Below are 115,343 nucleotides of genomic sequence, written 5' to 3' on the forward strand. Positions count from 1 at the left end.
GATCAGGCGCAAACTTATCCTTGGTAATACCCTGAATAATACCTTTGTTCTGAAGCGAACTTACAATCTTCTCCTGCTCCGTTCCCTTTATATCACGAAAAGCAGAGACTGACGTAGCCACTGCCAACGAACAGATCACGAGCAAAGCTGCTGTCACACTTTTGTTTTTTTTCATGAGATGCACCTCCAGATTTACTATGTTTCTATACTTATCGACGAAATACTATCAGCAAATGTTTCAATTACTCAAAAATTGATTGTAAAAAGATATATAGTGCTTACAGTTAGTGTAACCCGTTTAACTTTTTTCTGTTCACATTCCAGACTGTATGCTAAGGATACTCACTTTGCTGTCATTCTTTTTTTGCCCATTTGACTACACCCGATAGGGTGCTTTCAGGCCAAGGAGTTGCAGCGTATGTGCCAAAATATCAGCGGTTTGTTCCGCCAACTGAATACGCCACAGCCCACCATCAACAATCCGTTCCTTGGCGTAAAAGCGGTTAAACGCCTGTGCCGTATCCAGCGCAAACCTCGCGATAACCGAAGGTTCAGTTGCCGAGCCGCACGCACCAGTTGTCCCTGATAATGAACCAGTTGCTTAAGCAGCGCCCAGCCTGCTCCCCCAGTATTTCATCCGGTGCATAAGTTGGATCAGGTGCATGACTATCCCTTGTAGGAACGTCGATATTAGAACCAGCGCCAGCATGAGCTTTTTCCAAAAGACTGCGTATACGTGCATGTGTGTATTATACATAAGGACCTGTCTCACCTTCAAAGGTTAATGCATCAACCTTTCGTCCTTAATTGGGCAACAACCGCCTGCATTTTATCATTGTAAAAGCTCTCTCCCAGCACAGGGTCGAATGTAATGTTCAGACGCTGGTACATGCGATCAAATTCTCGCAGACTGACTTCAACAAAAAACTCCCATAGCCATTGAGCCTCGGTATCTCCATGCTCCAGACGGCGGAACCATTCTCGACCTTCGTCCTCCAAAGATGGGTCATACTCGGCTTCCTTATGAAAAAGCACTTACAGCTTAAGTGACTCTCCAATCAGATCTTGCTGTAGCTGCCCCTCATTTCCCCATCTTTTATAAGCCGCAATTTGCTGCGGAGCCTTCCGAAACTTTTTAGCCAGCAAAAAACAGGGAAACGCCACATCTCCCCATTCCGGCTGTGGCGGTACCTCCAATAAAGATGAAATCTCCCTATCCTCCAAGCCCGTATGGGCGGAAATAGCTTAAGTAACGATCAACATCAACATAGCTTTCTCTCCTTTTTGCACTAGAATCTAACAAAAAAAGCTCCCGCCTCTTGAATTATTCAAGAGACGAGAACTTCAATATCCCCGCGGTACCACTCTTCGTAAATCGGATTGTGCAACGAACTATGCATAATTGCCGATTTCACTCCAATGACAAATAACGATGTCTGCCGGACTGAGCTACTAACGGAACTCCGTGTTGGAACAACCGCCTCCCGGGTGCGCTTCACATCGGGCCTCATACCGGCTTCCACCTTTTCCGGCTCGCTGTAATGATATGGCTCCCCTGCTATTCTCCCGTTCCAAGACGTTAATTCCCATCATTATACAAACCTATCTAGTGGAAAGCAATCTTTTATTTTCTGCTCAGGCGCTGACTCGATAATATGTAATTACACAGCCACCATTTGGCGGCAAGCCTGAACACAACGGCGGCAGGCTTCTGCACATTGCTTGCAATGCTCATGGGCGTGCTTACCCCATTCAGCAGCACATACTTCACAGACTTTCGCACAGAACTCACAAATTTGCTCGGCGAATTCCGTTCCGCGTTCCAACATTTGAGCAGTAAACCCGCATATTTCTGCACATTCCCGGCTCACTCGAATACACTCGCGCAGCATAGCCAAATCATATTCCTTCAAGCTCGCCACGTAACAGACATTGCAAGCGTTCATACATTCCAGGCAAGCATCCACGCATTGTTGGTATGAATGTTTCATAATACATTACCTCCCTGTTGTTGACCCTACTTATTATTAACCGCTGAAAATTGAGATTAATCAACCGTTATTCACACTTTCATCAATAACCAAACAAAAAGTCCCGACTTATGTAAGGAAGTGTACTATATTCCAGACCATCCGTGCAAGGGGATAAATCACACAATTCCCTAGTGCCTACTCCTGACTTGCACACCAGCAATCATTCCTCTATTGTAAAAAGAGTATGTCTAACCATAGATTGAGGAGTGAGCATTGCAATGAATATATCTTCTGTAGAGGAACATCGGCGGGAGGCCCCGCAGCAGGTTAGCTGCATGGTTGTAACCGTCTCCGACACCCGTACCGTGGAGACAGATACTGGAGGACGCCTACTGGTGGATCTGCTGGAAACGAACGGCTATCAGGTGGTCCAATATGTTATCGTCAAAGACGATTATGATGGTATCCGGCAACTGGTATCCGAAGCCGCCGAACGCGATGACATTGAGGCTGTACTTTTGACAGGCGGCACCGGTATTTCCCCGCGTGATACAACGTATGAAGCCGTTTCCTCTCTGCTGGATAAGAAACTGCCCGGATTCGGGGAAATCTTCCGTTATTTAAGCTTTGCCGAGGATATTGGTTCAGCAGCGATATTAAGTCGTGCTGTGGCAGGCACCGTGAACCGGACGGCCGTATTTTCTATGCCAGGCTCGCGTGGAGCCGTCCGTTTAGCAATGGAACGGATTATTATACCTGAGCTGCGGCATGTCATGAGGGAAATTTACAAGTGAATTTTATAAGTCGGTTCACTCGAACACGCAAAAATTGACGCATCCTGCGCTTTCCCGGGTAATGATAAATAAGTATAACACACACAGATTTTCTTCTTACGCTCTGAAACACAAAGAGGCACCCCATCATTTGCAGGGTGCCTCTTAAAACTATTCCTTTTCTTCCACTTCTGGCTGCATATAGCTGTCGATCAGCTTTTGTTTCAGCCCCCATACCTTTTCACTGAGATTTATACGGTAAATTTCCGGGTTCATTTTCCGCAAATATTCTGGCCAGAACAGTTGCAACTGGGAAGTATGGTATGCACGAATTTCATCCAGCCCGGGAAGTTCATACACTTTCTGCCCATTTACGAAAATAGGCTCCAGCATCGGAACTGACTCGTAATTTTCCACATATTTCTTCATGTACGGATGCAACGGATTAAAGAGTTTCAGCCGCTTTCCATTGCGCGGACGATCTTCATCCGGAAAAGAAATATAATCGGCGACAGCTCTCCCTTTCTTCTTATCTATAATACGATATACATCCTTCTTGCCCGGTGTGGATACCTTTTCCGGATTGCCGGAAATTTTAATCGTCGGCAGCATTTCGCCTTCTACTTCCCGCTCGACCAGCTTGTACACCCCGCCCAGTGAAGGTTGATCCGAAGCTGTAATGAGCTGTGTTCCCACACCCCATACATCAATACGCGCGCCTTGGGCCTTTAAGTTGAAAATCGTGTTTTCATCCAAATCATTGGAGGCTACAATTTGTACATAATCCAAGCCTTCAGCATCCAGCATTTCCCGTGCCTGAATGGACAAATAGGCTAAGTCACCACTGTCCAGACGGATTGCATTCATGCGTTTGCCCTGACTCTCCAGCATCTTCGCTGTCCGAATCGCATGAGGAACGCCGCTCTCCAGCGTATTAAAGGTGTCCACCAGCAGTGTGACCTGATCCGGTAAAACCTTCGCATACACGTCAAAAGCCTCCTGCTCGCTCATAAAGGTCTGCACCCAGGAATGAGCATGCGTTCCCTTCGTCGGAATACCAAAGTGCTCACCTGCCAGCATATTAGATGTTGCATCAAAACCCGCTACATAAGCTGCCCGTGCTCCCCAAATCGCCGCATCTGCTTCCTGCGCCCGCCGTGTGCCAAATTCCAGCAGCGTATCGCCGCTTGCCACCTGCTTGATGCGCGACGCCTTCGTCGCAATCAGCGTCTGGTAGTTCATAAAATTCAACAACGCTGTCTCGACCAGTTGTGTTTCCATAATCGTTCCTTCAACGCGTATCAGAGGCTCATTCGGGAAAACAAGCGCCCCTTCTCTCATCGAATGAACGGTTCCGCCAAACCTAAACTGGCGCAATGCCTCCAGAAACATGGGATCATACCTCTCCTCCTGCTCTGAAAGGTAACGGATATCCTCTTCTGTAAAACGCAGGTTTGCAATGTAATTCACAATGCGTTCCAGACCTGCGAACACCGCATATCCGTTGCCAAAGGGCAGCTTGCGGAAATATGCCTCAAACACAGCTTTGCGCTGGTGGCTTCCGTTCACCCAATGGGCGTACATCATATTAATCTGATATTTATCTGTATGTAATGCGAGGCTCGTTGACTGCATCGTAATCATCCTCTCTGACTGTCCCCGGTTTTGCAGCGGCGTACCGCCTCGTCCATCCGGATTCAGCAACATCCGACTCCATTTTGTTATCGGATATTGGTGCACAATCGCAAAGTTATTTACTTCTTCTGGCGTAAAATCGTATCCTCAGCCGACCATACATCGGCTCCCAGACTGCCCTGAAAATGACCCAAAGCCCAATCATGTCCGGCCTGATTAAAGCTCGCCACAGCGTCCTTGTATACCGTAATCGCAAAACCTTTGTTATAAGCGTCTACAGCCGTATGCAGTACACAGATATCCGTGCACACACCGATCAAATGAACTTCCGTAATACCACGTTCACGCAATCTGAGTTCCAGATCCGTGCCAGCGAACGCGCTGTATCGTGTTTTATCCATCCAATAGATGGAATCACTCTGTTTCTCATAGAGGTTATAGAGCATGCCATACAAATCTCGTCCCTCGGTTCCACGAATATTATGAGGAGGAAACAACTTGCTCTCCGGGTGATAAAGATCATTCTCCTCATGCAAATCCGCTGCCATAACGACAAAATCCCCTTCATCCACATACACCTGCGTAATAGCTGCCATCCGTTCATCCAGCCCAATTGCCGGTTGTCCAACAGGCAGACTGCCGTCCACAAAATCATTCGTGTAATCAATAACGATTAATGCCCTCATCGTACAGTCAGCTCCTTCATCCTCAAATTGGGGATTGTGCGCTCTTTACGTGACCTACTGCAATACATTAGGTGTAGATAGACAAGCGCGGCACTCTGTCACTAAAACGATAAAGCTGTGCAGGTCTCTGTGAGTACTGATTGGAGCTGAGCGGTTTGCCGTTCTCATCCCGTACCTCTTCCAGTATTCCCTGTCTGCTGCGAGTCGATGTTATTTTGCGAATAAAGTTCGGCTCTTCGAAATCCGGTACGACACTTTGAATGACCTGATACAGCTCGCCCAATGTAAAATGCAGAGGCAAAAACTGCTTAGCTATCGTCGTCTGGAGCATTTGCAACTGAATCTTCCGATAAGCATCCACAATAATGTCGCGGTGGTCAAATGCCAGCTCCAATTCCTCCAGCGCTTCACGGATCGTGAACATCCCGACCTCGGAAGCATCATCCGCCGCTTGCCGTTGCTCTAACATCCATTCCTCTACCAGAGCAAAAAACGCATGCGATATAATCCACCCGCGCGGATCACGCCCAGGTCCACTATACACACCTAGATACTCCAGATGCCCGCCATCCACGCCGGTTTCCTCTAACAGCTCGCGCTTGGCGGCTCCGTACATAGATTCATCTTCCTGACAAAAGCCCCCGGGCAAGGCCCAGCGTCCGGCAAACGGCCATCTGCGGCGCTTGATAAGCATTACTTTCAGCTCACGGATTGGCAACGTCTTCGTCACCGTCTTGCGCTCCCGCTTGGTCAAGGTGAACATGACGATATCTGCCGGAGCACCATCCGGGGTCCGATATTTCTTAATGTTATACGACGCCTTCTGCGCCTCTTCATTTATACGTTCGTTATCCATTGGCATCACCATGTTATATCGTTTTGATAAATTCATTATGACATAATAAAAACTTTTGTCAAGCGTCAAGCATTACCCAATTGACCTGGTTGTTTACGCAATACCCAGAATGTCGCCGTAGCCATGCAGCCGAGCGTTCCTTCACTATCCTTCACTTCCGCCTCAGTCGTTATGGTACGCCCTCCTTGATGGAGAATTCTTGCCTTAACCTCCAATCGCCCTTGTTTCATCGCTGACAAAAAATGAACGTTCAGATTTGTCGTCACGCACATTTCCATATTGCGTGAGACCATGCTAACCATCCCCATGGCCTGATCCATCAATGAAGTGAGTACGCCTCCATGAACAATACCCACTACGTTAGTATGCTGGGGCCCAGCCTGTAAAGCGATATGTACCTCATTTGCATCAGCTTCGATCAATTCACAGCCCAAATAATTCCAAAATGTGTTTACTTCATCTTCTAACAAACTACGTAAGTTATCCATTTTCTTGTTTTCATCCTTTCTATGATGCCTCACATTTCCTCTTGAGGTCTAGTACGGTACATGATAACAAGTTGCTCCTGAAAAAAAGGCGTGGAAGCTGAGCTTCCACACCATACATCATTCTAGTCACTGCAATTAGAGGAGGAAGTACTTTTTCCCTCTTCTACATTCACCTTTTCGGCAACCGTATCACGAATTGCCATAATAACCATTTGTAGCAGCTCATTAATTTCTACCTGGCTTTGCTGAAACTCCGTTACAATCGGAATGCCGTCAAGCTTTTCCTGAAGCTCCTGAAGCTCGGCCTCTATTTTGGCAATCATGGTTTGATTCTTCAAGGATTCGAAGGCCACAATTTCCTTTTGCTTTTTCTTCATCGCTGTAATCAGATGCTGGATGTGCTGATGATCACGGATTTTATCTTCTGCTTTCCGAAATACCTGCACTTCCTCACTGTTACCTAAAATACCCGCCAACTCTTGGGCTTTCGCCAATATCATATCGCGATTGACCAAATGATCATGTTGGCGCTCCGCCGGTTGAAGCTCTGACTGTTGCAACCGCTCCTCTGTCACTGTTCATAGCTCCTTCTCTCACTTATACGGTCGTACACACAACTCATATTTGATCCACATGCTAACCTTGCTACGCTATTTTGTTAATCGTTAACCGCCACGGCAGTTTGAACCAAATCACCCTGAATGTAAAAGGTCATAGGCTCCGTAATTTTCACCTGCACAAAGGTACCGATCAGATCCTTGGAACCTTCAAAATGCACCAGCTTATTGGAACGGGTCCGGCCAGCAAGCACCTCGCTGTTATTTTTGCTCTCGCCTTCCACCAACACCTCAACGACCTCGCCACGCAGTCTACCGTTAAAGCGGAGGCTGTTTTCGTTCACCACATTGTTTAGACGCTGGAGACGCTCTTTTTTGACCGACATAGGCACATTGTCTTCCATGGACGCCGCCGGTGTACCTTCACGTGGCGAATAAATAAAGGTGTAGGCAAAGTCGTAACCAACCTCGCGCACGAGAGAAATGGTATCTTCAAACTGTTCGTCCGTTTCGCCCGGAAAACCTACAATAATATCCGTTGTCAGCGAAACATGCGGAACAGCCGCTTTGATCTTCGCTGCCAGCTCCAGAACGCGCTCACGTGTATATTTTCGGTTCATTTTCTTCAATATATCCGTATTACCGGATTGAACAGGCAGATGGATATGCTCCACCAAATTGCCGCCCTTACCGAGCACTTCAACCAAATGGTCATCAAAATCACGCGGATGTGATGTTGTAAAACGTACACGCGGGATATTAATCTTACGCATATCGTCCATCAGATCCCCGAATCTGTAATTCATATCCTTTAAGTCCTTGCCATAGGCGTTGACATTCTGACCCAGCAAAGTAATTTCCTTAAAGCCCTGACGTGCCAAATCCCGTACCTCAGCAATGACATCCTCGGGACGACGACTTCTTTCCTTACCGCGTGTGAACGGAACAATACAGTAGGTGCAAAATTTATCACAGCCGTACATAATGTTCACCCAAGCCCGCATACCCTCACGCTTCTTCGGCAGGTTCTCGATAATGTCGCCTTCCTTGGACCACACCTCGACCACCATTTCTTTGCTAAAGAGTGCTTCCTTGACGAGCTGCGGCAGACGATGGATATTATGGGTACCAAAAATCATGTCGACAAAACTGTGCTTTTGCAAAATCCGGTTGACGACACTCTCTTCCTGTGACATGCAACCACATACGCCGAGCAGCATACCCGGCTTCTCTGTTTTGAGATGCTTGAGGTGACCCAGCTCACCAAATACTTTGTCCTCCGCATTTTCACGGATCGCACACGTATTCAGCAAGATGATGTCCGCTTCCTTACGATCTTCTGTCGCCTGATAACCCATTTGCTCCAGTAATCCTTTAATCGTTTCCGAATCATGCTCGTTCATCTGGCAACCGAATGTGTACACGATGTAATGCTTTCCCTCGCCGATATGCTTAAGTTCATCCGGTACTGCATTATCATACAATACCTGTACGTCCTCTTTACCGCGTTGCTTTTCTTTTCTATGATTCGGCTCCGCCATAATATTGATTTCACGTCCGCGAATGCGGATCTTCTTGCTATGCTCATCCTGAGAAATGATCTTCGCATCCGAGAAATCAAAATATTTGGAGTAATCTTTCGTTTCCTTGGCCATTCCTTTGGTCACTCCTTACACCATCTATTTCACGCCAATTACGCTTTTACCGTATCTTTACATATGGGTACATCTCTTTTTAGCCTGTGAAAACTCCTTTGAAAAAGGCATTACACTAAATTATAGCATGATTTATAAGCCATCGCCATATATCCCCGCGAACGCGAAATGGGCACGCTGTAAATTTAATATCCATATTTCTATAGGTAAAATTTTTGAGAATCCTTAGTATGTAAAAAAGCCCGACTCTTTAGCAAGAATCGAACCCTTAGCCTTTCGGCATTATATACGTATATTAGTCTACGATTTCAGCGTTGTCACCGTTTTTCACACCGGCTCCGTTCGCTTCATCTGTATCAATATGCATATCCAAAGCAAAAGAATCGGACACACGCGCAAGAACATTTTCAAATACAAGACCACGTTCGCCGCCGACACGTACTTTCAGCAACTGCTTATCCTTAATGTCCCATTTTGCTGCATCAGATGTATGGAAATGAATGTGACGGGCAGCTACGATTACACCCTCTTGCAGTTCCACTTCTCCGGCTGGTCCTTTTACTGTGATTCCTGGTGTACCGTCAATGCTGCCAGATTCGCGTACAGGCGCTTTTACGCCGATAGCAAAGGAATCTGTGCAAGAGATTTCAAGCTGGGAAGCTGGACGAGCTGGTCCCAAAATACGAACCTTTTCAAATTGTCCCTTAGAACCAATTACAGCTACCGTTTCATTTGCGGCAAATTGTCCTGGTTGAGACAAAGGTTTAAATTCAGTCAGTTGATATCCTGCTCCGAACAAAATTTCAATATGCTCTTGAGTCAGGTGAATATGGCGTGCGGAAACGCCGACAGGTACGATTTTACTCATCGTAGGTCACTCCTTTTTCTCTATACAATACTTTGCACAACTTTGCACATCTATACTATTATACTCCTACTTTGCCAAGAAAGAAAAGGAAAGCGAGACAAAGTTCCGTTTTTCGCCCTAATTAGCCTTAATCGTGAACCGTCATTTTAGCGAACAGGATAAAGAACAGCATGATTTCAGCTACGATGAGATGAAAGGGAACGACAATAAATACGTTAAGGATAAACAAGACACAGAGGACTCCAGTTAAAAAAAGAATGACTCTGAGGCTTGGTTTAGGATGATTTAATCTATACCGATGAAATACTAGCAGAACCGACAAAAAGTAAATAAGAACTGAAGCAAAAGTAAAACAAACTATAAAGATATAGTCTACTTTTCCCAAAAACAAGAGCTGTATCGAAGCAGCTAGCATGCTAAGTGAAAGATAAATAAACAAATGGCCGTAAATGATAGTCTGTCCTGCTGTTTGTTTTGATTTATCTGCGTGCTTCTCCATATTCTCAAAGTATTGCCACCAGATTGCGATGACTAATACAAAAGCCAAGGCAGCAAATACAACGGAAGAGACCGTAAAATGATCGGATTGTAAAACAGAAAGCATACTGATCACTGATTCGCCAAGCAGAATTAAGGTGAACTGTGCAAAGCGCTCTAAAAGATGCTCCGTATGGATTGGTGTAATCACCAATTTTTTACGACCAATCAAGGGAACGAGGATATCAACAGCAATACCGGTATATAAAATCAAATACCGAACCCAAGAGTCAAAGAAGAAGGAGAAACTAGAGATGACTATTCCGATCCAAAAATAGGTTCCGAAAAAACGAGCTGTTTCCTGTTTATGAGCCGTTTCTTTGGGTGCTGAGAGTAAATATTGAACGACAGTCAAACCTCTTAAACCAATATAGCCCACAAAAAAAGATACATAATAGGCATCAAAATCTATATTAAGGCTGGCGGTCATAATTAACACGAAAAACAATTGCAGAATCATAAAGATTCGATGCGTCATACTGTCTTCACCAAAACGATTGTTGTAGACCGTTTGTCCTACCCAAGCCCACCATATCGGAATAAAAATCAAAACAAACTTCGCCAGATGCTCCAAAGAAATACTACCATGTTCAACATGTAGTAAAACAGGAGTGGCCTTGGAGACAGCGGCTACGAACAATAAGTCATAAAAGAGCTCAAGCCAGGTAACCTTTTTTATCAACATTATGTAATAGAGCTCCCCTCTGACATGGCTGTACAGCATGGTGACTCGTCAGGCTCGCCCCAAGGTATGTCATATTTCAGCAAGCGTTGTTTTAGCACCCTACCACTTTAGGATGCTCCAATTATTTCGTAATACATCTCGCTTTGTCAAGGGTGTGGGTAACCAAAAATAACTTCTATAAATAGCTATTTAAGAAGACATTTTGGAAGGCAGATTCGTTTGCAAATATTCCAGCGCATGTCCTTTCAGCCACCCCTTGACCAGTTCCTCAGGATAATGCTTCAGCAGCAGTTCCGCAAAACGTGGATATTTCCCTGAATGCTCCAGCCCCTGCACATGATGTTCGATACCGTCAAAATCAGATCCGAACATCAAATGCCGTTCGCCGCCTAGTGAACAAAGATGTTCAATGTGTGGCAACAAATCCTCAGCGGTCACCGTACCCTGCTCTTTGAGAAACATCGTGACGAAAGTCAAACCAATCCGTCCGTTACGCGCGATCAACGCACGAATCTGCTCATCCCGAAGATTACGTGGGTGAGGACATACCGCGAAGGCGTTGGAGTGTGAAGCAATCGGCGGTTGAGCTGCCTCCTCCAGCACCTCCCAGAAGCCTTGTACAGACAAATGAGATACATCTAGTAGCAAACCTAATTCATTACAGCGCTTGACCAACTCATGTCCCTTGCGAGTCAGTCCGCCACCCCTCTGCTCCATAATGCCGTCAGCCGCCCAATTTGCATAATTCCACGTCAGCCCGATCAATCGGATTCCCAAGGCATAGCACAGTTCAGCATTAAACGGATTCCCTTCCAGCGCGTCCACTCCCTCCAGCGATAGCAGAGCCCAGGGTGATCCTTGAAGTTGTTGCATTACATTACATTCCATATTTACCAATGTTGTATCCTTGCGTTCTTCCAAGTCTTCCTTCCACAATAGCGGCTTCAACCCGCCAGATGGGGATATTATATGCTGCCTGAACAGTTCAACCTGACGAATTACATGCTCAAATCTTGGCGTACCTAGCACCCGGGAAATATATATAGCGAATGTTTGCAAGTGCACACGGCCTTCTAACAAACGCTCTCTTGTAACATCAAGCGACGAATGATTGAAATCCACCTGCGGATTGAGCTGCATCTTACACAACACATCACAATGCAAATCGGCAACCGGCCATTTCGTGTGTAGCCTACTGTTCATGCATCCTACCTCCATTCATAGATTACAACATGATGAAGCTATCTTACAATCTATGTAATAACAGGCAACTTCCATGCAAAAAAGCCTGTTTACACCATCGCAAACAGGCTGAGGCAACTAGCATTTATTATCTTGGCTCTACAATCAGCTTGATTGCAGTCCGGTCTTCTCCGTCAATAACAATATCCGTAAAAGCAGGAATACAAATCAAATCCACTCCGCTTGGTGCGACAAATCCCCGGGCAATGGCTACAGCTTTAATGGCTTGATTCAGTGCACCTGCTCCAATCGCCTGCAATTCGGCATTTCCGCGTTCACGCAGTACCCCTGCGAGTGCGCCTGCAACTGAATTGGGATTGGATTTTGCTGATACTTTTAATACATCCATAGTAAATACCTCCCCTGGGAATGATGATGGTTTGATTCCACTATCTAAATGTTATTCGAGGGTCAGCAAAAAATTCCTGCTTTTTCGTGACAGTTTTCCTTATTCTTTCCTTAATCAGCTTCCAAAAACGTTAATCCATCCGCCATTCATCTTCTTTTAGTCTGATTTTCTGAATTTTACGGGCTTTTCCATCGTCATCATTCAGCTCTACACTGATGGCATGAAAGTGCCATTTCCCCATGTCCACTTGAAAGCGTACCGGAAGCTGGGTCTGAAATTTCTGTAGCACAGCCTCTTTCTGCATGCCGAGCACTCCCTCATAAGGGCCTACCATACCTGCATCCGTCTGATACGCTGTTCCCTGTGGCAAAATCGTATCGTCATTGCTCTGTACATGTGTGTGCGTCCCCACCACGATTGAAGCGCGACCATCCAGATGCCAACCCATAGCAATTTTCTCTGAGGTCGCCTCGGCGTGAAAATCGACCAAGATATGCTTATGCTTTTTGCGCAGTTCATCTACAATTTCATCAGCTGCGCGGAACGGACAATCAATGGCTGGTAAAAAAGTTCTGCCCTGCAAGTTAACAATCGCCAGCTCCTTGCCTCCACCTTTCACTACTGTATAGCCTCGTCCTGGTGTTCCCGGCGGAAAGTTGGCCGGACGTATAATACGTGGCTCATCATCTATAAAATCAAATATTTCCTTATTATCCCATGTATGATTCCCCATCGTAATACCATGAACGCCCCAATCAAAAAACTCCCGTGCGATCGCAGGGGTAATCCCTCTTCCCGAAGCTGCATTTTCTCCGTTAACGATAATAATGTGCGGGTTGTACTTTGATTTCAACGAAGGAAGATTCTCCCTCAATGCCTTTCTGCCTACGCTACCGACGATGTCTCCAATAAATAATACGTTGATAGAAAACCCTCCCTAGTATGCCTTACATAATGAAAAGTGGCCCTACAAACAGCGGCCACTTTTCGTTAAATTGCTTTTATTTTGCGTATTCTACCGCGCGAGTCTCACGAATGACGGTAACCTTGATATGTCCCGGATAATCCAGTTCATTCTCAATCGTTTTCGTTATATCGCGAGCCAATCGGAATGCTTCCGCATCATCAATTTTCTCTGGCTGCACCATAACGCGAACTTCGCGTCCTGCTTGAATGGCGTACGATTTTTCCACACCTTCAAAAGACTCGGAAATGCGTTCCAGCTTCTCAAGACGACGGATGTACGTCTCCAGTGTTTCACGTCGCGCTCCCGGTCTTGCTGCCGACAGGGCATCTGCTGCCCCAACCAGCATAGCAATCACTGAAGTCGCTTCGCAGTCGCCGTGATGTGAAGCAATACTGTTGAGGACGACCGGGTGTTCCTTGTACTTCTTCGCCAGTTCCACGCCAATTTCAACGTGTGATCCTTCCACTTCGTGATCCAGCGCCTTCCCGATGTCATGTAGCAACCCTGCCCGTCTTGCCAGTGTAACATCCTCGCCCAGTTCTCCGGCCATCAGACCTGCCAAGTATGCAACTTCCATCGAGTGCTTCAATACGTTCTGTCCGTAGCTTGTACGGAACTTGAGACGTCCCAGGATCTTGATTAAATCCGGATGCAGGCTATGCACACCCACCTCGAAGGTGGCCTGTTCGCCATACTCGCGGATTCGTTCATCCACTTCTTTACGGGATTTTTCCACCATTTCTTCAATACGAGCCGGATGTATCCGTCCGTCCGCTACGAGCTTCTCAAGCGCAGTACGCGCTATCTCTCTGCGAATCGGATCAAATCCAGACAAAATAACCGCTTCCGGCGTATCATCAATAATGAGGTCAATTCCCGTAAGGGTTTCAAGCGCACGGATATTACGGCCTTCACGTCCGATAATTCGGCCTTTCATTTCTTCGTTTGGCAACGTGACAACGGAAACCGTCGTTTCCGCCACATGGTCCGCTGCACAGCGTTGGATGGCCAGTGTGATGATTTCACGAGACTTTTTGTCCGCTTCTTCTTTGGCCTGTTGCTCAATTTCCTTAATCATCTGAGCGGTTTCATGGCGAACTTCCTGCTCTACGTTGGACAGAATAATACTTCTCGCATCTTCCGTCGTCAGATTGGAAATACGTTCCAGCTCAGTTACCTGACTCTTATAAATCGAATCAATCTGCTGCTGGGTTTCATCGATTCGTTTCTCTTTGTTGGCCACTTGTTCTTCTTTACGTTCCAGCGATTCCAATTTTTTATCCAGCGATTCTTCTTTTTGCAGCAGTCTTCGTTCCTGCCGTTGAATTTCATTCCGACGCTCACGAGTTTCCTTTTCAGCTTCGGCACGGATGCGATGGATTTCATCTTTCGCTTCCAATACCGTTTCCTTCTTCAGCGCTTCTGCCTCTTTTTTCGCGTTCTCCACGATTTGCGCGGCAGCTTCTTCCGCACTGGAGATTTTAGCTTCTGCAATAGATTTGCGAATAAAATAACCAATCCCGAACCCAAAGAATAACGCGGCTACAGCAACGAGAACGAACCAGATCGCAGTCATCATACTGTTCACCTCCCCGTTGATTCCTCCAAGGCATTCCTTGGGACTTTTTGCAATTGTCACATTAGCTTTGATCGTCAAACTAAGATAACGGCACGCGGCCGTTTCATTTCATATGCACATGCTTTCACACGTACAATTCCGCCTGGCATAGCGGCATCACTTGTTATTTGGCGATGAGAACGTACTCATGGGCTCCGCTTTTTTGGAAGGAAAAAGGGTGTTCCACAAGCATCGTTTCATATATATTTTATTATTTGACAAATAGCATTGTCAAGGGAATGCAAACTTTAGTAGATTACCATGTGGCTTTCCGTGCGATAACCAGCTCATCCTGTTCGCTTAGGCCAGTTAATGGATCCCCGGCTGTTTAACAACTATTCATCCCACAGCGATAATTCCCCGTCATCGGAAGCCCCGTCTTGCTCAGCCATCGTAAGATGATTAACTACGCGGCGTGTCATCCCCCCCGAATATCCGCGTCTCATGAGAAAGGGGTACGTTTTCCGTTTCTTCTCCATTATATCTCCACGTACCTGATTCCATTTCTTGCGTCCGACAATCAAAGCGCTCTCCCATTCCTCATGATCGCTGACCTCACCTAAAGCTTCCCCGATAGAGGCTTTAGAGATGCCCTTTTGACGCAGTTCCTGCCTTACCCACATCTTCCCCTTCCGCTGGCTCGTTATGCGCTGCCTTGCCCACTGACGGGCGTATAGATCGTCATCCACAAGTTGCTCCCGCTCCAGACGGTTCAACACTTCATCAATAACAGCTTGGCCCATTTCCTTTTGCGTCAAACGCTGCTCAATCTCCTGACGTGTACGCGGCTTTCGTTCCAAATAACGAAGCGCGTGCACGTATGCCTGTTGCTTTTCGTCCGCCAGAACGATTTCTTCCAGTTCCTTTTTGACGAAAGTCGTTCCTTTGAACATATTGTACTTGATCATTACATCTTCCAGTACGGACAATGAATACGGGCCAAAATGAATCGTGTATCTCCCGCGTTTCCTACCCTGCTCCTGTTCCACCCTCGTAACCATCAATTCCTCATGATCAGGAAAAAAGGAAATGCCTTGCTGCTCATTTTCCTTCGAAGTGTGTTCACCTTCATCTTCCAATTGCAATGTGCTTCCCTCACTTTGATATTCACGAAAGCAAGCTGAGAATGCCCGCCACGCAAAAGTAAAATGCAACTGACACGCAGGCCACATTCGATGCAAAAATGCCCTGCACAACTGTGCAGGGCATCAGAAACATGCTATTCAAACGGACACCCTCGCTCCAGTTCATAAACCAGGATTTAACTAAGCTTTATTCAAGCTCCAGCAATTCCTGTTCTTCCTTAGCTTGCTTTGCCAACTCTTCTTCTGTCGGCGGAGCTATTGTCGTGATAAGATTGCTGGCCACACGGATTTTTTGCTCGATCGTGCTAGCAATGTTCGGATTTTCCTTCAGAAATTGCTTCGCATTTTCACGTCCCTGGCCGAGTCGCTCACCTTCATAGGAATACCAGGCTCCGCTCTTGTCGACAATGTCGTACTCCGTACCAATGTCAATCAAGCTGCCTTCCTTGGAGATACCTTCGCCGTACATAATGTCCACTTCCGCCTGACGGAAAGGAGGTGCGACTTTATTCTTCACCACTTTAATACGTGTGCGGTTACCTACAACGTCATTACCGCTTTTCAAGCTTTCAATGCGGCGGACATCCAAACGAACTGTAGAATAAAATTTCAGAGCACGTCCACCTGGTGTAGTTTCAGGGTTACCGAACATAACACCTATTTTTTCGCGTAATTGGTTAATAAAGATAGCAATGGTATTCGATTTGTTAATGGCCCCGGACAGCTTACGCAATGCCTGCGACATTAAACGGGCTTGAAGACCAACATGGGAATCTCCCATCTCACCTTCAATCTCCGCTTTTGGCACAAGTGCCGCTACAGAGTCAACAACAACAATGTCTACGGCTCCACTACGTACAAGCGCTTCGGCAATCTCAAGTGCCTGCTCTCCTGTATCTGGCTGCGATAGCAACAACTCATCAATATTGACACCCAGCTTGCTGGCATACGACGGATCCAGCGCATGCTCGGCGTCGATAAAAGCGGCTTGGCCGCCTGTTTTTTGTACCTCTGCTATAGCGTGAAGAGCTACTGTTGTTTTACCAGATGATTCTGGTCCATATACTTCAATAATTCGACCTCTTGGGAAGCCGCCCGTTCCTAACGCAATATCCAAAGCAATCGAACCACTGGGTATTGTTTCCACTTGCATATGGGTGGACTCACCCAACTTCATAATGGAACCTTTACCGAATTGCTTTTCTATTTGACGGAGCGCCATATCCAGCGCAGCACGACGATCTGACAATAAACTCACATCCTTCATTGTTTGTACTTTAATAATACCTTGTTTTGACACGCTTGCCAAGCATTTTTTCGAACATACATTCGTTTTTTTTACTTGGGCAGTTCTCTTCTGTACTTCCATCTGTCTCTAAATCAAAAAAAGAACCGCAGGCAAAAAGGCTTTTGCAGCGGTTCTTCCGATGATATGACTATACCATTAATCATTTACCTAAAACAACTCTATGAAAACTCACATCGGATACAGCTCATTAAGAGAGCTTCTCGTTCTCCACCAGTCTACGCCACAATATGTACAGGATTGCTTTGACTGATCGCAGACGGATTGTTTCACGGTTTCCGCTCAGTCTCAGCTCATGTACTTCCGTTTTCTTGTCGCGCTCAGAAATACCAATGTATACTAAGCCAACTGGCTTCCGTTCGGAATATCCAGGTCCGGCTACGCCTGTAACTGAAAGTCCAAAATCACTGTCCATAACTATTCTTGCCTGCTCTGCAAGCACAAGGGCGACTTCCTTACTCACTGCGCCTGGCGCATGATCCCCTTCCAAATAATCATGAGGCACGTTGAGCAGTTTCATTTTCATTTCATTGGAATAACACACGATGCCGCCTTGAAACATAACAGCGCTGCCCGGTATGGAAGTGATGTGTTCCATCAGCATCCCACCTGTACAGCTTTCCGCCGCACTCACAGTGAATCCGCGTTTGGTCATTAGATCTACGATAACCTTCTCCAGCGTGACGTCCTCGCTCGCATACATGTATTCCGAAAGACGCTGCTGAATTTCTACTTCCGTAGCCGCCAGCTTGACCAGTGCCTCGCTCTCGCTGGCCGCCTTGGTGGATATACGGATCGTGACTTCCCCTTCCTTGGCGTAAGGAGCAATTGTGGGATCCGTCTGGGATTGGATCAGATCTAACAATCGGGTTTCAAGAGCTGACTCACCGATTCCTGCGAATTTTAGCATTTTCGAATAAATTGGCATTTCCTCACCGCTCAATACCTGCTGAAGCAACCAAGGTTTCGCCTGGTTTGCAAACATGGGTTTAAGTTCCTTAGGCGGTCCAGGCAAAACCAAATAAAATTTACCGTCCTGTGCAATTGCGTCGCCCACAGCTAACCCTGTCTCATTTTCAAGCGTAGTAGCCCCTTCAATAGAAAGCGCCTGCCGGCGGTTATTCTCGGTCATTTCTACCCCGCGATTACGGAAAAACTGTTCCAGCTTGTCCATTGCAAGTTGATCTATGTGCAATTTCCGCCCCAGTACAGCAGCTATCGCATCTTTCGTCAAATCATCCTGAGTCGGTCCCAGACCACCGGAGAACAAAATAATATCCGCACGCTTCTGAGCAAGTCGTACCGCTTCCTGAAGCCGATCCATGTTATCGCCAACAACCGTCTGAAAATATACATCAATCCCAATTGTAGCCAACTCTTGTGATAAATATTGAGCATTTGTATTCACTATTTGTCCAAGCAATAACTCTGTTCCTACTGCAATTATTTCAGCTTTCATTGATTTTCCCTCCCGTACTGCGAATGTTGTGAGAATTATGTAAAAAAACAGCAATAAGTTTAGTCCCTGTTGCTGTTTTCATAAAATTTATCCTGTTAAACTCTGGAGGAGCTCAGCAAATGGATATTCTTTACAAAGTAATCAATACCCGAATAAATGGTGATCAACACAGCCGCCCATATCGCTATTAAATCGAACGGAATACCCAGAAAAACAAACGGGAAATTATTAATGAGCAGCGCTATAATGGCAACAATCTGGATGACGGTCTTTATTTTGCCCCAGTTGCTCGCAGCGACCACAGAGCCATCCAGTAAAGCAATCTGACGCAGACCAGTGACCGCAAACTCACGGCTAACAATTATAACAACAATCCACGAATCAATCTTGCCCAATTCCACCAAAGAAACCAAAATAGCAGTTACCAAAAGCTTATCCGCAAGAGGGTCCAGCAATTTCCCCAAGTTGGTGACCATGTTATTTTTACGGGCCAAATATCCGTCAAGACCATCCGTGCTGGCGGCTACGAGGAAAATGATAGCCGCAATCAACTGATTATACGGTAGCTTGAAAGCTCCGATCTCAATCGGCGGCGGATAGAAATCAAAATCCACCAGCAAGGCCAGCATCATCACCGGGATGAGGCAAATCCGCGTTATTGTAATTCTGTTGGGTAAATTCACAACACACTCTCCCCTGATTATCGTACTTGATTAAAAATGGCAGTTTTCGGATTGAATTCAATCCTATGTAAATCGCTTTTGACTATCGCTATACACCTAATCGTCTGCATTTTCGTTACAAGTATAATATGGTGTAAAACGCATGTCAAAATAACCTGCCGCGCATCAAGCATCATCTTTTCTTACAATCTGCATGAGGGAAAACGGCTTTATTTCATATTCGTAAATTGAAGCTCCAATGGCAGATCAGCTTTGCGCAACAACTGAATGACCGCTTGCAAATCATCTTTGTTTTTTCCGGTCACGCGGATCTGATCACCTTGAATCTGACTTTTCACTTTCAGCTTAGAATCCCGGATAAGAATGTTAATTTTTTTGGCATTATCCTGATCAATCCCCTGCTTGAGTGCAAGACGCTGGCGTACTGAACCCAAAGAGGCTGGTTCCAGCTTACCGTACTCCACGTTTTTAAGGGATAAACCGCGCTTGGCCATTTTGGATTGCAAAATATCAATTACCGCGTTGAGCTTGTATTCGTCTTCCGATGCAATCGTTAGAGCTTCCTTTTCAAGCTTAAGGCTGCTTTTGCTCCCCTTAAAATCAAATCGTGTTTCAATTTCACGCTCCGTCTGATGAACCGCATTGGTCAATTCCTGCATATCCATTTTGGAGACGATATCAAATGAATTTTCTGAAGCCATCGTTTCACTTTCCTTTCCACAACAAAGTTCAATAACTAATTATAGGCTAGTCATTTACAAAAATCCAATAATCCGCTCACTAAAAAGGCGCTCTTGCCAGTTAAGCTGACAAAAACGCCTTTATTTCATTTCACGGTCAACATATCTAACTGTGGCTGCGGGTCGGATTTCGGAACATATCCAGAAGTCCCAGCACAATGTGAGCAAGACCAAAGCCCAGTATGCCATAGCCCCAAGCACTTGGGGTCAGATAATAGCCCAGTAGACTGACAATTATACCAAGCCCTGTCACAATCCAACTGACGGTCATAATGTATACACCTCACTTTGCGGAAAATGAAATGACTGGCTTCCCATGAATTACAGTCATTAGTATTTCCGCGTAATAGAGGGTTTATTCACCGCCTGTAGTCGAATCCGTAGTAGTACCATTCACCCCGGCAGTCGTTCCGGTCAAAGAAGCTTCTCCTTGCTGTATCAAAACACGAGTCGTCGATTTATTATCAGTTATCGGTTGGCCTGCTACGGAAATATCCGTGGCAGAAGAACGTCCTGATTTGATATACAAGCCTTCCGGACCGATGTCAAAGGACATAGCATCTCCGCTTTTGGTCATGCCATAGCTCAGCTTTTCACCACGTGAGTTTTGTCCCTTGTACACCTCAAGCCAGCTTTCTCCCGTTGCCTTAATATCGACCTTGACTGTAGCTCCGGTTGCACTGGAAACTTTGAAAATCGTCGTTTTGCCTTGCTTGCCATCCTGAGCCACGGTTACACCTTGTTGCGGCGTAGTGGTATTCGGTTGCTGGCTACTGTCAGGATTGGTCGTGGTCGTACCCGTTCCTGTACCTCCGGGTTGGGTTTGCCCCGTATCAGGAGTGGTTTGTCCGCCGCCACCATTTGGAGCAGCCGTCTGACCGTTAGTTTGCGTTGTCGTCTGACCGCTTCCTTGAGGAGGGGTTGTCGTCGTATTTTGCGACGGTGTCGTAGTTCCCTTATTGGTGCTGTCAGGAGTGGACGTACTTGGTATCGTAATCGGTGTTGTATTCTCGGCTGTTTTTGGAGCCGTATGGTTGTTACTCACCCAATAAGCATAAATAACCCCACCAATGAGAACCAGAAAAAGCCACATTAAAGCTGTCGGCAACCATTTGAGATTTCCAATCGTAGCTGAACGACTGGAGCGTTTCTGTGTCACAGGCTCCATGACAGCTTCCGGCTCCGGTTCAGGCACATTGCTTTTATGTCCTTCCAGAATCTCGTCAGGGTTTAAACCGACCGTTTCAGCGTACGTTTTAATAAAAGCTTTGACATAAAAGCTTCCCGGCAGCACTTTGTAATCGCCCGTCTCAATGGCTTCCAGATAACGTTTGCGTATCTTCGTCATTTCCTGAACATCGTCAAGGCTCAATCCTTTTTGCAGCCGGGCCTCCTTTAATTGCTGACCCAGTTCTGACATGTCATCATCTCCTTGTATAATTACGCTTATTTAAAGATCTTCTGTATAACTGGCTGTAAAGGTATCATAAGTAATTTCCTCAGCCGGATTATTGCGAAGTTCAATAATGATATTGAAATCGTCGAAGCTGTATCCCGATTCACGTACAAAAACGTCTGGATGCTCAATAACCTTCGTACTCGGCATGCTCATAATTTCCTGAAGCAGGTGATAATGTCTTTCATTTGACCGAATTGTACTCACAATGCCGTCAATAATAAATACATTGTTTGGGTTCATTTCCTCTTCGGAGAGCTGGCTGCGCACCGTCTGCCGTAGTAACGTCGAAGACACAAAAGTCCAGCGCTTCATGGCGCATACGCTGCTGGCAATGATGGATTCGGTTTTTCCCACACGGGGCATTCCGCGAAGTCCAATGACCTGATTGCCATCTCTCTTTAATACTTCTCCCAAAAAATCGACTAGTAACCCAAGCTCGTCGCGTGTAAAGCGGAATGTTTTGCGGTCATCCGAATCCCGGTCAATATAACGTCCGTGTCTTACTGCCAATATATCAACCAGCCTTGGAGCGCGTAAGGCCGTAACTGTAATATTGCTGGCCTTCTTTAAAGTATCTCCGAGAATCCGTATCTTCTCGTCATCGTCCGTTTCTAGCAGCATCCCCCGTCTTTCGCCTTCAACACCGTTAATCGTCAGTATATTAACCCCTAGAATACCAAGCATGGAAGCAATGTCTCCCAATAATCCGGGACGATTTTTATGTATCTTGTACTCCATGTACCACTGTTTCATTTCTTCCGTCACGTAATCACCTCATTCACATTCAAAACCATCAAAATTTCCAAATAGAAACCTTATTGTATCATAAAATAACACTATTCGACAAAACCAATTATTGAGACGACAGAGGCTTCCAGTATTCAACACAATCGCATAAGCCTCAATCACGTTTATGATATATAAATTACAACGGAATTACAAGAACAGCTCTGTAACCATTACAGAAAAGCCCCCAAAAGGGAGCTTTTCATGTTGGTTCCTGCTTATGCGTTGCTTTTGGCTAATTTAACCATCAGCCGGGCGATAGTGTGACGCTCGTCCTCATCGGCAACTCCCCACAGTTCTTTCAGCGCGCGGTTGGAGTGGTTGGCCGGATCGACCTTCTCATCCAGAAAATCACCGATTTCATAAGCAAGCTCTGAAATGGTATCCTGGCTGATTCCCAGCTTCTCCGCCTGTTCCACACGCTGACCAAGGAACTTTTTCCAAGTATCGAAATTCTGAACAACTGTTGACATACTTAAATCCTCCTTAGATGATTCAGATTTAAAATCAACAATTATAATATGCTCTTCTCAGGTGCTCACTATACTGGTGGTTTCCTCCAAAATTCGTACTTCCCGTCAAGTCACCCATCCCCCGTTAGGACTTATGACCTGCCCGTTAATATAACCCGATTCAGGAAGCGCCAGAAAATAAACCAGTGACGAAATTTCATCAGGCCGAGCCAATCGACCGGCAGGAATTTCTTCTTCGAGACTGGAAATTTCCCCTTCGTCCAGATGATCCAGCATCGACGTATCCACCGCTCCCGGAGCTACAGCATTTACCGTTAACCCGGAAGGCGCAACTTCTTGAGCGAGCGCTTTAGTGAATGCGTTGATGCCACCTTTGGTGGTGGAATATAGCACCTCGCATGAAGCGCCGCATATTCCCCATACGGAAGATACATTCACGATACGGCCATAGCGTTGGGAAATCATATGCGGCATAAAAACCTGCGTACACAGAAAGGTTCCCTTCACATTGACGGCCATCACTTCATCCCATTCCTCTTCCGACACATCCGTCAGCAATCCGTAATGAGATAATCCGGCGTTATTCACAAGAATATCTGGCTTCATCCCGTGATTCTCCAGCTTCTCCCGCATGCGTTCAATCTGCTCCTTGCTCCGCAGGTCCGCTGACACGGTCATCACCTTGCCGGAATAAGCCATACAGCGGCGCGCAACTTCATTCGCCTTTTCATGAGATTTCATGTAGTGAATGACCACATTCATCCCGACAGCCGCAAAACGCTCCGCAATAGCCGCTCCAATCCCGCCGCTTGCTCCTGTGATCAGCACAGTCGTATCGCCAATGGCTTTTAATTCCCCATCCTTGGTGGTTATCGGTTCTCTCTCCCTGGACATTACGGACTCACCACTAGCGATATCGCCATCTGATCCCACTGAATATGATCTTTTAGACGGCGATTAACATCCTCAAGTGTAATACTTTCATAGACCGGCAGCAGTTGAAAAAAATCGCTGTCCCGGAAGCGATGTCTCGTAAACTCATGCGCAATATTTTCGGGCGAATTGAGCATACGCAGGTAACCACCGATTTTCTTTTTACGTGCCCGTTCAAAATGTTCTGCCGTGAAGCCCTGTTTCTGGATGGACTCCGCCTCTTCACGTATCCGCGCCAACAGCCGATCCGGGTCCTTGGTGTCTCCACCGATAGCAGAGAACGCATACTGCGGCGTACTGTTGTACTCATGGCCGAAGCTGTCTGAAATGAGGTCCTCATCGTAGAGCTTTTGATACAGTTGCGTACTGGAGCCGAACAAGAGATCGAGCATCAGCTTGGTCTCCAAATCATGACGAAGCAGTTCTTTCCCCGTTAGGCCTACCTTGGCTTCCTTGAATCCGAACAACAGCTTAGGCAGAGAAACAGCCAGCTTTACCTCACGACGCTTCTCTGCCACAATAGCAGGTTCTTCATCAAAAATCCGCTCAATCTCTCCTTGCGGCTTGTAATCCTTTTTCGCCTGATTGTTACGCACCAGTTCTATTACTTCAGCCGGGTCCACTCCGCCTACCACAAAAAGAATCATATTGCTCGGGTGGTAAAAGGCCTCATAGCAGCTATACAGCGTTTCCTTCGTAATCGTGCTGATCGATTGAACGGTACCCGCAATATCAATATGCACCGGATGGACCTTGTATAGCGCTTCGATCAGACCAAAGTAGCTCCGCCAGTCCGGGTTATCCTCATACATATTGATTTCCTGGCCGATAATGCCTTTTTCCTTCTCCACATTTTCATCGGTAAAGTAAGGATGCTGCACAAAATTGACCAGTGTGGTCAAATTCTCCTGAATGTGCTCAGTTGCAGAAAATAAATATACCGTTTGATCAAAGCTCGTAAATGCATTGGCCGATGCCCCATTGGAGGAAAAAGTAGCGAAAATATCTCCTTGAGGCTCTTCAAACATTTTATGCTCCAGAAAATGGGCGATGCCATCCGGTACCTTAACCGGCTGCTGACCTTCCACACGAAAATGGTTATCGACTGAGCCGTATTGGGTCGCAAATGTAGCATATGTCTTCTGAAAGCCCGGTTTGGGCAACACATAGACGTGTAATCCGTTATCCATCACTTCATAGTAAAGCGTTTCCTGTAAATGCTCATAAGGTATGTGCTCCACCCGCTATTCCCCCTTCTGATCTCTCAAGAAATAAATGGTGTCCAGTCGGAACGTCCGGGCGGCATCCTGAACATCCTGCACCTTGACGGCCTCCACTTGGCTCAGCAGCTCATCTACCGTCCGTTCTTTGCCGGAAAGCTGTCTGTTAAAATCGTAAGCGATCATTTCAAAAGCGGAATCCTGCATTTCCTTTAACAAGTTGCGAATCATCGCCTGTGTCTGGGTCATTTCCAGCTCGGTAATCGCCCCATTTTGCGTATCTTCCAGTTGCTTGCGGATAATGGTAACCGCTTTTTCATAATTGGGTATTTCGATACCGGATTGAATCGTACCTATGCCCTTGTGCCCGTCATACCGTGATGAGGCGTAATACGCCAAACTTTCCTTCTCCCGAACGTTGACGAACAGTTTAGAGTGAGGATAACCGCCTAAAATCCCGTTGTACATCAGAGCGGAGGCATATCGATCGTCACCATACGTAATCGGGGTGCGCAATCCCATGTTTAGCTTACCCTGATTTACATCAAGGCGCTCCACCACCGTTTGTACATTACGCTCCACCGCTTTTGGTTGTTCAGTGGCATAGCCCTTTTCTTCCGAACGGTTCAGTTGGAAATAGCGGTCTACGTACTTCTCCACTTCCTCCAACGTCGTATCTCCAATCACATACAAATCCATGCTGGCGTTATTCAGCCATTCTTCATAAGCCTGATACAAGCCCTGAGCATCTATATTGTCCAGATCAGACTGCTGACCGAGGGGGTGCAGACGATAAGGCTCATCTTTGCACATTTCCTCCATGCAGCGCTCTCCAGCATAGCGGATTTTATCATTGACTATAGATTCCAGCTTCTTGCGTACGTTTTCCCGTTCCTGCTGGACATATCCGGTTTGAAATGCTCCATTCTCCAAAACAGGCTTTGTCAGCACCTCTCCGAGAAAAGCAAACGAACGATCCAGTAAGCTATCAGGGCTGTTTACGAAGCTGTCATTAATGGTATCCATGCGAAATTGTACGATCTGATAATCCCCGCGTTTATATACATCGAATCCAAAACCCGCACCGTACAATTGCTCCAACTGTTCTCTGAACTGTGTGGTTTGAGGATAGGATTCCGTACCACGGCGCAGAACGAAAGGCACAAGACCTACGCGGGTTACGGTTTCCTCCCGTAGCGGAGTACCTACATACAATGATATGGCAAACGTCTTGAAGCGCTTGGTCGGCAGTACATGAATCCTTAATTGTCTGCTCGTACCACGCTCGAAACCTGTTTTCTTCAAGTCCAAAACTCCTTTGTGACGTCAATTTCATCTATCCTTTGCTCGGCAAGTGCTACCATCATGCTCCTCTATAAAGAGGTAAAGTGTGCCAATCTTTATTCTAACGATGCAAAAGCCAAGAAGCAACCGGAGACAAGCTCCCGGCTGCTTCGGCGTTTTACATGCAGAAAATATGTTGCCCGATGGTCTTTACCTGCGGACGGCTCCAAATCCATTTGGAGGTGGCTGTTTTCGGATTAAAATAATAGAGGCAGCCTCCGCTTGGGTCCCAGCCGTTCAATGCCTGGCGAACTGCCTTTGTTGCAGTTTCATTTGGCGTGAGCCAGATTTGACCATCAGCTACAGCTGTAAAGGCTCCCGGTTGAAAAATCACTCCAGACGGTGTGTTGGGAAAGCTGGGTGATTTTACCCGGTTCAAAATGACCGCCGCTACGGCAACCTGTCCTTCAAACGGCTCGCCACGGGATTCACCGTAGACTGCATTAGCCATAATTTTGAGATCGTTGTCAGACAGCCCCATCGTGTTAGCCGATCCCATCGCTTCATCTTTTTGATCCGTTTCATTATTATCCGCTGTTTCTCTCTGAGCGGAATCCTGATTTTTACGATGTAAAGGAGTTTCTGTCGGTTTCCAATTAGGAGTTGCATTCACCAGCTTTAACTTTGTTTTTGCATCGACCACTCCGTCAGGGGTCATACCAAACTCTTTTTGAAAGCCCTTGACAGCCTTCAATGTACTGCTGTCAAAATGGCTGTTCACTTCCGCCCCGAAAAAGCCCAGCAGCTTCAAACGGGATTGCAGTTCATATACATCCTGACCGTAGGAGCCGTAATTAACCGTCTCTCTACTAAATGTCGCTTGGGAAGGCTGTGTTGCTTGTACTTCCTGCTGTGTGCTCAGCGGCTCTGCATGCTGCGCAGAGCCGTTCGCAATAAGTCCTGTGTACGTGATAGCCGAGGCTGCAAGAATAGCCGTGCAAATCCAGACCATTGTCTTTTTCATATGCTGCGCTCTACCTTTCTTTTGTGGGATTAACAGGATGGCTACGTTTATTATGACAAGCTCTGCTTAAAGCTATTCACCCTTTTAATCTTCTTTCATTCGGCTGCTCCTATTCCTGAAAAAAAAAGCAAAAAAAATCGCTGTCTGTAGGCATAGTGTTGTCGAATTTAAACAAACACCATACTTACAAACAGCGATTTTGGATGCGATTTCCGGTAAAGCCTATGGTCAGGAACTGACTTTGTTTTGCTGATATTGCTCCATTGAAATAAGCACCTCACGGGGCTTGCTTCCCTCGTAAGGGCCGATGACTCCACGAGCCTCCATAGAGTCAATCAGTCGGGCCGCACGTGTATAGCCGATCCTCATGCGGCGCTGAAGGAGAGATACAGATGCTTGCTTGGCCTCCAAAATGATGTTGACAGCCTGATCGTACAACTCATCCAGCATTTCATCGGCATCAGCCGATACTTCCTCTACCTCCGGTACAAGCGTTTCATCATATTGTGCTTCACCCTGCTCACGCACATAGTTAACGATGTTCTCCACCTCCAGGTCGCTCATGAACGCTCCTTGAACGCGAACCGGCTTGGAAGCGCCCATCGGCATGAACAGCATATCCCCACGTCCAAGCAGCTTCTCGGCTCCGCCCATGTCCAGTATTGTACGGGAATCCACCTGCGAAGACACACCAAAAGCAATACGCGAAGGAATATTGGCTTTGATAACTCCGGTAATTACGTCAACCGAAGGTCTCTGCGTTGCAATGATAAGATGAATCCCTGCGGCACGCGCCATTTGAGCCAGTCGTGCAATCGCATCCTCCACATCCCCCGCAGCTACCATCATCAGATCTGCCAATTCGTCCACAATAACGACGATGTAAGGCAGAAACGCAGCAGGATTGTCTTTCATCAAATTATTATAGCCTTCTATGTTACGGGTTCCTGATTTGGAAAATAATTCGTAACGCTTTTCCATTTCTACTACAATTTTTTTCAAAGCGAGTGAAGCGCGCTTCGGATCGGTAACGACCGGTGCTAACAAATGCGGAATACCGTTGTACACGTTCAACTCCACCATTTTAGGATCGACCATGAGAAATTTAACCTCATCCGGCTTCGCCTTGTACAAAATACTCGTGATAATACCGTTGATACATACCGATTTACCTGAACCGGTTGCTCCGGCTACAAGCAAATGGGGCATCTTGGCCAAATTACCGACAATCGTCTGTCCTGCAATATCACGTCCGAACGCAATGGACAAATTGGATACAGACTCTTGGAAAACAGTCGTCTCCATAACCTCACGCATCGTTACAATAGAAACCTCATTATTGGGAACCTCAATACCGATAGCCGATTTGCCTGGAATTGGAGCCTCCATCCGGATATCCTTCGCAGCGAGCGCAAGTGCAATGTCATCCGTTAGGCTCACTATGCGGCTGACCTTCACACCAATGTCCGGCTGAATTTCATAACGCGTCACCGCAGGTCCACGGACAACCTCCAGTACCTTTGCCCGGACGCCAAAGCTCTCCAATGTGGCCTCCAGCTTGCGTGCCGTTTGCATGTAATCCTTTTGCCCAAGGCCTTTGCCCACGTTTTGTGGTTTGGAAAGCAAATGGAACGACGGGAGCTTATACGGCTTGGGCGGCGGTGGAGCAGGAATGGCCGCAGCTGTGCCTTCAGCCCCTTCGCCTGATGTCCCCGTTGCGTTCATTTGGGCCTGTCCATTTGTACTGTCCGGTGTATTATGGCCTGTTGCTGCCGCACCGTCCGCAACTGCGTTCACAGGAGCATGAATAAAGTTTTCATCCTGCGGCTCATCATAAGCTGAATCCATCTGCTCTGACCCAGCCAAGGATGCTTCAGATTCATCCTCAGGTCTTCTTTCCTCTTGCTTCACCTGCTCGAAGAAATCCCGAATAATCGGTGACCTTTTTACCGGAACAGAGGTTTTCTCCTCAATGTGTTCAGCAGTATCGGACAATTCTTCTGTTTGCTTGGCGTTTCTCCACAAGGGCTGTGCTTCCTCAGCTTCATAAGCAGGCTCATGATCATCCTTGTCCTCTCCAGCCGATTTTTTCAGACCAAATAGCTGAAAGAAAATCGGCTGCTTACGCGCCGGAGGCTGCATTTCATCAAAATCATCATCCATATCTTCCTCATAAGCAGGAATCGACTCTGACTTGATTTTTTTATTCCCGGTACCTCTGCCGGATGCCGAAAGTGGAGTGGCTTTACCAAGCCATTTTTTCCTAACGCTTCCTCCTACCGCCAGCAGCTTCGTCCGAACAATTCGCACCAGATCCACATAAGACAGCTGAGTCAGCAGCATAAAGCAAATCACAAACATTACAATCATAATCAGCTTGGCACCCGTAAGACCAAACAGCCACAACAGCACGGTAAGCTGCAATGCCCCGATGTACCCCCCGCTAATATCTTTGTTTAGCATTGAGGTATGGCCTTCCTTGTCAGGCGACAGCAACTGCTCACGCATATCTATATGTATCTGGCTCATCACTCCGCCCGGTTGAAGCGCATTAATCGGCCCCAAACGCTGCTCCATAGATGAAATAGAGCTCATAAGCGTAAAGGCAAAAACAAGCAACAGCAGCCCCGTTTTCCGTGAGTTCCACTGGTTCGGCCATTTGCGGTGAATCATCACCATCAGACCGTAATAAATACCGATCAAGGGTATGACAAAATAAAATTTCCCCAGTACAAACCCGAACATCTTGGATAGCGAGCGACCGACCGCCGCTTCACCCGATAGCGCAATGACCGCCAATGTAATCAGCACAATGCCGTAAATTTCGAATTTTAGAACTCCGCCAAACGCGGCTTTCTTTTTCCTTTTCCTTCTTCTGGACATTCAAGGTCACCCCCCAGAAGAATATTATACCACGTCACCCAGTATCCGCACATATGTTCTTTTCCAACATTAAACGACCTATTTTCACCTTATTCGACACCTTCTACGACCATTCGATAACTTGTCCAGGTTCATAACGCGGATTCAGGTAAGTTTCCAGCGGACAGTCCAGCAATCGGACGATAATCCCCCTGCGACTTTCGAGCGGCTGCACCTGCATAAGTAAACCGTCAACCCGAACCTCTGCAAATGTCTCCGCCTCCTTCCACATGCCCTCCCACACCATTTCCATTGGCATTACGGTATATAAGGTCATTGGGGCAACTCCCCACTATGCTCATTAGGAAGCATTCCAGTCGGGGTACCTGTAGCATTGGGGGAAAAAGGTACGAACGGAGCCTGCTGCTGAGTCCCCGTAATCCCGTTTTGCTGACGTCGCGATTCAATGATGGTGTTCAGTTGTTTCAATGCTTCCCCGATGCCACCAACCGCGTCCATCAAGCCATATTTCACTGCATCGGCTCCCCCAACTGCAGTACCAATATCGCGGTTCAGTTCACCGGTTTTAAACATAAGCTCCTTAAACCGCTCCTCAGTAATACGCGAGTGGGAAACGACAAAACGTACGACACGCTCCTGCATTTTTTCCATATATTCAAACGTTTGCGGTACCCCAATAACCAAGCCATTCATACGAATCGGGTGAATGGTCATCGTCGCACTCTCGGCAATATAAGAATAGGTGGATGAGACAGCGATAGGTACACCGATACTATGCCCGCCTCCAACGACAATGGTCACCGTCGGTTTACTCATTGAAGCGATCATTTCAGCAATAGCCAGCCCTGCCTCTACATCCCCACCTACTGTATTCAGCAGAATCATTAAGCCTTCAATGCGGGGATTTTGTTCTGCTGCTACCAACTGGGGAATAATGTGCTCGTATTTGGTTGTTTTGTTTTGCGGTGGCAAAATCAGATGTCCTTCAATCTGACCGATAATTGTCATGCAAAAAATATTGGATTCGCTTCCGGGCATGGAGGTTTGTCCCAGTTGCTGCAAGGCCTCCATAGCGGGGAAAATGGGTCTTTGCCCGACTTCAGGCATAGGTTGATCCGGTGCTTCCGTTTCCTGTCTACCGGATGATAGGTTGCTGTATTGTTCCATGTGGGCGATCTTCCTTTCGCTTTACGCGTCTTTGTGACCCGTATTCACCCTATAGTATGGGATGGAAATGGAATATTTTATACCCGCCCTCATGGCTCCCCTTATTTCTTCATCCAGAAAAGCCAAAAAAGCCTCCCCTCCCGCGGAAACCGTCCAATATTTCCTGCGGGAAGAGAGGCGACTGTGTGCCTGTGACTTAAGTTTTTAATTCAGGGTTTCGAGCAAATTTCAATTGACTCACACTTCCATGATGATCGGCAAGATCATCGGTCTGCGACGAGTTTGCTCATACAAGAAGCGCCCCAGCGCATCCTTGACGTTTGTTTTAAGGGAAGCCCATTCATTTACATTCTCGCTCATAAGCTTATGCAATGTGCTTGAAACAATGCGATTCGCTTCATCCAGCAAACCTTCCGATTCGCGGACATATACGAAACCACGGGAAATGATATCCGGTCCGGACTTGATCGTGCCATCCTGCTTGCTCAGGGTGACAACAACAACCAAAATACCATCCTGTGACAGCAATTTGCGGTCGCGTAATACGATATTCCCTACATCTCCTACACCCAGTCCGTCGATTAACACGTTGCCCGCTGTAACCTTACCAGCTCTGCGTGCTCCACCGTTCTGAATTTCAACTACTTCACCAATATCCGTGATGAAAATGTTGTCTGGCTCTACACCTACAGATTCGGCAAGGAGAGCATGACGACGTTGCATTCTGAACTCACCATGAATTGGCAAGAAGAACTTAGGTTTCATCAGATTCAGCATCAGTTTGAGTTCTTCCTGGCTTCCGTGCCCGGAAACATGAATTCCCGGATTAGCTGCGCTGTAATAAACATTGGCACCTAAACGGAACAGTTCATCTATCGTGCGACCGACATATTTTTCATTACCCGGTACCGGGGTAGCTGCGATGATGACCGAATCTCCAGGAAGAATATCCACCTTACGATGTGTGGAACGCGCCATTCTTGTCAAAGCGGACATCGGTTCGCCTTGGCTGCCTGTGCAGAGAATAACTACGCGATCCGCTGACATTTTGCCAACTTCCTCAGGCTCGATCAGCATTCCATCCGGAATTTCCAAATAACCCAAATCGGAAGCAATCCCTACGACATTAACCATACTGCGACCGATAACCGTCACTTTGCGTCCTGTCGATTCAGCAGCATTAATAACCTGCTGAATACGGTGTACGTTGGAAGCAAAAGTAGCTACAACTACACGCTGTTTCGACTTACGAAAAATGTCCTCCAGCACGATGCCGACGCTCTTTTCCGATGGAGTAAAGCCCGGTTTTTCCGCATTGGTACTGTCTGACAAAAGAGCTAGTACGCCACGTGTGCCGATTTCAGCCATACGCTGCAAATCTGCATATTGTCCGTTAACCGGAGTATGATCAAACTTAAAGTCACCTGTATGAACAACAGCGCCTTCAGGAGTATCAATGCATACACCTACCGAATCCGGAATACTGTGGTTTGTTCTAAAGAATGTTGCTTTCAGCGTGGAACCCAGCTTGATTTCGGAATCAGCATTAATCAAAATACGTTTGGTTTCGCCAAGCAAATTCGCTTCCTTCAGCTTGTTTTCCACCAGTCCCAGCGTCAATTTGGTACCGTATACCGGTACATTCAAATGTTTCAGCACGTAAGGCAAACCACCGATATGGTCCTCATGACCATGAGTCAGCACAATGCCTCTTACTTTGTCACGGTTCTCCGTAAGGTAGGAAATATCAGGAATTACGATATCAATGCCAAGCATGTCCTCTTCCGGGAATTTCAGACCCGAATCCACCACGACAATATCATTGCCGTATTGAATGACATACATATTTTTCCCGATTTCACCGACGCCGCCCAAAGCGAAAATCATCAATTTATCGTTGTTTGTTTTTTTAGACAAATGAATCTAAACCTCCTATGGTAGTTGGACGTCGTACCTTGATTTATTTATTTAATTTTCAAAAGAATACCGCACCCAGTCACTTGACCTCATTATACATGATTAAAATAAGAAAAAACAAGTCATCCTGTTCGTTACGCATAGGTTTTCCACTGCCGTCTAAAACCATTACTCCTTGTTCAATTATCTTGATACATGGTTAAAAGGCACAGCAAAAAGGCGCCCCTATAGGAACGCCCCACATGCGGAATACCTTGTCAGGCTATAAAATCCTCCGGTTTTTTACTCCCGGCTGCCTTTAACAAGGGCAATCCTCGTATTCATCCAACATTTTAAAGTCATTTTTACCGATTAGCGGGCAAATAACTTCTTAATAAATTCCGCTTCCTCTTCGGTCGGAGGAATAAGCGGCAACCGGACAGAACCGACCGAAACATTACGCAACCCCAATGCATATTTTACAGCTACCGGATTAGGACAGCTGAACAAACCCTTGAAAACCGGGAACAGCTGCTGATGCAATTTTGCTGCCTGCTGTGCGTGTCCCCCTACAAGTGCATCAATCATCTGCTTCATTTCTACGCCTACTACATGACTTGCTACGCTGATAATACCATAAGCACCTACAGCCATAGCAGGCAACCCGGAAGCGTCATCCCCCGAATAAATGAAGAATCCTTCCGGAGCTGCGGCTGCAATCTGTGTGACCTGCGCCATTGACGCGCATTCTTTGGTTCCTACAATGTTAGGGATTTGCGCAAGACGCAGCGTCGTTTCCACCGTCAGGCTGGCTGCGGTACGGCTTGGTACATTATACAGTATGACTGGAAGGGATGTGGAATTTGCAATACTTTCAAAATGCTGATACATCCCTTCCTGATTGGGTTTATTGTAATAAGGCACTACCAGCAAAACACCGTCTACCCCCGCCTGCTCCGCAGCACGGGTCAGATGAATGGAGTGACGTGTATTGTTGCTGCCGGTACCGGCAATGATTTTACATCGTCCGGCTGCTTTTTCTACAGTAAATGCAAACAGCTTAATTTTTTCATCATCGCTCAGGGTAGGAGACTCGCCCGTCGTTCCTGATACGACAAGAGACTCTGAATGTTGTTCTTCTATTAAATAATCAATCAACGAGGACAATGCAGTCCAGTTAATCTCTCCTTGCTGATCAAAAGGCGTCACCATTGCGGTAATCAGTCTGCCGAAGTTCATCATGCTGCCTCCTTTTTTTGCAAGTCCGAGCACAGACATTGCGCCTATTGATGGAGTTCAAACTTATTATGCAATGCGCGTACAGCCTGCACCATATCTTCTTTTTTAACGAGTACCCAAATCGTCGTGTTGGAGTCTGCCGATTGAAGAATCTGTACGTCTGAGTCTGCCAATGCCTCTACAATCGTCGCCATAATGCCCGGTACCCCATTAATACCGCCTCCTATGACGGATACTTTAGCGCACCCTGCCAAAATTTTAGGCTCCAAGCCCAGACCGTTCAGCACTTCAACCGCTTTGCTTCCATCTGTATCGAACACGGTATACACAGCCCCGGATGGAGTTACATTAATAAAATCGACGCTGATTCCATGCTCAGCCATGGATTTGAATACTTGTAATTGCAAGTGCTCCGAGCCAAGCTTTAATTCTACGGTAATTTGTGTGACGTTGCCGACATACGCAATACCGGTCACGAAACGGTCCACGATGTCTGCCTGTACGTCCTTAAAGCCCTCCGGATGAGTGACCAGCGTTCCTTCCTCTTCAGAAAAGGTAGAGCGAACCCGAACCGGAATATTCGCCTGCATGGCGATTTCAACAGCACGGGGGTGGATAACCTTAGCCCCCTGATGAGCCATATTACAAATCTCCGTATAGCTGACATGGATAAGCGGCTTTGCATTTTCCACGATGCGCGGATCAGCGGTCAAAATGCCGTTCACATCCGTATAAATGTCTACCATATCCGCATGTAAAGCGGCACCCAGAGCGGTAGCGGAAGTATCGCTGCCTCCACGACCCAAAGTAGTCATATCACCGATTGCAGTCTGCCCCTGGAAGCCTGTCACAATGACAACACGACCCTGGTTCAGCTCTTCCACGATACGGTCTGGCTTTATATCCAAAATACGAGCATTGCCGTATTGATCATCCGTAATAAAGCCCGCCTGTGCCCCAGTCAGCACCGTAGCAGGAATACCTTCATTTTCCATCAGGCTGCATAATGTAGCGGCAGAAATGATTTCACCACAGCACAGCAGTAAATCCCGTTCACGCTTAGGAAGACTGTCGCCGTTAGACGCCGCCCATTCGAGCAGCGTGTCCGTGGCATAAGGCTCTCCTTTCCGCCCCATGGCCGACACAACGACAACCAGTTGAAAATTTTGTTCCAGCTCTCGCTTCACATGTCCTAGCACCAGTTGACGCGCTTCGGGTGTGGACAGCGAGGTTCCCCCAAATTTCTGTACTAAAATACTCATCGCTCTTCCCCCATTTTCCTCCTTACTTTAGGAACGTTATTCCGCATTTGCAGCAATAATCTCCGCGATTTGCACCGCGTTCCATGCTGCTCCCTTGAGCAGGTTGTCGGATACGACCCACAAATTCAATCCACGGCTGTTGCCCAAATCACGACGTAAACGTCCAACGAATACATCAGGTTTCCCTGCGGCTTCGGATGCCAGCGGATAGAGCTGCGCAGCAGGATCGTCTACAAGCGTTACTCCCGGTGACAAAGCGAGTAGATTGCGAATTTCTTCCAAATCATAATCTTTTTTAAGCTCTACATAGACGGATTCCGAGTGTCCGTATACTACAGGAATACGTACACACGTTGCTGTTACGTCCACGGATTCATCATCCAATATTTTTTTCGTTTCACGTACCATTTTCATTTCTTCCAGTGTATAGCCGTTGTCCTGGAATTTGTCGATTTGCGGGATAGCATTGAAAGCAATTTGATGCTTCACCGGCAATGAGCCGACTGGCAGTAGATCAGGCTGAACTTCTTCACCGTTAAGGATTGCTGCACTTTGACGATTCAGTTCATCAATGGCACGGCTTCCAGCCCCGGACACCGCTTGATATGTGGATACGATGATACGGGAAATGCCATACTGATCATATAATGGTTTCAAAGCAGCTACCATCTGGATGGTGGAGCAGTTCGGGTTGGCAATAATCCCTTGATGCTTGGCAATTTTGTCGCTGTTCACCTCAGGAACGACAAGAGGAGCTGTAGGATCCATCCGGAAGGCGTTTGTGTTGTCGATGCACACTGCGCCATGACGAACAGCATGTGGTGCCAGTTCCTTACTTACGTCTCCGCCTGCGCTGAACAAGGCAATGTCGATTCCTTCAAAGCTGTCGGGGGTTGCAATCTCTACTGGAATTTGCTGACCTTTAAAGCTAATTAAAGTGCCGGCAGAACGAGGCGAAGAAAGAAATTTAATTTTGTCCACAGGAAAATTCCGTTTTTCCAGCAGATTTACGATTTGTTCTCCTACAGCGCCCGTCGCTCCAACGACAGCTACATTAAACTTTCTATTGCTCATCTGGTGTATCTCCCCTTCTCGACTAAAAACCATTTTTTATTCTGAAAGCATCCACCGCCAACAAGAATCAGACCCGATGCATCATCGAATCATCTTCTAGGCGAGGGATGCTCAACAGTTAACTATAGTACATCATGGGGTCTTGCGTTCCACAATCATCGGTTGAAGCTGTTTGCCCTGCACAGCAGCGTAAGCGGCTTCCGGAATCAGCTCCATGTCAGCCACAAGTGAATTGGGCTTCTTAAGTGGATTGTCCTGTCCGAACGGCACAAAAAAGATATTTTTGGCTACCAGTAACTTGGCGATATTCGCAGCATTCAGACCAAGTCCATCATTGGTTGATATGGCCAAAAGAAGTGGGCGACCGTTGCGCAATTGCGCCTTGGCGGCCATCAGAACCGGACTGTCTGTCATGGCATTCGCCAGCTTACTCATCGAATTCCCCGTCAAGGGTGCAATCACCAGTACATCAAGTATTTGGGAGGGACCCAGTGGCTCAGCCTCCACAATTGTAGAAATGATATCATTCCCTGTTATATCTTTCAACTGTTTTTGCCAACTTTGCGAAGTACCGAAGCGGGTATCCGTTGTTAATACCGTATTGGATATAATGGGAACGACCTTCGCACCCTCGTCAACAAAACGCTGTATAACAGGCATAACCTCTTCAAATGTGCAGTGTGAGCCTGTAATTGCATAACCTACCGTTTTCCCTTGCCAACTCATTACGCATCCCCCCGATCAGGATTTTCTTCCATTAACAACTGCACCAGCGTATTCGCTATAATGGCACCAGCAGTTTTGGGAGCGACAATACCGGGAAGGCCGGGGGCGAGCATAGCCGTGATTCCACGCTTTTTCGCAAAATGGAAATCACATCCGCCTGGAGCGGAAGCAAGGTCAATAATCACGGTAGCCTGTGGCAATTTAGACAGGATTTGCGCTGTAATAATCATAGAGGGTATCGTATTAAAAATCAAGTCAACTCCCTGAGTCTCATCCGCCAAATCCCTTGTCATAAAAGGCTTCCAGCCCATTTCCACCGCTCTTGCCGCATCCTCCGCCCGGTGTACCCCTACCTTCACTCTGGCTCCCAATCCTTGTAGCGCCCTTGCCATGGTAAATCCAGTCCGTCCCATGCCCAGAACCACACAATTTGCACCATGAATCGTAAAATCCGTATGCTGAATCGCCATCATCAGTGCGCCTTCCGCCGTAGGTATCGAGTTATATATGGCCACATCGTCTCTTTCCAGCAACTCCACCAGCTTTAAATCATGTCTGGCACAAATTTCTTTTAAGTAGGTCCGCGCCATCCCCGTATATACGACGCAGTGCGGCGGAAGAGCAGCGGCGTGCTCATTCAAAAACTGCAGCTTTTGCGCTCCGAAAAGTGCATTCACATTGCCTTCCTCATCACATCCCATCACTGGCAGCACAAGCGCATCTGCCGATTCCAGCAGCTTGACAGACAACGGCTCCCGTGATGCTCCTTTGAGCGGCTCTTCAAGCTGGTCAAAGCCGACCACGCTGACGGTAGTATCCATATCTACACATTTGCGGATTACCTCAAGCTGCCTCGCATCGCCACCCAATACAACGATGCGTATTCCTGTTAGCATCCGGATCACTCCTTTCCGAGACACGATATGCTTTTAGTCTATGCAGTCACCCATAGATAGGTGAAGAAACACAAAAAAACCGCCCCTTTTGGGGACGGCTTTCATGTGTTCCATATTTATTTGCTATTCATGCACCAGCTTAAAATCGACAATTCAGTTACATTCTCCAAAATGCCGATTAAAGCCGTGACATTCAGCCGTTTGAAGGAAACTGTGGAATCAGCGTCCTGTATGGCCGAAGCCTCCAGCACCACGCACCGTTTCAGACAAACGGTCTACCTGCTTCAACTCTACCTCAGGCACAGTCTGAAATACCATTTGTGCAATTCGCTCATTACGTGTAATGGTGAACGGCTCCTCGCCCAAATTGATAAGCAGTACCTTGATCTCCCCACGGTAATCCGCATCAATGGTACCCGGTGTGTTTAGACAAGTAATACCATGCTTGAGGGCCAGTCCGCTGCGCGGACGGATTTGTGCCTCGAGTCCTGCCGGCATCGCTATAGCCAATCCGGTTGGAACCAGACAACGCTTGCCGGGTTCCAGCACTAAATCTTCCTGTACCGCAGCATACAGGTCAAACCCGGATGCAAGCTCTGACATTTTACGGGGCAGCTCAATATCCTCATTGCCCCCAAGTCTGTTAATTTCCACGTAAGTTAACAAAATAGTCCCTCCTCATATCCTTAACCGCTGAATCACTCGCTCCAACCATCGACAGGGCAAACGGCTCCGAGAACATCCGGTCCAGTACCTTGTTCACATCATCAGCTGTCACTTGCTCAATGTGTTCGATCATTTGATCCAGCGTGTAATGCTGACCTAGCATCAACTCATTTTTTCCAAGACGATTCATCCGACTTCCTGTGCCCTCAAGGCTTAAAATTAGGCTTCCTTTTAACTGTTCCTTGCCTTTACGAAGCTCGTTATCATCCAATCCCTTGACAGCCACATCCTGCAACAGCTCAAGCGTCAGATCCAGCACGTCCTTCGTCTGCTTGGGAGCCGTACCGGCATAAATGGTGAACATACCACTATCCACATGGGAGCTATGGTAGGAATAGACCGAATAAGCCAGCCCGCGCTTTTCCCGAATTTCCTGAAACAGACGTGAACTCATACCGCCGCCGATCGCGTTGTTCAGCAATACCATAGCATACTGAAGATCGTCACCTATTGCAAATCCCGGCAGGGACAAGCAAATATGATTCTGCTCCGTTGCCTTTTTATGATACAACAGCTCACCGTTAAACGCAGGCACCGTCAGGGGCGAACCAGTTCCATGGTTATCAAAGTGCCCAAAATGACGCTCCAATAGCTCCACCAGATTATCATTAATATTACCAGCCACACTAATGACTGTATTGTCGATTGTATAGTGTTCTTTCATATAATTGCTGAGATGGGGACTGTCCATAGCTAATAAATGATTTTCGGTACCGAGAATGGGATAAGCCAGCGGATGGTCGCCATAAGCAGCCCGTGATAAGAGATCATGCACCATATCGTCCGGTGTGTCCTCATACATGGAGATTTCCTCCAGGATCACGTTCTTCTCTTTTGCCAGCTCTTCATGATCTAATTTAGAATTAAAAAACATATCGGACAGTACATCAACCGCAGTCGGCAGATGCTCATCCAGAACTTTTGCATAATAGCACGTATATTCCTTCGAAGTGAATGCATTAACATTTCCTCCGATGGCGTCAAATTGCTCGGCAATTTCCTTCGCGTCGAAACGCTCTGTTCCTTTGAAAAGCATGTGTTCAATAAAATGAGAAATACCGCTATTGTCCGGGGTTTCATTTCGGGAGCCGGTTTTAACCCAGATGCCGAAAGAAACGGATCGCACGGTTGGATTTTTTTCAATGACCACTCTTAGGCCGTTTTTAAGTTGAATTCTTTCCACGATTGGCCCTCCTAAACTGAATTGCAAACTTTGCCATAATGTTCAATCCTAACAGAAAAAAGACGTTCACTCAACCGGAGCAGGTAGCTGCCGATCAGGGGAAAGCGTCTGACTGACGGTTCCGGGCACCAGTCCCTTGCTGCGAATGGCATGAATCATGCCTTTGAGAGCCGCCGATGAAGAATCTGTCGGATGCATCAAAATCAGTGATCCCGATTCGACCTTGCTACTGATTTTAGCAATTACCGATTCCGGCGAAGGATGTCTCCAGTCCACTGTATCCAGTGTCCACAGCACTGTTTTAAGCCCAAGACCTGCTGCTAAATCAACCGTTTCCTGATTAAAATCGCCCGACGGCGGGGCAAACCAGCTGTTTTTCACACCTAAAATGTCCTGAAGAAGCACTTGTGTCTTCTCTATTTCCTGTGTAGCTCTTTCCCTGCTCAGACGGCTCATATTCGGATGGGAGTAAGCATGGTTCGAAAGCTCATGTCCTCTTTTTTGAATCTCTTTGGCGAGTTCAGGATTTTTTTTCAGCCAGCTACCATCGAAAAAAAACGTAGCCTTGACCTTTTCCTGATCCAGCGTGTCCAGTATAGGCACGATATACTCGTTTCCCCAAGCCACATTGATCATGAAAGAAACCATCGGCTTCTCGGGATTTCCCCGGTAAATCGGGACATTGCCGAGTTGGTTCAAATGTACCTTGGGCGCAAGCTGTCGGTACACATATTGTATGGGAAGGTCCGGAGCCGCAATTGCCTTACGATAAGTCGCGTCCAGGTCAACCTCCAAGCCGTTATAGCCGGGAATAGCCTTCCATACCCGGTCGATCTTGGCATCAACCGGCTCTCGTCTTTGCCGGGCAGCCTCTAATCGCAGTCGCTGCATGAGTGCATTATTAGGTAAAGCCGCGACCGCCATCGTTGTTGCAGCCTCGGGCTCACTCGTTTCCGTGCTGTATCCGGCGCGTAGTTGACTTACATACTCACGTACCCCGCTAAACTGTCCAATCACCAGCGTAATGGCCAGACTGGCTACAACCCACGCTGCTCTCTTTGCCTTTCTCATGATTCCTTCATCCTCCCGCCCGTTTGTCCACATTGTATGCGGGGAGGACAAGGACTATGACGCAGCAAGCGCCTGAAAGCCCACTTCGACACAGCTTGTGATTATGTATGAAAAAAGAGCCAGAAACGTAGCTCTGCCTCTTTCCAAAAGCTTAAACGATGCTATTCTAATCCCGAGTGTTCTGTAAAAAACGAATAGCACTCCTGTTATAGTGATCCGCTGTACACAGGTACTAGGACTTTGCAGGAGCCTCAGCCGTCAGAACCGCTTTGCGGGACAAATTGACACGGCCTTGTTGATCAATTTCGGTTACTTTCACCGTAATCGTATCTCCAATAGCAACTACATCCTCAACTTTGGCTACACGTTCAGTAGACAATTGGGAAATATGAACCAGACCGTCCTTGCCCGGTAAAATTTCGACGAATGCACCGAATTTTTCAATCCGCTTCACTGTGCCGATGTAAATCTCTCCGATCACGACTTCTTTCACGATACCTTCAATAATGGAACGTGCCTTTTCATTCATTTCTTGGTTTGTGGAAGCGATGAATACACGACCATCTTGTTCGATATCAATTTTTACGCCGGTTTCTTCGATGATTTTATTAATGATCTTACCACCCGCACCAATAACATCACGGATTTTATCCGGGTTAATGTGCATCGTCATAATTTTCGGCGCATACGGAGACAATTGCTCACGCGGCGTCTGGATGGCTTCCATCATTTTGCTAAGAATGAACAAACGTCCTTCTCTGGCTTGATTGAGCGCATCCTGCAAAATGTTACGATCGATACCGTTAATCTTGATATCCATTTGAATAGCAGTTACGCCTTCTGCTGTACCAGCCACTTTAAAGTCCATATCGCCCAGGTGATCTTCCATGCCCTGGATATCGGTTAATACGGAAACATGCTCCCCATCCTTAATCAATCCCATCGCTACACCTGCAACCGGAGCCTTGATCGGTACACCCGCATCCATCATAGCCAGTGTACTTGCGCAGATGCTAGCCTGGGAAGTCGAGCCATTCGATTCCAGCACCTCGGAAACGAGACGAATCGTATATGGAAATTCAGTTTCAGAAGGAATGACTTTAGAAAGCGCACGCTCACCAAGAGCACCATGTCCAATTTCACGACGACCCGGTGCACGCAAAGGACGAGCCTCGCCTACACTGAATGGAGGGAAATTGTAATGATGCATAAAACGCTTCGTTTCTTCCAAATCAATGCCGTCCAAAATTTGTACATCACCTAACGCGCCAAGTGTACAAACGCTAAGCGCTTGCGTTTGACCGCGTGTAAACAAGCCCGAGCCATGCGTACGCGGCAAAATACTCGTATCGCTTTCGATCGGACGAATCTCGTCAAGCTTACGACCGTCAGGACGCACTTTATCATGCGTAATCAGACGACGGACTTCTTCTTTAACGATATCATAGAGAACTTCGCTCACGTCTTTCAAAAGCTCAGGCGTCTCTATGTATTGTGCTTCAAAATGTGCAATCGTCTCTTCGTTGACTGCATCAATCGCCTCTTGACGGGCATGTTTTTCTACAATTTTGACGGCTTCCACCAAACGTTCAGCTGCATAAGCACGAACTTCGCTGTTCACTTTTTCATCGACAGCATGCAGTTTAACCTGCATTTTTTCTTTACCTGCCACTTGAACCAGTTGCTCAATGACTGCCACAATGTTCTTGATCTCGTCATGACCAAACATGATTGCTTCCAGCATGACTTCTTCCGGAATTTCGTTACCTTCCGCTTCTACCATCATGATAGCATCTTTTGTTCCGGCTACAACCAGGTACAGATCGCTTGCATCCTGCTGCGCAATGTCCGGGTTAATCACGAATTGTCCGTCCACACGGCCTACAGCAACTCCGCCAATCGGTCCGTTAAAAGGTACGTCCGAAATACTAAGCGCTGCCGAGGTTCCGATCATCGCTGCAATTTCCGGCTCACAATCCTGATCGACACTCATCACCAGGTTTAATACCTGTACATCATTCCGGAAGCCTTCCGGAAACAAAGGGCGAATCGGACGGTCTGTCAGACGGCTGGACAAAATCGCTTTTTGACTCGGGCGTCCTTCCCGTTTAATAAATCCGCCTGGGATTTTTCCCACAGCATACAATCTTTCTTCATAGTTCACCGTCAGCGGAAAAAAGTCCAAATCTTTCGGCGCATTGGAAGCGGTCACGGTACAGAGAACAACCGTTTCGCCATAGCTTACTTTAACTGCCGCATTGGCCTGTTTCGCAAGACGTCCTGTTTCCAGCACCAGCTTTCTTCCGCCGAGCTGCATTTCTACACGTTGCTCCATGGTATCCCTCCATTTCATTCCATTGTAAAAGTTCTATACACATCCAGTATTTCCTGCGCGGGCCTAATTCATAAGAAGTCCTATGCATTATAAGCACCAGAACCTTACTAGACTCGCACTTCTAAAGAATCTGTACGTCAAAAAAAATTCCTTACTTCAAAAAAGAACCCGGCTGCTGTCCGCCGTCGCCTTAGCAGGGACAAGCGGTGAACAACCAGGCTTCTTTTCTCATTACATGTCTGAAAATTAACGACGCAGTCCGAGACGCTCGATCAACGCACTGTAACGTTTAACATCAGTCTTCTTCAGGTAAGCCAAAAGTTTACGACGCTGACCGACCATTTTCAACAACCCGCGGCGGGAGTGATGGTCTTTCTTATGCGAACGAAAGTGGCTTTGCAAGTTAACGATGTTTTCAGTAAGGATAGCGATTTGTACCTCAGCAGATCCTGTATCGGATTCATGAGTTTTGTACTCCTCGATCAATTGCTGTTTACGCTCTTGAGTTAATGCCATCCTGTTCACCTCCTTCATTATAATCGCCATTAGCCTCGTAGCCGCCGGTGAAAGCAGACAACCAAGCCAAGGTTCATTGTTGTTTACACAACATAAGTCAGTATAACACAGCGCCTGTCTTATGTAAATAAACTAGCCTAACAGCTTTTTAGCCGTTTGTACGTCATTGCTAATCTGGGTAATCAGCTCGTCCACTGAAGAGAATTTGCGTTCAGGACGAATGTAATGATGAAGCTCAACGAACACAGAATCGCCGTAAATCTGCTGGTCAAAATCAAACAGATGAACCTCAAACGACGGATTCAGCACACCTTCATGAAAAGTAGGCTTAACCCCTACATTCATTGCCCCGTTTACCCAACGCTCACCCACCAGCGCCCGTACAGCATATACGCCTTTGACTGGAATCACGTAAGTATCATCCAGCTTGAGATTGGCTGTCGGAAAGCCGATGGTGCGTCCTCGCTTCTCTCCATCCATTACGGTGCCCCGGATGCGGTAAGGACGTCCAAGCCAGCGAGAGGCATGCGTTAAATCCCCTATCTGCAAGGCACGGCGGATGCCGGAGCTGCTCACTTTTTCCCCATCCAGCTCGAATGGGGGTACGGTGTGGACGGACATTCGTTCTCCTCCCAGCTCCCGAAGTGTATGCTCATGTCCGGCTCCCCGGTAGCCAAACCGAAAATCAAAGCCCACTACTGCCGTTTGAATCTGCAGTGGAAGCAAGATGTCCGTGATGAACGCCTCAGGGCTGACTTTGGAAAAGTTCTCGTCAAAACTCAAAATATAAAGCACGTTCACACCCATATCGGCCAAAATATCCTGCTTGTCCACAAGCGGGGTCAAATAGCCTTCATAGTCGCCTTTTTTCATGACTTCCTTCGGGTGAGGATGAAATGTCATAACAGATACCGGCACTTTCTGTTCTCGAGCCAGCTCGACAGCCTTTCGTATGACACTTGCGTGTCCAAGATGAAGACCGTCAAACTGACCGATCGCCGTGACCTGTGAACGTCCCCATTGGTGCAAAAGCTCATCGCTCAATGGATAAGATAACGATACGGTAATCATATTATTTCACCTGCATTTCACATCATTTGACTAACTTCGTCAAAATTATAGCACAATTCAAGGTAAAAAAACTTTAATTGGCGCGATAGCCCCTGATTCATCCCGTCCATATACGCCCAAAAACGTTCGATCCTCTTTATACAGCCGGAAGGGCTGGCTGTCCGTCACAGGTGGAGAAATCATGCTCAGCGACAAGCGCTGACCTTGGAGAGCGGCAGCGGCCTTTACTTCGGCCACTGTATGATCAGGCATATAGTCAATGGCCTCATCAGTGGCAATAAGCTGCTCACCCAGGCTACCATCCGCTACGTAGTGTTCAATTTCTTCAAATGTTAAACAACGATCTGCAGGAATCCCCGCAGACATGGTACGTTCCAGCTTGACCATCGTCGAAGGATATCCCAAGGAGCGGCCGATATCGACGCATAGCGTACGAATATAAGTTCCTTTGGAGCATAATGCACGAAAAGAAATATCCACATGGGATCCCGTATCCGCGAATCCCGTCATTTCCAGCTCGTAAATGGTCACTTCACGGCTTTTACGCTCCACGGTTTTGCCTTCTCGGGCCAGCTCGTAAAGACGTTTGCCATCCACTTTGAGCGCAGAGTACATTGGCGGCACTTGGGAAATCGTACCGACAAAACGCTCCAGAACCGCTTTGGCTTCCTCTTCTGTGACCTCTACCGGACGGTCACACTCTTCGGTAATCGTACCCGTAAGGTCCTCCGTATCGGTGGCAATCCCCAAGCGTAACGTTGCATGGTATTCCTTAGGTAGCTCCTGCATGTATTCAACTACCCGGGTAGCACGTCCCAGACACAACGGCAGTACGCCCGTCACCTGAGGATCAAGTGTTCCGGTATGTCCGATTCGCTTCATTCCCAGCAAACGGCGAGCCTTGGCCACCACATCATGAGAGGTGAATCCAGCGGGTTTGTAGACGGGTAGCACGCCTTCCCAATTTACTTGTTCCTGCTTCATCGGCTTCATAGCTCGGCCTTCACCCGCCCTACAACGACCTCAATAATATCCTTCAGCTTTCCCTCCAGACGACAACCTGCAGCACGTACATGTCCTCCGCCCCCAAATGATTGGGCAAGCGCAGCTACGTTAACGTTACCTGCTGATCTCAGACTGGCTTTGACCGCTTGATCACTAATCACTTTAAAGAAAATGCCTACTTCAACGCCACGAATATTTCTCGGATAGTTGACGATACCTTCCAAATCCTCATTAACAGCTCCGCATTCCTTCATATCGTCAGGAGTTACAACCACCCAGGCGATTTTACCATCCTCCGACATCTTGAGCGTTTGCAGTGCTTTGGTAAGCACCTTCATTTGCGGGAAGGTCATTTCTTCCAGCAGACTCTCGGATAGATAGGGACCGTCTACCCCATAGGCAAGCAGTCGTGATACCGTAGACATGACCTTAGGTGAAGTATTCGAATATCTGAACCCTCCTGTGTCCGTCAGCAGTCCGGTATATACAGCCGTCGCCACTTCAACGTCCCAGTTGATCGCAAACTTTTCCAGTAAATCAAAAAGAATTTCTGCCGTTGCCGCAGCACCCGACTTAATCACATTAACTGTACCATACGCATCATTCGTCGGATGATGATCAATATTCAAAATAATGGCATCTTCCGCAAAAAACTGCTCTGTCAAACCAACACGACGGAAATCTGCACAATCTACACAAATAATCCGGTTGTATTTCCGTTCGGGCGGTTGCTGGCTCATATCCATAATCTCATCAGCATGCCATAAAAAATCCATGCGCTTCGGGATAGGTCCCTCATTCAGCATGGTAAATTTCTTCCCCAGACATGAGAGAAGCCAGCCCACCGTTACGGTGGAGCTGACTGCGTCTCCGTCCGGCTGTACATGCGATACGATCAGGTAATCATCATGCTCCAGAATAAATTCCTTCGCTTGTTGAAGCGCCTGTTCATAGGTATGCATTGCCGTCTCCTTTACATTCAGTTCATGGTTCCTTCAGATAAACTAAGGCTCTTGCTATTTTTCATCCTTGTCGATATCACTTAACAGCTTTTCAATCCGGCTACCGTAAGCGATAGATTCGTCAATTTTGAAAATCAGCTCAGGAATATGGCGCAGCCGTATCCGTTTGCCAAGTTCGGAACGAAGATAACCGTTCGCTTTGTCCAATGCTTTCAGGGAAGAAGTTTTTTGCTCTTCATCCCCAAGCACGCTCAAGTAGATTTTCGCTTGGGACAAATCGTTTGTTAGATCGACACCCGTTACCGTAATAAAACCGATACGGGGATCCTTTAATTCGGTCTGTATGAGTTGGCTCAGCTCTTTCTTAATCTGCTCGCCAACCCGACCAGTACGTATTTTAGCCATGGATGCTCACCTCTCTGCCGTTAGCGCTCCACTGTTTCCATGACGAACGCTTCAATAATGTCGAGTTCCTTAACATCATTATAGCCATCAAGGGTAATACCGCATTCGTAACCTTGGGCAACTTCTTTTGCGTCGTCCTTAAAGCGTTTCAGTGAGTCGATTTTACCTTCAAAAATAACAATGCCATCACGTATCAGGCGTGCTTCTGCTGAACGGGCAATTTTACCGGACGTCACCATACAACCGGCAATCGTACCGACCTTAGTTACTTTAAACACGTTACGAACTTCAGCATGCCCAATCACATTTTCTTTATATTCAGGATCCAGCATACCTTTCATGGCTTGCTCGATTTCTTCAATGACATTGTAAATGACGCGGTGCAGACGAATGTCCACTTTTTCTGCTTCAGCTGTTGATTTCGCCTGATTATCTGGACGAACGTTAAAACCAATCACAATGGCATTGGAAGCCGCAGCCAAAATAATATCGGATTCGGTAATTGCACCTGCACCGCTGTGAAGAATTTTAACGCGTACACCTTCAACTTCAATCTTGTTCAAGGAGCCTTTCAGCGCTTCGACGGAACCTTGCACATCACCTTTGATAATGACGTTCAGATCTTTCATCTCGCCATCCTTGATGTGCTGGAACAGGTCATCCAGCGTCACACGGGTGTTGCTGCCCAGATCGGACTGACGCTGCGTAATCGCACGTCTGTCAGCGATAGCACGAGCTTTGCGCTCATCCTCGAACACCATGAACGGATCGCCAGCAAGTGGCACTTCGGTCAAACCAGTGATTTCAACCGGTGTGGATGGACCCGCTTCCTTGAGGCGACGACCTTTGTCATTGACCATGGCACGTACACGTCCGAAACAGTTACCTGCTACGAAAGCATCGCCGACTTTCAGTGTACCATTCTGAACGAGGATACGGGCTACGGAACCGCGGCCTTTATCCAGCTCAGCCTCGATGATCGTACCACGTGCCCGTTTGTCCGGGTTCGCTTTGTACTCATTCACTTCAGCTACGAGCAGAATCATTTCGAGCAGATCTTCAAGACCCATTCTCTGTTTCGCGGAAACGTTAACGAAAATCGTATCGCCGCCCCACTCTTCAGGAACCAATTCATACTCAGTCAGTTCTTGCTTCACTTTATCCGGATTCGCATCCGGTTTGTCGATCTTATTCACAGCTACGATGATCGGTAGACCCGCTGCCTTCGCATGGTTGATAGCTTCAACTGTCTGTGGCATAACACCGTCGTCAGCTGCAACAACAATGATCGTCATATCCGTAACTTGAGCACCACGAGCACGCATAGCCGTAAACGCTTCGTGACCCGGTGTATCCAGGAAAGTGATTTTTTTGCTGTTGATTTCAACTTGGTACGCACCGATATGCTGTGTAATACCGCCAGCTTCTCCGCCCGTTACATTAGTGGAGCGAATAGCATCCAGCAAAGTTGTTTTACCATGATCGACGTGACCCATAATCGTAACAACGGGTGGACGTGCTTTCAGAAGGTCTGGATCATCGTTTTCTTCCACTGTTTCAAAGCGATCCTCTTCGACCGGAATTTTCACTTCTACTTCCACACCGAAATCTCCGGCAAGCAGAAGGATCGTATCCATATCCAGTTCCTGGTTAATGGTCGCCATCGTTCCAAGCATGATCAGCTTTTTGATAACTTCCGATGCATCCTTGTGGAGAAGCTTCGCTGTTTCGCCTACTGTCATCTCACCACGCACAATGATTTTCTTAGGCGTGTTGTCGATTTTCTCGCGGCGCTCCTGTTGTTGACCTCTGCCACGATTGTTGAATTTTCCACCACGATTGTTACCACCGCGGCTATTACCACCACGACCACCGTTACCACCGCGTCCTCCGCCTTGACGGTTATCGTCAAAACGGCCTTGGCCGGAACGGTTACCCCCGTTATTAGAGTTGCTGCCTGTACGGTTGCCACCACCACTACGGTTCGCATTACTACTTCCCGTGGATGAAGCCGTTCTTACTGCCGTACCACCTTGGCTGCTCCCTTGTGGACGTGAGTTGGTGCTTTGGCTACCTTGAGGACGTGAACCCGTGTTAGTGCTTGGGCGCTGTTGTCCTCCCTGCTGCTGGCCGCCACTACGGTTCTGGCTGCCTTGCTGTCCACTTGGTCTGCTTGTACTCTGTTGACTGCGGTTTTGACCGCCCTGCTGACTGCCTTGCGCTTTTGGAGCGCTGCTTCGGTTACTGTTTTGGTTGTTGTTTGTCTTATTCATACTTACCTGCTTTTCCTGTTGATTTTTGGTTTGCTCAGTTGAATGATTACTATTCTGGCTTGAACCGGCCTGGTTCGAGCTTACTTGCGCCGTGCCTACTCCGCCTTGCTTGGCCGCAGCATTGGATTTAATATTCTTAAAAAACTTTTCCACTTTTCCTACGGCATCGTGTTCCATGACGCTCATATGGTTGTTCACGGGAATATCCAGCCGTTTAAGAATGGTGATAATTTCTTTGCTGCTCATGTTCAACGATTTGGCGTATTCGTATACCCGCACTTTGTCTTTGCTTTCTTGTTTACTCAATATACTCCACCTCCGACATTATCCCCGCATGTTTCTTGATCAATTTCGCGAATCCTTGATCCGTCACAGCCAGCACAACCCGTTCAGGCTTGCCGATGCTGCTTCCCAAGCTTTCCCGGTCAAATCCTATCAATAAGGGGATTTTGTACGTCCCGCATTTGTCGCGGAATTTCTTTTGAGTATTCATTGAAGCATCTTTCGCAAGAATGACCAGCTTGGCTTCTGAAGACCTGATCGCTTTAAAAACGATCTCATCACCTGTTAGCAGCTTGCCAGCTCTCATGGCAAGGCCCAATCCAGACAGCGCCTTATTCATCCTGCACGCTGCCTTGTGCCGCCAGGAATTCTTCCTCGACGGCAGCAAAATCACGACTTAGCTGCTCATAAATATCAGGATGAACCGAGTGCTTCAATGCCCGATCCAGTGCCTTGCTTTTTTGAGCAAGCTTGAAGCAGGCGGCTTTGCCGCACAAGTAAGCGCCGCGTCCCGACTTTTTGCCAGTCAAGTCAATCAGCACTTCGTCTTCAGGGGTTTTGACGACACGGATCAACTGCTTCTTAGGCATCATTTCATGACAGGCTACACACTTGCGCAAAGGTACCTTTCTCTGTTTCATGCATTCCCCCCCCTACACTCCGTTTAATCTACAGAAACGGAATCCTGATGCATTTCATCGGTGGATGTTCTCGGTCTGCCGAGTTCTTCCTCCGCCTGCGTTTCGCTCTTGATATCAATTTTCCAGCCAGTAAGCTTGGCAGCAAGGCGGGCATTTTGCCCTTTGATACCGATGGCCAGAGAAAGCTGATAATCCGGCACAATGACACGCGCCATTTTTTCTTCTTCAAACACCTGCACCTCAAGCACCTTGGACGGGCTCAGCGCATTAGCCACATACTCGTCAACATTATCGGAAAAACGCACAATGTCGATTTTTTCACCACGCAACTCATTCACAATCGTCTGCACACGCGTTCCTCTCGGTCCTACACAAGAACCGACCGGATCTACCTCGGCATTGCGGGAATGAACTGCGATTTTAGAACGGAAGCCTGCTTCACGCGCTACAGAACGAATTTCAACGACACCGTCAAAAATTTCCGGCACCTCGAGTTCGAACAAACGCTTAAGCAGACCTGGATGTGAACGGGACAACATGATTTGCGGCCCTTTGGTCGTATTCTCTACTTTGGTAATATAAGCCTTAATCCGGTCCAGATGACTGAATTTCTCATTAGGCATCAACTCGCCCAATGGGAGAACCGCCTCCACCTTACCCAGGTCAATATAAATATTACGCGGGTCCTGACGTTGTACGGTCCCTGTTACAATATCCTCTTCCTTGTCCACAAACTTGTTGTAGATCAATCCCCGCTCCGCTTCACGAATACGTTGGGTTACGACCTGCTTCGCTGTTTGTGCAGCAATCCGTCCAAAATCACGAGGAGTAACTTCAATCTCAGCAATATCCTCCAGCTGAAAATGCGGGTTAATCTCCCGGGCCGCTGGCAACGTAATCTCGGTGCGAGGATCCAATACCTCCTCAACGATTAGCTTGCGGGCATATACCTTAATGACACCCGAGTTGCGGTTCATATCGACACGCACGTTTTGTGCGGTGTTGAAATTCCGTTTGTAGCTGGAAATCAAGGCTGCTTCAATGGCCTCAAACAGCACATCCTTGCTGATCCCCTTTTCCCGTTCCAACTCGTTCATTGCTTCAATAAAATCCATACTCATGGATTACTGCTCCCCCTTTCAAATGATGCACCTGCGTCCTGGTCGGCACACGAGGCAAAAAAACATGAAGTACATGTCAAACAGCAACGGTCAAATTTGAATTAAAATATGATCGCGAGCCTAGCTCCAGCTACCTTGTCATAAGGTATAGCATGCTTCTTTTGTCCGCTCTGAACGGTAAGTTCCCCATCTTCAAAAGAAAGCAAACGACCTTCAAATTCCTTCAGGCCGTTGATCGGCTCGTATGTAGTAACGAATACATTTTTGCCTACCGCTTTGGTTACGTCCTCCGCTTTTTTCAGCGGTCTTTCAGCGCCTGGTGAAGACACTTCCAGAAAATATGCTGTAAAAACAGGGTCATTTTCGTCCAGCTTTTGACCCAAGTATTCACTGATCATACTACAGTCGTCCAGATCAATTCCCCCGTCTTTGTCTACAAAAACGCGAAGAAACCAATTGCTGCCCTCTTTGACATACTCGACATCGACCAGTTCAAAACCATGCTCATCGAGGTAAGGTTGGGCCATTTCTTCTACTACTGACTTGATCTTTGGTGTGCTCAAAGATTATAACCTCCAAAAGTAAACTTTCCTGTGGTGAAAAAGAGACGCCCCATTGCCATGGACAATGCTTCTCCATCACCGGCATTTTCCATTTTCATTTAGTGTAATGTTCATTTTGGGCTCACTGCAAATAAACCGGCGTACCGGTTCCTGCCCAAAAATCGTCTTTTCACGTTGTAACTGTATATCAAACAGTAAAGAGTGGGTTTCCCCACTCTTTAAGCAACGGTTTTATCTCCTTGATTACCAAAAAAATTATAACATAACCGTAGTTATGTGACAAGTGCCAGAGCTTGACTACTAGGATTCCAATTAAAACAGAGACAGCTGATTACTCTCCGGCAGTCCACGGAAACAGCCCAACTGGGACAGCATTTCGACAATCGTTTTACTAGCCTTCGATTTTTGCTGAAAATCCTCGACAGACAAAAATTCACCCTGTTCACGGGAGGCTGCGATGTTACGCGCCGCGTTTTCCCCAATCCCCTGAAGCGCTCCGAACGGCGGAATGAGTGAATCTCCGTCTACCTTGAAGCGCGTAGCCTCGGAACGGTATAAATCAATCGTCTTGAAACTGAAGCCGCGAGCCGTCATTTCCAGCGCCATTTCCAGGATCGGAAGCATCCCTTTTTCCTTAGGAGGAGCCTGAAAACCGAGCTGCTCGATTTCAACAATTTTCCGTGCGATGGCATCATACCCCTGACAACACAGCTCAATATCAAAATCGGCTGCGCGTACCGAGAAATAGGTCGCATAATATTCAATCGGATAATACAGCTTGAAATAGGCGGTCCGCACTGCTGAAATAACATAGGCTGCGGCATGCGCCTTTGGAAACATGTACTGGATCTTGAGACAGGAATCAATGTACCATTGCGGCACCTTGCATTTTTTCATTTCCTCGATCCATTCCGCACTAAGCCCCTTACCTTTACGCACGCTCTCCGTAATTTTAAAGGCCAAACCTGCATCCATCCCCGCCTTATAAATCAGGAATAGCATGATATCGTCCCGGCAACCGATTACGGTCTTGATGTTGCAGGTATTGTTTTTGATCAAATCCTGCGCGTTCCCCAGCCATACGCCCGTACCATGGGACAGACCCGATATTTGCAGCAAATCGGCAAAAGAACTCGGCTGTGATTCCACTAGCATCTGACGCACAAACTTGGTTCCCATCTCGGGTACACCATAGGTTGCGACAGGAGTACGGATCTGCTGCGGCGTTACGCCAAGCGCCTCCGTGGAATTGAACATGCTCATGACCTTCGGATCATTCATCGGAATCGTCGTTGGGTCGACTCCGGTCAAATCCTGAAGCATTCTCATCATGGTCGGATCATCATGGCCCAGAATATCGAGCTTGAGTAAGTTGGCATCAAAAGCATGATAATCAAAATGCGTCGTTTTCCATTCCGAGCTCGTATCATCAGCTGGGAATTGCACCGGCGTAATGTCCTCGACCTCAATATAATCAGGAACGACGACGATCCCGCCCGGATGCTGTCCGGTGCTGCGTTTGACGCCCGTACAGCCGGAAGCCAACCTGTTCAACTCAGCCCCACGCCATTTTTTATGATGCGCCTCTTCATATTTTTTCGCAAAGCCAAAGGCCGTTTTCTCCGCAACCGTACCGATGGTTCCAGCACGGAATACACTTTTCTCACCAAACAGTACTTTCGTATAATTATGTGCGACTGGCTGATATTCCCCGGAGAAGTTCAAGTCAATATCGGGAACTTTATCTCCCTTAAACCCAAGAAACGTTTCAAACGGAATATCCTGTCCCTCACCCTTCAGCTTGCCACCGCATTTAATACAGTTTTTGCCAGGCAAGTCAAATCCGCTCGGAACACTACCATCCAAAATCCATTCGCTATACCTGCATTCAGGATTACCGCAAATATAATGTGCAGGCAGTGGATTAACCTCGGAAATACCGAGGAAGGTAGCGACCACAGAAGATCCAACAGAACCCCGCGAACCTACCAGGTATCCATCCTGATTGGACTTTTTAACCAGTCGCTCGGAAATGAGATAGTTGGCAGAGAAACCGTATTTAATAATCGGCTCCAGTTCTTTTTCAAGACGTGCTACGACCACCTCGGGCAATTCCTCACCATAAATGGATTTAGCCGTCTCGTAGCAAGTATTGCGGATTTCCTCGTCTGCCCCATCCAGCAAAGGTGTAAACAGCTTGTCAGGGAACAGCTCCAATTCCTCAAACCGATCCGCCAGCTCGCTGGTATTCTTCACAACGACTTCATAGGCTTTCTCCTCGCCCAGAAACTCGAATTCTGCCAGCATTTCGTCTGTCGTGCGCAAATGCGCATCTGGTTTCCGGATATCTTTTAATGGGCTAAAGCCAGTAATTCCATGTATTGTGATATCACGGTACAGCTTATCACGCGTTTCCAAATAGTGAACATTGCCTGTAGCAATAACGGGCTTATCGAGCCGCCGCCCAATTTCGCATACTTTACGAACTGCCGTTTTCAGAGCATCAGGACCGCTTACCAGTTGTTTTTCTACCAGATGCATGTACATGGTTAAAGGTTGGATCTCCAGCACATCATAAAACTGCGCGATTTCCTCGGCTTCCTCCTCCGACTTGTTCAGCACAGCCTCGAAAAACTCTCCCTTTTCGCAACCTGAAATAATAAGCAGACCGTCTCTCATCTCTGACAATTTCGATTTAGGAATACAAGGGACACGCTTAAAATATTCGGTATGTGACATTGAAACCAGCTTGTACAGATTTTTTTTGCCAATCGGATTGAGCGCATAAATGCAGCAATGAAAAGGACGAACGGTCGATAAATCCTTACCAACATAGTCGTTCAAACGGTCGAGCATTTTCATACCTTTAATTTGTTCCGCATCATTTAAAAGTCCATTCAGCACTTCCGTTAGCGCAACTGTATCATCAATGGCTCTGTGATGGCTTTCGAGCGCAACCTTATATTTGGTGGTCAGTGTGTTCAGACGATGATTCTTCATTGTCGGGAACAACAAGCGAGACAATTCCAGTGTATCGAGTACCGGGTTCGTCATCTCAGGCAATCCCATGTTCCTAAGCGTAGCCTGGATAAAGCCGACATCAAATCGCGCATTATGAGCAACTAATACAGCATCGCCTGCAAAAGCCACGAATTCCTTCATAACAGGCTCCACATCAGGTGCATCCTTGACCATTTCATCGTTAATGTTGGTCAATTGCTGGATATTGTAAGGAATACGCTCATGTGGATTTACAAAGGTAGCATAACGGTCAACCTCTTTACCTTCATGCATTTTAACAGCGGCAATCTCAATAATTCTATTTTGTGTAACTGATAGCCCGGTGGTTTCAATATCAAAAACGACATAAGTCGCTGTTTTCAAATTAATCGGCTGTGCCTGCATTACAACCTCAATCGCATCGTTGACCACATTGGCCTCTATACCGTAAATCATTTTAATTCCATTTTTCTTGGCGGTCTTAGCGGCATCGGGATAACATTGCACTCCACCATGATCGGTGACCGCAATCGCCTTGTGCCCCCACTTGGCGGCCGTTTTCACATATTGGTCAATAGAGCTTACAGCATCCATCGCGCTCATCTTCGTGTGAAGGTGAAACTCAACCCGTTTTTCCTCTGCATTATCTTTACGGGAAGGAGGAGCCTGCACCTCTACCAGATCAGAAGGAATCATAACCAGCTCAGGAATTTGCATAAAACGATCATATTCAACGCGGCCACGAACCTTAACCCATTTCCCATTAGCTAGCAAGTTGAGAATTTTTAGATCTTCTTTTGTTTTGGCAAACATTTTCATTTGCAGCGAATCACTAAAATCGGTCAAATAATACGTGAACAATGTACTGCCATTGCGCAGCTCTTTAGTATCGAGACCGAAAATCGTTCCCTGTAACGTGACTTTCTTCTCTTCATCCTGAATGTCTTGCATCGGAACAGGCGACTCCTTGATGTCATAGCCAAATTGAAGCCTTACATCTCCTTCTTCTTCATCCAGAGGCGGCATTTCTGACTCCATGCTTTCCATCATCTGCTGAATAACTTCACGTTCTTCCTGCATCTTTTTCTCTTGGAACTGCTGCAAAGCCTCTTGGTTACTTTCACCCACCTGGATTTTAATGCGCATCGAGAGACCAAAATATTTATCATAGAATTTGATGATTGCTTGGTCAATCTGCTTTTTGCGTGCCAGCTCCAGTGACATGCTATCGCTCATCGTCAGCAATAACAGGCCGTCTTCCCACTCATGCACAGCCCGGTTCATCCAGCCGTTCACGGATGGGATTTCACGGTGCACCCATTCCAGAAAAAGGTTCCAGTATTCACTGATGATATCCGCAGACTGAACCTGCTCACTATACCGAAACCGAAAGGTGATTTTAGCGATGTGGTTCATTTTCTCCTGCACCTGAATACAGAAGGCCCGATATACCTGAGCGGGAACGAGCGTTTCCTTGGCGATGATAATATTCCAATCCTTGTTGGTACGGCTTATTTCCACCTGCTCAATCCAACCGTCCAGGAAATAAGGTTCCACCACTCCCGCCGGCATCACTACCTGCTTCATCAGCAGTTCCAGCCGTTTTCTCTTTTCTTCAGCTCCGCCCATGTCTCTCCCCCCGGATTCCAAATCTACAATTCTGAAAACATGAAAAGCTTCTGCGTCTAAAACATCTCCGACCGCAAAAGCTTTTCGTAGCCCCTCAATCCTCCACCATAGCAACCTCTTACGGTTATGCTCGTTGGCAGAGATAATGAAGTGAGTATAGTGGTATAGCTTTACTTCTTTATTAGTACGCCCGTGCGAACACTACAGTATGCTTGGCTGGTTTGCCGCAGCACAGACATGCGGTCTTTTGCTCGGTAGTTTTGAAAGGTATATTGCGGCTTGTAGCGCCTGTCACTTCTTTGACCTTGTCTTCACATTCTACAGATCCGCACCAGCCTGCCAAAGTAAAGCCGCGTTTTTCTTCCATGAGCGCCTTCATCTCATCCAGTGTATCTACGGAATAGAAGTTTTCTTCCATAAAGCTCTTAGCACGATCAAACATTTCTTGCTGTACCTGTGCCAGCATCGCATGGACTTCCTCAACAAGGTTATCCTGCTGTACAATCTTTTTCTCGCCACTGATACGGGATACGAGCACACAAACACCATTTTCCATATCACGAGGTCCGATTTCCAGACGCACCGGTACACCGCGCATTTCATATTCATTAAACTTCCAACCTGGACTCACATCGCTGCGGTCGTCCATTTTCACACGTACACCCGCTTGTTTCAGTTCAGCGAACAGTTCGTCTGCACGGGCAATAACCGCGTCACGCTTTTTAGGCGGCCCGATAGGCACCATAATGACCTGCGTAGGTGCAACTTTAGGAGGCAAAGCCAAACCCCGGTCATCCCCATGGACCATAATCAGCGCACCAATCAGACGCGTACTTGTTCCCCATGAAGTTGTATGAGCGTATTCCAAGATATTGTCCCGGCTCAAGTATTTAATATCAAAAGCAACGGCAAAATTGGTTCCCATGTAGTGGGATGTCCCCGCCTGCACCGCACGTCCATCCTTCATCATCGCTTCCAGTGAGAATGTATCCTTCGCACCTGCAAATTTTTCAGAAGGCGTTTTTTGTCCAGTAATAACTGGGATAGCCAGTACTTCCTCGATAACCTCGCGGTATACTTCCAGCATTTTCATCGTTTCTTCGCGTGCTTCCTCCTCATTTTCATGAGCAGTGTGACCTTCCTGCCACAAAAACTCACTCGTACGTAAGAAAGGAAGCGTGCGTTTTTCCCAACGAACCACATTGGCCCATTGGTTGATAAGCACTGGCAGATCACGATAGGATTGAATCCATTTGGAGTACATATGACCGATCATTGTCTCTGAAGTCGGACGGATCGCAAGGCGTTCCTCCAGCTTTTCCCCGCCAGCCTCGGTTACCCAAGGAAGCTCCGGGTTAAACCCTTCAACATGCTCTTTTTCCTTCTGGAAAAAGCTCTCGGGAATGAACATTGGAAAATAGGCATTGCGATGACCTGTTTCTTTGAAACGCATATCCATGGCTTCCTTGATATGCTCCCAAATTTCAAAACCGTCAGGACGGAAAACAATACACCCGCGAACCGGAGAATAATCCATCAGCTCTGCCTTTTTAATAACATCAATATACCATCGGGAAAAATCTTCGCTCTGTGGCGTAATTTCCTCGACAAACTGTTTATCGTTCGACATAGAAACGCATGTCCTCCCATACAGACCCTTTTATATAAGTCCGTCTCTAATTAACCGTTAATTAATCGTAAAATATCATTGTACGTGACCGCAATCATGAGCAGGAATAACATGGCAAAACCAACGAAATGGACCATACCTTCCCTACTCGGATCAACCGGACGTCCTCTTACCGCCTCTACAAAGAGGAAAACAAGTCTGCTTCCATCCAGCGCCGGAATTGGCAACAGATTAAATATCCCCAAATAAAGACTCATTATAGCAGTCCAATACGTAAGCTGCTCAATGCCCTGCTTGGCAATTTGCCCTGTCACTTCAAAAGTACGTACCGGGCCTCCCAGATCATTAATGGAGAAACGTTGGATAAGCTGACTAAAACCCTGGAAAATAATATCGGTCGTTCGTACCATGGATTGTCCGGCAAATTTAAACGTTTCCCCGACTCCGGCTTGCCGTGTCGGAAGCTCAGGCACGATACCAACTTTACCACCCTTTTGTCCTTCCATTGCACGAGGTGTAATCGTCAGATCAAAAGTTTTGTTATCCCGAAGAACAACCCATTTCATCGGCTTGTCTTGGGAATCGGCAATCAGTTGGATCATTTTTCCAACGTTCGCACCAATCACGACCCCGTTCACCGACTCAATGATATCGCCTTTATGCAGATCAGCTTTAGCAGCAGGCATACCCGCTGTAATGTCACTAATCTGAACATAAGTCGGGTTGTCCACTTGTACGCCGACCATCTGGATATGCAGACCAAACAGAACAAAGGCAAGAATAAAATTCATCAGCGGTCCGGCAAAAATAGCCATCGCACGCTGTCCTACTGTTTTGCTGCCATACTGTCGATCCTTAGGCGCAATCTGGATGGATTGTCCTTTGGTTACCATCATCGCTTGCGGGTGTACAGTATATTGCTGATCTTCGCCATCCACATCCAATTTTACAGTTAGCGCCTGCTCCAGATCAATGTGCTGCACTTCGCCGCGCACCACATTTTTGCGGTTATCCAACTGGTCCAAATAAATGGTTTTGACGATACCGTCCGTTACGCGTACAGCAATTATTTGTCCGGTTTCAATTTCATTGATTTCCGGATCTTCTCCTGCCATGCGGGCAAAACCACCGAACGGCAGCAAACGTAGTGTAAATCGCGTCTCGTTTCTTTTATAAGAAAACAGTTTCGGACCGAAACCGATCGCAAACTCCCGGACCAGAATCCCGGCGCGTTTGGCAAAATAATAATGCCCCCATTCATGCACCGTCACTATGACGAAAAACATGAGCACCGTCATCAAAACTATTCGAATCGTTTCCAATCGTTTCCGTTCCCCTTTCAATGAGATCGAGTTTGTCTTCCTAGATTATCATTATTCTCCGATCCCGCACAAGAGAATCACAATTCGCTTCCCGAACCCAAAGCCAGCTTATATCCTGGCAGCTATGCTGCGAACCTCACGGTCACAGGCTTCAATCGCAGCCAGATCAGGGCTAGCAACATTGACATGCCGTTCCAATACACGCTCAATAACGGCTTCGATATGCAGAAAAGGAATTTCTCCACGCAGAAAACGGGCAACAGCAATCTCATTAGCCGCATTCAATGCAGTTGGTGCTGTACCACCCATTTTACCACATTCAAAGGCAAGCCTTAAACAAGGAAAACGATTAAAGTCCATTTCCTTAAAATGGAGCACGCCCACCTCAGCCAATGACAGCGGCTTGGCTGGAGACTTCATCCGTTCAGGATAGGTTAACGCGTATTGAATAGGCACTCTCATATCAGGGTTGCCCAGTTGGGCGACAATACTGGTATCCACAAATTCTACATAAGAATGGATGATGCTTTCAGGATGCAATAGTACGTGAATCTGCTCATAATCAAGTCCGAACAACCAGTGCGCCTCAATGACCTCTAGCCCTTTATTTACCATCGTTGCCGAATCAATCGTAATTTTGGCACCCATCGACCAATTGGGATGCTTGAGCGCATCTTCCACCGTAACCTCACGAAGCTGTTCTCTTGCCAAATCACGAAAAGAACCGCCCGATGCCGTAAGAGTAATATGTGCCACATCTTTCATACGCTCACCATTCAAGCATTGGAAAATAGCTGAATGCTCACTGTCAATCGGCAGCAACGGCACTCCTTTCGCCCGGGCCCGTTCTGTGACCAGATGACCGGCGGTAACCAGTGTTTCCTTATTAGCCAAACCGATCTGTTTTCCAGCCTCAATCGCAGCCAGCGTGGAGTGCAATCCGACACTGCCCATTACAGCTGTCACAACCATATCTGCATCTGTATTCGCAGCCAGCTCGACGAGTCCTTGATTCCCCCAATGCAGTTCCATTCCGGAAGGCAACAAAGGACGGATTTGCTCCGCCAGTTGCCTGGTGCCTACGGAAACCTTCTTGGGTTGGTATAGATGTGCCTGTTCGGCAAGCAACTTTATATTTGAGCCACCTGCTAAAGCCTCTACGGCAAACTGATCCGGGTGCATAGATACGACATCCAGCGTCTGTGTTCCAATAGACCCGGTTGAACCGAGTACCGTAATTCTTTTCATGAAGCACCTTCCTATCTTGAAAGTAACCGTTACTCTGCGGCTAATTTTAACCCGAGCCTAAACTGTAGCCACCAGGTAAGGGTCATGGAAGCAACATCAGCATATGTACAAATGGAAAAACAACAATCCAGCTGTCGCAGCGGTCTAATATACCACCGTGCCCTGGCAGCAGATTACCGGAATCTTTAATGTCGTACACCCGCTTGTACGCAGATTGGACTAAATCGCCCAATTGACCCACAACTGCACAAGATAAACCGATAACGAAAGCTTTATCCCACGGAAGCAGCCCTTCTGACAATCCGGCAAATACCAGTGCTGTAGCTAACGCTAAAACAATCCCGCCAATAGATCCTTCGACTGTTTTGTTTGGACTGATCGCAGGCCATAGCTTTGTCTTCCCGACCATTTTGCCTACAAAATAAGCCCCTGCATCACTTGCCCAAATGCAAGCAAGCAACAAAAAAGTCCATAAAAGCCCATGTTCCATATGACGTGATTCCGCCATATACGAAAATCCAAAGCCTATATAAACGGTACCGAGAAATAGTATGGACACCATTTGAATTGTGATTTTATTTTTCGTTCCCACCGTAATGATCATAAAAATAATCATCAGCAGCCAAAGCAGACTTATAGACGGTAGTGGTGAATGCAGACCCAAGGGCTGATAAGGAAATACAAAAGCTAATATTCCTGCATACCCAACTAACGCCGTACCGCCGAAAGGAGATACCCTGGTCATCCGCGCGAATTCATAGAATCCGATTAGGGCCATGGCTAAAATGAGCAAATGGTAGGCCAAGCCGCCCCACAGGACCATCGCCAAAAAAAATACGCCTGCTAAAATACCGGTAATCAATCTCTGTCTCAACGGCTTTCATCCTCCATTTACTTCAGTCCACCGTACCGCCGTGATCTCCGCTGATATTCGACCACTGCTTCGTATAAATGTTCTTTCTTAAACTCAGGCCAATAAATATCAGTAAACCATAGCTCACTGTAAGCAAGTTGCCAGAGCATAAAATTGCTGAGTCTCAACTCACCACTTGTCCGAATCAGCAGATCAGGGTCCGGCATACCACTTGAGAGCAAAGAGTTCTCAATCAGTTCGGGCGTAATATCTCCGGATTTAAGCTTCCCATCCTCAATTTCACGACCCAACGCTTGCATACATTCAGTGATTTCCAGCCGACTTCCATAATTTAATGCAAAATTAAGAACAAGTCCGGTATTATTTTCGGTTCGCCGAGACGCTTCAGTCAGCGCATCAACGGTATGAGATGGCAAATTCTCCTGATTTCCCATCATACGCACTTGTACATTTTTTTCAATCAGTTCGTCAAGTTCAATAGCCAGAAATTCTTGCGGCAGCCGCATCAAAAAATCGACTTCATCCTTGGGACGCGACCAATTTTCAGTTGAAAAAGCAAATAAGGTCAAATATTTAATGCCCAGTTCATCCGCAGCAATCGCTGTGCGCTTCACTGCCTTCATTCCATTTTGATGCCCTACAATCCGCGGCATTCCAATCCGTTTGGCCCATCTGCCGTTCCCATCCATAATGACAGCAACATGCTGCGGAATATTGTCTTTTGAAATGGCCGGTGTTTGCTGTTTTTTTTCCCCGTTCCACCAAGACCGAACCCGTTTGATCATTCCAGTTCCTCCAGCATTCTCTGAAAATGTGCCTCAGGCTTGAAAAGAGACAAACCCCACCGTAAGGGAGGGGCTACCAGTCTCTTATACTTCCATAATTTCTTTTTCTTTTGCAGTCAAAACTTTATCCACTTCAGCGATAAATTTATCGGTCGTTTTCTGGATCTCTTCCTGATATTTACGGGATTCATCCTCGGATATATCACTTTTTTCCATTTTTTTAATATCATCATTTGCATCGCGACGAATGTTACGAATGGCGACCTTCGCTTCTTCGCCGTTCTTTTTCGTCAGCTTCACTAAATCCGTCCTGCGTTCTTCTGTTAAAGCAGGAATACTCAGGCGAATGGTATTCCCGTCATTGGAAGGAGTCAAACCCAGATCGGATTTTTGGATAGCACGCTCAATGTCGGCCAAGGAGGATTTATCCCAAGGCTGAATCATCAGAGTCCGGCTGTCCGGTGTATTTACATTAGCCAACTGATTGACCGGAGTCATTGCACCGTAATACTCAACCTGAACGCGATCCAGTAGAGCTGGTGTCGCTCGACCAGCGCGCAAAGATGCAAGGTCACGTTGCAACGACTGAATTGCTTTATGCATGCGCTCTTCAGCGCTCTTTTTCACAGATTGTGGCATTAATTTACACTCCCTTTGACGATCGTGCCAATTTTCTCACCCAACACGACACGTTTAATGTTACCTTGCTCTGTAATAGCAAAGACAATCAACGGAATATTATTATCCATGCACAACGAGGAAGCCGTGGAGTCCATGACTCCGAGATTTTTGTTGAGCACATCCAAATACGTAAGTTGCTCATACTTCTCGGCTGTGCTGTCTTTAAATGGATCAGCTGAATACACGCCGTCCACTTTATTTTTAGCCATCAGAATCACTTCAGCCTCAATTTCGGCAGCACGCAAAGCAGCCGTAGTATCGGTTGAGAAGAACGGATTCCCTGTACCTGCCGCAAAAATAACAACCCGGCCTTTTTCTAGATGGCGGATAGCTCTACGACGAATGTAAGGCTCAGCAATTTGCTGCATTGCGATAGATGTCTGCACACGCGTAGGAACTTCAATTTGCTCCAAAGCATCCTGCAATGCCAGTGAGTTCATCACCGTTGCCAGCATACCCATGTAATCCGCTGTTGCCCGGTCAATTCCGTTGGCGCTTCCAGCAATACCCCTCCAAATGTTGCCGCCTCCGCACACGATAGCAACTTCTACTCCCAGTTCGACAACGTCCTTGACCTGCTCGGCGATCGACGCAATTGTATCCGCATCAATACCGTAACCGTTCGGGCCTGACAGCGACTCTCCGCTGACTTTAAGAACAACACGCTTAAACACAGGTTTTTCCAAATGATCACCCTCCAATATCAACTATATTTTATGTGCAGGACAGATGTCCTGTTGCAAGAAAAGGAACACTGATGTGTTCCATTTCTTTGCTCTTTCCGTATGCAATTACCGTTCGTTGGTAATTATTGTTTCACTTGAGACATAACTTCTTCGTAGAAGTTGTCTTCTTTTTTCTCCAAACCTTCGCCCAGTTCAAAACGAACAAAACGACGCAGGGAAATATTTTCGCCAATGGTGCTGATTTTTTCGTTGATGAGTGTGGAGATTGTTTTGTCGGGATCTTTAATGAAAGATTGCTCCAACAGACAGAACTCTTCATAGAATTTACCGATGCGGCCTTCAACCATTTTCTCAACGATTTTTTCTGGTTTGCCTTCGTTCAAAGCTTGTGCTTTCAGGATTTCTTTTTCTTTTTCGATCTCTTCCTGCGGCACTTCTTCGCGACGAATATAACGAGGGTTCGATGCAGCGACATGCATAGCGATGTCACGTACAAAATCTCTGAACTGGTCTGTTTTTGCTACGAAGTCTGTTTCGCAGTTTACTTCTACCAGTACGCCGATACGACCGCCAGCATGGATGTAGGATTCAACAACGCCTTCAGTAGCGATACGACCTGCTTTGTTCGCTGCAGCTGCAAGTCCTTTTTCACGCAGAACTTCAACTGCTTTTGTCAAATCACCGTTTGCTTCTTCAAGCGCTTTTTTACAATCCAGCATTCCTGCGCCTGTTTTTTCACGAAGCTCTTTTACTGCGCTAGCATTAACTGCCATATTATTTCCCTCCAAATTTGTTTTCCAGTGGTGTATACAAGCTTTATTCCTTAAAAAAAGGGTAGTGAGAGGTTATACACCTGCCAACCACCCTTTTCATTTAATTCATATAGGTATTTCCGTAATGAATATTATGCTGTAGTTTCTTCGCCTTGGTTTGCTTCCATAACTGCATCAGCCATTTTACCTGTCAGCAATTTAACAGCACGGATCGCGTCGTCATTACCTGGGATAACATAGTCAATTTCGTCTGGATCGCAGTTTGTATCAACGATACCCACGATTGGGATACCCAATTTGCGAGCTTCAGCAACCGCGATGCGTTCTTTGCGTGGATCAATGATGAACAGAGCGCTTGGAAGGCCCTTCATGTTTTTGATACCGCCCAAGAATTTTTCAAGACGATCTTTCTCTTTACGGAGAATGATAACTTCTTTTTTAGGTAGAACAGCGAATGTACCGTCTTCTTCCCAAGCTTCCAGTTGTTTCAAACGATCAATACGTTTTTGAATGGTTTGGAAGTTAGTCAGCGTACCACCCAACCAACGTTGGTTGATATAGAATTGACCAGCGCGTGCTGCCTCTTCTTTAACGGAATCTTGTGCTTGTTTCTTCGTGCCTACGAACAGAATTGTACCATTCTCAGCTGCAATGCTTTTTACGAAGTTGTAAGCTTCCTCAACCTTTTTCACTGTCTTTTGCAAGTCAATGATGTAAATACCGTTTCTTTCGGTGAAGATATAACGATCCATTTTCGGGTTCCAGCGACGTGTTTGGTGACCAAAGTGAACTCCAGCTTCCAAAAGCTGTTTCATGGAGATTACTGCCATCTTCACACACCTCCTAAGTTTGGTTTTTGTGTGTCCTCCGCCGATATCATTTCTTGCAAAGACTTTCCATTTGGAAAGCACCCTTTGCAAAATTAATCGACGTGCGTTTTTAACACCGTCATTTAATATACCATAACACCCGCAGCGTTGCAACCAACTTTTCGACAACAGCAGAATAAGTGCGAAATGTGACTGATTATTCCCACCCATAGAGCTTTTTAGCGAAAAATAAAAGTCGCCCACTTCCCGATCACAGTCAGTTGGACGGCTTCTTTGTAATTTTAGCAATAATAGAACCGAAATCCTCACCCTTGGCAAACTCATAGGTACCGGTACGGATTTTGGTATTGATTTTTTGAGTCTTAGCCTCTGCCTCAAACGCGTTGGCATCCGATACGACGCCCGCCTTCTGCAAACCAGATGCCACACTCCTCAGATTGCTTCCCGATGCAATGCTATATTGCACTTGCGGAGTGGCTGGCTGTTTAGGCATGTCTGGAGTAGTCGTAGCACTCGAACCTTTAGTTTGCGGCTTATCCGGACTTTGGAGTGCAGACGTGCTAGCTGAAGGCTTAGAAGCAGCCGAAGGTGTACTGCTTGCAGGTGCCTTGGGTGTCGATGGAATTTGCGCCGCTTCTGCCTTTTTGGGAGCAACCGGTGTTTTATTGCCTTCCTTGATCACCTTGTTACGCCATTCCTCTTCTGTCATCTTCGGATCAGAACTGTCACTAATTTGAAGATTCAGTCCGGCTGCCGCCTCCTCCAATTGCTCACGAGTCATGTTTTTCGGATCTGCTGAAGACGACTGCAATTGACCCTGACCGATCATCGCCAGTTGCAGCAGCAGTGCGCCTGTAATAAGTCCGGTGCCCATGCCCAAGATGAATGAACGATTTTTGATCACGTCAGGTCCTCCCGTTCCGCCAATTGTAATATGAGCTGTACCTCGCCTCGTTGGATGCCTGATTGTTTAGCAATGTAATCCACCGATTTACCCTGCTCATGCAGCGAGAACAGTTCCTGATAACGCTCACGGATAGATTCCTGCTGAGCTTCAGGCTCAGCTTCTTGTAACGGCACCTGCTCTTCCACAGCTACGATAGAGGCGTCCAACTGCTCTGCCTGCATGGAAATAGCAGACTGCGTATTGCGGAACTGACTATAAGCTGTCACCGCCTGATGCGGGGTACCTGTATGTAGTAGTACCTCAGATCCAGGCACTGTCTGTGTAGAAACTGAAGTAAGCGCAGCCTGGCGTTCAAGCTCCACAATTCGGTTCCGAAGCTCAGCCACTTGCTCTTGAAATGAGGCCTGTTTAACCGCATGTTCCTGCTTTATGCCGGATACGAGCTCAATCAGCTCATTATTGTCGTTTTCAATATCGGTCATATATTGCTCCAAGGTGGCCTCGACCTTTTGGACGACAGCCTCTTCTGTTCCCCGGCCTGCCTGCCGCTTGGGCAGTAGCCAGGCGTAGACAACAGCTGCGGTGCCCAGCAGAACAATATATATCCATGGTTGATCCACTGCCCATCGTCTCCTTTTATAACGCTTCTCCACCTGTCGGATCAGAGCGAAAAATCTATATGATGCCCCTTGTACGGATGCTCTGCAGGATGCTCCTTTGGCAGTTCATTCTCACTGGAACAAGATCGGCTCTGTCCGGAAGAATGACTGCTCTGCCCTCCAGTTTCCTCCTCACCGACGAATGTTTCCGCAGATTCATTCACCGCACTGCTTCGCTGGCGAATCTTTTCTGTCTCCTGCTCGGTCTTTTGCCCTAACAACGCTTGCTCATTCATCGGACGTTGCTGGTTCTCGCTTTGATACTTACCCGCTTCACTGGTACGAGGTACGGCGATTTGTAATTCAACAGCTTTCAGGCTCATTAAACCACACCCTTTCCGATTGGGCATCCGTATCTGTTTTCCGAGGATTAAGGAAACTCGTTATCCCTGTGCCAGATTACACGGAGGAGGACATTCTGATATCACCCTCATGATAATAAAACGCCATTCTTTCCACCGAATCTTTAATAAATTTTGTATATCTGCCGATAACTATTTTAGAGCCGCCGTAAATAACGTTTTTGACTTCTACCCGTGCGCAGCTTGTATCTTCCAAGGTTCGTTCGATCTCCAGCATTCTTGATTTGGTTTCCAAAAGCGCGTTGTCATTTGATTTCTTAGCAGATGTCAGCTTGATTCGCATCGCCATTTTTTCAGGGGCAAGCTGTCCGGCAGCAGCAAGCTGGTCCAATATGGTGAGGGCCTTATTGGTCTTATCCTGGCTGTCTGTCTGCTGCTTCAAACGTGCCCGGAGTTCAGTCAGCTCATCACGCAGCTCTGGCAGTACGCCTACTTCGACTATAGTGGCCGTGGACATCGTATTACCGATCGTACGCGCCGCTACCTTTTCACCAGCTTGTACACTACCGCCTACGATGAGTCCTTTAACCCCTCCGCAAAGTACATTCTTACTGGCTTTGATCCTGGAATGCATGATACTTTGGGATACAAGTATATCGCCACCCGCAATCACGTTACCATCCTGGATAAAAGAACATTTCACATTTTGTGCAGCTTTCACATACCCCTTGTGATATCCGATAATACCGCCACTGATGTCGACTGAGCCTTCCGCTTCCAATTCAGCACCTTCCACGCCGCCGATGACACGAATGTCGCCAGCCGCCCGAATACGAAAACCTGTTAGGACATTCCCCCGAATGACGACGGTTCCAACAAAATCAATGTTGCCGACGCTATAATTCACATCACCGTTCACTTCATATACGGGAAATACATTGAGTTTACCCTTTTCAGTCGTAGTCACCAGTCCGTCGATAGCTGCGTACATTGCAATGCCTTCTGGATGAACAACTACGTTTTTTCCGATTTTAAAACGTGCCTCTTTGCCTGAAAGGTAAGGAATTCCCTCTCCCGTGACGGTAATACCAGGTACACCCGGCAATGGACCAACCCGCTCGGCAATCAGTTGTCCACGCTTTACATTTTTTAAACGGGTTAATTCTTTATAATCAACTCGTCCGTCCGCGGTTTCGAGCGGTTTATGTGCATCTTCACCAGTCACAACTTCAGCAAGATTAATTTTTCCGTCCGTGCCATGAATCGCCGGTGTTCCCTTAGCAATCAGTAATTTGGTGAAGAAATAATCTTCCGGTTTTGCCACAAATGTATGAATCACATCAGTAATCAAACCATGACTTATTTTTTGGTTACTCAGGAAACGCTCCAATTCTTCCAAAGAACAGGAAAAGCCTTCTTCACGTTTGGCAAACTCCAAATAAGCGCTAAGTTTATCGGGTGAGACGACCACTTTTAAATACTGGTCCAAAGCATATTGCTTCTCCACAGGGGTGCTCCTTCCGTTTAACTGTTACTGTAGCCTCCCGTACGTTTAATCTTTACGCATTAGCAGATCCCGCTGTTTGTCTAGTGTCGCTCTCAGCCGCAATATGGCTTTGGAATGCAATTGTGAAATACGCGAAGGAGAAAGCGACATGACCTCAGCAATTTCACTGAGTGACAAATCCTCGTAATACAATAAAGAAACAACGATACGTTCTTTTTCAGTCAATTTCTCAATGCCTTGTGCAAGGGCATCACGAAGTGTAAATTCATTGACCTTGTGATCCGGATTTTTCGCCTTTTCATCTACTAAAAGGGAAAGTCGTGTCTCCGACTCTTCTTCGCGGATCGGGTCCTCCAGTGAAACGATCGACATAACGGCGACCTCCTGGATCATATTTTGGAACTCTTTTTCGGAGACGTCCAAATAATGGCTCATCTCTTCGTCACTTACTGTACGTAAGTATCTCTGCTCTAAATGCTGGTAGGCATCCTCAATTTTTTTGGCTTTTTCCCTGACCGAACGTGGAACCCAATCTCCTTGGCGAAGACCATCCAAAATCGCTCCTCGAACGCGCCAGGAAGCATAAGTCTCAAACTGTAAACCACGTTCATAGTCAAACTTTTCAAGAGCATCAATTAAGCCCATGACCCCGTTACTGGCCAGGTCGTCTTTAGATACATTTTTAGGCAAACCTACTGCAAGGCGCCCCGATACATACTCCACAATATGGAAGTACTTTTCAATTAACTGCTTTTTTGCTTCTTTGTCACCGTATTCTTTCCATTGCTCCCACAGCTCGGAATGGTTTAAATGAGCGGCTTTTCGCTCGTTCATCGGTTCACCCTCCTTGTTTGTCTGTCAGGTGACGCACGGCCTTGGCCAATTCTTCAGGGTCCTTGTTTGAAACCAGCTTAGGCGGGTTTAAAGGCGCAAAACCGGTGTTTTTCCCGTCCGTCTGCTCTGGTTTCGGCTTCAACAATTCATTCAGATTTTCATCTACGTCTGGTGTCGTCAGATCCAGATTCCCCCCTACGCCATCCACCTGAGAGCTTGCCCGGCTTTGGGCACTACCCAGATCTGGCCGCGCTAGGACACCTAGTGCCCAGCGCAGCACAAATGCAAGCAGGAACCAAAAAACGAAGGCGATCAAGCCACGAATTAAGCTCGTGGTCAGCAGATTGCTGCCAGTGGACAACACAAAAGTCAGAATAAATCCGACTACTCCAGACCAAAGATTAATGCGTAAGCTACCAAATAACATGATTATAATTCCTTTACACCTTTTTGTACGCTTCGAATATTCAAAACGCCAGTTTCGCAGTCCAGTTCAATCGTTCGGCCATAACTACCGCCAGTATCCTCCGCAAGCAAAGGAATACCGAGATCTACGAGCATTTCCTTGCATGATTCCACATTGCGTGGACCAATTCGCATGGTGTCCCCGCTGCCGACAAAGGCAAACATTTGCGCTCCCCCTGCCATTTTGGCGACCAGTCTGCGGCGTTCGGCTCCCAATTTCAACATCCGCTCAAATAGCTCTGGCAGCGCGGTATCAGCGTATTTAGCAATGTTAAGTTGTCCTTCACGCGCAATGTCCGAGGACGGTAGCATTACATGTGCCATACCAGCCAGTTTTAAATGAGGATCGTAGAGGGTCAACCCGACGCAGGAGCCAAGTCCTGTCGTGCGAATGGAGTTTGGATTGCTGGTTACGTTCAAGTCTGCCATGCCCACTTTGATGATGCTTTTATCCTCAATCATCGTTCATCGGGACTCCTAACGACCTGAATATTTTTCCAAACGATTCCGGATCCGGAATCAGAAAAAATTGACCCTCAATCTGATTCTGCCCCTCCAGAAACGATGTGTCAATCAACAGGGCTGCATCCCCCATCCGTCCAAATTGCAACAGCCCGTAGCTGAGAATGGCCCCTGCCATATCCAAAGCTAGTGCGGGAACCGTCGGATACATGGACAACCGGGTAAAATCGGCCAACGAAGACAAGTATGAGCCCGCTAAAATATTTCCGATTTCGGACAAAGCCGAATGCTCCATTTCGTTAAAGCTGTCCTCATCATCCGATGGAATATTTGCCAGTCGGGAAAGCAGGCTTTTCGCCGCATGGGGCTGCAATATGAAAAAGAGATTGCCTGGAGCTTCGCCCTCAACTCTGAAAAATATAGCAACGACAAGTTGCTCATTCCCGCCAACCTTTTCGGCAATCTCCTCAAAAGGCAGCATCTGTACTTTAGGTACGCCCATATCAACCGGTTTATTCAGAAGTCGGGAAAGTGCTGTAGCAGCGTTCCCCGAACCAATGTTACCGACTTCCTTCAAAACATCCAACTTGAAATCCTCAAGATTTTCAAGATTTTCCATAAATTAACCCTCTAAGCCTTCCAGTTGGTTCATTTCACTCCGATTCAGCACCTCAGACAAATTCAGCATGATGAGCAAACGCTCTTCACCGATTTTAGCGACTCCACGCAAATATTTAGCCTTGACTCCGCCAACGACTTCCGGTGGTGTCTCAATGTTGTCGGTATTCAGGTCAATTACGTCGTTCGCTGAATCAACGATAAAGCCGACTTGCATCTCACCTACTGCAACGATGATGATCCGGGTTTGATCGGTATATTCCGCCTCAGACAATCCAAAACGACCACGCAGATCAATAACGGGAATGACCACGCCTCTCATATTGAATACGCCTTTGACAAAATCATATGTTCTTGGAACACGTGTAATCGGCACCATGCGCTCAATGGATTGGACTTTTTCTACTTCGACACCGTATTCCTCTGCACCAAGCTTAAATACGATAATTTTAATTTCTTCTCCCATGTCTAAAAACCCTCCTTATGGATGTCAGCAATTTTCACATTTCTTTCATTTTTAATGAAGACATTATTTAATGAAGACATTAGGGTCGATGATCAAAGCAACCTGACCGTCACCCAGAATCGTAGCGCCTGAAATTCCCTGGATGTTCGGAAGGTATTTGCCCAGGTTTTTAAGGACAATTTCACTTTGTCCCAAAAAGTCCTGAACAGAAAGAGCTGCCAGACGGTCACCCTTGCGAATAACAACAACCTCTGTCTCTTCTTCTTCATCCTCATTGAAGTCTGGTACTTCAAACAGCTGACTCAAGGAGATAAGCGGAATATGGGATTCGCGGAAAGCGATCATTTTGTTGCCGTGTACAGAACGGATTTGTGTCCGTTTGACGATCGCAGTCTCCACAATAGAAGACAACGGAATCGCATATTTTTCGGAACCGATCTGTATCATCATGGCCGCAATAATGGATAGTGTCAGTGGCAACTGCACAGAAAAATTGGTACCTTTGCCCAGAACGGAATGAATCGTAACATTACCGCCAAGGGAAGTGATTTTAGATTTAACTACGTCGAGTCCAACGCCGCGCCCTGAAACGTCCGAAATAACCTCAGCTGTGCTGAATCCCGGAGCGAATAGCACCTGATGGGCCTCTTCATCGGTCATTGCAGCTGCTTGTTCTCCCGTAATAATTCCTTTCGAAATGGCACTTTTCAGTACCTTCTCACGATTAATGCCGCTACCGTCGTCTTCAATCTCAATGAACACGTTATTGCCGCTGTGGAAAGCACGTAAATGAACTGTTCCTGTCTCCGGTTTGCCTGCCGCAATACGGATCGCTACTGGCTCGATGCCGTGATCCACGGAGTTACGCAGTAAATGCACCAGCGGATCACCGATTTCGTCGATAACGGTACGGTCCATTTCGGTGTCCGCGCCAGTAATGACCAAATCCAGCTTTTTATCCAGCGATTTGGCCAGGTCGCGCACCATACGCGGAAAACGATTGAAAACGGTGTCCACGGGTACCATCCGCAATTTAAGCACGACATTTTGTAGGTCACTGCTTACGCGGCTCATATGCTCTACCGTTTCCGTCAGCGCTGGATTAGAAGCCTCACTCGCCAACTGCTCCAACCGTACACGGTCAATGAGCAATTCACTGAACAAATTCATCAATACGTCCAGACGTTCAATGTCCACGCGAATTGTACGGTTGTGCGTAGGTGCTGCTGGCTTGGCTACTGAAGCTTTACCCTCGGCTGGCTTAGCACCGGAGGCCGCAGTTGGAGACTGCGGCTGGGATGCAGCGGAATGTTGTTGTATAGCTACTGGGGCTTCCTGCGCCGCAGCAGTTTCTGCCAGTCCAGCATTGACTTCGCTCATTTGCTTAAGCGATTCCTGATCCAGCTGTACAACAGAGACGGTTTCGATTTCGGAAATAGCGGCGATTTCCTTCTCCAGCTCTCCTACCTCTTTCTGCGTTATGTAATATAACGAGAAATTTTGTTCAAATTTCTCCTGCTCAATATCCTGTACAGACGGAAAAGATTTTACGATTTCACCGGAGTTTTCCAGTGTATTAAATACCATAAAGGCACGTGCAGCCTTCAACTGGCTTTCTGAGCTAATCGTTACCTGTATATAGTAAACCCGATGCCCTTCGGAAATAGATTGCTCCAATACAGAATACTGGAATTGATCCAGCACAATACCCGCGCTTTCGCTAGCGACCGCTTTTTTCGGCGTAACCGCCTCTGCGCCGGATTTTTGGAAATCGCCACCCACGATGGATTGCAGTGAAGCTACAATAGAGGATACATCCGCTTTTCCATCGCCACCCTCTGTAATGTTCTGTACCATGGACTCCAACGCATCCAACCCTTTGAAAAAGGTATCGAATATAAATTCCTGCATCGCAAGCTTGTTGTTACGCACCAAATCAAGAACGTTTTCCATTTGGTGAGTGAGCGATGCCAGGTCTTCAAAACCCATTGTAGCAGCCATTCCTTTGAGGGTATGGGCAGACCGGAAAATCACCTGAACGATGCCCATATCGGTAGGATTACTTTCCAGTTTAAGCATTTTTTCGTTAAGAGATTGCAGATGATCATTCGACTCATCAATAAACATGTTTAAATATTGGTTCATGTCCATTGTGAGACACCTCCTCCATGAGTTACACTCCGATTATTTCACAACTTGTACAAGCTTAGGGGCGATCTCCTGCATCGGCAGAAGGTGGCGCACACATTTTAACTCTACAGCCGAGCGGGGCATTCCGTACACTACGCAAGTTTCCTCATTTTCAGCAAATGTGGATTGTACCCCTGCATCATAAAGCTTTTTCATCATTTTAGCCCCGTCGCTTCCCATGCCAGTCAGCAACACCAGATGCCGTTCCAGAGAGGTTAACGGGAGTAGCGATTCGAACATCGTATCAACAGAAGGACGGTGACCGTTACGAGCTTCTTCCGTCATCAGTGACACGGTGTATTTACCGCTGCCTCCTGGCACAATTCTCAATTGATATCCTCCCGGAGCAATATAAGCTGTTCCAGTCTCCAGCCTCATCCCCTGCTCGGCTTCAACCACCCGGAGTGGACTCAACGTATTCAGACGCTGTGCCAGCGAACGAGTAAAGTTTGGCGGCATATGCTGAACAATGACAATCGGAGCGGGAAAATCCCCGGGAATGCGTTCCAGCAACGTCCTGAGCGCACGCGGACCACCGGTAGAGCATCCAACCGCCACCAGCTTGCGGAAGTTGGGCGAATACACTCCTTTTTTAAGGGAGAATCCCTTGGGCGCTGCCTCAACTATGGGTGCCGTCACTGGCGTAGCAGCCGTAGAAGTAACTGGAGCCGGAGGAACCGGCGTAGGCACCGTTTTTTGAGGCTCCGGCTTGATTAGCCCCCCCTTATCCGTGCCGTGCAGCGATTGGGCTGCGGCCGTACTGGAAATATTCAGTTTCCCTAGCGTACGTTCAGCTGCCTTAGGCGGCTCCTCCTTCTTCTGCTTAGCAGGTGCTTGCTCCGTCTTCCATGGCTGGGCGACTGGCTTACTTAAACGGCTGTCAGGCACAGAGCTTTCCGTCTGTGGCCGTTTCGCTTCCGGCTTACCTGCCGGAACAGACTTACTAGTATCCCGCTTCGGCGGAACCGTTACAGCAGTTGCAGAAGCAATCGGTGTACTATGAGCCTTGCCTGTAGGTGCTTTACCTTCCGTTCCCTTGTCAGCCACAGCTTGTCCTTCTAAAGTCTGCTCCAGCGCCGCTTTTCGTTCGTTAGCTTCCTTGCGCTCCAATCGGCTGCGGACTGCTTGCATAGCGGTGTGCATCTGCTCCAGTAGCGCCATGCCCACCTGCTTGATATCCTGCGCATGAGAGATGGAGGGCTTCCGTATAAAATCGAAAGCTCCTGCTTCCAGAGCCATAATGGTCTCCTTCATACCCTGTTCATTAATACCAGAGAGCATAATGACCGGAAGCGGATGGGCCGCCATAATAAGAGATAGCGCTTCAAGGCCATTCATTTCAGGCATCTCGACATCCATTGTGACCAGGTCAGGCTGTAACTCCTTCACTTTCTCTACAGCCTCTTTGCCGTTGGCGGCTGTACCTACGATGTCGAACGACTCATCCCTTACAATTAAATCTGAAATAATTTTGCGCATAAAGGCCGAATCATCCACAACCAGCACCCGGTAACTACACATGTTAAACACCCCTGTTTCCTTTCATCAAAATCAATGTGCTGAACGCCGCAACCATTTTTGCATAAACCCTTTGATTCCGCTCAAAGCACCTGATTGTGAAGCCTGCGGCATTGCTGCAAAACGGTGCGCCAGATTCAACACATCTCTGGATGCCGTACATCCCGGATAAGCAATTGAAAAAGGCACCTGCCTTTTGACTGCCTGCATGACATGAATGTCCTCACTGATATGTCCCAGCAACGGAATGTCGATCTCCATAAAGCGTCGCGCAACCAGCGCTATCTTATCGGCAACTTGACGGGCCTCATTATCGTTATCGGCACGATTGACTATAATTTTGAATACTGTATCCTTTTGCAATCCACTGACGACTTTGATCAGTGCATAAGCATCCGTTAAGGACGTTGGCTCCGGCGTAGTTACGACCATACACTCGTCAGCGGATGTGATGAATTTAAGGTTTTCTTTAGATAATCCCGCGCCGATGTCAAACAAAACATAATCCATATCTGCCGCGATTTTCTCCACCTCTTCGGCAAAATAATTCAGATCGTCATCGGATAACGTAAACAGCTCGCTCAAGCCAGATCCTCCAGCAATATAAGGCAAGCCTCCCACGCGCGTTTGAACAATTTCGGCCATTGATTTTTCACGTTTTAACAGGTGAAGAAGATTGTATCTTGAGTTGGCACCCATCAACACATCAATATTGGCCATACCGATATCAGCATCAAATACGAGTACCTTTCGGCCAAGCGATTGCAAGGTCAAAGCAAAATTAAGGGTGAAATTAGATTTGCCCACACCGCCCTTACCACTGGTGACTGTCACGATTTTCGCATGGCGATTACGTGCAGGCAGGCGATACTTATCCAGGGCTGAAGCCATTTGTCTAAGAGATTGGGCTTGGTCATTCATACAGAATCCCAGGTATCTCCTGACGATTCTGTGGCTCCGAACAGCAGGCTTGTCACCATTTCTGTATCTGGATGCAGCAGATCGTCAGGCACATTTTGGCCGTTCGTAATATAGGCCAGTTGCATTGGAAACTGGTGCAACAGATTAAACAAACCGCCGCAACTACCTGTCTCATCCATTTTAGTAAATACAACCTTACCAAGGCCAAACTTGCTGAAATGCCCGGTTATGTTGAGCATATCTTTGCTTTTGGATGTTAGGCTAAGCACCAGATATGTCTCACTTTCCTTAATAGGTGTAAGCAGACTTTGCAATTCCGAAACGACCAATTCATTACCGTAATTTCGTCCTGCAGTATCCATCAGAATCAAGTCACAATGCTCCAGACGTTGAATGGCTCTGTGAACATCTCCGGGAGATTGCACGACTTCAAGCGGCACACTCAAAATCGTAGCGTATGTACGCAGTTGCTCGACAGCCGAGATACGGTACGTGTCAGAGGTAATAAATCCGACTTTGCGATGATGCTTAAACAACTGTTCTGCTGCCAACTTGGCAATGGTCGTCGTTTTCCCCACTCCGGTTGGACCTGCCACATACACAATTTTGGTATCTTTCGAGATGCCCTTGTCCAGCCTTTCCCGAATGAATCCGGTCACTTCTGCACGAAGGGCCTGTTCCCAATCAAAAGATTCAGGATCAGACGGATGCTCACTTCGGCGCTCATATACCCGTTCAAGCCAATGCTCTAGCAAGTCGCGTTCCACTTCCTGCTCCAGCATACGCTCACAAATCTCTTGTAACGGTTCCGGCCAAGTGTTCTCCATCGCAGAATTGCGAGAAATTCGGTTCATCATAGCTTTCATTTCCCGTAATTCATAAAGCAAGGCCTGATTTTCCTCTGCTCTCATCTTGTCTGTAACGCTTGTCTCCGACGGTTGCTTAAACAACTCGTTGGTGGATGTTTCCCTTTTCGGAACCGCTGCTTTGTTGTTTAAAGCTTCATTCTGTGCTTCCACACGATAACCGGACCCAAATGATGAACGTTCTGTGCTTGAAGCAGCTTGTTCCGCGCCAGCTATCAAATCAGCTAATCCCTCTTTCGAGCCACTCGTCATCTGCGTTACCCGTCGATAGGCTTCAGGAGCGGCTCGTCTGGGAACTACCGGTGACGATGGCGCTTCCTGCTGATCAGGAGCATTCATAGGTGGAAAAGCCTCAACGGACTGCTGCTGTAACGGTTGAACCCGTCGTGGTTTTTGAAGCTGCTGCTCCTCTACCGCAGCGACGACTTCGATTTTCGTTTTACCGAACATACCCATGAATCCGCCGATCTTCATTTCCTTGGTGCTCAAAATGACGGCATCCGTTCCGAAGTCACCTCTGATTTGCATCATGGCCTCCGGCATTGTATCCACTACATATCGTTTCACTCTCATAAGTTCACCACCCCGACACTTTGAATTTCAACGTTCGGGTCCAGCTCACTGTACGACAGTACCGGGACATCCTGCATCGTCCGTTCCATCACTTGCCGCAAATACATACGAATTGTCGGTGACGTTAATACGATAGGCTGCTGCCCGGATTGAATGAGACGGTTGATTTGCTCCATCATCCTTTGATACACCGTCTGCGTTGATACCGGATCAAGAGCCAGATAGCTGCCCTGCTCCGACTGTTGCACGCTATCGGCAATTTTCTTCTCCAGCCCTGGTCCCACGGTAATGACACGTAACGGCTCTCCTTGCTGGGCGAACTGCTGCGTAATCTGGCGGGACAACGCCTGGCGGACATATTCAGTCAGCACATCCGGATCTTTTGTATAAGTACCGTAATCAGCCAGCGTTTCGAAAATAGTCACCATATCGCGAATGGAGATTTTTTCTTTTAACAACTTGGCCAGCACTTTTTGTACATCTCCAATCGCCAATACGGAAGGAATAAGATCGTCCACAAGCACTGGATAATTTTCCTTGAGATTGTCGACCAGCGACCGAGTCTCTTGTCTGCCAAGCAACTCGTGGGCATGTTTCTTAATCGTCTCCGTCAAATGAGTAGCTACGACCGAAGGAGGGTCCACAACCGTATAACCGGACAGCTCCGCAACATCCTTGGTATTCTCATCAATCCAGAGCGCAGGCAATCCGAAGGCTGGTTCTGTCGTTTCAATACCCGTAATGGAATCGTCGTCGTATCCTGGGCTCATCGCCAGATAATGGTTCAACAGCAATTCCCCGCCGCCTACCGTATTGCCTTTAATTTTGATTACATACTCGTTCGGTTTGAGTTGGATATTGTCCCGTATACGAATGACTGGCACAACCAATCCCAGCTCCAGCGCACATTGACGGCGGATCATGATAATCCGGTCCAGCAAATCCCCGCCTTGCTGTGTATCAGCCAGCGGAATCAGCCCGTATCCAAACTCGAATTCGATCGGATCCACCTGAAGCAAATTAATAACACTTTCCGGACTGCGAACTTCTTCAATTTGTTGCTCTTCTTCCATCTGCTCATCAGCAATCTGCTTACGTTCCATATTGCCCTGCATTCTTCGGGCCGCAAAAAACAGCAGAACAGCCAGTGGAAGGGTCGTAATGATATGAATAGGCGTGAATAAACCCAACAATGCAATCGTAGCAGCCACGATGTAAATCAGTTTTGGATATGAAAAGAGCTGCCCCGTCAAATCATCCGCCAAGTTTCCATCAGACGTAGCTCGTGTAACGATCAAGCCTGACGCCGTGGATATGAGCAACGCGGGGATCTGGCTAACCAGTCCATCACCAATGGTCAGAACAGAGTAAGTCGACAGCGCCTCCTGAAACCCTTTACCCTGAACAGCCATACCGATAATGAAACCGCCGACCAGGTTGATAATCAAAATGATAATACTGGCAATGGCGTCACCTTTAACAAATTTACTGGCACCATCCATTGCTCCGTAAAAATCCGCTTCCCGTTCGATTTTACTGCGCCGTTCACGGGCCTGTTGTTCGTTGATCAGACCTGCATTCAGGTCGGCATCAATACTCATTTGTTTACCTGGCATGGCGTCCAGTGTAAATCGTGCGCCTACCTCGGCAACCCGCTCGGAGCCCTTGGTGATCACGATAAACTGCACAACCACGAGAATCAGGAAGACAACAAAACCGACCGCAATTTGTCCGCCTGCAATCCAACTACCAAACGTAGCCACTACTTCCCCGGCATGTCCTTCACCTAAAATGAGCTTGGTCGTAGAAATGTTAAGCGCCAGACGAAACAACGTTGTGATGAGCAGCAATGAAGGAAAAATAGAGAACTGTAAAGCTTCCTTCGTGTTCATGGACACAAGTAGAATCATCAAAGCAATCGATATGTTGATCACGAGCAAAATGTCGAGCAACCATGAAGGGATCGGTAGAATCATCATAAGTACGATGCCGATGACGCCTGCAAGGACGGTTATTTCTTTTATTTTCACGGGTCTCCTGGCCTCCGATCCCTTTATTTCACTTTACCTTTTAATTTATATACATACGCTAGCACTTCGGCAACAGCCTGGAACAGATCAGCTGGAATCGCATCCCCGATTTCGGCTCTTTGAAACAGCGCCCGTGCCAGCGGCTTGTTTTCCATCGTTATAACACCGTTTTGCTTGGCAATTTCCTTAATTCGGAGCGCTACGTAATCTTGCCCTTTCGCAATAATCTGCGGCGCTTCCATCTCCGAACCGTCATATTTCAAAGCCACAGCAAAGTGCGTAGGGTTGGTAATGATGACATCTGCATTGGGAACTTCCTGCATCATGCGCTGCATAGCCATTCGACGCTGCCGTTCACGAATTTTCCCTTTGATCAGTGGGTCACCCTCCATTTTCTTGTATTCATCCTTGATGTCCTGTTTGGACATTTTCAGATTTTTCTCATGCTCATAGCGTTGATACATATAATCCAATACTGCCAAAACGATCATCACCACACCAATTTTGAGTCCCAGCTCCATTGTTAATCCAGCGGTAAAGCTCAACATCTGGTCACCGGACATTTCGGCCAACTTGGGTAAGTCTGCCTTTGTTTTCCACAGCACACTGTACACCAGATAACCGATCACCGTCATTTTCAAAACAGATTTCAGAAATTCGACCAGCGACCGCATGGAAAAAATATTTTTGAATCCTTTAATCGGGTCAATCTTGCTAAACTTAGGCGTAATCCCCTCTCCGGTTAACAAGAAACCGATCTGCATGTAATTCGCTGCTACCCCGATGACAATGGCCCCAATAAAAATAGGAGCCAGCATGATCATGATTTGCACGCCATACTCACCCATCATCAGCATTGTCGTGTTCGGTGTTACTTCCATCGATAACCGATTCACAAAAATATCCCGAAACAAGCGAACCGCATGATCCTTGAAATACCCGCCGAAAATCATAAGGCAGAAAAACGTTACCAATAGAACACCCGCTGCGGGCAACTCCATACTTTTGGCAACCTGCCCCTTTTGCCTAGCATCCTGTTTCTTTTTGGGTGTGGCTTTTTCCGTTTTTTCCCCTGAGAACAACTGCAGGTTCATAGCATATTTAAATGACAAACTACGTTCCTCCAAACCAGACATTAAGGACGATTACCCATAATATCCAACAAGTTGCGCATGGATTCGAACATCACAGTAAACAATTTTTCGAAGATAAAAGCAAAACTCGGCATCAGAAGCAGTAACATGAACAGTCCCACAATAATTTTGAGCGGCACACCAATAACAAAAATGTTAAACTGCGGAGCCGTTTTAGCCAAAAATCCGAGTCCCACATCCGTTAAAAAAGTAGCTACTACTATAGGGGCAGCAATTTGAAAAGCCAGCAAAAAAGATTCTGCGAAAGAATGCACCAGAAATTCTGTTACACTACCTCCATACAGCTTTACAAAAAAATCATTCGTCAGCGGCACCCAATCATAGCTGTATAAAATAGCGTTTATCAGATGATGGTGCCCGTTTATACTCAAAAAGAGCAACACGGCTATCGCAAACTTGAAATTCCCTGTTAAAGGAGATGAAGCTCCTGTCATAGGGTCAAGCACATTGGCCATACCGAAACCCACCTGAAGGTCAATAAAGGAACCTGCCGTTTGGATCGCTGTCATGAATAAATAAGCGGTGAAACCCAGCAACAACCCAATCAGCACCTCGCGACCCACCAACAGCACATACGCTGCATCTGTCGGTACTTGCTGATGCGTACCATAAGTAAGATACACGATCAATGCGAGAAATCCTGAAATCCCAACCTTAAAGGTATTAGGTACTCCTCGGGTTGAAAATATAGGCGCTACTACAAAAAACGAGGTGATCCGACAAAAAATCAGTAAAAAAACAGGAAAACTCTGTAACAACATGTCCATAACTTCAGCCTAACCTATATATTTATACAAATTATCCAGAATGTTAAACGTAAAATTCACTAATGTCGTCAATATCCAAGGTCCGAACAAGAGCAATGCCAGTAATACGGCAACAATCTTCGGAACAAATGCCAAAGTCTGCTCCTGAATTTGGGTTGTCGCCTGAAAAATGCTGATAATCAAACCGACGGCCAGTCCCAAAATCAGCATCGGAGCGCTAACTTTAAGCACTGTGTACACCGCTTGTCCGGCAAGGGAAATAATAAACTCCGAAGTCATTGCCGTCCTCCTTGATTGCTGTCCCTGCGGGAAATATTCATGTGTTAAAGCTCAGAAGCAATGATTTGACGACCAGATACCAACCGTCGACAAGTACAAACAGCAGTATTTTAAAAGGAAGCGAAATCATCACCGGCGGCAGCATCATCATCCCCATAGCCATGAGCGTACTCGCCACCACAATGTCAATAACCAAAAACGGTATAAAGATCATGAAGCCCATCTGAAATGCTGTCTTTAACTCACTGATGGCATAGGCTGGAACCATCACCGTTAATGGAATATCCTGATAGTCTTTCGGTTTTTCCATCTTGGTGTATTTCATAAAAAGCAGTAAATCCTTCTCCCGTGTATGAGAGAACATAAAGGTCTTGATGGGTACCGCAGCCTTGTTCAGCGCCTGAGACTGTGTCAAATCCCCCTTAAGATACGGCTGAAGCGCAGTTTCGTTCATAGCGGAGAACGTCGGCGCCATAATGAATAAGGTAAGAAACAGAGCCAGCCCGACAAGCATCTGGTTAGGTGGCATCTGCTGAGTCCCCAGCGAGGTGCGAACAAAGCCCAGCACGATCACAATTCGCGTAAAGCTCGTCATTAGTACAAGCAACGCGGGAGCTACACTGATGACAGTAATAAGTAAAATAATAGACAGCGAGGTGGCACCGGGCTGTCCTTTGTCCGAATTGCCGACTTGAATATCAATGTTCGGAATCGGTTCCGCAGAGGCCGCCGTCACCGAAATGAAGCTGAACAAAACAAGCAGCAAGCATGCAAGTATAATCTTTTTTCTCATGAATCTCCCGACCGATCTGTAGTATTCTCCTCATTGCGCAGCTTTTCGAGTTTATCCTTGCGATTCGACATCTGCCGAAGCTTGGATTCGAACATCTCGTGAAAAGACGTTTCCTCTTCAGGCTGCTGCTGTGCCGCGGTGTTCCGGCGAAGCTTATCCGCAATTTTAGCGAATAGCGGGGCAATCGGGCCGCGCTGCAGAGAAGCTTCCTGCTCCAGTGCGGCCAAAATTTGCTCCACTTCTTCAGGATCGGATACTTTGTCAACAAGCCTGATATCTTCTCCCACACCAATGAGATACACACTGCTGCCAACTTCAACAAGCTGAAGGGATTTGTTAGGGCCCAGCCCCACGCCTCCCAGTATGCGAACGGAGCGGTTGCTGAACCAGCTCTGATTTCTTTTACTCAAAAACCGTATCAAGTACACGATCAGTACGATGATAAAGATTAGCACGAAAAGGACCCATACAATGTTGCCTATATTGCTGGATGTACTCAATGCGTCAGAGGCACCCTGTTGTGTATCCATACCAGATGCGCCTTACACACCCAATGTTTTGCTGATGGCTTCGATAACCCGATCCGATTGGAAAGGCTTAACGATAAAATCTTTTGCGCCGGCTTGAATGGCATCAATAACCATTGCTTGCTGACCCATCGCGGAACACATGATAACCTTTGCGTTCGCGTCAATTTGTTTAATTTCCTTCAGAGCGGCAATGCCGTCCATCTCAGGCATCGTAATATCCATCGTAATCAGGTCCGGACGAAGCTCCTTAAATTTTTCAATGGCCTGTGATCCGTCCTGGGCCTCTCCTACTACTTCAAATCCATTTTTGGACAGGATGTCCCGAATCATCATTCTCATAAATGCAGCATCGTCCACGATCAAAATACGGTTTGCCATCTGAAATAAATCCTCCCTAAATTGTGCTATTATTGTAATTTTTGAATACGGTCCCATTGACTTACAATATCCGTCACACGCACGCCAAAGTTCTCGTCGATTACAACAACCTCGCCCTTGGCAATCAGTTTGTTGTTAACCAAAATGTCCACTGGCTCCCCGGCAAGCTTGTCCAGTTCAATAATTGAACCTTGTGAGAGCTCCAGAATATCTTTAATTTGCTTTTGGGTCCTTCCTAATTCTACGGTGACTCTAAGGGGAATGTCCATCAATAAATTTAAATTGTTTTCATCCACTTGCGCAAATGCACCGGACTGCAAGTTAGAAAATTGTACAGGCTGCACATTTACATTACGTCCTGATACTTCACCGTAGTGATGAGGCGTTCCATAAGGAGCTTGCGGCGGTACACCAGCTGGCATTCCATAACCCGATGTTCCCTGCTGACCGTACCCCTGGTCTTGAGGGTACATAGGCGGTTGCTGTCCATAACCTACATCCTGCGGCGGCTGTACGTGCGCCTGTGCGGCTACAGGCGGCTGTTGATACGTTGGTGCGGGTTGCTGTTGCGGAATCTCGGTTTGTTGCGGCACTTCTGGAGGAGCCGTTGCTGCTACTTGCTGTGCGGACGCTTGCGGTTGCTCGTCATCTTCTCCGCCATTCATTAGAATGCTCACCATCTTTTTGGCGAAATGAACAGGCAACAGTTGCATCAATGTAGAATCAATCAGGTCACCGATCAACAAACGGAAGGATACTGTAATTAGCGTCTGTTCATCTGGCAGGCTGGATACTCCATCACCATGCATTGGATCCAAAATATCAATTCCAGGTGGAGAAATATTAACAAAACGGTTAAACATGGTAGACATTGAGGTTGCCGACGAGCCCATCATCTGGTTCATCGCTTCCTGCACAGCGCTGATATGAATTTCATTCAATTCTTCATCTACCGGATTTCCTTCACCGCCAAGCATCAAATCCGCTATGACCTGCGCATCACGCTTTTTGATCACGAGCGAGTTAACACCCTCAAATCCATCTACATAATTCACATGTACCGCTACGTGCGGCCTAGGAAAAGTTGTTTCGAATTCAGAACGGGTAATAATGGAAACTTTAGGGGTTGTAATATCAACCTTTTGACCGAGCAGTGTGGAAAGAGCTGTCGCTGCGCTGCCGAACGTAATATTACCGATCTCCCCAAGAGCATCCTGCTCCAGATGAGTCAGGAAATCATCAACGGTCTTGTTGGCGGGAGTAGAATCCGTGCCCGCTTCAGACTGTTTCAGCAGGGCATCAATTTCCTCCTGGGACAAATAGTCTTTACTCGTCAATTTCTTCAACTCCTTCGCTGACAATTTCATCAATCTGTACGGCAACACGATCTTTTACCATGCCGGGACTTCCCAAGAATTTCAGTTTTTCGCCTACCCGGATGGAGAGCCCTTCCTTGACGGGTTTGTTCAATGATATGACATCCCCCACCGAAAGACCCAAAAACTCGGCCACATTTATTCGGGATTCACCTAGCTCGGCAGTAATGGGAAGCTGTGCTTTCGTGACCCGTAATCTCAAGGCGTCAATCTCTTCAGGCGCCCTTGATTTCTTTTCGGATGTAAACCACTGGTGCGTGGACAGTCTAGCCATAATCGGCTCCAATACCACGTGCGGGATACAAAGATTAATCATCCCTGTGGTATCGCCAATTTTGGTACTAAGCGAGATTAGGGCAATCGTTTCATTTGGCGAAACAATCTGCATAAACTGCGGATTGGTTTCCATCGTCTCCAAACGCGGTTCAATATCCAATACCGTTTTCCAAGCCTCTTGCAGGCTATCAAAGGTACGACTAAAAATCCGCTCCATGATTGTCGTCTCAATCTCTGTCAACGAGTTAACCTTGGACGGCGCTGATCCGGTCCCTCCGAGAAGCCTGTCCAGCATTGCAAAAGCTACGTTCGGGTGAACCTCAAGCACCATGCGTCCTTCCAGCGGCTCGGCTTCAAAAATGTTCAAAATGGTCATTTTCGGAATGGAGCGAATGAATTCATCATAAGGAAGCTGCTCCACCTGAACGACATTAATTTGGACAAACGTCCGGAGCTGTGCTGAAAAATAAGTGGTCAGATACCGCGCAAAATTTTCGTGTATCCGCGTCAAACTCCGAATATGATCCTTGGAAAACCGAAGCGCTCTTTTGAAGTCGTAAGCGCGAACTTTCTTTTGGGTATCTTCTTTTTTAAGTTCTTCCGCATCCATTTCACCGGACGAGAGAGCTGCTAAAAGGGCATCAATTTCCCCTTGCGACATTACATCCACCAATGTTATTCACCCCCTTACATGTTCTGACAAGTTCACCTGGAATCAAATGGATGCCAGCAAAAAGTCTGTAATTTTGGCGTTCCCCAGGTGACCTTCAGGGAGCGATTTGTTGATGAGATCCGTCAGCTTGTCACTGAACTGGTCCCGGCCTTTAGCTGTTCTGAGCTCATCAGGCTTGGTGTCTGCAAGTAATCGAATAACGATTGCCTTGATACTGATGTCTTTGATTTTTTCAAAAGATTCCTTTGCTTTAGCATCGTTTAATTGAAAGGAAAGGTTCATCTGGACAATATAATCAGCGTCTGCCAAATTTGTTTTAATACCAGTAATTTCAGAACTCACTTCCACTAGTTCATCTGCTGACAGTCGTGGAAGCTGTTCTGCTTGAGCGGCTTGCGCATTTGGAGTGGCTTCCGACTTCTTCCCGCTAAGCGTTGGTATAAGTACAAAGGCCGCACCTGCAATCAAAGTAATCGCGAGTAAAATTGTAATGAGCCATGGCAGCATCTTTTTCATTCGTCTTCCTCCATTTGTTGCACTTTTATCGTGGCGGCATGTATGCCGATTTCACGGCTGTAACCCTTGATCAAGGAGACGACATCTGCCGCTTTTTCCAATACAATCAACCGTTTCCCCGTCACTAAAGTGACGTATGTATCCGGCGTTTCCTCCACAGTCTCAATGAGCAGAGCATTAAGCCACATAGGCGAGCCGTTCAGCCGCGTTAACGGGATCATCGTAACACCAACCTCCTGATAGGGGCGGGAGAGCCTTAACTCCCCCGCGTTTAGATGCGATTATCGTTTCAAGTTTACAACTTCCTGAAGCACTTCATCCGAGGTCGTAATGATACGCGAGTTCGCCTGGAAACCACGCTGAGCCACGATCATTTCGGTAAACTCGCCAGTCAGATCAACGTTGGACATCTCCAGCTGACCAGCGACGATGGCGCCTGTGCCATTTTCTGTACTGTTTGCTTCCATAGGATTAACTGCAGCTTCATCACCGGAGTTAACGGTTGCTCGGTACAAGCTCCCCCCGATCTTTTCCAAACCCTCAGGATTGATGACTTTAGTTACCCCGATTTTAGTTTGATTGTCTACAGTGCCATCTGACAACTGCTGGACAATCGTTCCATCCGGAGAAATAGAAAATGAGGTAGTTGAAGAGTTCAACTGAATGGGAGCCCCCCCGCTTGAATCTGCGACGAGTAACCCGTCTGATGTAACCAACTGTCGATTTGCGTCAACATGAAAATCTCCAGCCCGGGTCAAATATGGAACGTCTTGGTCCCCTGTCATTTTGACCAGAAAAAAACCATCACCATTAATTCGCAAGTCCGTTGGATTGTTCGTTGTCATGGCACTTCCGGGCAAATGAAGCGTGTCAATTGAGCTTACAGTCGACCCTAATCCAACTTGCTTAGCGTTAGTACCCCCGGTCGCGTCTCCAGGTGCACTAGCCCCCTTACTTGTTTGACTCAAAATATCCTTGAACATCACCCGGCTGGACTTGAAGCCTGTTGTATTTACGTTTGCAATGTTATTACCGATAACGTCCAGCTTTGTTTGAAAGCCCTTCATACCCGATACACCCGAATACATTGATCTCAACATTGAGTATAAATCCTCCTCTGAATGCTTGCATGATTAACCGCATCAGTCGATCCGCGGCTTCTTTATGGCTTTCCTGCTCGGGCCAGCCACTCTTGCTAAATTTTCTATGAAATAATAACGGCACTATCAATTTGCGTAAATACGTTATCCTGCATGGATTGCTTATCCATTGCGGTAACTACTGTCCGGTTAGGCACACTTACGATCAACGCCATATCCTGCATTAAAATCAATGACTCCTTGGCCCCTTTGGCAGCTGCCTTATCCACAGCGGAGTTAATCTTCGCCATCTGGTCACTTCTCAGCTCTATCCCCCGCTGCTCCAGACGCTTAGCTGCATGGTTGCTCAGCTTGAGTACTTGATCCTGCAACACCTGTCCAAATGGCCTACCATCCTTCGGTACCGGATTTACCCGATTCTGCGGGATCGCTGCCGGAGGGACATTTGCGGGAAAAAGACGTCCGACCGTTATCCGGTCATTCATGAGTTCTCACCACTTCCAGTAGAGGAAGAAGTTGTAGCATCCGATGTTCCTGCTGAGGAAACCGCTGTTTGAGCCTGACTTACCGATGTCACATCTTTCAATGCTACCTCTGACGATCCGATTTTGGCGTACTGTACACCGTCACGAATAACGATGGAATCCACGATTCCACTTTTCACCGTACCTGCACCCGTTTCACCCGTAAGCGAATCCTTTTTACCTGCCTTGATCCAGCTGACTTCTTTTCCAATCAAACCGGAGGATATTCCTAAAGACTGTCCCAACGTATTCAATTGAGTAGAAATGTTCATCAACTGCTCCACGGAAGAAAATTGCGCCATTTGCGCGATAAATTCCTTATCTTCCAAAGGCTGCATTGGATCCTGATTTTGTAGCTGGGTAATCAAAATTTTCAAAAATTGATCCTTACCCATCGTTTTGGTATCCTTGGCGCTTGCCGTTTTCACGTTATTCACGTTGTAATTCGGCCAGACGTTACTGGTGGATACATTACTGTCCGCAGTCGTCATTGTGTTCTCACCTCCATGCTACGCTCGTGCTGTAAAGGAGCCTGTCCGATTTACATCATCTGGGCGTTGTTCTGCTGTCCAGTTACGGAGTTCTTCCGCCATTTCAGCTACCTTCAGAGCATCCTCGGTTTCTTCTCTACTCCGAGTCTTGGAACGTTGCTCGGATTGTTGCTGCTGATTTGCACCTGATCCACGGCCATCCTGATACATGTGGGAAGAAAGTGATTCATTTTGCGTCACTTCCACCTTATCTACCTGAATACCCTGGCTTTGAAGACTTGCACGCAGCTGCGACATTTGCTGTTCCAGCAAATCCTTAGCTCCACTGTGCTCAGTCATGAACTGGGCGACCAAGTGCCCATTCTGCATCGTCAGTTTAACTTCCAGCTGTCCCAAATGATCTGGGCGAAGCATAATAGTCGCTTCCGTTAACCCAGAATGCTTCACGATATCAAGCTTTTGCACTACAAATTCAGTCATTTCCTTAGCAAATTGTCGTACATGTACGATAGGCTGCGCTGGAGCGGAAGGAGTTGTGCCTTGCGTCTGTACCGAAAGCTGGCCTGCGGTCGTAATCACAGAAGTTTGACTGTCGGTCGCTGCCGGCGGATCAGCCTGCTCGGTTACGTCTACTACTGCACCAGTTTCATCCGTTGGAGTCGCTTTAACAGCGGCTTGAACATGAATTTTAGCTGATGAACGTTGTCCTTCTGTACCTTGCTGGCTTGTCCCACCTTGGCTCATCTGCTGCTCAGTAGCAACAACCTGTTTGTCTGTAGAAACAGCCGTTAATGTCTGAGTGCCGTTCGCCCGATTCGCGGAAGGTTGAACTGCTTGTGAATCTGTCCCATCTGCAAGTTTCACCGCTTTCAGTACGGCGGTCCACTGCTCATCGGAAATAGCTCCCGAACCAGCGGTTGTATTTTGAAGCGATTGTAACAACTGTGCAACCTGGGCCTTTTGGTCTCCCGTAGCCTGATTTACTACATTTGTAAGCTGTGACAAAGCATCTTGTAATGCAAACCGTATGGTAGCCGGATGAGCTGCCAAAGCTGTTAAGCCTGTAGCCGCAATCGTTTCCCCACCGTCTGTTTGCTGCTCCCCCCCACCGTCACCTTGTAATAACTGCTGTACTTGCTGGACCCACGATTGCAGAGCTGCGAACAAGGCTGGATCAACTGCTACCTGATCGTCCAGCTTTTCAAGGTTTTGCAGTAATGGAGCCAATGTCTCGACAAGCGGCTCTGTTGAAGCTTCTGTCGTTTCTCCGGCAGTAATTAATGGCAGCACCATAACTAATGGAGATTTCCCAGCATCTGTGCCTGTTGAAGTCGTTTGCCCGCCAATCATCATTTGCGTAAGCGTCTGATTAAAAACACCGCCTGTGGCTACTGCTGCTGCCGTCCCTGCTGTTGAAGTTGTCGCTGTACTAGCTGTGGTGCCACCAGCCGTCTGACTGGAGCTGCTGAGAGATACACTTTGAGAAATAAGTGTCATTTATTTATTTCACCTCCCTTCATTCAAATCACTTGCTGCCCATCAGCTTGTTCAAAATTTTTGCCGTCTGTGCAGCATCCTTCACAGACATATTTTGCAGTAAAGAAGCACGTGTCGAATCATCTACTGTATTTAATATGTTCAATGCCTTGTCCGGACTGATTTTGTAAGTTTGTAAAATAAGTTCGGCACCACTTTTCTTGTCCATGGAAGCAAATGTGCTGCTAATCTGAGTGTTCTGCAGACTTTTACTCGTTGTTCCCGCTGTAGTGCTTTGATTCTTTTTCAAGCGGGACTGCAGCGCAGCTACCGACAAATCGGTGGATGGCGTTATGTTTTTCAGAGCCATAGTAATATCGGCCGCCTTTTTAGCATCCATCTTTTGTAAAATTTTAGCACTATTCGCAGTGTCCATGTAGCTTAGCAACTGCACCGTTTCTTCGGTTGTCAAGTTCGCCATAATCGGTGCTGCCTTGCTTGCCGTCATTCCTTCATACATAGAAGCAAGGTCTCTGGCCTGTTTTACATATGGGTCTTCATTCGCTGTTGCATCCGCAGTTTGCGTACCCGTCTGTCCCTGCTGATTGGCCTGCGACTGTTGTTCCTGTTGCGTTTGCAGCGTATTGACCTGATTTTGCAGTTCTGTAACTTTTTTATCCTGAGTTGTTTTGGCAGCGGTAGCCTTTTTGAGTTCTTCCATCTGCTTGGCCAAATCTGTCTTAAGCTGCTGGATGGTTGCTTCAGAACTTTCGGACTGGGCTTTCTGATCAACCTCTTTGCTCTTGGCAACCTTGTCTTTCGGTTCAGGAATCCAATTTTTCACAATTGGAATCTTGTTTCCTAATGAAATCACTTCACTTCTGAAATCCATATTGAACAGCGTAAGCAGGACCCCGACCAGAACGATTGTAAAAACAATCGGAATCAGGAAAAACATAAATCGTTCAAATCCCCCACCTGATTCTTTTGCCAAATCCATATCCAGTTCATTTTCTGCTAAATTCCGTGCCATCGTCTTCCTCCTCAGGCAGCTGATATGCGCATCCTGTGACTTTCCGCTTACCGGGCTTTCATGGCAAATCTCACGGAAGCCATTTCATCCAGCTCGTTCTGCTCGCGCAGGAGCATTTCCTGTTGGAATTTCACGTTGGCCTTTTCTCTCGCTTTCAGCCAAACTTGTTCATCCAGCATTTTATCGGTCAAAACGGTTTGTTTGCTTTGCACATTTTGCTGCGCATATTGAACGTCTCTATGCTTGCGTGTGATACATTGATCCAGATGATTTACGTAAGCCTGTAATTCCTGAAGGGTAGAGAGCGGCGCGCAATCCTCGGCAACCTTTTGAATGGCTGATATGACCCGATTCCTTTCGCCTACAAGCTGCATCAATGTCTGCTCCTCAGCCTGCAATTGTCCAACAGCACTGGAAAGCAACCATTCGGCCTGTGACTTTTCGTTGGTCTTCAAGTCTACAACTTTCTGAAAGGAATACTGAAATCTCATCGTTCAACCTTCATCTCCTCGTAAATTCAGAAATTAAACGCTCACGTACTTCGTCCAGCTCAGCCTTTTCATCTGTTCTTTGCCTTGTAAAATCCCATATATCCCGTATGCGCTCTATGGATTCGTCAATTTCTGCATTCGAACCCTGCTGATAAGCCCCGATGTTAATCAGGTCCTCTGAATCTTTATAAACCGCCATCAGGCGCTTAATATTTTCGGCAGCGTCAATCTGATCACGTGGTGCAATGTCCTTCATGACCCGGCTAATGCTGGCTAACACATCAATAGCGGGAAAATGTCCCTTATTTGCAATTCCCCGGTTGAGCACAATGTGTCCATCCAAGATCCCCCGCACCGCATCCGCGATAGGTTCATTCATGTCGTCACCATCGACCAGCACCGTATAAAAAGCCGTTATAGAGCCGGTTGGCCCGGTTCCCGCACGCTCCAGCAATTTGGGCAAGCTGGCGAATACGGAAGGGGTATAGCCCCTCATCGCTGGTGGCTCCCCGACTGCCAATCCTACTTCACGCTGCGCCATCGCATATCGGGTAACCGAGTCCATCATCAGCATGACGTTCAACCCGCGATCCCGAAAGTATTCAGCGATCGTCGTTGCAATGAGCGCACCCTTAATGCGGATCAATGCGGGTTGGTCGGAAGTTGCTACGATGACTACTGAACGTTCAAGCCCTTCCGGACCCAAATCCCGTTCAATAAAGTCGAGCACCTCGCGTCCACGTTCCCCGATCAGAGCGATTACGTTTACATCTGCTTCCGTATTACGGGCAATCATTCCCATCAGGGTACTCTTACCTACACCAGAGCCTGCGAAAATACCGACCCGCTGTCCTTTACCGATAGTAAGCAATCCATCAATGGCCCGTACACCGATACTGATCGGCTCCTGTACACGCGGGCGACTCAGTGGATTGGATGGAATGTTGAAGGTCGAGTATCTCGCCATCCGTGAGGGAATCAACGAGCCGTCCAGAGGTTGGCCCAAACCGTCCAGCACTTTGCCTAACAGCTCCGATCCCACCTGCACGTTCAATGGCTTCCCTGTTCCTACGACATCACAACCAGGACCAATAGATTGCAGTTCTCCAAGTGGCATCAGAAGTACCTTGTTGTCTCTAAAGCCTACGACCTCCGCTTGCAGCGGTTTGGCCGCTTTGCCCGGATAAATGTAACAAACATCCCCGATGCTAGCGTCCGGACCTTCCGATTCCACCATCAAGCCGATAACCTGTGTTACCTTACCGTTTACCCGAACCGGGTCCAGTTGTCGCAAATGATCCATGTAGCGCTGTGCATTAAGCCCCTTCATGTCTTCGCTCCTCGTTATCATGTGCCAGACGCAGCAGTTCCTTTTTGATCTCAGTCAGCTGCGTATCAATCCGTGCATCAACACTTCCAAAGGAAGAACGAATGACACAGCCGCGATCCTTCACAGTACCATCAGGAATAATTTGCAGTTCTGCCTGCGAATCTACAGTTAATGACAATTCTTCGCGTGCGCCTTGCGCAAATGCGAAATGCTGAGGCGAAACACACAGCGTAATCGTTCCCTTTTCCCGCTTACGAGCCAGATTTTTACGAATCAATTCAATTGTATATTCCGGCTCAATGCTAAGCTGTTTTTCAATGACTTTCTCAGCAATAGCACTACTCAGCTCGACCAGAAAAGGCTCTGCCTCCTGAATTAGTTGTCCCTTGATCTCATAGGCCTGACGCAAAATATCCTGCGCCTCTACCATCATCTGTTCCGATTTCGCCTGAAGCTCCGCCTCAGCCAATTTCTGGCCTTCCTCATAGCCTTGCTGAAACCCATTAGCCTTTAAGGACTCTATTAATTGCTCGTCCTGCTCACGGCGCTCCTGCCACCAGGCTTCAATCTGCTTCTGCGCCTCCTGAAGCATCCGTTCCGCTTCTTCAGCCGCCTCACGAACCTGCCGTTCAGCAAAATCCTTGGCATCATTCAGCATTTCATCCCGGAGCCGTTCAGTCTCGTAATCTCTCTGAGGTTCCGGCTCCACATGTTCAGTTGCGACTTTCTGGTCCGACGTTTCCGGCGCATATGTATGTGCCACAGCAATGGTTTTCAAAGCTTCAACAGGCACATATTGGAAAGGTTTAATCAAGTTAGACAATGATGTCATCTCCTCCGCCGCGTGCGATTATAATCTCACCGGCCTCTTCCAATCTGCGGATCGTCGATACGATGCGAGTCTGTGCTTCTTCCACATCACGCAGCCGTACCGGTCCCATATACTCCATTTCCTCTTTGAAAGTTTCTGCCATCCGTTTCGACATATTTCGGAAAATCACATCGCGTACTTCTTCGCTGGACACTTTCAGCGCCAACTGCAAATCGGCATTGTCGATATCGCGGATAATACGTTGAATAGAACGGTTGTCCACATTGACGATATCCTCGAATATGAACATTCTCTTCTTGATTTCCTCGGCCAGTTCAGGGTCCTGAACTTCAAGTGAATCGAGAATCGTACGTTCGGTGCCTCGGTCTACGCCATTCAAAATCTGAACAATGGACTCGATACCGCCCGCATTCGTGTAATCCTGGGTCACGGTTGCAGACAGCTTTTGCTCCAGCACACGTTCCACTTGTGAAATGACTTCAGGCGAAGTGCTGTCCATTACAGCGACACGTCGGGCCACATCAGCCTGCTTTTCCTGTGGCAGGGACGACAGAATCGCCGCCGCCTGCTCAAATTGCAAGTACGAGAGCACGAGAGCAATCGTCTGTGGATTTTCATTCTGTATAAAGTTCAAAATCTGGTTTGGATCAGCCTTGCGGGCAAAATCGAACGGTCTCACCTGCAACGTCGCCGTCAGACGGTTAATAACCTCAACTGCTTTTTGCGACCCGAGTGCTTTTTCCAATATCTCTTTGGCATAATTGATGCCGCCTTGGGAAATGTACTCCTGAGCCAAACAAATTTGATGAAACTCAGCCATAATCGAATCTTTTTCCGTTGCATCAACCTTCCTCACATTGGCGATTTCCAATGTAAGTTGCTCAATCTCTTCATCACGCAAATGCTTGAATATTTGAGCAGATACTTCCGGCCCCATCGTGATTAGCAGAATTGCCGCTTTTTGTCTTCCCGTTAAACCTTGACTGCTTGCCTTTGCCAATGAACTCACCTCTATTAATCAGCCAGCCATGTACGAAGCAGATTGACGAATTCGTCGGGTTTCTTTTTCGCCAGACTCTCAAGCTGTTTACGCACTTGACTTTCATTTGTCACACTTTCCATGGTAATGGACGGGAACTCCGTCGGTGTTGGCATAAGTTGCAGATCTTCATCTAATTCTTCTTCCTGCTGCTTACGACGACCGCGTACAATCAGGAAGATTACGCCTGCCAACAGTGCCAGTACAGCAGCCCCGATGCCCCATACCCAGGGGTTGGAAGCCGAGAAAAACGTGTTGGTGTTCGCTGGCGCCGGTACGGTTTGAGAGAACACTGAAACTTTTTTGGCTAAATCAGCGTCTGTAATAGTTGTGCCGGAATTCGCTAACGAAGCTCTTACGATATTAACCAGAATATTTTGGATTGCCGCCTGAGTTGCAGCATCCAAAGTTTGCTGCCCTGTTGGTGGTTCAACTGCTACATTAATGGTTAAATCTTTTACAGTGTACGGACTTTGGATAATATCCTTCGCAATTCGGTTAACTTCGTAGTTAATTGTGCTTGAGCTCTTATCTGAGCTTGTGTTGCCCGAATTGCTTCCTCCAGGGTAACCAGGTACATCCTGCGTTCCTGTGCCTGCGACTCCGCCGGTTTGTCCACTACTACCAGTGTAGCTTTCCTGAATTTGCTGGGCGCTGATTTCAATGCCCTTCATCTTCGTTTGATCGACCGGTGTGACCAGTTGTTCTTTCGACGTTACTTTGTCGAAATTCAGCTGGGACATAACCAGCACATTCACTTTGTCTTCACCAACAATTTTCGACAAAAATTGTTGGACATTATTCCTTACATCGCTCTCAAACTTCTTCTGGAGAGCCATGTTTTCCTGAACACCGCTGGAGAGACCTCCCTGGCCGCCCTTGGCCGTTGGAATCAGTTCATACTCCTTATTGGTGATCGTAATGTTTTCTACAGGCAAATTCGGCACAGCCGTCTTTACCAGATTAAAGTATCCGTCGATGGCTTGCTGATTTGGCGTAAAGCCAGGTTCGAATTCCATTTGAATCGAAGCAGAAGCTTTGTCCTTTTCTTCAAGTCCGGCAAAAATGTTTTCCTTCGGCATATTAATGACAGCTTTGGAGCTTTGGACACCATCCATCCGTTCCAACAGTTGCTGCACTTCGCCGTTCAATGCGTTATTGTACTTCACATTGAACTCGTTCTCCGTCATGCCAATTGCCGAGGAGGACTGGTCAAAGGCACTCATGCCGATTGAACCCTTCTGAATTAGGCCCTGAGACCCAACATCTACCTTTGCCTTATCCGCGTTTGCGGTTGGGACTGCGATTTGCGTCCCACCAGCATTGAGCTGATACGGTATACCCGCAGAATCGAGATATTTAATGACCCCGGCAGCATCGTTTGCGTTTAAATCTCGGAAAGCCACTTCATACTCGGTTTTGGTAAACTGCATCGTTAGCACTACAATGGCAATGATGATGAATGCCAATGTTGAAACAAGTAATATCCTCTGTTTTTTGCTGAAATTATTCCAATACCCGGAAATCTTATCCCGATATTGGGCGATTCTCTCGTTCACTCCGTCACCCCATCCGAAACTTTGCTAGACCCTCTTTACATCTGTGTACGCATGATCTCCTGATAGGCTTCAATCGCTTTGTTTCGGACCTGAGTAGTAAGCTGCAGGGAAAGCAGCGCTTGTTGGGAAGTGATCATGACCTGATCAACATCAACTTTTCCTGCCATGAACTGGTCGGACATCGTGTGTGTAGCGGCCTCCTGCTGCCCCACTTCATTGAGCGCATCCTTTAAAAACGAACCAAAATCCTTCAAGGATTCGGAAGGTGTCGACTTCGTCAACTCATTGTTAGGCGATTGAACTTGCTGTATTGCCGGTGTCTGTACATTAAACATGGCGTTCTGAATCATGTTTTACTCTCCCTATTCTGTAGTTAGTAGCCCTGGAACTTAGCGACCGATTTCAAGTGCCTTGGAAACCATTGCCTTGGATGCATTCAGAGCTGTTACATTGGCTTCGTAAGAGCGTGTTGCGGAAATCATGTCTACCATTTCTTTCATAATGTCTACATTAGGCATATATACATAGCCATCTTTATCAGCATCCGGGTGACCCGGATTGTACACAGGCTTCAAAGGTGACTGATCTTCCTGTATTTGCGAAACCTTGACGCCAGCGGCGCTTGTGCTATTCCCTTCCATTTGAGCCTGCAAAACATCGGCAAACCGAGATTGGTTAGGCTCCAAAACAACCGTTTTTCTCCGATATGGAACCGCTTGTCCATTCTCCACCTTTGCCCGAGTTGTCTCTGCGTTGGCAATGTTGCTTGATATGACATCCATCCGCAACCTTTGGGCCGTAAGAGCAGATGCGCTAATATCAAAGCCGTTGTTAATCTTCACCTGGTCCTATCTCCCTTCTACCACTGTTCTCATCATTTTGATGCGTTCATTAATTTCTTGGATGTAGGCATTATATCTCAATTGATTCTCAGCCATAAGGCTCATTTCTCTGTCGATATCCACGTTATTCATATTGTTGTTCATGACAGAATACCCATCTTTGGTAACCACAGCATCTGGAATGGAGTTCATAGGTCCTATCTGAAAATGTTTCGCATTGGTTACTTTTCCACGCAATGGTGTCACGTCGCCACCCATTTGCTGCTGAAGCAATTCTTCAAATGAAACCTCTGAACGCTTAAAATACGGGGTATCGTTATTGGAAATATTGTCAGCGATCACACGTTGTCTCGTATTCGCCGCCTGTATACCTGCCTGAAGCTTTTGAAAGCTCATATCACCTAGCAGATTCATTTAGCTCCTCCCTTCCAGGGTCTACTCCAAAGTAAGATTCAATAAAACAAGATTTTTCACTTTTTTTCGACAATTAAATTTCATAATTATACATTCCTCTTAGGTCTTAAGTAGAAAATCATTACTTTCTGTCATATATTCTAAGTTTCGTAGAGTTGGGACCTAATTACAATAAGAAAAAAGCCCTATCTTTTTTAAAAAAGAGGGCTTTCGATGCATAAAATGTTAAATTTTTCGGGTTTTTTTCAATAAAATGAATGTTTTCTTAGCACTTTGCACCTGTAAAAGATTATACGTCCTACTTTTGGAATAGACAGAAAAATCATTAAAGGGCGATTCATCTAGGTCTATATGACGGTGCAAGATAGTGTTATTCTAGACAACGCATCCTATTTTAAAAGCTCCCACTCATAAAATATACTGACTAAGGTCCCTGTTTTGGGCAATATCATCCAGCTTCTCCCGAACATATTCCGGGGTAATGATCATGCGGTCCAAAGTAAGCTCCGGAGCCTCGAAGGATAAATCCTCCAGCAACTTCTCCAAAATGGTATGCAAGCGGCGCGCACCGATGTTTTCCGTGTTCCGGTTTACAGACTCGGCAATGCTGGCAATTTCACGGATAGCTTCCACCGAAAACTCCACTTCAATCTCTTCGGTACGGAGCAAATCCGTGTATTGCTTGGTCAGCGCATTTTTAGGCTCTGTCAGTATGGACACAAATTCATCCAATGTGAGACTGCTCAGTTCGACACGGATCGGGAAACGTCCCTGTAGTTCGGGGATCAAATCAGAAGGCTTAGCAACATGAAAAGCCCCAGCGGCAATAAACAGGATATAATCTGTCCTTACCGGGCCGTATTTAGTCATAATGGTAGAACCCTCGACAATAGGCAAAATATCGCGCTGAACACCTTCTCTAGACACATCAGGGCCGCTGCTCTTGCCCTGGCTGGCAATCTTGTCGATTTCATCAATAAAAATAATACCGGATTGTTCGGCACGCTTCACGGACTCCTGAATGACATCTTCCATGTCGATCAGCTTGGCAGCCTCATCCTGAATTAGCACCTTACGGGCTTCCTTCACAGGCAACTTGCGCTTTTTGGTCCGCTTTGGCAGAAAACTTCCGAACATTTCCTGCATGTTCATGCCCATTTGCTCATTTCCCTGCCCAGCAAACATATCAAGCATATTGGGTGCGGTGTCCTCCACATCAATCTCAATAACTTCATCCTCAAGCTTGCCGGACAACAGATCGAATTTAGCCTTACGTCGTTTTTCTGCCAAGGATGCGTCCTGTTGTGGGGGTTCTTCCTCTACCGAATTCCCAGTGTTATTGCCAAACAGCATTTCAAAAGGGTTACGTTGGGATTTATTCGATTTCTCCGCAGGTACAAGAATGCTGACAATCCGTTCATTCGCCATGTCCTCGGCCTTGTCCTTCACATTCTCCGTCCGCTCCGCCTTAACGATGCGAATCGAAGTTTCCATCAAGTCACGCACCATGGATTCCACATCCCGGCCGACATAACCCACTTCTGTGAATTTAGTCGCCTCCACCTTAACAAAAGGAGCTCTCACGAGCCGGGCCAGTCTGCGTGCAATTTCGGTTTTACCCACGCCCGTCGGACCGATCATCAGAATATTTTTGGGCACAATTTCATCCCGGATATCGTCCGGCAGCTTGCTACGCCGATAACGATTGCGCAAGGCAACGGCAACCGATTTTTTAGCCTGCTTCTGTCCGACAATATATTTATCCAGCTCGGATACAACTTGTCTGGGCGTCAACGATTGATTATTCATTTTGCACTCCTCCACCCTTGAATACTCAGAGCCGATTTACAGTTCTTCCACGATAATCTGATTGTTCGTATACACACATATCTCCGAGGCAACCTCCAGCGCTTCCCGTGCCATATCCTTTGCCTCCATACCGGAGCCATGACGCTTGAATGCGCGCGCCGCCGCCAATGCAAAGTTACCGCCTGAGCCGATCGCAAGCACATCATCGTCTGGCTCAATAATTTCACCACCCCCGGAAATGAGTAGCATTCCGGATTGATCCATAACAATCATCAAAGCCTCCAGCTTGCGCAGGATACGGTCCTGCCGCCAGTCCTTAGCCAGTTCCACCGCGGCCCGCTGAAGATTGCCGTGATGTTCCTCCAGCTTGTTTTCAAACTTTTCAAATAATGTGATGGCATCCGCCACTGAACCGGCAAAACCTGCGACCACCTGACCACGGTATAATCTGCGTACTTTTTTCGCCGTCTGCTTCATGATGACACTGTTACCGAACGTTACCTGACCATCACCGGCAATAGCTCCCTTGCCATTGTGGCGTACAGCACAGATGGTGGTAGCATGAAAGGACATATCCATAACGCGCTCCTCCTTTTCCTTCATCCTTATGCCTGTACTTCGGCTGACATAACTTCCGCTTCGTTAATATAACCACGCAAGCTTTCCAGCGCACGGTTAGCAAGCGCTTCGTTCTTTTCCTTCTTGTTGCGGATACGCGTCTCCAGCTTTGGCAGCAGACCAAAGTTCGCATTCATCGGCTGAAAATGCTTGAAATCAGCGGTTGTGATGTAACGGGCCATGCTGCCCAGTGTCGTTTCCGCAGGGAATACAAACATTTCTTGTCCACGCGCCGCACGCGCTGCATTCATCCCCGCCAGCAAACCCGAGGCCGCAGATTCTACGTACCCCTCCACTCCAGTCATTTGTCCGGCAAAGAACAGATTACTTCTGCCTTTGAACTGATAGGTCGGATGAAGCTGCTGTGGAGAATTAATAAAGGTGTTGCGATGCATCACACCATAACGTACAAACTCTGCATTCTCTAGACCCGGTATCATGGAAAATACGCGCTTTTGCTCTCCCCATTTCAGATGAGTCTGGAAGCCAACCAGATTGTACAGTGTACCCGCCGCATTATCCTGTCGAAGCTGCACAACGGCATATGGCAGCTCTCCTGTATGTGGGTTCACGAGACCGACTGGTTTCATCGGCCCAAACAATGCCGTCTGCTTACCCCGCTGCATCATCACTTCAATGGGCATACAGCCTTCGAAATAAATTTCTTTTTCGAATTCCTTAACTTGTGCCACCTCAGCCGTAATCAGCGCCTCATAAAAAGCATCAAATTCCGCTTCATTCATCGGACAGTTCAAGTAGGCTGCTTCTCCCTTATCATAGCGGGAAGCCAGATAAACCTTACTCATGTCGATAGAGTCCTTCTCCACAATCGGGGCCGCCGCATCATAAAAGTAAAAATACTCTTCTCCCATCAGCGATTTAATCTGTTCAGACAAAGCCGGAGAAGTTAAAGGCCCGGTAGCAATGACCACGATCCCATCCTGTGGAATTTCCTGAAGCTCCTCATTAACAACCTCAATAAGCGGATGTTGATGAAGAGTATCTGTAATATGGCCGGAAAATCCATCACGATCCACTGCCAGCGCACCACCAGCCGGAACAGCATGACGATCTGCAGCATTCAAAATCAAGGAGTTTAATATCCTCATTTCTTCTTTAAGCACACCTACCGCGTTAGTCAAACCATTTGCCCGTAAAGAATTGCTGCACACCAATTCGGCAAATTTATCTGTATGATGCGCCGGTGTTTTAACAACCGGTCTCATTTCATATAGCTTGACAGGCACACCACGGCTTGCAATCTGCCAGGCAGCTTCGCTGCCCGCCAAACCTGCTCCGATGACCGTTACCTTTTGTAGTTCACTCACGTTTAAATCCCCCTGCTAATGTTGTTCTTATGAAGTCTCTACACCCTCGTCGCTATCTTCCAGCATTTCACTGTGATCGCAGACGGTACAGTTGAGCTTCGTTCCCTGTTTTGTACGTTTTTCGACCATTAGGCTAGCACAGCTTGGGCAAGGCTTAATGGACGGTTTATCCCAGGATACAAAATCGCATTCCGGATAACGGTCACACCCATAGAAGATACGTCCTTTTTTACTCCTCCGTTCCACAACATGGCCCTCACCACATGTAGGACAATTGATCCCGATATCCTTGACAATCGGCTTCGTATTGCGGCAATCCGGAAACGCAGAGCAGGCCAGAAATTTACCAAAGCGGCCGAGCTTATACACCATCGGGCTGCCACATTTGTCACAAATGACATCGGATTCTTCATCCTTGATCTCAATTTCCTTCATTTCTTCCTCTGCCACTTCCAGACGCTTCTCAAACGACTCGTAAAAATCGCTCAAGACCTTGACCCAGTCTCCTTCGCCCTCTTCTACATGGTCAAGATCACCTTCCATATTGGCCGTAAATTCCACGTTCAGAATTTCAGGAAAGAATTCCTCCATCTGCTCGATGACAAGTTCTCCCAGCTCTGTAGGGAAGAATTTCTTCTCTTCAATGGCGACATATCCACGCTTCTGAATGGTTTCCAGCGTTGGTGCATACGTACTCGGTCGTCCGATACCCAGTTCTTCCAGCGTTTTCACCAGTCGTGCTTCCGTATAACGAGGAGGCGGTTGTGTAAAATGCTGCTTCGGCTCAACTGATTCCTTTTTGAGCTTGTCGCCCGGTTTAAGTTGCGGCAGCAGCCTATCTTCTTCGATTTTGCCGTCGTCATTCCCCTCCACATACACTTTCATGAAGCCTGGAAAACGAACCTTCGAGCCGGCTGCCCGGAATATGGTCTCACCCGCTTCAATATCAACGGACAAGGTATCCATAATAGCGGAAGCCATCTGGCTGGCCATAAAACGCTCCCATACCAGTTTGTACAAACGGAATTGGTCCCGGCTCATAAACGGCTTAACCGTTTCTGGGTCACGCAATGCGGAGGTTGGACGAATCGCTTCATGCGCATCCTGAGCGTTGGCAGCTTTTTTGGAATATTGACGAGGACTTTCAGGTACAAAAGGTTCGCCATATTTCTGAATAATGAATTCCTTCGCTTCCTCTTGGGCCGAGACGGCAATTCGTGTGGAATCTGTACGCATATACGTAATCAGACCCACAGTTCCTTCCTTGCCCAAGTCCACACCCTCATACAACTGCTGAGCCACGGACATCGTTTTGGATGCACGGAAGTTGAGTTTCCGAGCCGCTTCTTGCTGTAAGGAGCTGGTCGTGAATGGTGGAGAAGGATTGCGCAAACGCTCTTTCTCCTTCACATCACGGACCTTGTAAGACGACTTGCCGATAGCCTCCAGCACTTCTTGTACATCCGCCTCGCTGGAGAGCTCTTTCTTTTCGCCACGAAGCTGATGGAATTTTGCCTCAAAGTTACTGTCCTTAATCGCTAGTTTAGCTGTGATCGTCCAATACTCTTCCGGCACAAACTCATTAATCTCGTTTTCACGGTCCAGAATGATTTTCACGGCAACCGACTGCACGCGACCTGCGGACAAGCCCTTCTTGACCTTTTTCCAAAGCAATGGACTGATTTTGTAGCCGACAAGCCGATCAAGAATCCGCCGTGCCTGCTGAGCATTGACCAAATCCATATTAATTTTACGTGGTGTTTTAAAAGCATCCTTAACAGCCTGCTTTGTGATCTCATTAAATACAACGCGGCAGTCTGCTGTGTCGTCCAGATCCAGCGCATACGCCAAATGCCAAGCGATAGCTTCGCCTTCGCGATCCGGGTCAGCCGCCAGATATACTTTTTTCACTTTTTTTCTGGCATCCTTTAATTCCTTCAAGATCGATCCTTTACCTCGAATGGTAATATATTTGGGATTAAAATCATTTTCGACCTCTACGCCAATCTGACTCTTTGGCAAATCCCTGATATGACCCATGGAAGCCTTGACGATATATTTGCTGCCCAAGTATTTGCCGATCGTCTTCGCCTTGGAAGGCGATTCCACGATGACGAGTGAATCCGCCATAGGCTCTTCCTCCTCTCAATTACGTACAATTAGGATAAACTTCCTGAAATGTGGTGAGTTATAGCGCGGAGGCGCTCCGCAATGAATTTGATCCTACAATCGCTTTTCGGGTTCAAATCCCTTGCTCCGCTGCTGCGAGCTATAAAGTCAACACATTTCAGGAAGTAGGGAGGGAGCAGGAATTCGCTGTGCGGATAAATATCTAAACTCCCATCCCCGGATGTTTAATATTGAATTTGATAATTACTACATTAAAGATTTGCAAAATCAACTATTAAATAAGTTTGTATTTTGTACCCGCAAGCTGGGCGATCCTTTTTTTTATGATTAACGATAACAGAACTGAGTGTAAAAGTCCAAAATCCCATGCAGTCGCTTCAAGTAGTTCATCTAGTGTCATGGTTCCTTGCTCCAGCAACAGCACGACGCGCTTTTCCTCGGAAGTCTCACTCACTGGTGCTTTGGAGACCCCATTCACATCCAGACTCTGCTCTCTATTGTATGAAGAAACATCCCTTGTACGCAAATCGGCTACGTACTCCTCTACAATATCCGAAGCTTGGGTGACCGTTTTAGCCCCTTGCTTAATCAGGCTTAACGTACCTCTACTCTTCGGTGATGTAATCGGCCCCGGAACGGCGAACACATCTCGATCCGCCTCCAACGCAGCATCAGCTGTAATTAGGGAACCGCTTCTTACATCTGCTTCCACGACAACGGTTCCCCGTGTCAGACCGGCAATGATCCGGTTACGCTGCGGAAACATTCCAGGATGCGATCTGGTGCCTGGTGGATATTCCGATACAATCAAGCCTTTGCTCGCCATCTCTGCAAATAAAGATGCATTTTGGGGTGGGTAAATTTGATCAATCGCCGTTCCAAGCACCCCAATCGTATTGCCTCCCCGGCGCAGAGCAGCTTCGTGGCAAATACTGTCGATCCCTCTCGCCAATCCACTGACCACTGTAATGCCCGCATCACACAATCCCTCTGTCAGCATTTCGGCCGCTCTGCGTCCATAAGCCGTAGGAATGCGGGTCCCCACCATAGCTACAGAGCATGTATGCAAAAGTGAAATGTCCCCTTTCGTATACAGTACCCAAGGAGCATCTACCGTTTCCTTCATTAATAGGGGATAATCTTCATCCACATAAGTAATCACTCCGATATCGCCAGATCGAATCCGCTGATATCTTTCATGTACCCAATCTTCATCGTAACGCTGCAATGCTATGCGGGCCTGAGCAGGACTTAATCCTATCTCGATCCATTTCTGCTCGCTAAAATGCAGCAGTTCATGCAGCCGGTAGTCGCTCGACCAAATACGCTGAATTGTTTTTCTACCGATCCCCTCTAATTCATGCAAACCCAGCAAAAGCCATCTTTCTTCCAAACTATGGTTCCCCCGTTCATAGGAAGAGTGAACCCTCCCTTATTTTGTGGCACAACGTATCATTTTGCAAGCGTTTCCCTGATAAGCCTGTCCCAACGCAAAAAAAAGCAACCTTTTCATCCCCTGTTTAAAGAGACAAAAAGGTTGCTTACCTTTCTTTCATTATACACTAGCAGGCGACAAATTTCGATGCCATTTTACAGCTTGTATATTAATGAAGAAACACGATTTAATGTGTCGTACACAAATTCAAAATACCACGCGCTTCCAGCACACTGACCAGCGTCGAGCCCATCTCGGAAGGAGTCGGTGCCACCTTGATACCACAGGCTTCAAGCGTAGCGATTTTCTCCTTGGCCGTTCCTTTTCCGCCGGAAATGATGGCGCCTGCATGTCCCATCCGTTTGCCCGGAGGCGCAGTCACACCGCCGATAAAACCGACCACCGGTTTCGTCATATTATCCCGAATCCACTCTGCAGCTTCCTCCTCGGCTGTACCGCCGATTTCTCCGATCAGAATGACAGCATGCGTGTTAGGATCTTCATTGAAGCGATGCAAAATATCAATAAATTCCGAACCTTTAACCGGGTCCCCTCCGATACCAACTGCGGAGGATTGTCCGATGCCCCGGGTAGTCAGCTGATGTACCGCTTCATAGGTCAGCGTGCCGCTTCGCGACACAACGCCTACATGGCCCGGCAAATGAATGTAACCTGGCATGATGCCAATTTTGCACTCTCCAGGTGTAATTACGCCTGGACAGTTAGGGCCGATCAGAACGGTCTTTTTACCTTCCATAAAGCGTTTGACCCTGATCATATCAAGCACCGGAATGCCCTCGGTTATGCAAATCACGAGATCCAACTCTGCATCTACAGCCTCCAAAATGGAATCCGCAGCAAAAGCAGGCGGCACATAAATAACACTCGCTGTCGCGCCTGTAACAGCCTTCGCTTCGCTCACCGTATTAAACACGGGCAACTTCACCTGCTGTCCGTTCTCCAGCGTAATTTCTACCTCGGTGCCGCCCTTGCCTGGAGAGGTGCCTCCTACCATCTGTGTGCCATAATCAAGCGCACCCTTGGCGTGGAATAACGCCGTTTTTCCCGTAATCCCCTGTGTAATCACCTTTGTATGCTTATCGACCAAAATACTCACGATCTTCACATCCCCTATCGTTTATTCGGCATATCGGAATGCAAACAGGCTATTGAACAAGTTTGACGATTTTCTGGGCACCGTCCGCCATGGAATCAGCCGCCACGATATTCAAACCGGATTCCGCCAAAATCTGTTTACCCAACTCGACATTCGTGCCTTCGAGACGGACAACAAGTGGACGGGTCAGCCCCAATTGCTTGGCAGCCTCCACCACACCGTTCGCAATGATGTCACACTGCATAATTCCGCCGAAAATGTTCACAAAAATGCCTTCTACCTTCGAATCGGACAAAATGATTTTGAACGCTTCGGTTACCTTTTCCGTCGTCGCACCGCCCCCTACGTCCAGGAAGTTGGCCGGATCGCCGCCGTAATATTTGATAATGTCCATCGTCGCCATTGCAAGACCTGCGCCGTTGACCATACATCCAATATTTCCGTCCAATGCGATGTAGCTCAGATCGTATTTAGAAGCTTCTATTTCTTTCTCGTCCTCTTCGTCCAAATCACGCAGCTCCAAAATATCCTTGTGGCGGAACAACGCATTAGAGTCAAAATTCAATTTGGCATCCAACGCCAGCACATTCCCGTCACCTGTGACGACCAACGGATTGATCTCTGCAATCGAACAATCCTTGTCCACAAAAGCTTTATAGAGCGCCTGCATGAACTTAACCGCCTTGTTCACCAGTTCATTGGGGATGTTAATGTCATAAGCCAGCTTGCGAGCCTGATATACCTGAAGCCCAATCGCCGGATCAACAACTGCTTTAAAAATCTTCTCTGGAGTAGCCGCAGCTACCTCTTCGATTTCCGTACCGCCTTCTTCCGAGGCCATGATCACGACACGTCCGGTCGCACGATCCACGACAACACCGACGTAATACTCTTTACGAATATCGCAGCCTTCCTCTACCAAAAGGCGTTTAACCTCTTTGCCTTCAGGCCCGGTCTGATGTGTCACCAGCACCTTACCCAAAATTTCAGAAGCATAGGTACGCACTTCATCCAAGCTTTTGGCCACCTTCACACCGCCCGCTTTACCACGTCCACCGGCATGAATTTGCGCCTTCACCACCGTAACAGCGCTTCCAAGCGATTCTGCTGCAGCAACGGCTTCCTCCACCGTATAGGCAACCTTACCGTTCGGTACAACCACTCCGTACTGCTTCAATACTTCTTTACCCTGATATTCATGGATATTCATTCTGGAATCCTCCTATCAACATGACTGCAACAAGGGCGGTTCACAAGGAAATCTATACTAAACCTACATCATTGTAACATGTTTTTAAAACGCTTTCCTTATAATTTAACGTTATGAATTACAGTATTTTGATATCATTATCATTCCCAAAATCGAATGCTTGGATATTAATGGGTATTTTTTTGATAGAATACCCACAAAAAAGCAACTCTTCAAGTTCGGGATTTATTAAATCCGCATGAGAGATACTTCGTTCATCAGGGCATTCCTTCATTCAGCTGCGTCGGCTACGTAACGATGAGCTTCGTAAGGTAACTGAAAATACCGATTATGATTTCTCAACCTGCACATTCGCTTCATGAACTCGATTCAGCAGATCATTGAACTCAAACAGAAGCGAGCCGAATTGATCGTGGGTCATGTTTGTTTTTTCCTGAATACATCCCGGTACAGATAGCGCATTTTTCCGCAATACACTTCCTTCTGGAGTCAAAGAAATCAGCACCTTACGTTCATCCTGTGTCGAACGCTTCCGGTCAATGAGTCCGGCGTTCTGCAATCTTTTCAATAACGGAGTCAGTGTGCCTGAGTCCAGATACAACGCCTCGCCTAATTCCTTCACCGTACATTCCTCGCGCTCCCACAGCACAATGAGCACCAAATACTGTGAATATGTCACACCGAGCTTTTCCAGATAAGGCTGGTAAAGCTTCGTAATCTCCCTGGAGCACGCATATATAGCAAAGCATAACTGATTATCAAGTTTTAATGCTGCACCTTCATTACGATTGTTGTTGTCCATGCTGTCAGATCACCTGCTTTCGTCATTATTTTAGCACATTATACAACAAAAAACATGATAATTGTACAAAATACTTTACACAATATAATTATTTTGATAAATTTAATTGTGTAAAATATAAATTGAGTGAGAGGCAGTGATTGGATTATGATGACCATTCAACAAAAAATGTATGAAATCACAGTGAAAGCAATTGGAGGACGTAATGGTTATGTCGAGTCTTCTTCCCCTGAACTTCGACTAAATATTGATACACCCAAAGAAATGGGCGGTGCAGGCGGCGCGGGTACAAATCCGGAGCAATTGTTTGCAGCAGGCTATTCAGCGTGTTTTGACAGTGCTTTGAATATGGTTGCCCGCATGCAGCGTATTAAACATGAAGGTACCGAAGTAACAGCAACGGTCAATTTCGGTAAAGTTGAAGACGGCGGCTTTGGAATCGGAGTAAACCTAGATGTTCTGGTGAAAGGCGTTGACCATGAAACAGCGGTAAAACTGGTAGAAGGCGCACATGAACAGTGTCCTTACTCCCGCGCTACCCGCGGCAATATTGAAGTGAAGCTGAACGTGCTCTAATCCCAATATCACAAAAAAAATCCTCCGAACTGTTTCTGGTTCGGAGGATTTATATACTTTCAGCTACACCTTCACAACAAAGGATTGACAGCTGGTTTTCTTCCATTAAGTAACATGGCAGATGATGCATAATCGTATATACGAAACTGATATACTTATTGTATAATCACGTTGTCATAATCTTTTTTTTTCTCCAGAACTTTGCGTCTGGAGCTTTTTTTTGTCTTACATAAAAAATATGGACATAGCGTTATTTTTATGCTGTTTTATTCTTCTGAAAAACTGGCATATGCTCTGTCCATATTCCGATATTGAATGGCTTCAGCTACATGCGACACGGTGATCTTCTCTGATTGATTCAAGTCTGCAATGGTGCGTGACAGTTTGAGAATTCGATCATACGCACGCATGCTTAAACCGAGCGCATCCATCGTCTGATCAAGCAGCTCTGCTGCATTGAGTTCTAATACCGCATATTTACGGAGCATTTGACCGGATAATTCGCTATTCCATGAAAAAGGAAGCTTGCTGTACCTATCGATTTGTATCCTTTGAGCAGCTAACACCTGTCTTCGCATTTCAGCGGACGACAGTGACTCTTTTTCCTCACGCCAGTCCTTCGGTTGCGATACCTCAAGCTGAAGATCGATCCGGTCCAGTAATGGACCAGAAATACGCGAACGATAGCGAGCTACCGCAGAAGGTGAACAAGTACAGCGCTGATGTTGCGTATCACTTCCGAAAAAGCCGCAGTGACACGGGTTCATAGAAGCTGCAAGCAAAAAATGTGCCGGGTACTTAAAAACTGCACGTGAACGGCTAATTGTCACATTGCGATCTTCCAACGGCTGCCTCAGCACCTCTAGCACATGACGACTAAACTCAGGCAACTCATCCAGAAATAAAATCCCCCGATGTGCAAGGCTAATTTCTCCCGGCTTGGGGATTCCTCCTCCTCCCACCAGTCCAGCAGCGGAAATCGTATGATGAGGTGAACGGAAGGGGCGAATGTTCATCAAATGAGGCGACGACTCCTTCCACTTCCCGGCGGCGCTGTATATTTTGGTAACCTCCAGTGCCTCTTTTTCGGTCAAGGGCGGCAGAATGGATGGCAGCCTGCGGATTAGCATCGTTTTTCCGGCACCAGGCGGCCCGATAAGGATGATATTGTGCATTCCGGCAGCAGCGATAACCAGCGCTCGTTTGGCGTGTAGCTGACCTAATACATCGCTGTAATCCTCCATAACGTCAATCATCTCTTTGGCCTCACGCATTGATATCTGATCTGCCTGAGGCAAATGGTCATAAGCATGGATAATGATCTGCTGTCTAGCAGTAACACGTTTGCCTTGGTCATGAGCTTGATTCGAGACTGGGTTAGGGGCTGGATCAATAGCTTGCTTAATGACTTTATTAGTGACTTGGTTAGTGAGCTCGTCATTAATTGGATCAGGTAAGTAGTTAGAATTCTGATCTTTTGATTGGCCTTCAATAGCGTATTGTGCGTGATCTTTTGCTGGAATGAGATCCATCAGATGACGAACAGCGTAAATACGTATACCCGTGATCAGGCGTGCTTCCCCTGCATTTTCCTCAGGAAGCAGCACCGAATGAAATCCTTCTCGCTTGGCCAAATCAACCATAGACAATACCCCGTTCACGGGGCGAATACTACCGTCCAACGCTAGTTCACCGATAAATAACGTCCGTTCCCCCGCAGGTAAAACGACTTGTCCGCTGGTTGTCAGCAGTCCCAAAGCGATAGCAAAGTCAAAGGATGAGCCTTCCTTACGTAAATCAGCAGGAGCCAAATTTATGGTTACACGCTGGGACGGATATTTGAAACCGCAGTTTTTGATCGCTGCTCTTACGCGCTCCACAGCCTCTCGAATGGCCGAATCCGGCAATCCGATAATTGCAGTTTGAGGCAACCCATTCGACAAATCAGTCTCAACTTCAATCAGAACACCGTCTATTCCATAAAGACAAGCTCCATGTAGTTTTCCATACATAACAAAAAAACACCTCTCCTCATACTGAAATGTCTCCTACGGGGAGCATTGCATATATGAAAAAAGGTGCTTCCAAATTTTCATCCGTTGCAAATGTAATGTTACATCTTTAATTCACAAACTGTCTAATCAAGGTTATTCGACAAAAGATTATTTGTCAAACAGGGTCAGCTTATCCGCTGCTGGAATACGTGGTCTTGGTTCTGGAATGACTTCAGGATAACCCGCATACACCATGCCGATGATCTTCTCACCAGGCTGAATTCCCAAATGCTTGCGGAATTTCGGTGAATAAAGAAAAGGCTTTGTGACCCAAAACGTTCCGATTCCTTTACTCCATGCGGCAAGCATAAAGTTTTGTACAAGGGCACTAACCGCTGCAAAGTCCTCATCCCAAACTGCCTGACGAGGGTCTTCCTCCAACACAATTAAGAGCTGAATCGGATTGTGCAAAATGCCGCTTTCGAACTTGTTATCCTTGCCAATATCGGCTTCAATAGCTTCAGCAAGTTTTTTCCGTCCGTCACCAGCAAACAAGAGAAAACGCCATGGCTCACGCATTTTATGATTGGGGGCCCATACAGCAACGTCCAGCAATTCTTTAATGGTATCTATCGGGATGGGGTCGGGTTTGAACCGTTTAATGGTCCGTCGTTCCTGAATTACATCTATGACATGTTCACTAAAGGTATGCTCTGTCACGTATATCCTCCTTCGCAGGTATAGCTCGTGGATGCTCACTATAACCATATAATCAAAATGATAACCATTCTCAATAAAATATACCTTTAGCATTCCTTCCTGTCAACCTGTACATATGAAATTCGAAATGAACCTTCAAAAAAATTTACCGCTCTTTTAGAATGCCTCGATTATATGGTCCGTGACGACTGCGGTTTCGTCAATCAATCGTACAGAGATCATATCAAAACGGATTGGAATATCTCCAATCCCGTTCATATGCAAATAAACAGCGGCTGTCTGGCGAACCTGGGTTATTTTACGTGCAGTGATTGATTCTGCGGGCGTTCCATAATTGAAGCTACTTCGGCTGCGTACTTCAATAAACACAAGAATATCCTCCTGCGCGGCAATCAGATCCATTTCACCACTACGACATCGCCAGTTACGCTCTATGATACGATACCCCAGATTTTCCAAAAACGAAGCCGCTGCCTGTTCACCCAAAGCTCCTTTGGCTTTTCGCTGATCCTTGCCTCCGGTCCTCATGTCGTTCCTCATCAGCTGTCATCCCTTGGAGCAAGCTTATCCATTTGATATATATAGCTAAGCACCTCTGCCACCAATTGATATAGCTCAGCAGGAATTTGTTCATCCAAATCAAGCTTGGACAATACCTCAACCAGTGCGGCATCCTCTTGAACGGGAACACCATGCTCTTTGGCTTTTTCTAAAATGCTATCCGCAATACGACCGCTTCCTTTGGCAACGACGATTGGGGCTTCGCTCTCACCGGGCGTATATTTAAGGGCCACAGCCTTCTTCCTAGAAGGAGAAGGAGCCTCCAACGGCTCTTTCATATTTTAAGATCGACTCCTTTATACGGCTGAGGCACATAGCTTTGTACCTCCGAAGAGACCAGACCTTTGCTCTCCTGTCCCGTCCTTATCGGCATCGGTTCGGTGCGCAGCGATAAAAGCTGATAGCCTAGCGATTCCAGCGCCGTATGAATGGATTCACGCCCGCTGGTCAACAGCGAAGCAGCCCAATCCTGATCGTTATGGAGCTTAAGGCTCACAATCCGGTCCACGACTTGCACATCTACCAATGTCGGCCCGAGCGCCTTCATGTCCAAATCAAACCAAAGTCGGCAGTTGGATGCATCCAGCTCCCCGCGTTTACCGCGTCGAGACTGAATCTGGATCGTAGCTGTTTCACGACCATCCGGGCCGACAAACGGAATAAACATGTGTACCTGTGCAAAAGGGGCCGTGCGGTCCGTATTCAGCAGCAACTGCTGACCCGTCAGGTGTTGCACGACCTGCTGCGCCGCCTCTTTCAGGGCAGGCGGCAGGTCATCGCTGCTCATCAACTGGAGCAGCGCCCCCTTTACGGTGTCGGCGTCCGCTGACACCGCACCGCCCGCCGCTGCCGCTAATCCCGGCAGCGGCTGCGTTCCTTCCGGCAGCTCCATACGGGCCGCCGCCGTTCCCTGCGCGGTCTGTGCAGACGCGCGGTGTACCCGCTGCTCGTGCTCTGCACCGAGCAGCTTCAGCACGCGGCCCACCCACGGGTCCTCCGTGGGGGTGAGCTGCGTGCTGGACGCTACGGACACCGCTGGCTGCGTAGCAGCGGTGTCCGTAGCCCGCTGAGCGCCAGCCGTAGGCTGCGGCGCTTCTGTTGCGGGCTGCTCCGGCGCAGCCGTGCCCAGCGCGGGCGGCACCGCCGCGCGCAGCTCTTGCAGCAGCGTGCGCAGCCGCTGGAGAGGCGCCTCCGGCGTGGCCGCGTTGCCCGCAGCGGCCTGCGGCGCAGATCCGCCAGCCAACTGCGCGGCTGTACGGGCTGCCGTCGCGGCGTTTGCAGCGGGCTTCGCCCCAGCAGGCTCTGCCGTTGCCGCCGCTGGAGCGCCGTCGGCGCCCTTAGTCTGCTGTGTACCCGCTGTAGCAGCTTGCGGCTGCTCCGCTCCGGCACGTGAAGCCCTCAATGCATCAGCGCCCGATTCAGGCGCATTTACACCGGAGTCCGCCACCACGTTCGGGGCTATGGCTCCACGCCCATTAGCTAGTGCTACTTCCCCGGAGGCAGCACCTTTAGCTACAAATGCAGCAGTTCCAGTCGGAGCATCCGAGTCAGTTGCCAAAGCGCCCGCTTCACCCACCATAGCAGCAAGATTTGCCGCCTGTGTCCCTTTCAGCGTCTCCTTGCCTCCTACTGCCTGTGCCGCTTCTGCCTGCTTTGTAGCAACAGCAGCGGCATCTTTGGACAATACAGGAACTTGGCCTTCTAGGGCATCTGCAACAACAGATAAAGAAGCACCTGATGGAGCAGGGGACATTCGGTCAGCCCCCTTTAACGCTGTTGCTTCTCCCGCCATACGGCCAGCAGATGCTCCTTGTCCTTGCTGCTTGAATATCGCTTCTAGCTCGTGCTCCAGCGAAGACAAAAGATCATTTAAAGGAGGGCCAAACATCGCCTGTCGCAAACCGTTTATACTTTCGGCCGTCAATGGCAATCCACGTTGAAAGGCAACCGCTGCTGCCTGCACAAACGTCTCCATTTGTACTTTTCCCGGCTGCTTCGCCAAAGCGTCCCGTAAAGAAGCCGCATTTTCCGATGTCAACGGTACGCCATTCTTTTGCATCGCCTGTATCAGTTCCCTGTTCTGCGCTGTATCCGGTAGTCCTACCGAATCCAGTAGATCTGCCAACGCTACAGTCTGCTGTCCTGTGTTGGCTGCCTCGTTCAAAGGCTTAAGCACAGTCATTCCGCTGGGCGAAGCTGGCTGGACCTGAAGTAATGTAGACTGTCCAGGTTGAAGAGGGGTTTCCAGCTTGGCTCTGACCTGGGAACCTTGAATTTGCAACACAGCCTCACCGCCGTCCTCAGACACCTTTAATACGACGCCACGCACGACCTGACCTGGCTGCATATCGAGCTTTTTAGCCTCTCCCGCCTTCACATCACCAAGTAATCCTCGAAATACAGATCCGATATTCATAGGGTCCCTCCTCTCTTCATGCCCCATATTCAAGGGGCTTATTTTATTGGGTATACATTATATCGGTACTGTCCCGACTCATAATAAGTATTTACAGGTCAAACAACGTCGGTTGCTCGATCAACAAATTACCAAGAAAGCTACGTCTATGCATTGCTGTAGGTCCCAGCGTCAAAATTTGTTCTCTATGCAGCTTGGTTGCGTAACCTTTATGTATGCCAATCCCATATTCCGGGTACTTTGCATCCCATTCACCTTTGCACAGTCGATCACGGGTTACCTTGGCAATGATAGAAGCCGCAGCAATAGACTGGCTGTTTGCATCTCCCTTAATAATAGA

Annotated in this window: 114 protein-coding genes and 1 pseudogene (2 of these 115 cut by a window edge); 2 read left to right on the forward strand and 113 right to left on the reverse strand. The window is 47.3% G+C overall.

Annotated features, from left to right (window positions below; all coding sequences use genetic code 11):
* The 4 genes and pseudogenes from ACWGOO_RS00240 to ACWGOO_RS00255 all read right to left on the reverse strand — a co-directional run.
* Positions 1-175, reverse strand: partial view of an S-layer homology domain-containing protein gene (locus tag ACWGOO_RS00240; protein WP_452480486.1) — the start only. Its footprint begins 794 nt before the window's first position; only the first 175 of its 969 coding nucleotides appear in the window; it begins with the start codon at positions 173-175; the stop codon falls past the left edge of the window.
* Positions 176-376: 201 nt separating this feature from the next.
* Positions 377-1,242, reverse strand: a pseudogene (gene argS, locus ACWGOO_RS00245) (arginine--tRNA ligase domain-containing protein).
* An 86-nt stretch (positions 1,243-1,328) separates the two neighbouring features.
* Complete coding sequence (locus ACWGOO_RS00250; RefSeq protein ID WP_452480488.1) at positions 1,329-1,511, reverse strand: hypothetical protein; 183 nt, start codon at positions 1,509-1,511, stop codon at positions 1,329-1,331.
* Positions 1,512-1,661: 150 nt separating this feature from the next.
* Positions 1,662-1,991 (reverse strand): four-helix bundle copper-binding protein, encoded by a 330-nt coding sequence (locus ACWGOO_RS00255; protein ID WP_452480490.1) that lies wholly within the window; start codon positions 1,989-1,991, stop codon positions 1,662-1,664.
* A 260-nt stretch (positions 1,992-2,251) separates the two neighbouring features.
* Here ACWGOO_RS00255 and ACWGOO_RS00260 point away from each other — a divergent pair, with 260 nt between their 5' ends.
* On the forward strand, positions 2,252-2,767 hold the full coding sequence (locus tag ACWGOO_RS00260; RefSeq protein ID WP_452480492.1) for a MogA/MoaB family molybdenum cofactor biosynthesis protein: 516 nt from the start codon (positions 2,252-2,254) through the stop codon (positions 2,765-2,767).
* 150 nt (positions 2,768-2,917) lie between these two features.
* Here ACWGOO_RS00260 and ACWGOO_RS00265 read toward each other — a convergent pair whose 3' ends face one another.
* The 103 genes from ACWGOO_RS00265 to ACWGOO_RS00775 all read right to left on the reverse strand — a co-directional run bounded on the left by ACWGOO_RS00265 (position 2,918) and on the right by ACWGOO_RS00775 (position 108,736).
* Positions 2,918-4,381, reverse strand: a complete 1,464-nt coding sequence (locus ACWGOO_RS00265; protein ID WP_452481575.1) for a nicotinate phosphoribosyltransferase — start codon at positions 4,379-4,381, stop codon at positions 2,918-2,920.
* 119 nt (positions 4,382-4,500) lie between these two features.
* A complete protein-coding gene (locus ACWGOO_RS00270; RefSeq protein WP_452480494.1) occupies positions 4,501-5,067 on the reverse strand; it encodes a cysteine hydrolase family protein in 567 nt (188 codons plus the stop codon).
* Between the two features lie 67 nt (positions 5,068-5,134).
* Positions 5,135-5,923 (reverse strand): NUDIX domain-containing protein, encoded by a 789-nt coding sequence (locus ACWGOO_RS00275; protein ID WP_452480496.1) that lies wholly within the window; start codon positions 5,921-5,923, stop codon positions 5,135-5,137.
* 65 nt (positions 5,924-5,988) lie between these two features.
* Positions 5,989-6,411 (reverse strand): PaaI family thioesterase, encoded by a 423-nt coding sequence (locus ACWGOO_RS00280; protein WP_452480498.1) that lies wholly within the window; start codon positions 6,409-6,411, stop codon positions 5,989-5,991.
* Positions 6,412-6,533: 122 nt separating this feature from the next.
* Positions 6,534-6,986, reverse strand: a complete 453-nt coding sequence (locus tag ACWGOO_RS00285) for a RicAFT regulatory complex protein RicA family protein (RefSeq protein WP_452480500.1) — start codon at positions 6,984-6,986, stop codon at positions 6,534-6,536.
* An 83-nt stretch (positions 6,987-7,069) separates the two neighbouring features.
* Positions 7,070-8,623 (reverse strand): tRNA (N6-isopentenyl adenosine(37)-C2)-methylthiotransferase MiaB, encoded by a 1,554-nt coding sequence (gene miaB, locus ACWGOO_RS00290; RefSeq protein WP_452480502.1) that lies wholly within the window; start codon positions 8,621-8,623, stop codon positions 7,070-7,072.
* Positions 8,624-8,918: 295 nt separating this feature from the next.
* Entirely contained in the window at positions 8,919-9,491 is a 573-nt protein-coding gene (pduL, locus tag ACWGOO_RS00295; RefSeq protein ID WP_452480504.1) for a phosphate propanoyltransferase, read from the reverse strand.
* A gap of 127 nt (positions 9,492-9,618) precedes the next feature.
* On the reverse strand, positions 9,619-10,713 hold the full coding sequence (locus ACWGOO_RS00300) for a low temperature requirement protein A (protein ID WP_452480506.1): 1,095 nt from the start codon (positions 10,711-10,713) through the stop codon (positions 9,619-9,621).
* 189 nt (positions 10,714-10,902) lie between these two features.
* Positions 10,903-11,916, reverse strand: a complete 1,014-nt coding sequence (locus ACWGOO_RS00305; protein ID WP_452480508.1) for a dipeptidase — start codon at positions 11,914-11,916, stop codon at positions 10,903-10,905.
* 127 nt (positions 11,917-12,043) lie between these two features.
* Entirely contained in the window at positions 12,044-12,304 is a 261-nt protein-coding gene (locus ACWGOO_RS00310) for a stage V sporulation protein S (protein WP_007430104.1), read from the reverse strand.
* Positions 12,305-12,434: 130 nt separating this feature from the next.
* Positions 12,435-13,229 (reverse strand): TIGR00282 family metallophosphoesterase, encoded by a 795-nt coding sequence (locus ACWGOO_RS00315; RefSeq protein ID WP_354451086.1) that lies wholly within the window; start codon positions 13,227-13,229, stop codon positions 12,435-12,437.
* 76 nt (positions 13,230-13,305) lie between these two features.
* Entirely contained in the window at positions 13,306-14,850 is a 1,545-nt protein-coding gene (gene rny, locus ACWGOO_RS00320; protein ID WP_452480510.1) for a ribonuclease Y, read from the reverse strand.
* 374 nt (positions 14,851-15,224) lie between these two features.
* On the reverse strand, positions 15,225-15,974 hold the full coding sequence (locus ACWGOO_RS00325; protein ID WP_452480512.1) for a regulatory protein RecX: 750 nt from the start codon (positions 15,972-15,974) through the stop codon (positions 15,225-15,227).
* Positions 15,975-16,161: 187 nt separating this feature from the next.
* Complete coding sequence (gene recA, locus ACWGOO_RS00330; RefSeq protein WP_452481576.1) at positions 16,162-17,223, reverse strand: recombinase RecA; 1,062 nt, start codon at positions 17,221-17,223, stop codon at positions 16,162-16,164.
* Between the two features lie 247 nt (positions 17,224-17,470).
* A complete protein-coding gene (locus ACWGOO_RS00335) occupies positions 17,471-18,739 on the reverse strand; it encodes a competence/damage-inducible protein A (protein WP_452480514.1) in 1,269 nt (422 codons plus the stop codon).
* Positions 18,740-18,834: 95 nt separating this feature from the next.
* The gene (pgsA, locus tag ACWGOO_RS00340) at positions 18,835-19,422 is read right to left on the reverse strand and encodes a CDP-diacylglycerol--glycerol-3-phosphate 3-phosphatidyltransferase (protein ID WP_452480516.1); all 588 of its coding nucleotides are present in this window, start codon (positions 19,420-19,422) and stop codon (positions 18,835-18,837) included.
* 209 nt (positions 19,423-19,631) lie between these two features.
* Complete coding sequence (locus tag ACWGOO_RS00345; RefSeq protein WP_014281148.1) at positions 19,632-20,123, reverse strand: YajQ family cyclic di-GMP-binding protein; 492 nt, start codon at positions 20,121-20,123, stop codon at positions 19,632-19,634.
* Positions 20,124-20,268: 145 nt separating this feature from the next.
* Complete coding sequence (locus ACWGOO_RS00350; RefSeq protein ID WP_162833917.1) at positions 20,269-20,433, reverse strand: hypothetical protein; 165 nt, start codon at positions 20,431-20,433, stop codon at positions 20,269-20,271.
* A gap of 84 nt (positions 20,434-20,517) precedes the next feature.
* The gene (locus ACWGOO_RS00355) at positions 20,518-21,582 is read right to left on the reverse strand and encodes a helix-turn-helix domain-containing protein (protein ID WP_452480519.1); all 1,065 of its coding nucleotides are present in this window, start codon (positions 21,580-21,582) and stop codon (positions 20,518-20,520) included.
* A 30-nt stretch (positions 21,583-21,612) separates the two neighbouring features.
* Positions 21,613-22,386, reverse strand: a complete 774-nt coding sequence (locus ACWGOO_RS00360; protein WP_452480521.1) for a DUF3388 domain-containing protein — start codon at positions 22,384-22,386, stop codon at positions 21,613-21,615.
* Positions 22,387-22,625: 239 nt separating this feature from the next.
* A complete protein-coding gene (locus ACWGOO_RS00365) occupies positions 22,626-22,880 on the reverse strand; it encodes a DUF3243 domain-containing protein (protein WP_014281144.1) in 255 nt (84 codons plus the stop codon).
* 105 nt (positions 22,881-22,985) lie between these two features.
* On the reverse strand, positions 22,986-23,774 hold the full coding sequence (ymfI, locus tag ACWGOO_RS00370; protein ID WP_452480523.1) for an elongation factor P 5-aminopentanone reductase: 789 nt from the start codon (positions 23,772-23,774) through the stop codon (positions 22,986-22,988).
* Positions 23,774-25,054: an EF-P 5-aminopentanol modification-associated protein YfmH gene (gene yfmH, locus ACWGOO_RS00375; protein WP_452480525.1), complete on the reverse strand. Its 1,281-nt coding sequence runs from the start codon at positions 25,052-25,054 to the stop codon at positions 23,774-23,776. The genes ymfI and yfmH overlap by 1 nt, the downstream gene beginning before the upstream one ends.
* 3 nt (positions 25,055-25,057) lie before the next feature.
* Positions 25,058-26,338 carry an EF-P 5-aminopentanol modification-associated protein YfmF gene (gene yfmF / locus ACWGOO_RS00380; protein WP_452480527.1) on the reverse strand — a complete coding sequence of 427 codons (1,281 nt, stop codon included), beginning with the start codon at positions 26,336-26,338 and terminating at the stop codon, positions 25,058-25,060.
* Between the two features lie 157 nt (positions 26,339-26,495).
* The gene (sleB, locus tag ACWGOO_RS00385; RefSeq protein WP_452480529.1) at positions 26,496-27,341 is read right to left on the reverse strand and encodes a spore cortex-lytic enzyme; all 846 of its coding nucleotides are present in this window, start codon (positions 27,339-27,341) and stop codon (positions 26,496-26,498) included.
* Between the two features lie 228 nt (positions 27,342-27,569).
* Positions 27,570-30,224: a DNA translocase FtsK 4TM domain-containing protein gene (locus tag ACWGOO_RS00390; protein ID WP_452480531.1), complete on the reverse strand. Its 2,655-nt coding sequence runs from the start codon at positions 30,222-30,224 to the stop codon at positions 27,570-27,572.
* Between the two features lie 103 nt (positions 30,225-30,327).
* Entirely contained in the window at positions 30,328-30,540 is a 213-nt protein-coding gene (locus ACWGOO_RS00395) for a YlzJ-like family protein (RefSeq protein WP_452480533.1), read from the reverse strand.
* The gene (locus tag ACWGOO_RS00400) at positions 30,537-31,391 is read right to left on the reverse strand and encodes a ClpP family protease (RefSeq protein WP_452480534.1); all 855 of its coding nucleotides are present in this window, start codon (positions 31,389-31,391) and stop codon (positions 30,537-30,539) included. Before ACWGOO_RS00400 ends, ACWGOO_RS00395 begins: the two co-directional genes overlap by 4 nt.
* Positions 31,392-31,628: 237 nt before the next feature.
* Positions 31,629-33,308, reverse strand: a complete 1,680-nt coding sequence (locus ACWGOO_RS00405) for a ribonuclease J (RefSeq protein WP_452480536.1) — start codon at positions 33,306-33,308, stop codon at positions 31,629-31,631.
* A gap of 351 nt (positions 33,309-33,659) precedes the next feature.
* Entirely contained in the window at positions 33,660-34,529 is an 870-nt protein-coding gene (gene dapA / locus ACWGOO_RS00410; RefSeq protein WP_452480538.1) for a 4-hydroxy-tetrahydrodipicolinate synthase, read from the reverse strand.
* 41 nt (positions 34,530-34,570) lie between these two features.
* Positions 34,571-35,788, reverse strand: a complete 1,218-nt coding sequence (gene dapG / locus ACWGOO_RS00415) for an aspartate kinase (RefSeq protein WP_452480540.1) — start codon at positions 35,786-35,788, stop codon at positions 34,571-34,573.
* 36 nt (positions 35,789-35,824) lie between these two features.
* Positions 35,825-36,862 (reverse strand): aspartate-semialdehyde dehydrogenase, encoded by a 1,038-nt coding sequence (locus ACWGOO_RS00420; RefSeq protein WP_452480542.1) that lies wholly within the window; start codon positions 36,860-36,862, stop codon positions 35,825-35,827.
* A gap of 132 nt (positions 36,863-36,994) precedes the next feature.
* Entirely contained in the window at positions 36,995-37,588 is a 594-nt protein-coding gene (locus ACWGOO_RS00425; protein ID WP_452480544.1) for a dipicolinate synthase subunit B, read from the reverse strand.
* Positions 37,588-38,484, reverse strand: coding sequence for a dipicolinate synthase subunit DpsA (dpsA, locus tag ACWGOO_RS00430; RefSeq protein ID WP_452480546.1), 897 nt, complete (start codon positions 38,482-38,484; stop codon positions 37,588-37,590). The genes ACWGOO_RS00425 and dpsA overlap by 1 nt, the downstream gene beginning before the upstream one ends.
* Positions 38,485-38,703: 219 nt before the next feature.
* Positions 38,704-39,150, reverse strand: coding sequence for a dUTP diphosphatase (gene dut / locus ACWGOO_RS00435; RefSeq protein ID WP_014281130.1), 447 nt, complete (start codon positions 39,148-39,150; stop codon positions 38,704-38,706).
* The gene (locus tag ACWGOO_RS00440; protein WP_452480549.1) at positions 39,128-40,393 is read right to left on the reverse strand and encodes a M16 family metallopeptidase; all 1,266 of its coding nucleotides are present in this window, start codon (positions 40,391-40,393) and stop codon (positions 39,128-39,130) included. The genes dut and ACWGOO_RS00440 overlap by 23 nt, the downstream gene beginning before the upstream one ends.
* Before the next feature lie 66 nt (positions 40,394-40,459).
* On the reverse strand, positions 40,460-41,464 hold the full coding sequence (locus ACWGOO_RS00445; protein WP_452480550.1) for a polysaccharide deacetylase family protein: 1,005 nt from the start codon (positions 41,462-41,464) through the stop codon (positions 40,460-40,462).
* 232 nt (positions 41,465-41,696) lie between these two features.
* A complete protein-coding gene (pnp, locus tag ACWGOO_RS00450) occupies positions 41,697-43,799 on the reverse strand; it encodes a polyribonucleotide nucleotidyltransferase (RefSeq protein WP_452480552.1) in 2,103 nt (700 codons plus the stop codon).
* Between the two features lie 246 nt (positions 43,800-44,045).
* A complete protein-coding gene (gene rpsO, locus ACWGOO_RS00455; RefSeq protein WP_025684966.1) occupies positions 44,046-44,315 on the reverse strand; it encodes a 30S ribosomal protein S15 in 270 nt (89 codons plus the stop codon).
* 132 nt (positions 44,316-44,447) lie between these two features.
* Positions 44,448-45,386 carry a bifunctional riboflavin kinase/FAD synthetase gene (locus ACWGOO_RS00460; RefSeq protein ID WP_452480554.1) on the reverse strand — a complete coding sequence of 313 codons (939 nt, stop codon included), beginning with the start codon at positions 45,384-45,386 and terminating at the stop codon, positions 44,448-44,450.
* A gap of 57 nt (positions 45,387-45,443) precedes the next feature.
* Complete coding sequence (gene truB / locus ACWGOO_RS00465; protein WP_452480556.1) at positions 45,444-46,379, reverse strand: tRNA pseudouridine(55) synthase TruB; 936 nt, start codon at positions 46,377-46,379, stop codon at positions 45,444-45,446.
* Positions 46,376-47,353 (reverse strand): DHH family phosphoesterase, encoded by a 978-nt coding sequence (locus ACWGOO_RS00470; protein WP_452480558.1) that lies wholly within the window; start codon positions 47,351-47,353, stop codon positions 46,376-46,378. Before ACWGOO_RS00470 ends, truB begins: the two co-directional genes overlap by 4 nt.
* Positions 47,354-47,407: 54 nt before the next feature.
* The gene (gene rbfA, locus ACWGOO_RS00475; protein WP_014281122.1) at positions 47,408-47,758 is read right to left on the reverse strand and encodes a 30S ribosome-binding factor RbfA; all 351 of its coding nucleotides are present in this window, start codon (positions 47,756-47,758) and stop codon (positions 47,408-47,410) included.
* A gap of 20 nt (positions 47,759-47,778) precedes the next feature.
* A complete protein-coding gene (gene infB / locus ACWGOO_RS00480; protein ID WP_452480561.1) occupies positions 47,779-50,337 on the reverse strand; it encodes a translation initiation factor IF-2 in 2,559 nt (852 codons plus the stop codon).
* Entirely contained in the window at positions 50,330-50,653 is a 324-nt protein-coding gene (locus ACWGOO_RS00485; protein ID WP_025720915.1) for a L7Ae/L30e/S12e/Gadd45 family ribosomal protein, read from the reverse strand. The genes infB and ACWGOO_RS00485 overlap by 8 nt, the downstream gene beginning before the upstream one ends.
* A complete protein-coding gene (rnpM, locus tag ACWGOO_RS00490) occupies positions 50,646-50,954 on the reverse strand; it encodes an RNase P modulator RnpM (RefSeq protein ID WP_014281119.1) in 309 nt (102 codons plus the stop codon). Before rnpM ends, ACWGOO_RS00485 begins: the two co-directional genes overlap by 8 nt.
* A gap of 23 nt (positions 50,955-50,977) precedes the next feature.
* The gene (nusA, locus tag ACWGOO_RS00495; protein WP_452480564.1) at positions 50,978-52,075 is read right to left on the reverse strand and encodes a transcription termination factor NusA; all 1,098 of its coding nucleotides are present in this window, start codon (positions 52,073-52,075) and stop codon (positions 50,978-50,980) included.
* Between the two features lie 101 nt (positions 52,076-52,176).
* Positions 52,177-52,638 (reverse strand): ribosome maturation factor RimP, encoded by a 462-nt coding sequence (gene rimP, locus ACWGOO_RS00500; RefSeq protein ID WP_452480566.1) that lies wholly within the window; start codon positions 52,636-52,638, stop codon positions 52,177-52,179.
* Positions 52,639-52,950: 312 nt separating this feature from the next.
* Positions 52,951-57,267 (reverse strand): PolC-type DNA polymerase III, encoded by a 4,317-nt coding sequence (locus tag ACWGOO_RS00505; protein WP_452480568.1) that lies wholly within the window; start codon positions 57,265-57,267, stop codon positions 52,951-52,953.
* A gap of 181 nt (positions 57,268-57,448) precedes the next feature.
* Positions 57,449-58,897, reverse strand: a complete 1,449-nt coding sequence (proS, locus tag ACWGOO_RS00510; protein ID WP_452480570.1) for a proline--tRNA ligase — start codon at positions 58,895-58,897, stop codon at positions 57,449-57,451.
* A gap of 50 nt (positions 58,898-58,947) precedes the next feature.
* The gene (gene rseP / locus ACWGOO_RS00515) at positions 58,948-60,219 is read right to left on the reverse strand and encodes an RIP metalloprotease RseP (protein WP_452480572.1); all 1,272 of its coding nucleotides are present in this window, start codon (positions 60,217-60,219) and stop codon (positions 58,948-58,950) included.
* A 108-nt stretch (positions 60,220-60,327) separates the two neighbouring features.
* On the reverse strand, positions 60,328-61,467 hold the full coding sequence (locus ACWGOO_RS00520) for a 1-deoxy-D-xylulose-5-phosphate reductoisomerase (RefSeq protein WP_452480574.1): 1,140 nt from the start codon (positions 61,465-61,467) through the stop codon (positions 60,328-60,330).
* An 82-nt stretch (positions 61,468-61,549) separates the two neighbouring features.
* Positions 61,550-62,341 (reverse strand): phosphatidate cytidylyltransferase, encoded by a 792-nt coding sequence (locus ACWGOO_RS00525; RefSeq protein ID WP_452480576.1) that lies wholly within the window; start codon positions 62,339-62,341, stop codon positions 61,550-61,552.
* Positions 62,342-62,358: 17 nt separating this feature from the next.
* On the reverse strand, positions 62,359-63,126 hold the full coding sequence (locus ACWGOO_RS00530) for an isoprenyl transferase (protein WP_452480578.1): 768 nt from the start codon (positions 63,124-63,126) through the stop codon (positions 62,359-62,361).
* Positions 63,127-63,210: 84 nt separating this feature from the next.
* Positions 63,211-63,765 (reverse strand): ribosome recycling factor, encoded by a 555-nt coding sequence (frr, locus tag ACWGOO_RS00535; RefSeq protein WP_452480580.1) that lies wholly within the window; start codon positions 63,763-63,765, stop codon positions 63,211-63,213.
* Positions 63,765-64,493 carry a UMP kinase gene (gene pyrH / locus ACWGOO_RS00540; RefSeq protein ID WP_013309918.1) on the reverse strand — a complete coding sequence of 243 codons (729 nt, stop codon included), beginning with the start codon at positions 64,491-64,493 and terminating at the stop codon, positions 63,765-63,767. Before pyrH ends, frr begins: the two co-directional genes overlap by 1 nt.
* Positions 64,494-64,615: 122 nt before the next feature.
* Positions 64,616-65,266 carry a translation elongation factor Ts gene (gene tsf / locus ACWGOO_RS00545; protein WP_452480582.1) on the reverse strand — a complete coding sequence of 217 codons (651 nt, stop codon included), beginning with the start codon at positions 65,264-65,266 and terminating at the stop codon, positions 64,616-64,618.
* Positions 65,267-65,397: 131 nt separating this feature from the next.
* Positions 65,398-66,096 carry a 30S ribosomal protein S2 gene (gene rpsB, locus ACWGOO_RS00550; RefSeq protein ID WP_013309916.1) on the reverse strand — a complete coding sequence of 233 codons (699 nt, stop codon included), beginning with the start codon at positions 66,094-66,096 and terminating at the stop codon, positions 65,398-65,400.
* A gap of 256 nt (positions 66,097-66,352) precedes the next feature.
* A complete protein-coding gene (locus ACWGOO_RS00555) occupies positions 66,353-67,000 on the reverse strand; it encodes an endolytic transglycosylase MltG (RefSeq protein WP_452480584.1) in 648 nt (215 codons plus the stop codon).
* Positions 66,997-67,623, reverse strand: a complete 627-nt coding sequence (locus ACWGOO_RS00560; protein ID WP_452480586.1) for a DUF6115 domain-containing protein — start codon at positions 67,621-67,623, stop codon at positions 66,997-66,999. The genes ACWGOO_RS00555 and ACWGOO_RS00560 overlap by 4 nt, the downstream gene beginning before the upstream one ends.
* 41 nt (positions 67,624-67,664) lie before the next feature.
* Positions 67,665-67,985 carry a hypothetical protein gene (locus tag ACWGOO_RS00565; protein WP_452480588.1) on the reverse strand — a complete coding sequence of 107 codons (321 nt, stop codon included), beginning with the start codon at positions 67,983-67,985 and terminating at the stop codon, positions 67,665-67,667.
* Positions 67,986-68,061: 76 nt separating this feature from the next.
* Positions 68,062-69,471, reverse strand: a complete 1,410-nt coding sequence (locus ACWGOO_RS00570) for a DUF342 domain-containing protein (RefSeq protein WP_452480590.1) — start codon at positions 69,469-69,471, stop codon at positions 68,062-68,064.
* 45 nt (positions 69,472-69,516) lie between these two features.
* The gene (locus ACWGOO_RS00575) at positions 69,517-70,305 is read right to left on the reverse strand and encodes a FliA/WhiG family RNA polymerase sigma factor (RefSeq protein WP_452480591.1); all 789 of its coding nucleotides are present in this window, start codon (positions 70,303-70,305) and stop codon (positions 69,517-69,519) included.
* A gap of 4 nt (positions 70,306-70,309) precedes the next feature.
* Positions 70,310-70,732: a hypothetical protein gene (locus ACWGOO_RS00580; RefSeq protein ID WP_452480593.1), complete on the reverse strand. Its 423-nt coding sequence runs from the start codon at positions 70,730-70,732 to the stop codon at positions 70,310-70,312.
* Positions 70,733-70,734: 2 nt separating this feature from the next.
* The gene (locus ACWGOO_RS00585; protein WP_452480595.1) at positions 70,735-71,232 is read right to left on the reverse strand and encodes a chemotaxis protein CheD; all 498 of its coding nucleotides are present in this window, start codon (positions 71,230-71,232) and stop codon (positions 70,735-70,737) included.
* Positions 71,225-71,851: a chemotaxis protein CheC gene (locus tag ACWGOO_RS00590; protein WP_452480597.1), complete on the reverse strand. Its 627-nt coding sequence runs from the start codon at positions 71,849-71,851 to the stop codon at positions 71,225-71,227. The genes ACWGOO_RS00585 and ACWGOO_RS00590 overlap by 8 nt, the downstream gene beginning before the upstream one ends.
* Before the next feature lie 3 nt (positions 71,852-71,854).
* Positions 71,855-72,316 (reverse strand): chemotaxis protein CheW, encoded by a 462-nt coding sequence (locus ACWGOO_RS00595; RefSeq protein ID WP_452480599.1) that lies wholly within the window; start codon positions 72,314-72,316, stop codon positions 71,855-71,857.
* 63 nt (positions 72,317-72,379) lie between these two features.
* Positions 72,380-74,467, reverse strand: coding sequence for a chemotaxis protein CheW (locus ACWGOO_RS00600; RefSeq protein ID WP_452480601.1), 2,088 nt, complete (start codon positions 74,465-74,467; stop codon positions 72,380-72,382).
* A 33-nt stretch (positions 74,468-74,500) separates the two neighbouring features.
* Positions 74,501-76,027 (reverse strand): chemotaxis protein CheB, encoded by a 1,527-nt coding sequence (locus ACWGOO_RS00605; protein WP_452480603.1) that lies wholly within the window; start codon positions 76,025-76,027, stop codon positions 74,501-74,503.
* Positions 76,028-76,057: 30 nt separating this feature from the next.
* On the reverse strand, positions 76,058-76,945 hold the full coding sequence (locus ACWGOO_RS00610; protein WP_452480605.1) for a MinD/ParA family protein: 888 nt from the start codon (positions 76,943-76,945) through the stop codon (positions 76,058-76,060).
* Positions 76,942-78,384, reverse strand: coding sequence for a flagellar biosynthesis protein FlhF (gene flhF, locus ACWGOO_RS00615; protein WP_452480607.1), 1,443 nt, complete (start codon positions 78,382-78,384; stop codon positions 76,942-76,944). The genes ACWGOO_RS00610 and flhF overlap by 4 nt, the downstream gene beginning before the upstream one ends.
* Positions 78,381-80,414: a flagellar biosynthesis protein FlhA gene (gene flhA, locus ACWGOO_RS00620; protein WP_452480609.1), complete on the reverse strand. Its 2,034-nt coding sequence runs from the start codon at positions 80,412-80,414 to the stop codon at positions 78,381-78,383. Before flhA ends, flhF begins: the two co-directional genes overlap by 4 nt.
* 23 nt (positions 80,415-80,437) lie before the next feature.
* A complete protein-coding gene (gene flhB / locus ACWGOO_RS00625) occupies positions 80,438-81,550 on the reverse strand; it encodes a flagellar biosynthesis protein FlhB (RefSeq protein WP_452480610.1) in 1,113 nt (370 codons plus the stop codon).
* Positions 81,550-82,335: a flagellar biosynthetic protein FliR gene (gene fliR / locus ACWGOO_RS00630; RefSeq protein WP_452480612.1), complete on the reverse strand. Its 786-nt coding sequence runs from the start codon at positions 82,333-82,335 to the stop codon at positions 81,550-81,552. The genes flhB and fliR overlap by 1 nt, the downstream gene beginning before the upstream one ends.
* Positions 82,336-82,344: 9 nt before the next feature.
* Entirely contained in the window at positions 82,345-82,614 is a 270-nt protein-coding gene (fliQ, locus tag ACWGOO_RS00635; RefSeq protein WP_452480614.1) for a flagellar biosynthesis protein FliQ, read from the reverse strand.
* A gap of 37 nt (positions 82,615-82,651) precedes the next feature.
* On the reverse strand, positions 82,652-83,407 hold the full coding sequence (fliP, locus tag ACWGOO_RS00640; protein ID WP_452480616.1) for a flagellar type III secretion system pore protein FliP: 756 nt from the start codon (positions 83,405-83,407) through the stop codon (positions 82,652-82,654).
* Positions 83,404-83,937 carry a flagellar biosynthetic protein FliO gene (locus tag ACWGOO_RS00645; RefSeq protein ID WP_452480617.1) on the reverse strand — a complete coding sequence of 178 codons (534 nt, stop codon included), beginning with the start codon at positions 83,935-83,937 and terminating at the stop codon, positions 83,404-83,406. The genes fliP and ACWGOO_RS00645 overlap by 4 nt, the downstream gene beginning before the upstream one ends.
* 12 nt (positions 83,938-83,949) lie before the next feature.
* Positions 83,950-84,315 carry a response regulator gene (locus ACWGOO_RS00650; protein ID WP_452480619.1) on the reverse strand — a complete coding sequence of 122 codons (366 nt, stop codon included), beginning with the start codon at positions 84,313-84,315 and terminating at the stop codon, positions 83,950-83,952.
* A 29-nt stretch (positions 84,316-84,344) separates the two neighbouring features.
* Positions 84,345-85,652, reverse strand: a complete 1,308-nt coding sequence (fliY, locus tag ACWGOO_RS00655) for a flagellar motor switch phosphatase FliY (protein ID WP_452480621.1) — start codon at positions 85,650-85,652, stop codon at positions 84,345-84,347.
* On the reverse strand, positions 85,642-86,640 hold the full coding sequence (gene fliM / locus ACWGOO_RS00660; RefSeq protein WP_452480623.1) for a flagellar motor switch protein FliM: 999 nt from the start codon (positions 86,638-86,640) through the stop codon (positions 85,642-85,644). The genes fliY and fliM overlap by 11 nt, the downstream gene beginning before the upstream one ends.
* A gap of 42 nt (positions 86,641-86,682) precedes the next feature.
* Positions 86,683-87,156, reverse strand: coding sequence for a flagellar basal body-associated FliL family protein (locus ACWGOO_RS00665; RefSeq protein ID WP_452480625.1), 474 nt, complete (start codon positions 87,154-87,156; stop codon positions 86,683-86,685).
* Entirely contained in the window at positions 87,153-87,377 is a 225-nt protein-coding gene (locus ACWGOO_RS00670; RefSeq protein ID WP_014281086.1) for a flagellar FlbD family protein, read from the reverse strand. Before ACWGOO_RS00670 ends, ACWGOO_RS00665 begins: the two co-directional genes overlap by 4 nt.
* A 60-nt stretch (positions 87,378-87,437) precedes the next feature.
* Positions 87,438-88,256, reverse strand: coding sequence for a flagellar basal body rod protein FlgG (flgG, locus tag ACWGOO_RS00675; protein WP_452480628.1), 819 nt, complete (start codon positions 88,254-88,256; stop codon positions 87,438-87,440).
* Between the two features lie 104 nt (positions 88,257-88,360).
* A complete protein-coding gene (locus ACWGOO_RS00680; protein WP_354450788.1) occupies positions 88,361-88,741 on the reverse strand; it encodes a TIGR02530 family flagellar biosynthesis protein in 381 nt (126 codons plus the stop codon).
* Complete coding sequence (locus tag ACWGOO_RS00685) at positions 88,738-89,271, reverse strand: flagellar hook capping FlgD N-terminal domain-containing protein (protein WP_452480630.1); 534 nt, start codon at positions 89,269-89,271, stop codon at positions 88,738-88,740. The genes ACWGOO_RS00680 and ACWGOO_RS00685 overlap by 4 nt, the downstream gene beginning before the upstream one ends.
* An 18-nt stretch (positions 89,272-89,289) precedes the next feature.
* Positions 89,290-90,768, reverse strand: coding sequence for a flagellar hook-length control protein FliK (locus tag ACWGOO_RS00690; protein ID WP_452480632.1), 1,479 nt, complete (start codon positions 90,766-90,768; stop codon positions 89,290-89,292).
* Positions 90,769-90,796: 28 nt separating this feature from the next.
* Entirely contained in the window at positions 90,797-91,780 is a 984-nt protein-coding gene (locus ACWGOO_RS00695; protein ID WP_452480634.1) for a MotE family protein, read from the reverse strand.
* Positions 91,781-91,827: 47 nt separating this feature from the next.
* Entirely contained in the window at positions 91,828-92,271 is a 444-nt protein-coding gene (gene fliJ, locus ACWGOO_RS00700; RefSeq protein WP_452480636.1) for a flagellar export protein FliJ, read from the reverse strand.
* A 10-nt stretch (positions 92,272-92,281) separates the two neighbouring features.
* Positions 92,282-93,601 carry a flagellar protein export ATPase FliI gene (fliI, locus tag ACWGOO_RS00705; RefSeq protein WP_452480638.1) on the reverse strand — a complete coding sequence of 440 codons (1,320 nt, stop codon included), beginning with the start codon at positions 93,599-93,601 and terminating at the stop codon, positions 92,282-92,284.
* The gene (locus ACWGOO_RS00710; RefSeq protein ID WP_452480640.1) at positions 93,588-94,424 is read right to left on the reverse strand and encodes a FliH/SctL family protein; all 837 of its coding nucleotides are present in this window, start codon (positions 94,422-94,424) and stop codon (positions 93,588-93,590) included. The genes fliI and ACWGOO_RS00710 overlap by 14 nt, the downstream gene beginning before the upstream one ends.
* On the reverse strand, positions 94,417-95,433 hold the full coding sequence (gene fliG / locus ACWGOO_RS00715; protein ID WP_452480642.1) for a flagellar motor switch protein FliG: 1,017 nt from the start codon (positions 95,431-95,433) through the stop codon (positions 94,417-94,419). The genes ACWGOO_RS00710 and fliG overlap by 8 nt, the downstream gene beginning before the upstream one ends.
* Before the next feature lie 14 nt (positions 95,434-95,447).
* Positions 95,448-97,031: a flagellar basal-body MS-ring/collar protein FliF gene (gene fliF, locus ACWGOO_RS00720; RefSeq protein ID WP_452480644.1), complete on the reverse strand. Its 1,584-nt coding sequence runs from the start codon at positions 97,029-97,031 to the stop codon at positions 95,448-95,450.
* Between the two features lie 35 nt (positions 97,032-97,066).
* A complete protein-coding gene (fliE, locus tag ACWGOO_RS00725; protein ID WP_452480646.1) occupies positions 97,067-97,381 on the reverse strand; it encodes a flagellar hook-basal body complex protein FliE in 315 nt (104 codons plus the stop codon).
* 39 nt (positions 97,382-97,420) lie between these two features.
* Positions 97,421-97,873: a flagellar basal body rod protein FlgC gene (gene flgC, locus ACWGOO_RS00730; RefSeq protein WP_354450778.1), complete on the reverse strand. Its 453-nt coding sequence runs from the start codon at positions 97,871-97,873 to the stop codon at positions 97,421-97,423.
* A 6-nt stretch (positions 97,874-97,879) separates the two neighbouring features.
* Complete coding sequence (gene flgB / locus ACWGOO_RS00735) at positions 97,880-98,287, reverse strand: flagellar basal body rod protein FlgB (protein WP_452480648.1); 408 nt, start codon at positions 98,285-98,287, stop codon at positions 97,880-97,882.
* Positions 98,288-98,695: 408 nt separating this feature from the next.
* Positions 98,696-100,096 (reverse strand): ATP-dependent protease ATPase subunit HslU, encoded by a 1,401-nt coding sequence (hslU, locus tag ACWGOO_RS00740; protein WP_452480650.1) that lies wholly within the window; start codon positions 100,094-100,096, stop codon positions 98,696-98,698.
* Between the two features lie 36 nt (positions 100,097-100,132).
* Complete coding sequence (gene hslV, locus ACWGOO_RS00745; RefSeq protein WP_452481577.1) at positions 100,133-100,675, reverse strand: ATP-dependent protease subunit HslV; 543 nt, start codon at positions 100,673-100,675, stop codon at positions 100,133-100,135.
* A 26-nt stretch (positions 100,676-100,701) separates the two neighbouring features.
* Positions 100,702-102,042, reverse strand: a complete 1,341-nt coding sequence (gene trmFO / locus ACWGOO_RS00750; RefSeq protein WP_452480652.1) for an FADH(2)-oxidizing methylenetetrahydrofolate--tRNA-(uracil(54)-C(5))-methyltransferase TrmFO — start codon at positions 102,040-102,042, stop codon at positions 100,702-100,704.
* Positions 102,043-102,069: 27 nt separating this feature from the next.
* Positions 102,070-104,172, reverse strand: a complete 2,103-nt coding sequence (topA, locus tag ACWGOO_RS00755; RefSeq protein WP_452480654.1) for a type I DNA topoisomerase — start codon at positions 104,170-104,172, stop codon at positions 102,070-102,072.
* A 274-nt stretch (positions 104,173-104,446) separates the two neighbouring features.
* On the reverse strand, positions 104,447-105,565 hold the full coding sequence (dprA, locus tag ACWGOO_RS00760; protein ID WP_452480656.1) for a DNA-processing protein DprA: 1,119 nt from the start codon (positions 105,563-105,565) through the stop codon (positions 104,447-104,449).
* Between the two features lie 229 nt (positions 105,566-105,794).
* Positions 105,795-106,724, reverse strand: coding sequence for a succinate--CoA ligase subunit alpha (gene sucD / locus ACWGOO_RS00765; protein WP_452480658.1), 930 nt, complete (start codon positions 106,722-106,724; stop codon positions 105,795-105,797).
* A gap of 49 nt (positions 106,725-106,773) precedes the next feature.
* Positions 106,774-107,934 carry an ADP-forming succinate--CoA ligase subunit beta gene (sucC, locus tag ACWGOO_RS00770; RefSeq protein WP_452480660.1) on the reverse strand — a complete coding sequence of 387 codons (1,161 nt, stop codon included), beginning with the start codon at positions 107,932-107,934 and terminating at the stop codon, positions 106,774-106,776.
* 328 nt (positions 107,935-108,262) lie between these two features.
* On the reverse strand, positions 108,263-108,736 hold the full coding sequence (locus tag ACWGOO_RS00775; protein WP_452480662.1) for a MarR family winged helix-turn-helix transcriptional regulator: 474 nt from the start codon (positions 108,734-108,736) through the stop codon (positions 108,263-108,265).
* A gap of 147 nt (positions 108,737-108,883) precedes the next feature.
* Between ACWGOO_RS00775 and ACWGOO_RS00780 the strand changes: the two genes are divergently transcribed.
* Positions 108,884-109,312, forward strand: coding sequence for an organic hydroperoxide resistance protein (locus ACWGOO_RS00780; RefSeq protein WP_452480664.1), 429 nt, complete (start codon positions 108,884-108,886; stop codon positions 109,310-109,312).
* Between the two features lie 266 nt (positions 109,313-109,578).
* On the opposite strand, the gene ACWGOO_RS00785 is transcribed toward ACWGOO_RS00780, so the two are convergent.
* The 6 genes from ACWGOO_RS00785 to ACWGOO_RS00810 form a co-directional block, all read right to left on the reverse strand.
* Positions 109,579-111,324: a YifB family Mg chelatase-like AAA ATPase gene (locus ACWGOO_RS00785; protein ID WP_452480666.1), complete on the reverse strand. Its 1,746-nt coding sequence runs from the start codon at positions 111,322-111,324 to the stop codon at positions 109,579-109,581.
* Between the two features lie 150 nt (positions 111,325-111,474).
* Positions 111,475-112,026: a nitroreductase family protein gene (locus ACWGOO_RS00790; RefSeq protein WP_452480668.1), complete on the reverse strand. Its 552-nt coding sequence runs from the start codon at positions 112,024-112,026 to the stop codon at positions 111,475-111,477.
* Positions 112,027-112,182: 156 nt separating this feature from the next.
* A complete protein-coding gene (locus ACWGOO_RS00795; protein WP_452480670.1) occupies positions 112,183-112,566 on the reverse strand; it encodes a YraN family protein in 384 nt (127 codons plus the stop codon).
* Positions 112,566-112,865: an EscU/YscU/HrcU family type III secretion system export apparatus switch protein gene (locus ACWGOO_RS00800; protein ID WP_354450759.1), complete on the reverse strand. Its 300-nt coding sequence runs from the start codon at positions 112,863-112,865 to the stop codon at positions 112,566-112,568. Before ACWGOO_RS00800 ends, ACWGOO_RS00795 begins: the two co-directional genes overlap by 1 nt.
* Positions 112,862-115,003 (reverse strand): DNA ligase, encoded by a 2,142-nt coding sequence (locus tag ACWGOO_RS00805; RefSeq protein ID WP_452480673.1) that lies wholly within the window; start codon positions 115,001-115,003, stop codon positions 112,862-112,864. The genes ACWGOO_RS00800 and ACWGOO_RS00805 overlap by 4 nt, the downstream gene beginning before the upstream one ends.
* Before the next feature lie 91 nt (positions 115,004-115,094).
* Positions 115,095-115,343, reverse strand: the final stretch of a protein-coding gene (locus ACWGOO_RS00810) for a ribonuclease HII (protein ID WP_452481578.1). The gene runs 420 nt beyond the window's last position; only the last 249 of its 669 coding nucleotides appear in the window; the start codon falls outside the window, past its right edge; the stop codon is at positions 115,095-115,097.

It is taken from the genome of Paenibacillus sp. NPDC055715 (assembly GCF_053617595.1).

What these genes read in the sequence shown, in the direction of transcription:
- ACWGOO_RS00250 (WP_452480488.1), bottom strand. Translation starts at nt 1,511, where the DNA reads ATGAGGCCCGATGTGAAGCGCACCCGGGAGGCGGTTGTTCCAACACGG.
- ACWGOO_RS00255 (WP_452480490.1), bottom strand. Translation starts at nt 1,991, where the DNA reads ATGAAACATTCATACCAACAATGCGTGGATGCTTGCCTGGAATGTATG.
- ACWGOO_RS00260 (WP_452480492.1), top strand. Translation starts at nt 2,252, where the DNA reads ATGAATATATCTTCTGTAGAGGAACATCGGCGGGAGGCCCCGCAGCAG.
- ACWGOO_RS00265 (WP_452481575.1), bottom strand. Translation starts at nt 4,381, where the DNA reads ATGCAGTCAACGAGCCTCGCATTACATACAGATAAATATCAGATTAAT.
- ACWGOO_RS00270 (WP_452480494.1), bottom strand. Translation starts at nt 5,067, where the DNA reads ATGAGGGCATTAATCGTTATTGATTACACGAATGATTTTGTGGACGGC.
- ACWGOO_RS00275 (WP_452480496.1), bottom strand. Translation starts at nt 5,923, where the DNA reads ATGGATAACGAACGTATAAATGAAGAGGCGCAGAAGGCGTCGTATAAC.
- ACWGOO_RS00280 (WP_452480498.1), bottom strand. Translation starts at nt 6,411, where the DNA reads ATGGATAACTTACGTAGTTTGTTAGAAGATGAAGTAAACACATTTTGG.
- miaB (WP_452480502.1), bottom strand. Translation starts at nt 8,623, where the DNA reads ATGGCCAAGGAAACGAAAGATTACTCCAAATATTTTGATTTCTCGGAT.
- pduL (WP_452480504.1), bottom strand. Translation starts at nt 9,491, where the DNA reads ATGAGTAAAATCGTACCTGTCGGCGTTTCCGCACGCCATATTCACCTG.
- ACWGOO_RS00300 (WP_452480506.1), bottom strand. Translation starts at nt 10,713, where the DNA reads ATGTTGATAAAAAAGGTTACCTGGCTTGAGCTCTTTTATGACTTATTG.
- ACWGOO_RS00305 (WP_452480508.1), bottom strand. Translation starts at nt 11,916, where the DNA reads ATGAACAGTAGGCTACACACGAAATGGCCGGTTGCCGATTTGCATTGT.
- ACWGOO_RS00310 (WP_007430104.1), bottom strand. Translation starts at nt 12,304, where the DNA reads ATGGATGTATTAAAAGTATCAGCAAAATCCAATCCCAATTCAGTTGCA.
- rny (WP_452480510.1), bottom strand. Translation starts at nt 14,850, where the DNA reads ATGATGACTGCGATCTGGTTCGTTCTCGTTGCTGTAGCCGCGTTATTC.
- ACWGOO_RS00335 (WP_452480514.1), bottom strand. Translation starts at nt 18,739, where the DNA reads ATGAAAGCTGAAATAATTGCAGTAGGAACAGAGTTATTGCTTGGACAA.
- ACWGOO_RS00345 (WP_014281148.1), bottom strand. Translation starts at nt 20,123, where the DNA reads ATGGCTTCAGAAAATTCATTTGATATCGTCTCCAAAATGGATATGCAG.
- ACWGOO_RS00350 (WP_162833917.1), bottom strand. Translation starts at nt 20,433, where the DNA reads ATGACCGTCAGTTGGATTGTGACAGGGCTTGGTATAATTGTCAGTCTA.
- ACWGOO_RS00355 (WP_452480519.1), bottom strand. Translation starts at nt 21,582, where the DNA reads ATGTCAGAACTGGGTCAGCAATTAAAGGAGGCCCGGCTGCAAAAAGGA.
- ACWGOO_RS00365 (WP_014281144.1), bottom strand. Translation starts at nt 22,880, where the DNA reads ATGTCAACAGTTGTTCAGAATTTCGATACTTGGAAAAAGTTCCTTGGT.
- ymfI (WP_452480523.1), bottom strand. Translation starts at nt 23,774, where the DNA reads ATGTCCAGGGAGAGAGAACCGATAACCACCAAGGATGGGGAATTAAAA.
- sleB (WP_452480529.1), bottom strand. Translation starts at nt 27,341, where the DNA reads ATGAAAAAGACAATGGTCTGGATTTGCACGGCTATTCTTGCAGCCTCG.
- ACWGOO_RS00390 (WP_452480531.1), bottom strand. Translation starts at nt 30,224, where the DNA reads ATGTCCAGAAGAAGGAAAAGGAAAAAGAAAGCCGCGTTTGGCGGAGTT.
- ACWGOO_RS00395 (WP_452480533.1), bottom strand. Translation starts at nt 30,540, where the DNA reads ATGACCTTATATACCGTAATGCCAATGGAAATGGTGTGGGAGGGCATG.
- ACWGOO_RS00400 (WP_452480534.1), bottom strand. Translation starts at nt 31,391, where the DNA reads ATGGAACAATACAGCAACCTATCATCCGGTAGACAGGAAACGGAAGCA.
- dapA (WP_452480538.1), bottom strand. Translation starts at nt 34,529, where the DNA reads ATGATGAACTTCGGCAGACTGATTACCGCAATGGTGACGCCTTTTGAT.
- dapG (WP_452480540.1), bottom strand. Translation starts at nt 35,788, where the DNA reads ATGAGTATTTTAGTACAGAAATTTGGGGGAACCTCGCTGTCCACACCC.
- ACWGOO_RS00420 (WP_452480542.1), bottom strand. Translation starts at nt 36,862, where the DNA reads ATGAGCAATAGAAAGTTTAATGTAGCTGTCGTTGGAGCGACGGGCGCT.
- ACWGOO_RS00425 (WP_452480544.1), bottom strand. Translation starts at nt 37,588, where the DNA reads ATGAGTTGGCAAGGGAAAACGGTAGGTTATGCAATTACAGGCTCACAC.
- dpsA (WP_452480546.1), bottom strand. Translation starts at nt 38,484, where the DNA reads ATGCTAACAGGAATACGCATCGTTGTATTGGGTGGCGATGCGAGGCAG.
- ACWGOO_RS00445 (WP_452480550.1), bottom strand. Translation starts at nt 41,464, where the DNA reads ATGAGAAAGGCAAAGAGAGCAGCGTGGGTTGTAGCCAGTCTGGCCATT.
- pnp (WP_452480552.1), bottom strand. Translation starts at nt 43,799, where the DNA reads ATGGAGCAACGTGTAGAAATGCAGCTCGGCGGAAGAAAGCTGGTGCTG.
- rpsO (WP_025684966.1), bottom strand. Translation starts at nt 44,315, where the DNA reads ATGGCATTAACTCAAGAGCGTAAACAGCAATTGATCGAGGAGTACAAA.
- ACWGOO_RS00460 (WP_452480554.1), bottom strand. Translation starts at nt 45,386, where the DNA reads ATGATTACCGTATCGTTATCTTATCCATTGAGCGATGAGCTTTTGCAC.
- truB (WP_452480556.1), bottom strand. Translation starts at nt 46,379, where the DNA reads ATGAAGCCGATGAAGCAGGAACAAGTAAATTGGGAAGGCGTGCTACCC.
- ACWGOO_RS00470 (WP_452480558.1), bottom strand. Translation starts at nt 47,353, where the DNA reads ATGCATACCTATGAACAGGCGCTTCAACAAGCGAAGGAATTTATTCTG.
- rbfA (WP_014281122.1), bottom strand. Translation starts at nt 47,758, where the DNA reads ATGGCTAAAATACGTACTGGTCGGGTTGGCGAGCAGATTAAGAAAGAG.
- ACWGOO_RS00485 (WP_025720915.1), bottom strand. Translation starts at nt 50,653, where the DNA reads ATGAATAAGGCGCTGTCTGGATTGGGCCTTGCCATGAGAGCTGGCAAG.
- rnpM (WP_014281119.1), bottom strand. Translation starts at nt 50,954, where the DNA reads ATGAAACAGAGAAAGGTACCTTTGCGCAAGTGTGTAGCCTGTCATGAA.
- nusA (WP_452480564.1), bottom strand. Translation starts at nt 52,075, where the DNA reads ATGAGTATGGATTTTATTGAAGCAATGAACGAGTTGGAACGGGAAAAG.
- ACWGOO_RS00505 (WP_452480568.1), bottom strand. Translation starts at nt 57,267, where the DNA reads ATGGGCGGAGCTGAAGAAAAGAGAAAACGGCTGGAACTGCTGATGAAG.
- proS (WP_452480570.1), bottom strand. Translation starts at nt 58,897, where the DNA reads ATGTCGAACGATAAACAGTTTGTCGAGGAAATTACGCCACAGAGCGAA.
- ACWGOO_RS00520 (WP_452480574.1), bottom strand. Translation starts at nt 61,467, where the DNA reads ATGAAAAGAATTACGGTACTCGGTTCAACCGGGTCTATTGGAACACAG.
- ACWGOO_RS00530 (WP_452480578.1), bottom strand. Translation starts at nt 63,126, where the DNA reads ATGATCAAACGGGTTCGGTCTTGGTGGAACGGGGAAAAAAAACAGCAA.
- frr (WP_452480580.1), bottom strand. Translation starts at nt 63,765, where the DNA reads ATGCCACAATCTGTGAAAAAGAGCGCTGAAGAGCGCATGCATAAAGCA.
- tsf (WP_452480582.1), bottom strand. Translation starts at nt 65,266, where the DNA reads ATGGCAGTTAATGCTAGCGCAGTAAAAGAGCTTCGTGAAAAAACAGGC.
- rpsB (WP_013309916.1), bottom strand. Translation starts at nt 66,096, where the DNA reads ATGGCAGTAATCTCCATGAAACAGCTTTTGGAAGCTGGAGTTCACTTT.
- ACWGOO_RS00565 (WP_452480588.1), bottom strand. Translation starts at nt 67,985, where the DNA reads ATGAGCCTGAAAGCTGTTGAATTACAAATCGCCGTACCTCGTACCAGT.
- ACWGOO_RS00575 (WP_452480591.1), bottom strand. Translation starts at nt 70,305, where the DNA reads ATGAACGAGCGAAAAGCCGCTCATTTAAACCATTCCGAGCTGTGGGAG.
- ACWGOO_RS00580 (WP_452480593.1), bottom strand. Translation starts at nt 70,732, where the DNA reads ATGTTATTTGGTAGCTTACGCATTAATCTTTGGTCTGGAGTAGTCGGA.
- ACWGOO_RS00585 (WP_452480595.1), bottom strand. Translation starts at nt 71,232, where the DNA reads ATGATTGAGGATAAAAGCATCATCAAAGTGGGCATGGCAGACTTGAAC.
- ACWGOO_RS00590 (WP_452480597.1), bottom strand. Translation starts at nt 71,851, where the DNA reads ATGGAAAATCTTGAAAATCTTGAGGATTTCAAGTTGGATGTTTTGAAG.
- ACWGOO_RS00595 (WP_452480599.1), bottom strand. Translation starts at nt 72,316, where the DNA reads ATGGGAGAAGAAATTAAAATTATCGTATTTAAGCTTGGTGCAGAGGAA.
- ACWGOO_RS00600 (WP_452480601.1), bottom strand. Translation starts at nt 74,467, where the DNA reads ATGGACATGAACCAATATTTAAACATGTTTATTGATGAGTCGAATGAT.
- ACWGOO_RS00605 (WP_452480603.1), bottom strand. Translation starts at nt 76,027, where the DNA reads ATGTGTAGTTACCGGGTGCTGGTTGTGGATGATTCGGCCTTTATGCGC.
- ACWGOO_RS00610 (WP_452480605.1), bottom strand. Translation starts at nt 76,945, where the DNA reads ATGAATGACCAAGCCCAATCTCTTAGACAAATGGCTTCAGCCCTGGAT.
- flhF (WP_452480607.1), bottom strand. Translation starts at nt 78,384, where the DNA reads ATGAGAGTGAAACGATATGTAGTGGATACAATGCCGGAGGCCATGATG.
- flhB (WP_452480610.1), bottom strand. Translation starts at nt 81,550, where the DNA reads ATGTCTGGTTTGGAGGAACGTAGTTTGTCATTTAAATATGCTATGAAC.
- fliR (WP_452480612.1), bottom strand. Translation starts at nt 82,335, where the DNA reads ATGGACATGTTGTTACAGAGTTTTCCTGTTTTTTTACTGATTTTTTGT.
- fliQ (WP_452480614.1), bottom strand. Translation starts at nt 82,614, where the DNA reads ATGACTTCGGAGTTTATTATTTCCCTTGCCGGACAAGCGGTGTACACA.
- fliP (WP_452480616.1), bottom strand. Translation starts at nt 83,407, where the DNA reads ATGAGAAAAAAGATTATACTTGCATGCTTGCTGCTTGTTTTGTTCAGC.
- ACWGOO_RS00645 (WP_452480617.1), bottom strand. Translation starts at nt 83,937, where the DNA reads ATGGATACACAACAGGGTGCCTCTGACGCATTGAGTACATCCAGCAAT.
- ACWGOO_RS00650 (WP_452480619.1), bottom strand. Translation starts at nt 84,315, where the DNA reads ATGGCAAACCGTATTTTGATCGTGGACGATGCTGCATTTATGAGAATG.
- ACWGOO_RS00665 (WP_452480625.1), bottom strand. Translation starts at nt 87,156, where the DNA reads ATGAAAAAGATGCTGCCATGGCTCATTACAATTTTACTCGCGATTACT.
- ACWGOO_RS00670 (WP_014281086.1), bottom strand. Translation starts at nt 87,377, where the DNA reads ATGATCCCGTTAACGCGGCTGAACGGCTCGCCTATGTGGCTTAATGCT.
- flgG (WP_452480628.1), bottom strand. Translation starts at nt 88,256, where the DNA reads ATGTTGAGATCAATGTATTCGGGTGTATCGGGTATGAAGGGCTTTCAA.
- ACWGOO_RS00680 (WP_354450788.1), bottom strand. Translation starts at nt 88,741, where the DNA reads ATGAATGACCGGATAACGGTCGGACGTCTTTTTCCCGCAAATGTCCCT.
- ACWGOO_RS00685 (WP_452480630.1), bottom strand. Translation starts at nt 89,271, where the DNA reads ATGACGACTGCGGACAGTAATGTATCCACCAGTAACGTCTGGCCGAAT.
- ACWGOO_RS00690 (WP_452480632.1), bottom strand. Translation starts at nt 90,768, where the DNA reads ATGACACTTATTTCTCAAAGTGTATCTCTCAGCAGCTCCAGTCAGACG.
- ACWGOO_RS00695 (WP_452480634.1), bottom strand. Translation starts at nt 91,780, where the DNA reads ATGGCACGGAATTTAGCAGAAAATGAACTGGATATGGATTTGGCAAAA.
- fliJ (WP_452480636.1), bottom strand. Translation starts at nt 92,271, where the DNA reads ATGAGATTTCAGTATTCCTTTCAGAAAGTTGTAGACTTGAAGACCAAC.
- fliI (WP_452480638.1), bottom strand. Translation starts at nt 93,601, where the DNA reads ATGAAGGGGCTTAATGCACAGCGCTACATGGATCATTTGCGACAACTG.
- fliE (WP_452480646.1), bottom strand. Translation starts at nt 97,381, where the DNA reads ATGATTCAGAACGCCATGTTTAATGTACAGACACCGGCAATACAGCAA.
- flgB (WP_452480648.1), bottom strand. Translation starts at nt 98,287, where the DNA reads ATGAATCTGCTAGGTGATATGAGCTTTCAAAAGCTTCAGGCAGGTATA.
- hslU (WP_452480650.1), bottom strand. Translation starts at nt 100,096, where the DNA reads ATGAATAATCAATCGTTGACGCCCAGACAAGTTGTATCCGAGCTGGAT.
- hslV (WP_452481577.1), bottom strand. Translation starts at nt 100,675, where the DNA reads ATGGATATGTCCTTTCATGCTACCACCATCTGTGCTGTACGCCACAAT.
- topA (WP_452480654.1), bottom strand. Translation starts at nt 104,172, where the DNA reads ATGGCGGATTCACTCGTCATCGTGGAATCGCCTTCCAAGGCGAAGACG.
- sucC (WP_452480660.1), bottom strand. Translation starts at nt 107,934, where the DNA reads ATGAATATCCATGAATATCAGGGTAAAGAAGTATTGAAGCAGTACGGA.
- ACWGOO_RS00775 (WP_452480662.1), bottom strand. Translation starts at nt 108,736, where the DNA reads ATGGACAACAACAATCGTAATGAAGGTGCAGCATTAAAACTTGATAAT.
- ACWGOO_RS00780 (WP_452480664.1), top strand. Translation starts at nt 108,884, where the DNA reads ATGATGACCATTCAACAAAAAATGTATGAAATCACAGTGAAAGCAATT.
- ACWGOO_RS00785 (WP_452480666.1), bottom strand. Translation starts at nt 111,324, where the DNA reads ATGTATGGAAAACTACATGGAGCTTGTCTTTATGGAATAGACGGTGTT.
- ACWGOO_RS00795 (WP_452480670.1), bottom strand. Translation starts at nt 112,566, where the DNA reads ATGAGGAACGACATGAGGACCGGAGGCAAGGATCAGCGAAAAGCCAAA.
- ACWGOO_RS00800 (WP_354450759.1), bottom strand. Translation starts at nt 112,865, where the DNA reads ATGAAAGAGCCGTTGGAGGCTCCTTCTCCTTCTAGGAAGAAGGCTGTG.
- ACWGOO_RS00805 (WP_452480673.1), bottom strand. Translation starts at nt 115,003, where the DNA reads ATGAATATCGGATCTGTATTTCGAGGATTACTTGGTGATGTGAAGGCG.